Source organism: Shewanella sp. (assembly GCF_048265805.1).
In the GTDB taxonomy this organism is placed as follows: Bacteria; Pseudomonadota; Gammaproteobacteria; order Enterobacterales; family Shewanellaceae; genus Shewanella.
The window spans coordinates 1-87,532 of record NZ_JBLXAT010000021.1 but is presented as its reverse complement, the minus strand read 5'-3'; the positions used below and the strand labels follow the sequence as shown (position 1 = coordinate 87,532).

The 87,532-nt window shown below is 47.2% G+C and carries 66 protein-coding genes and 3 pseudogenes; 21 read left to right on the top strand and 48 right to left on the bottom strand.

The window, feature by feature from the left end; translation table 11 throughout:
- Positions 1 to 289 precede the first annotated feature (289 nt).
- Together ACN0TT_RS14710 and ACN0TT_RS14705 are read left to right on the top strand one after the other, a co-directional pair.
- Entirely contained in the window at positions 290 to 640 is a 351-nt protein-coding gene (locus ACN0TT_RS14710; RefSeq protein WP_417762902.1) for a hypothetical protein, read from the top strand.
- A gap of 28 nt (positions 641 to 668) precedes the next feature.
- A complete protein-coding gene (locus ACN0TT_RS14705; protein WP_417762901.1) occupies positions 669 to 1,571 on the top strand; it encodes a 1,4-dihydroxy-2-naphthoyl-CoA synthase in 903 nt (300 codons plus the stop codon).
- A gap of 91 nt (positions 1,572 to 1,662) precedes the next feature.
- On the opposite strand, the gene cyoE is transcribed toward ACN0TT_RS14705, so the two are convergent.
- Genes cyoE through cyoA form a run of 5 tightly spaced genes read right to left on the bottom strand, consistent with a single transcriptional unit; the run spans position 1,663 to position 6,469 of the window.
- Positions 1,663 to 2,547: a heme o synthase gene (gene cyoE / locus ACN0TT_RS14700; protein ID WP_417762900.1), complete on the bottom strand. Its 885-nt coding sequence runs from the start codon at positions 2,545 to 2,547 to the stop codon at positions 1,663 to 1,665.
- 10 nt (positions 2,548 to 2,557) lie between these two features.
- Positions 2,558 to 2,890 (bottom strand): cytochrome o ubiquinol oxidase subunit IV, encoded by a 333-nt coding sequence (gene cyoD, locus ACN0TT_RS14695; protein WP_238898047.1) that lies wholly within the window; start codon positions 2,888 to 2,890, stop codon positions 2,558 to 2,560.
- Positions 2,890 to 3,498, bottom strand: coding sequence for a cytochrome o ubiquinol oxidase subunit III (gene cyoC, locus ACN0TT_RS14690; protein WP_417762899.1), 609 nt, complete (start codon positions 3,496 to 3,498; stop codon positions 2,890 to 2,892). Before cyoC ends, cyoD begins: the two co-directional genes overlap by 1 nt.
- Positions 3,495 to 5,480, bottom strand: coding sequence for a cytochrome o ubiquinol oxidase subunit I (gene cyoB, locus ACN0TT_RS14685; protein ID WP_417762898.1), 1,986 nt, complete (start codon positions 5,478 to 5,480; stop codon positions 3,495 to 3,497). Before cyoB ends, cyoC begins: the two co-directional genes overlap by 4 nt.
- 8 nt (positions 5,481 to 5,488) lie before the next feature.
- Positions 5,489 to 6,469: a ubiquinol oxidase subunit II gene (gene cyoA, locus ACN0TT_RS14680; protein WP_417762903.1), complete on the bottom strand. Its 981-nt coding sequence runs from the start codon at positions 6,467 to 6,469 to the stop codon at positions 5,489 to 5,491.
- Between the two features lie 1,250 nt (positions 6,470 to 7,719).
- Here cyoA and ACN0TT_RS14675 point away from each other — a divergent pair.
- Genes ACN0TT_RS14675 through ACN0TT_RS14660 form a run of 4 tightly spaced genes read left to right on the top strand, consistent with a single transcriptional unit; the run spans position 7,720 to position 12,121 of the window.
- On the top strand, positions 7,720 to 9,453 hold the full coding sequence (locus ACN0TT_RS14675) for a hypothetical protein (protein WP_417762897.1): 1,734 nt from the start codon (positions 7,720 to 7,722) through the stop codon (positions 9,451 to 9,453).
- Between the two features lie 41 nt (positions 9,454 to 9,494).
- Entirely contained in the window at positions 9,495 to 10,304 is an 810-nt protein-coding gene (locus ACN0TT_RS14670) for a hypothetical protein (RefSeq protein WP_417762896.1), read from the top strand.
- Positions 10,305 to 10,317: 13 nt separating this feature from the next.
- Positions 10,318 to 11,238: a hypothetical protein gene (locus tag ACN0TT_RS14665; protein WP_417762895.1), complete on the top strand. Its 921-nt coding sequence runs from the start codon at positions 10,318 to 10,320 to the stop codon at positions 11,236 to 11,238.
- A 4-nt stretch (positions 11,239 to 11,242) separates the two neighbouring features.
- Positions 11,243 to 12,121: a hypothetical protein gene (locus ACN0TT_RS14660; protein ID WP_417762894.1), complete on the top strand. Its 879-nt coding sequence runs from the start codon at positions 11,243 to 11,245 to the stop codon at positions 12,119 to 12,121.
- A gap of 62 nt (positions 12,122 to 12,183) precedes the next feature.
- Here ACN0TT_RS14660 and ACN0TT_RS14655 read toward each other — a convergent pair whose 3' ends face one another.
- Positions 12,184 to 14,934: a hypothetical protein gene (locus ACN0TT_RS14655; RefSeq protein ID WP_417762893.1), complete on the bottom strand. Its 2,751-nt coding sequence runs from the start codon at positions 14,932 to 14,934 to the stop codon at positions 12,184 to 12,186.
- Positions 14,935 to 15,174: 240 nt separating this feature from the next.
- Between ACN0TT_RS14655 and ACN0TT_RS14650 the strand changes: the two genes are divergently transcribed.
- Both ACN0TT_RS14650 and ACN0TT_RS14645 read left to right on the top strand, forming a co-directional pair.
- A complete protein-coding gene (locus tag ACN0TT_RS14650) occupies positions 15,175 to 15,792 on the top strand; it encodes a hypothetical protein (protein ID WP_417762892.1) in 618 nt (205 codons plus the stop codon).
- Positions 15,793 to 15,926: 134 nt separating this feature from the next.
- A complete protein-coding gene (locus ACN0TT_RS14645; protein ID WP_417762891.1) occupies positions 15,927 to 16,289 on the top strand; it encodes a hypothetical protein in 363 nt (120 codons plus the stop codon).
- A 290-nt stretch (positions 16,290 to 16,579) separates the two neighbouring features.
- Here the strand turns inward: ACN0TT_RS14645 and glmS are convergent, their stop codons facing one another.
- From glmS to ACN0TT_RS14555, 18 genes are all read right to left on the bottom strand, one after another.
- Positions 16,580 to 18,409, bottom strand: a complete 1,830-nt coding sequence (gene glmS, locus ACN0TT_RS14640) for a glutamine--fructose-6-phosphate transaminase (isomerizing) (RefSeq protein ID WP_417762890.1) — start codon at positions 18,407 to 18,409, stop codon at positions 16,580 to 16,582.
- 19 nt (positions 18,410 to 18,428) lie between these two features.
- Positions 18,429 to 19,202, bottom strand: a complete 774-nt coding sequence (locus tag ACN0TT_RS14635) for a DeoR/GlpR family DNA-binding transcription regulator (RefSeq protein ID WP_417762889.1) — start codon at positions 19,200 to 19,202, stop codon at positions 18,429 to 18,431.
- Positions 19,203 to 19,360: 158 nt separating this feature from the next.
- A complete protein-coding gene (gene glmU, locus ACN0TT_RS14630; RefSeq protein WP_417762888.1) occupies positions 19,361 to 20,725 on the bottom strand; it encodes a bifunctional UDP-N-acetylglucosamine diphosphorylase/glucosamine-1-phosphate N-acetyltransferase GlmU in 1,365 nt (454 codons plus the stop codon).
- Positions 20,726 to 20,846: 121 nt separating this feature from the next.
- Positions 20,847 to 21,275 (bottom strand): F0F1 ATP synthase subunit epsilon, encoded by a 429-nt coding sequence (locus ACN0TT_RS14625; protein ID WP_417762887.1) that lies wholly within the window; start codon positions 21,273 to 21,275, stop codon positions 20,847 to 20,849.
- Between the two features lie 33 nt (positions 21,276 to 21,308).
- Positions 21,309 to 22,700 (bottom strand): F0F1 ATP synthase subunit beta, encoded by a 1,392-nt coding sequence (gene atpD, locus ACN0TT_RS14620; protein WP_417762886.1) that lies wholly within the window; start codon positions 22,698 to 22,700, stop codon positions 21,309 to 21,311.
- Positions 22,701 to 22,735: 35 nt separating this feature from the next.
- Positions 22,736 to 23,596: a F0F1 ATP synthase subunit gamma gene (gene atpG, locus ACN0TT_RS14615; protein WP_417762885.1), complete on the bottom strand. Its 861-nt coding sequence runs from the start codon at positions 23,594 to 23,596 to the stop codon at positions 22,736 to 22,738.
- Positions 23,597 to 23,645: 49 nt separating this feature from the next.
- On the bottom strand, positions 23,646 to 25,187 hold the full coding sequence (gene atpA / locus ACN0TT_RS14610) for a F0F1 ATP synthase subunit alpha (RefSeq protein ID WP_417762884.1): 1,542 nt from the start codon (positions 25,185 to 25,187) through the stop codon (positions 23,646 to 23,648).
- Between the two features lie 14 nt (positions 25,188 to 25,201).
- Positions 25,202 to 25,735 (bottom strand): F0F1 ATP synthase subunit delta, encoded by a 534-nt coding sequence (gene atpH, locus ACN0TT_RS14605; protein WP_417762883.1) that lies wholly within the window; start codon positions 25,733 to 25,735, stop codon positions 25,202 to 25,204.
- A 15-nt stretch (positions 25,736 to 25,750) separates the two neighbouring features.
- Entirely contained in the window at positions 25,751 to 26,221 is a 471-nt protein-coding gene (gene atpF, locus ACN0TT_RS14600; protein ID WP_238898024.1) for a F0F1 ATP synthase subunit B, read from the bottom strand.
- Between the two features lie 34 nt (positions 26,222 to 26,255).
- Positions 26,256 to 26,513 (bottom strand): F0F1 ATP synthase subunit C, encoded by a 258-nt coding sequence (atpE, locus tag ACN0TT_RS14595; RefSeq protein ID WP_238898023.1) that lies wholly within the window; start codon positions 26,511 to 26,513, stop codon positions 26,256 to 26,258.
- A gap of 64 nt (positions 26,514 to 26,577) precedes the next feature.
- Entirely contained in the window at positions 26,578 to 27,390 is an 813-nt protein-coding gene (gene atpB, locus ACN0TT_RS14590) for a F0F1 ATP synthase subunit A (RefSeq protein WP_417762882.1), read from the bottom strand.
- 19 nt (positions 27,391 to 27,409) lie between these two features.
- A complete protein-coding gene (locus tag ACN0TT_RS14585) occupies positions 27,410 to 27,787 on the bottom strand; it encodes an ATP synthase subunit I (protein WP_417762881.1) in 378 nt (125 codons plus the stop codon).
- Between the two features lie 248 nt (positions 27,788 to 28,035).
- The gene (locus tag ACN0TT_RS14580) at positions 28,036 to 28,920 is read right to left on the bottom strand and encodes a ParB/RepB/Spo0J family partition protein (RefSeq protein ID WP_417762880.1); all 885 of its coding nucleotides are present in this window, start codon (positions 28,918 to 28,920) and stop codon (positions 28,036 to 28,038) included.
- 24 nt (positions 28,921 to 28,944) lie between these two features.
- Positions 28,945 to 29,721 carry a ParA family protein gene (locus ACN0TT_RS14575; RefSeq protein WP_417762879.1) on the bottom strand — a complete coding sequence of 259 codons (777 nt, stop codon included), beginning with the start codon at positions 29,719 to 29,721 and terminating at the stop codon, positions 28,945 to 28,947.
- Between the two features lie 88 nt (positions 29,722 to 29,809).
- A complete protein-coding gene (rsmG, locus tag ACN0TT_RS14570; RefSeq protein ID WP_417762878.1) occupies positions 29,810 to 30,433 on the bottom strand; it encodes a 16S rRNA (guanine(527)-N(7))-methyltransferase RsmG in 624 nt (207 codons plus the stop codon).
- A gap of 96 nt (positions 30,434 to 30,529) precedes the next feature.
- Positions 30,530 to 32,419, bottom strand: a complete 1,890-nt coding sequence (gene mnmG / locus ACN0TT_RS14565) for a tRNA uridine-5-carboxymethylaminomethyl(34) synthesis enzyme MnmG (protein ID WP_417762877.1) — start codon at positions 32,417 to 32,419, stop codon at positions 30,530 to 30,532.
- A 436-nt stretch (positions 32,420 to 32,855) separates the two neighbouring features.
- Positions 32,856 to 33,305 (bottom strand): FMN-binding protein MioC, encoded by a 450-nt coding sequence (gene mioC / locus ACN0TT_RS14560; protein ID WP_417762876.1) that lies wholly within the window; start codon positions 33,303 to 33,305, stop codon positions 32,856 to 32,858.
- A gap of 125 nt (positions 33,306 to 33,430) precedes the next feature.
- A complete protein-coding gene (locus tag ACN0TT_RS14555) occupies positions 33,431 to 34,834 on the bottom strand; it encodes a sugar porter family MFS transporter (protein WP_417762875.1) in 1,404 nt (467 codons plus the stop codon).
- A gap of 688 nt (positions 34,835 to 35,522) precedes the next feature.
- On the opposite strand from ACN0TT_RS14555, the gene ACN0TT_RS14550 reads away from it, so the two are divergent.
- On the top strand, positions 35,523 to 36,437 hold the full coding sequence (locus tag ACN0TT_RS14550) for a hypothetical protein (RefSeq protein ID WP_417762874.1): 915 nt from the start codon (positions 35,523 to 35,525) through the stop codon (positions 36,435 to 36,437).
- A 39-nt stretch (positions 36,438 to 36,476) separates the two neighbouring features.
- The gene (locus tag ACN0TT_RS14545) at positions 36,477 to 36,968 is read left to right on the top strand and encodes an OmpA family protein (RefSeq protein WP_417762873.1); all 492 of its coding nucleotides are present in this window, start codon (positions 36,477 to 36,479) and stop codon (positions 36,966 to 36,968) included.
- A gap of 693 nt (positions 36,969 to 37,661) precedes the next feature.
- Here the strand turns inward: ACN0TT_RS14545 and ACN0TT_RS14540 are convergent.
- Positions 37,662 to 38,564 carry a LysR family transcriptional regulator gene (locus ACN0TT_RS14540; RefSeq protein ID WP_417762872.1) on the bottom strand — a complete coding sequence of 301 codons (903 nt, stop codon included), beginning with the start codon at positions 38,562 to 38,564 and terminating at the stop codon, positions 37,662 to 37,664.
- A 143-nt stretch (positions 38,565 to 38,707) separates the two neighbouring features.
- Between ACN0TT_RS14540 and ACN0TT_RS14535 the strand changes: the two genes are divergently transcribed.
- On the top strand, positions 38,708 to 39,454 hold the full coding sequence (locus ACN0TT_RS14535) for an SDR family oxidoreductase (protein ID WP_417762871.1): 747 nt from the start codon (positions 38,708 to 38,710) through the stop codon (positions 39,452 to 39,454).
- A 150-nt stretch (positions 39,455 to 39,604) separates the two neighbouring features.
- Complete coding sequence (locus tag ACN0TT_RS14530) at positions 39,605 to 40,285, top strand: glutathione S-transferase family protein (protein WP_417762870.1); 681 nt, start codon at positions 39,605 to 39,607, stop codon at positions 40,283 to 40,285.
- A 48-nt stretch (positions 40,286 to 40,333) separates the two neighbouring features.
- Here the strand turns inward: ACN0TT_RS14530 and ACN0TT_RS14525 are convergent, their stop codons facing one another.
- The 9 genes from ACN0TT_RS14525 to ACN0TT_RS14485 form a co-directional block, all read right to left on the bottom strand.
- Positions 40,334 to 41,257: an oxidoreductase gene (locus ACN0TT_RS14525; RefSeq protein WP_417762869.1), complete on the bottom strand. Its 924-nt coding sequence runs from the start codon at positions 41,255 to 41,257 to the stop codon at positions 40,334 to 40,336.
- A 51-nt stretch (positions 41,258 to 41,308) separates the two neighbouring features.
- A complete protein-coding gene (locus ACN0TT_RS14520) occupies positions 41,309 to 41,881 on the bottom strand; it encodes a TetR/AcrR family transcriptional regulator (protein ID WP_417762868.1) in 573 nt (190 codons plus the stop codon).
- Positions 41,882 to 42,400: 519 nt separating this feature from the next.
- Positions 42,401 to 43,285, bottom strand: coding sequence for an aspartyl protease family protein (locus ACN0TT_RS14515; RefSeq protein WP_417762867.1), 885 nt, complete (start codon positions 43,283 to 43,285; stop codon positions 42,401 to 42,403).
- 95 nt (positions 43,286 to 43,380) lie between these two features.
- Positions 43,381 to 49,455, bottom strand: coding sequence for a hypothetical protein (locus ACN0TT_RS14510; protein WP_417762866.1), 6,075 nt, complete (start codon positions 49,453 to 49,455; stop codon positions 43,381 to 43,383).
- 144 nt (positions 49,456 to 49,599) lie between these two features.
- Positions 49,600 to 52,068 carry a VWA domain-containing protein gene (locus tag ACN0TT_RS14505; protein ID WP_417762865.1) on the bottom strand — a complete coding sequence of 823 codons (2,469 nt, stop codon included), beginning with the start codon at positions 52,066 to 52,068 and terminating at the stop codon, positions 49,600 to 49,602.
- A 12-nt stretch (positions 52,069 to 52,080) separates the two neighbouring features.
- On the bottom strand, positions 52,081 to 53,745 hold the full coding sequence (locus ACN0TT_RS14500; protein ID WP_417762864.1) for a hypothetical protein: 1,665 nt from the start codon (positions 53,743 to 53,745) through the stop codon (positions 52,081 to 52,083).
- Positions 53,742 to 54,653: a DUF58 domain-containing protein gene (locus ACN0TT_RS14495; protein WP_417762863.1), complete on the bottom strand. Its 912-nt coding sequence runs from the start codon at positions 54,651 to 54,653 to the stop codon at positions 53,742 to 53,744. The genes ACN0TT_RS14500 and ACN0TT_RS14495 overlap by 4 nt, the downstream gene beginning before the upstream one ends.
- A complete protein-coding gene (locus ACN0TT_RS14490; RefSeq protein ID WP_417762862.1) occupies positions 54,653 to 55,645 on the bottom strand; it encodes an AAA family ATPase in 993 nt (330 codons plus the stop codon). Before ACN0TT_RS14490 ends, ACN0TT_RS14495 begins: the two co-directional genes overlap by 1 nt.
- A gap of 2 nt (positions 55,646 to 55,647) precedes the next feature.
- Entirely contained in the window at positions 55,648 to 57,180 is a 1,533-nt protein-coding gene (locus ACN0TT_RS14485) for a hypothetical protein (RefSeq protein ID WP_417762861.1), read from the bottom strand.
- Positions 57,181 to 57,360: 180 nt separating this feature from the next.
- On the opposite strand from ACN0TT_RS14485, the gene ACN0TT_RS14480 reads away from it, so the two are divergent.
- From ACN0TT_RS14480 to ACN0TT_RS14460, 5 genes are all read left to right on the top strand, one after another.
- Positions 57,361 to 60,108 (top strand): M16 family metallopeptidase, encoded by a 2,748-nt coding sequence (locus ACN0TT_RS14480; RefSeq protein WP_417762860.1) that lies wholly within the window; start codon positions 57,361 to 57,363, stop codon positions 60,106 to 60,108.
- Between the two features lie 267 nt (positions 60,109 to 60,375).
- Positions 60,376 to 63,393, top strand: a complete 3,018-nt coding sequence (locus tag ACN0TT_RS14475; protein WP_417762859.1) for a TonB-dependent receptor domain-containing protein — start codon at positions 60,376 to 60,378, stop codon at positions 63,391 to 63,393.
- A gap of 71 nt (positions 63,394 to 63,464) precedes the next feature.
- The gene (locus tag ACN0TT_RS14470; protein ID WP_417762858.1) at positions 63,465 to 64,136 is read left to right on the top strand and encodes a response regulator transcription factor; all 672 of its coding nucleotides are present in this window, start codon (positions 63,465 to 63,467) and stop codon (positions 64,134 to 64,136) included.
- A 91-nt stretch (positions 64,137 to 64,227) separates the two neighbouring features.
- On the top strand, positions 64,228 to 65,217 hold the full coding sequence (locus ACN0TT_RS14465; RefSeq protein WP_417762857.1) for an AAA family ATPase: 990 nt from the start codon (positions 64,228 to 64,230) through the stop codon (positions 65,215 to 65,217).
- 321 nt (positions 65,218 to 65,538) lie between these two features.
- Positions 65,539 to 66,951, top strand: a complete 1,413-nt coding sequence (locus ACN0TT_RS14460) for a HAMP domain-containing sensor histidine kinase (RefSeq protein WP_417762856.1) — start codon at positions 65,539 to 65,541, stop codon at positions 66,949 to 66,951.
- Between the two features lie 358 nt (positions 66,952 to 67,309).
- Here ACN0TT_RS14460 and ACN0TT_RS14455 read toward each other — a convergent pair whose 3' ends face one another.
- A complete protein-coding gene (locus ACN0TT_RS14455) occupies positions 67,310 to 67,684 on the bottom strand; it encodes a hypothetical protein (RefSeq protein ID WP_417762855.1) in 375 nt (124 codons plus the stop codon).
- A gap of 108 nt (positions 67,685 to 67,792) precedes the next feature.
- Positions 67,793 to 68,194 (bottom strand): winged helix-turn-helix transcriptional regulator, encoded by a 402-nt coding sequence (locus ACN0TT_RS14450; RefSeq protein ID WP_417762854.1) that lies wholly within the window; start codon positions 68,192 to 68,194, stop codon positions 67,793 to 67,795.
- Between the two features lie 153 nt (positions 68,195 to 68,347).
- Between ACN0TT_RS14450 and ACN0TT_RS14445 the strand changes: the two genes are divergently transcribed.
- Positions 68,348 to 68,968 carry a glutathione S-transferase family protein gene (locus ACN0TT_RS14445; protein WP_417762853.1) on the top strand — a complete coding sequence of 207 codons (621 nt, stop codon included), beginning with the start codon at positions 68,348 to 68,350 and terminating at the stop codon, positions 68,966 to 68,968.
- 226 nt (positions 68,969 to 69,194) lie between these two features.
- Here ACN0TT_RS14445 and fabF read toward each other — a convergent pair whose 3' ends face one another.
- From fabF to ACN0TT_RS14420, 5 genes and pseudogenes are all read right to left on the bottom strand, one after another.
- Positions 69,195 to 70,505, bottom strand: a complete 1,311-nt coding sequence (fabF, locus tag ACN0TT_RS14440; RefSeq protein ID WP_417762852.1) for a beta-ketoacyl-ACP synthase II — start codon at positions 70,503 to 70,505, stop codon at positions 69,195 to 69,197.
- Between the two features lie 191 nt (positions 70,506 to 70,696).
- Positions 70,697 to 71,312 (bottom strand): annotated as a pseudogene (locus ACN0TT_RS14435) (oxidoreductase); the annotation flags it as partial.
- A 41-nt stretch (positions 71,313 to 71,353) separates the two neighbouring features.
- Entirely contained in the window at positions 71,354 to 74,419 is a 3,066-nt protein-coding gene (locus ACN0TT_RS14430; RefSeq protein ID WP_417762851.1) for an efflux RND transporter permease subunit, read from the bottom strand.
- The gene (locus ACN0TT_RS14425; RefSeq protein WP_417762850.1) at positions 74,416 to 75,525 is read right to left on the bottom strand and encodes an efflux RND transporter periplasmic adaptor subunit; all 1,110 of its coding nucleotides are present in this window, start codon (positions 75,523 to 75,525) and stop codon (positions 74,416 to 74,418) included. The genes ACN0TT_RS14430 and ACN0TT_RS14425 overlap by 4 nt, the downstream gene beginning before the upstream one ends.
- 78 nt (positions 75,526 to 75,603) lie before the next feature.
- Positions 75,604 to 76,221 carry a TetR/AcrR family transcriptional regulator gene (locus ACN0TT_RS14420; RefSeq protein ID WP_417762849.1) on the bottom strand — a complete coding sequence of 206 codons (618 nt, stop codon included), beginning with the start codon at positions 76,219 to 76,221 and terminating at the stop codon, positions 75,604 to 75,606.
- 115 nt (positions 76,222 to 76,336) lie between these two features.
- Here ACN0TT_RS14420 and ACN0TT_RS14415 point away from each other — a divergent pair, with 115 nt between their 5' ends.
- Positions 76,337 to 77,773 carry an efflux transporter outer membrane subunit gene (locus ACN0TT_RS14415; protein ID WP_417762848.1) on the top strand — a complete coding sequence of 479 codons (1,437 nt, stop codon included), beginning with the start codon at positions 76,337 to 76,339 and terminating at the stop codon, positions 77,771 to 77,773.
- A gap of 106 nt (positions 77,774 to 77,879) precedes the next feature.
- On the opposite strand, the gene ACN0TT_RS14410 is transcribed toward ACN0TT_RS14415, so the two are convergent.
- The 5 genes from ACN0TT_RS14410 to ACN0TT_RS14390 all read right to left on the bottom strand — a co-directional run bounded on the left by ACN0TT_RS14410 (position 77,880) and on the right by ACN0TT_RS14390 (position 82,642).
- Entirely contained in the window at positions 77,880 to 78,083 is a 204-nt protein-coding gene (locus ACN0TT_RS14410) for a hypothetical protein (protein ID WP_417762847.1), read from the bottom strand.
- Between the two features lie 225 nt (positions 78,084 to 78,308).
- Positions 78,309 to 78,521: a cold-shock protein gene (locus ACN0TT_RS14405; protein ID WP_417762846.1), complete on the bottom strand. Its 213-nt coding sequence runs from the start codon at positions 78,519 to 78,521 to the stop codon at positions 78,309 to 78,311.
- A gap of 317 nt (positions 78,522 to 78,838) precedes the next feature.
- On the bottom strand, positions 78,839 to 80,188 hold the full coding sequence (gene nhaA, locus ACN0TT_RS14400; RefSeq protein ID WP_417762845.1) for a Na+/H+ antiporter NhaA: 1,350 nt from the start codon (positions 80,186 to 80,188) through the stop codon (positions 78,839 to 78,841).
- Between the two features lie 695 nt (positions 80,189 to 80,883).
- Positions 80,884 to 81,744: a transglutaminase family protein gene (locus ACN0TT_RS14395; protein ID WP_417762844.1), complete on the bottom strand. Its 861-nt coding sequence runs from the start codon at positions 81,742 to 81,744 to the stop codon at positions 80,884 to 80,886.
- A gap of 13 nt (positions 81,745 to 81,757) precedes the next feature.
- Entirely contained in the window at positions 81,758 to 82,642 is an 885-nt protein-coding gene (locus ACN0TT_RS14390) for a hypothetical protein (protein WP_417762843.1), read from the bottom strand.
- A 1,466-nt stretch (positions 82,643 to 84,108) separates the two neighbouring features.
- Between ACN0TT_RS14390 and ACN0TT_RS14385 the strand changes: the two genes are divergently transcribed.
- Positions 84,109 to 84,435, top strand: coding sequence for a DUF1840 domain-containing protein (locus ACN0TT_RS14385; RefSeq protein WP_417762842.1), 327 nt, complete (start codon positions 84,109 to 84,111; stop codon positions 84,433 to 84,435).
- 576 nt (positions 84,436 to 85,011) lie between these two features.
- On the opposite strand, the gene ACN0TT_RS14380 is transcribed toward ACN0TT_RS14385, so the two are convergent.
- A complete protein-coding gene (locus ACN0TT_RS14380) occupies positions 85,012 to 85,641 on the bottom strand; it encodes a hypothetical protein (protein ID WP_001145448.1) in 630 nt (209 codons plus the stop codon).
- 286 nt (positions 85,642 to 85,927) lie between these two features.
- Between ACN0TT_RS14380 and ACN0TT_RS14375 the strand changes: the two are divergent.
- Positions 85,928 to 87,421: pseudogene (locus ACN0TT_RS14375) on the top strand (transposase); the annotation flags it as partial.
- Here ACN0TT_RS14375 and ACN0TT_RS14370 read toward each other — a convergent pair.
- Positions 87,416 to 87,532, bottom strand: a pseudogene (locus tag ACN0TT_RS14370) (transcriptional regulator MerD); the annotation flags it as partial. The pseudogenes ACN0TT_RS14375 and ACN0TT_RS14370 overlap by 6 nt on opposite strands.

Below are 87,532 nucleotides of genomic sequence, written 5' to 3'. Positions count from 1 at the left end.
GACCTTTGCTTTCGCGCTTTGCCGTGTCAGTGGGTGCGCATTATAGGGACATCAAAAAACTGCGCAACCCCTTTTTTGCGATATTTTTTTAAGTGTTCAACTTTCCAGCCAATCGCCAGTTTTTACGGCATCTATCGCTTATAGAATGGCCTTTAAGTACAGAAATCCACCATAATCACTTGTTAGCCAAGTTAAACTGTTGGGCATTGTCGCCGACAGACATTGTCTACTACGGCGATATTGGTAATTTACACTATTAATTAATGCTGGTAATTGCAGGGCTTTAACTATGAAAGGGTGGATACTCATTGCCATTGCGGCGGCAGCGCTTTATTACTTCGCCACGAGGACAGATAAGCTGGATGAGCCGATTGCTCAAACAGAAGCTGTGTTAAAGAAGATAGAACGGAAACTGGATGCTATGACTGGCACCCAAATCATTCGTATAGATAAGAAGAAGAGTCAGCTACTGGCCAACATTGACGACCGCTTATCGGGTGTCGAGTTACACGAAACCGATAGCATCTTAAGTACGCCCGATGCCTTTAATGATTTTAAACAGCAGTACTGTCAGGGAAATGTGTTATCTCATCCCGTTTTTAGTCGAGATAATTTGCAGTTCATTTGCGATAATCTGTGATTCATATAGTTAGCCTCAGGAAGTTGTTATGTCTCGTTTTGTTTCCGATACATTTGACGCCGAGCTGTGGGATGAAGTCCCAGGGTTTGAGTTTGAAGATATTACCTATCACCGCGCTAAGGCTCACGGTACTGTGCGTATTGCCATTGACCGTCCCGATTGTTTAAACGCTTTTCGTCCTAAAACAGTTGATGAGTTGTATATCGCGCTCGACCATGCTCGCCAATGGTCAGATGTAGGCTGTGTGCTATTAACGGGTAACGGTCCATCGAAGAAAGGCCAATGGTCATTTTCTTCTGGTGGCGATCAGCGTATTCGCGGTAAAGACGGTTATAAATATGAAGGTGCTGAGACGGGCAAAGCCGACATCGCCAGAATGGGACGTCTGCATATTCTTGAAGTACAACGCTTGATCCGCTTTATGCCTAAGGTAGTCATTGCCGTTGTTCCAGGTTGGGCGGTAGGTGGAGGTCACAGCTTACATGTGGTGTGTGACTTAACCTTAGCCTCGAAAGAACATGCCGTGTTTAAGCAAACCGATCCCGATGTAGCCAGCTTTGACTCTGGTTATGGTAGTGCATATCTGGCCAAGATGATTGGACAAAAGCGTGCGCGTGAAATCTTCTTCTGCGGTTTTAACTACAATGCAGATGAAGCCTTTGACATGGGCATGGTGAACCGGTCGATTCCCCACGCGGAGTTAGAAGTAGAAGCGTTACGTTGGGCCAAAGAGATCAACTCTAAGAGTCCTACAGCAATGCGCATGCTGAAGTACGGCTTCAACTTACCCGACGATGGCTTAGTAGGTCAGCAACTGTTTGCTGGCGAAGCGACACGTTTGGCCTATGGCACAGCGGAAGCGGAAGAGGGGCGTGATGCCTTCTTAGAAAAACGCGATCAAGACTTTTCTAAGTTTCCTTGGCACTACTAACTACTAATTAATACGCCTCAGTTCGGTGGTGATAACAAAAAGCCCGACTTATATATAGCCGGGCTTTTTAATGCGTATCAATATGTCGAGCCTAGAGTTGTACAAACAACTGCGAGGTAACTTCTTTAAAGTCGAGAGCCATGGTCACACTCAATGCTGTGATAGTGATGATTGAGAAACCGAACACTTGGCGTGCCCAACCGGTAACATCAACATCTTTACGATAGCCACGTAAAGCCATCGCCAACCACCACAAGCTGGTAGAACATGCCACTGCCATAAAGGCAACACCGGTATAACCCGTTAATGGTAGTAACACAGATACCAATGCGAACACCGCTACATAAGCAACAATGTGCAACTTGGCTTTTTCAATACCGTGTACTACTGGTAACACTGGAATTTTAGCCGCTTTGTAATCTTCATAGCGGAAGATTGCAATCGCGTAAGAGTGGGGCATTTGCCACAGACAGAACATCAGCAACAGAATTGCTGCACCTGCATCAAACTTACCTGACACAGCGCAGTAGCCCACCACTGGAGGCACGGCGCCAGACAGACTTCCCACGATGGTGCCATACACCGACATGCGCTTCATATAGAGGCTATACACGCCAACATAAACCACAAAGCCAATGACGGCGAACAGCGTCGCCATCGCATTAGTGTAGACAGCCAAAATACCAAAACCGGCGAATCCCAACGCCACACCGAACCAAAATGCATGGCGAACTGACATTTCGCCAGTCACGGTCACACGCGTTTGCGTGCGACGCATTTTGGCATCGATATCGGTATCAATGCAGTTATTAATGGCGCAACCAGAGGCCACCACTAAAGATAACCCCAAGACGGCAGCAAACATCAGGCCCCAATCGATGTGGCCTTGAGAGGCCAGAAAAAAGCCCCCCGCGACCGAGATCAGGTTGCCCATAATAATGCCGGGCTTGGTGACGTTGAGATAAGGCTTCAACATATTAATCAGCTCACATGTACATCATCAGCGCGTTAGCACTGTACAGAATCCAAATGGACAGACCGACCACCAGACCAATAATCAGCGCGGAGAACAGGAACGCAATGGTGTTCTCTTTGCCTGTCGGTGTGAAATCTAAGTGCAGGAAGTATTTCAGGTGCACAATGATCTGTACTACCGCAAATACCACCACCAATACGATGGTTGCAGGCTTAGAAAACTGGCTGCTCATTACTGCCCAGAAAGGGATCACTGTAAGAATTACAGATAACACAAAGCCGATCAGGTAAGACTTAACGCTTCCATGACCGTCGTCATGGGTTGAATGAGATAAATCGCTCATTACACTACCCCCAACAAGTAAACAACGGTGAATACACAGATCCAGATAACGTCCAGGAAGTGCCAGAACATACTCAAGCAACCCAAGCGAGTGATTGTACGGTTGCCTAAGCCACGCTTAGCCACTTCAACCATCATCACTGCCATCCAAATCAGACCTGCAGTCACGTGCAGACCATGCATACCTACCAACGCGAAGAACGATGATAAGAAGGCGCTGCGTGATGGACCGTTACCATTAGCAATCAGGTGATGGAACTCGTTGACTTCCATCCCGATGAAGATTGCACCAAGCACAAAGGTGATCGCTAACCAGCCTAAAGTGGCTGAACGATTCTGTTTATGCGCAGCAATCATGGCAAAACCGTAAGTGATAGAACTGAGCAGCAGGGCAGCTGTTTCAACTGCCACATAATCCAACTCAAAAATATCATGTCCAGATACGCCACCTGCGGTGTTCATGTACAGTACGGCATAAGTTGCGAATACTGACGCGAACAACAGGCAGTCGGTCATCAGGTAAAGCCAGAAACCGAAAAGGGTATTTTTACCTGTATCGTGATGTTCATGATGCTCATGAGCATCAATTGCTTGACTCACGCTGCTCATGCCTTCACCTCCGAAGCACCTTTCACAAAGGCATCTTCAATTTTTTCAATTTCATCAGGTTGGACGTAATAGTCCACATCGTTGTCGTAAGCACGTACGATGAATGCCACGATAGATGCGACTAATGTCACCGCCGCCAACCACCAGATATGCCAGATCAAGGCGAAGCCCATGACGGCTAATGCGCCACCAATCACCACACCAGCTGCGGTATTTTTCGGCATATGGATAGGTTCATACTTATCCAGTTTCTGGTATGCAGTACCTTTTTCTTTGGCATCCATAAAGGCATCGATATCGTGCACTTCTGGCAATTTAGCAAAGTTGTAGAACTGCGGAGGCGATGAAGTTTGCCATTCCAGCGTACGCGCATTCCATGGGTCACCAGTGGTGTCCATGTTTTGCTTACGGTCACGGAAGGATACAAACAGCTGCAGCAGTTGCGACACGATACCCGCCAAGATAATGAAGGCACCCACACAAGCGATATACAACCAGATGTTCCATGCTGGGTTATCAGTATGGTTCAGACGACGAGTCATACCCATGAAGCCCAATACGTACAACGGCATAAAGGCGACATAGAAACCAACCAACCAGCACCAGAATGCACTCTTACCGAGTTTTTCATTCAGGTGGAAGCCCATTGCTTTAGGGAACCAGTAGGCGAAGCCTGCCAAGTAACCAAATACCGCACCGCCAATAATGGTGTTATGGAAGTGGGCAATCAGGAACAAGCTGTTATGCAGTACGAAGTCAGCACCTGGTACCGCCAACAGCACCCCTGTCATACCACCGATGGTAAAGGTGGTCATGAAGCCCAAGGTCCACATGATAGGTACAGTGATACGTACACGACCGCGGTACATGGTGAACAGCCAGTTAAACAGTTTCACCCCGGTAGGCACCGCAATAATCATGGTCATCACACCGAAGAACGCGTTAACGTTGGCGCCAGAACCCATGGTAAAGAAGTGGTGCAACCAAACGATGAAGCCCAGTACTGAGATAGCACCGTTAGCTACGATCATTGAGGTATAACCGAACAGACGTTTAGTACTGAAGGTTGCTACGATTTCAGAGAAGATACCGAACGCTGGCAGGATCAGGATGTACACCTCAGGGTGACCCCATGCCCAGAACAGGTTGATATACATCATGGCATTACCACCACCTTCGTTAGTGAAGAAGTGGAAATCCAAGTAACGGTCTAAAGTCAGCAAGCCCAGTGCAGCAGTCAAAATTGGGAATGAAGCTACAATCAGGATGTTGGCCCAAGTACATGCCCAAGTGAACACTGGCATCTGCATCAACTTCATGCTTGGTGTGCGGCACTTAAATACCGTTACCAAGAAGTTCACGCCGGTCAGCAAGGTACCAAGACCTGATAACTGTAATGCCCAAATATAGTAGTCGACCCCGACCCCCGGACTGAACGTGAGTTCCGACAGCGGTGGATAAGCAACCCAACCGGTCTTCGCAAACTCACCAACCCCTAAAGAGATGTTGATCAGAATCGCACCAGCGGTTGTTAACCAGAAGCTAAGGTTGTTCAGAAATGGGAATGCAACGTCACGAGCACCAATCTGCAATGGCACCACAATGTTCATCAGACCGACCATGAATGGCATCGCCATAAAGATGATCATGATAACGCCGTGAGCACTAAAGATTTGGTCATAGTGTTCAGGTGGAAGATATCCAGCATTGCCGTTAGTGGCGAGCGCCAGTTGGGTACGCATCATGATCGCATCAGCGAAACCACGGATCAGCATGACTAATGCCAATACGATGTACATGATACCTAGACGTTTATGGTCAACGGATGTAATCCAGTCACGCCACAAAGGTACCCAGAGTTTGAATTTGGTCAGCAACACCACCAGCAACAGGCCAACAATGCCTACGCCAGCAAGGGTGCCCATAACAATGGGTTCGTGATACGGAACAGCATCAATCGAAAGTTTACCTAATAAAGACATATTAACTCCTACGCCTCCCCATGAGCAGCGGCGTGATCAGCTGAATGTTGCATCTTAGGCATATCAGATGCTTCTGCATCGTGATGTTCGCCATGCTTCATTCCCTCACCATGTTCGTTACTGCCTTTGCCCCAATCGTTATAGTGCTGCATATACTTCATAACGATCTGATGGAACAGGCCATCCGTTACGTCGCTATAATACTGCACAGGATTGTTTTCACTTTCCTCTGCAAGCACTTCATAACTTTGAGGGTTCAATGGAGTTCCACTGGCTTTCACTTTGGCAACCCAACTATTGAAGTCAGCATCAGTAGCGGTCGCAATCGCTTTAAACTTCATACCGGTAAAGCCAGCGCCACTATAGTTGGCCGAGAAGCCATCGTAAGTGCCTTCATGGTTGGCGATCAGGTGAAGTTTGGTCTCCATCCCTGCCATTGAATAGATTTGGCTACCCAATTGCGGAATAAAGAATGAATTCATAGTGGAGTCAGAAGTGATCTTGAACTGCACAGGAACGTCTTTAGGGAAAACCAGCTCATTAACGGTTGCCACACCTTGTTCTGGATAGATAAACAACCATTTCCAGTTCAGTGATACAACTTCAACAACCATATGATCTAATTGTTTCCCATCAGCGTCTTCTAACGGCCGATATGGATCCAACTCGTGGGTTGTCTTCCAGGTAATAGTCCCCAGAATAATGATGATGATGATTGGGATAGTCCAAACCACAGACTCAATTTTCGTGGAGTGCGCCCATTTAGGCATATAGACTTCATCACGACCTTCACGGTACTTCCATGCGAAATACAGCGTCATGAAAATTACGGGAATAACCACTAACAACATCAGCACGGTGGCGATGATGATCAGTTCTTTTTCCTGTACACCTACATGACCTTTAGGGTCTAGCACACCACCATCACAGCCAGATAGCACAAGGGCCAAGGCTGCTAAAGCGAATTTACTTAGGCTACGAATAAACACGAAGAACCTTCCTCTAACGACAGAGGTTGATAACATCCACCAATAACCATCATTGGTGGCATTGACGACGCTTACTAACAAGGCTGACGGCAAGCCAGCTTTACAATAATAGACGCCGAAACCAATCTGCATACATCAAACCTTAGGATGGTTGCCAAATTAGTGTTTTTTTGATTGAGAAGTATGAAATATGACTATCATCATCAAAGTGAGCCACGCACCTCTGATTGTTCAGTGGCGGTTAATTAACAACACCTTAAATTAATAGTTCGCGACAGAATTCGATGAGTAATGGTTGATTATGCAGCTATCACATGAAGCAACACTACTCAAAAACGCCCCCGTAACACACAGCTCAATGCCAGCACTAAGAATTCGAAATGTAGGAAAAAGCCTAAAAATTAGACTCGCAGGACTATTATTTGCCCCTTACCAAAAGCCAACTTAGGCAGTTACTTTCAGCGCGAAACTTGAACCGTTTTTTCGATTTCTTTTATAAATGGAACCAACCTCGCGACACAAAAATGTGACTTTTGTATAGCTAGCTTGATAAACGTGAAGATTATCACAAAAATCTTTTGAGCATACAACGATTAAGTGGTTTTTTACTCAGATAAATCAGTGATCAACCGCCACATAGACGCTGCAGAGACACCGACAAAATTCATTTATCTAATGTTAAAACTTAATACGATAACGGCTAAAAAAAGTTCACTTAAGCGTCACCTTACATACAACTTTAGTAGTAAATCACTATAAATCATATGGTTATAGCGCTCGAACATTATTTACTCAGAGAAATAGTAAGTAAATGGGATGAAAAATAACTGAAGTTAGTGCGCAATGCGGTTGTTGTGGCATAAATATCGGCGTAATGGCTCCAATACGCACCAATGCTGGTAATTAGCAACCAAAAAGCGCCATCTAAAAATCCAAACGCACAAAACCCAACCAACATATAAAGCCATATAAAACATATGATTAACGACATGCATCACATAAAACACGTTAGGAAAACGTTCTCCCGACAATTATTGGTAAATTTTTACCAATTTTCTATTAATGAAATTAAGGTTATGCCAAAATTTGGCCGCTCTTCTGTCATAGCTATTCAATAGCCCAACTCAGGAAAGCAGCGACTATAAGGATATAACCGTTTGTATTATCGACAATCTCTGCATTATCACGTCAGCGCTAGCTCGACACTCATTGGTTTTATCACCCCAATCAAATCCAAGTTTTAGGTTTTTATGTTTGATCATTCTCAACGTCAACTTCGCGGCAGCAAACTGGCTTACGAAGACTTCCAGCAAGTCCAAGTTATTGACGTAAAGAACAATACGCTTATCCAGCAGGTTGAATTACCCGATACAGAACATGACCAACTCGTGCTACTCGATTGGCTGTCCGACTCCCAATGGCTGGCGGTGACCAATTTTGGCAAAATTTTTAGCGCCGAGATAACGCACTCCACGTGCCAACAATTACTGGAACTACCGAGTACCAGTGATGCGGGGGCTTGGTTGGATGTCGACTCACAGTCACTATGGTTTGCCAGCAGACGACGAGATAAACGCAAGACGATATTGCACCATATTCAACTGACAAATATGGACGTCAGCGAATGGGCATTCCCCGCCAACCATGGGGTAGATTGCGACAGTATCGCCCATACTCAGCAAATGCTGGCGTTTTATGGCCGTAACGACAAACCGGGTTATAACTTCCGTCAACACTGGCTACTGACATTTAATTGCCATACCCACGAGTGGCAACAGTTAGCGATTAACAGCAAACCTGCGCCCGAGAACGTCCCAGTAAGACCACAGCTGTTTGTTGATAAGCAACGTGGTATCTATGTCACGCCATTCACCGATCGACTCAACAGCCATGCCGATGGCCATTATGGTTATCCGCTACAACTGCTTGATAGCCAAGCAAACACCTGGTGGCAGGGCGATGTACGTGATTTTACGCTTGAACAGATCGCGCTTTTTGAGGAAGACGCTAACACGCTGGATAACATTGTCGCTGGCGACTTTAGCCACCAGCATAACCGCGTGCTTATGGGGCTATTGCAGTGTCTTACTGACGTCTACTTTTGTCCGAAACAGGCCGCGATCTGGCTCAGTTGGCAAGATGGCAAAATTCAGAAAATAGCACTCGATGGCAGCTACCTGTCGCCGCTTTATCAACTGTGTTCATCAGATCACCAAGATTTAACGGGCGAAACCACAACATGTTACCGCGTGATAGACGAACAAGCAGGACAGCTCACTATTGCCGTCGGCGACCAAGAGTGGGAAAGCCTCTGGCGGGCACAACTGCCGGAGCCATCGCATGCTTCAATGACTGACTTAGCGACTCAACCACTGTCTTGTAATAAATACCCTGCGCAAGCATTACAGGTCATGGCAGAGCAACAGCTAATATCCAAGCAGTCTGGCCGAGTTCAACTGCACACGAGCGATTTGTTCCACAGCGACGGTGAGCAACTCGCGTTAAGGCAACTGCTTGCGCTGATGCCCAACCTGCAACGTCAGCTATCTCAAGTGCAAGCTTCTCAGCCATTGTATTTTGCTTTTGGTGATAGCTTGGGCAAACAGCATAGTGAATCAGCGCTGTTTCATCGAACAGCACACCAAGATAGTGCGCTCATTGCGGCCATTGTGGCGGCCTTTATTCAATGGCCAAACGCCGCCAGTTTTGTCCGTCCTAACGGTGAGCCCGTATTAGCGGACGCGGTATTCAGCATCAGTCATTTCAGCGAGTACTTACCCTTATTGGCGCGCTACTTTGTGGCGATAGGCGGTGGAGAACAAGTTCATCCATTTCATATCAACCGCACACTACCGCATATACGAGCACAACATGCGCAAACACCTGAACTGGAGCAGTTTTTGGCTGAAATCCCTTGGCCATATAACGATGCCAGTTTTATCAAGATTGAGCATGATGAATACGACGACTGGGATGATGACTAAGTCATCTGCCCCCCGGCCAACGGATTATAAGGGAAGTATTGATGTTGTACCCCAAGTTAGCTAATGCGCTATACATGGTGATGTTATTGGTGGTTTCATTTGTCATCGCCTGTATTCCACAATCGCAACCGCTAGGGTTGGAGCGGAATTTCTACCTGTTCTTCGCTAGCGCGTTATTTATCGTGTCCAACACCGCACTGGTGGGGATTAGTGCAAAAGACACGCTGTTCTCTAGCAAGACGCTCAAACTGTTGGGTTATGCCAACTTCGGCTTTGCCGTGGTGGGCATGCTCTACTGCGCCAACCACCAAACCGGCGCTGCGATGATGGCGCTGCTATTCTATTTTTATCAGGCGGTGATGGCCTCTGTGCTAGATAACAATGGCAGAAGCTTAGAAGAGAGCCAATATTGCCAATATCAATCGATCGGCATTGCCAAGCTACAGCTTGGCGCCAACGTGTTTATTTCCGCAATTGTTATTTGTGATGTATTGGGGTTCCACCGCCAACTAGATTACCTGCTGACGCTGCTGGTGCTCCTATGTTGCTATGCGGCACTGTTTTTACTGTATAGCATCAAGTTCAAACTCTATCTCGTACACCGCAAACGCTTGCGCTTAGCGGCCGTAGGTATCCCGCTGTTCAGCGCGGCTTACGTGGTAAATACCGCGTTTAACCACCAACTCATAGACCCCTTGTTGGGTATTAATGGTGAACAACTGACCATAAACATCATCATCATGCTATTTGCCACCGCTACCGCTGCGCTTATTTGGCGCCACCAGCAAACAGCACCTAGCGGCGCCACGCTCTCATCCCAAGATGAGCCACCATCGACACCAGAGACATAAATAAAGGAGTGTCATGTTAAAGATTCTTCAAGACCTGTTTTGGCAGGAGCAGTTTGGCAGCAAACAACCGCTCGACCGCGACCGTTACTTTATCGGGCTGTCATTGTTATTTGCGGTGCAATTTGCCTTGCTGATTGCCCAACCGTTACCGTTTGGCGTGATAAGCGATGCCATTCACTTTGGTGTCAATGACAGTCAAGTGATTGTATGGGTATTCAACCATTGCTTGCTCAGCATTGGCCCGTTGCTGCTGATTGCCCACATATTGCTCGTGCAGCGGCTGCTACAAAAATGGTGGTTGTCAGGCCTGTTAGGGCTGGTTAATTTTGGGGTTGCCAGCTTATTTCCGCTGTTTCGCAATGCGCCATTTATGCAGCCTAGCGGCGGTTTCATACTGGTATTGCTGCTATTAGTACCGATATTTGCTTTGATGCAGTTGTACATTTTGATCTGTTACTGGCCGTTAAAAAAAGTCGTCGCCTCCCATCCATGGTTACGGATTAACAGCCAGTTTAAGCCGTACCAACAACTGACCGCAGTAGGCTATTTCTGGCGCATGGTTATTTGGAGCTGCATTGTGTCATTACTGGTGAGTCTCACCCTGTATATTGGCGGGCCAATCGATACCAGCAGTTCAGGTTGGACGGCACAAAAACTCTGGTTAGCGATACTACAAATCGGTTGGCTACTGATGGTGTTGCGGCTGATACAGCTGCGCCTGCGTAATATCGGGGCGAACGGTTGGAAATGGTTAGCTGCTGGTGTTGTCGTTATTGCCGTAGTGGCGGCTGCGATCTTCATCATTGCTAAAGCTTATTTCCACCAAACGTGGTTGACCATTAGCGTGCATTTACTGCTGCCGTTCTTGGGCATGTTGGTCGCCTACGGCTTGCTCAGAATCATCATTGAACCTGCAACTAAAGAGCCTAAGTAATCTTATGCTGTTGAAAATTATTAAAGATCTTCTTTGGAAAAATCAGTTCTCCGACACAGAAAATAAGCGTCTCGACCGTGATCGCTACTTTATCGCTCAGCTGCTATTACTGATGATAACGGTGCTCGCTGAAGCTGTAGTGGTAGCGATACCGCCGAACGGCTTTCCTATTTTTGACGTATCACGTCTGTTGGCACTGCTATGGCTAGCGGCTCAGCTACTCTTGGCTTACCGCGCCGTGGGTAAATGGCTGGCACTGCCGCTAGCCCTAGTCAACATAGGCACCGCGCACTTTATTATCAACTTGCTGCATATTGCCGCTAATACAAGGGGCACGCTAGATAGCAATATCCTACTAGGTGAGTTCGGTATCTGCTTACTCTGGCTACTCTTTCATATTTTTTGGTTTCGTAAGCTGCCAACACTCGCGCGGCAACAGCCTAAACACCCGCTGCTGCAATACAATCCCAACCATAAAAGTGATGGGCAACTGCACGCTGTTGGCTATTTTTGGCAGAATTTCCGCCTCCTGCTTTGGAATATTATTCCTATGGTTTTGTTGGTACTTGGCAGCGCACATGGCATTCACTGGTATGATCAAGGCATTACTTTTTGCCTAGCCACTTGGGGCATATTGCTGGGTTACTTTAGTGGCCGCATGCTGTATCGCCGTAGTCTCAATATTGGCTGGCACTTTGGTAAAACCTTAGCACTGCTGCTGTTACCATTGGTCGCCAGCCTTGTGCTCAAAAACTTCCTGCTGGAAATTATGCGACTTTCCCATCCGCTAGTGTTTTTCAGCGTTTGGCTGCAGATGTTTATCGGTTGGTTCAGTATCGCGGTCGTAGCACTACTGGTATTAAAAACACCGCCACAAAAATAGCATCGCTCACCAACAAGAAAGCGGCCAATTGGCCGCTTTCTTTGTATGCACCACCGTATTCATTAGTCTTTAGTAAATAACTTCTGTGCTAATGATTTAACGGCAATAGAGCTGTCATTAACAAAACGGCTAAAGACACTGCTTGGTAGGGCAGCAATCTCGCTGTTGTTTTCAGCTTGCTGCTGTGCGGTTGCCAACATCTGCAGTAGCTTAGCGCGATCTTTGCGCTTGAAGTGGCTATTCATGTTAGGCAGGCGTTGTTCACGCGCTAGTTTACTGACAAAAGCTTCACAATCACGCCCTTGTGTCACCGCGTAATACACCAATGAGGCGGTGTCGATACCGCGTTCATCCAACCAGTTAAGCGCCCAGTTATCTTTGGCGGCCAGCAGTGCCATGCCAACATCCGGATCGCTAATACTGTTATGACCAACCTCGGCATGCTGCCAACGCTCTGCCATGGTTAACTCACCGCTGCGAATTAAGTGATCAATAAAGGCATCTTCCGCAGGGGGGACGAGCAAAAAGCGCAAACCACGCTCGCCTTGTTGACAGAAAAACTGTACCAAACGCACTGCTTGCTCTTCTGGCAGAAGCCAAACAAAATCTGCCGGACCAATACGGTAGTCTTGCACATACGGTTTCCAGCCACATAGTTCCGGCAACTTGAGTGCTTTCGGCGTTAACTGTTCGAGCCCTTCGCCACTGTGTAGATAGGCAAGGAGCTTGTCATAAAGTTGCGGCGCTGTACTGTCAGCAAAACTGGCGTATAACGAGCGGCGTAGCGCTTGTTCAAACAGTGCTTGAATCGGCAACTCAGCAGCGGGATACGCTAATTGCGTGTCAGCATAAAACTGCAACATGGCCGTTTCAGTGCAGTAAGGTAACGCCTGTTCCAATGCTTGGCGCTGCAACCATTGCTGCCGTGCCAACATGCCGGTGGCATGCTCATCAGCAGTAGCAAAGTGCTCAATATTGGCAAGATAGCGCTGCCAAAAGCGTTGATGTGCCGGACGATAACCCGCAACACGTTGATCAACCAGCAGCTGGAATGCTTGTAGGTGGGCTTCGGGCACACCTAATTGCGCCAGTTGTTCATACACCTGATATTCAACCGCTTCATCATCAATGGCAGCGTAGTGCGCATAATTGCCGTAGTAATAACACACTTGGTTGATGACGCGTTGCGGCGCTAACGCAAGCAACAGTTGCCATTGACGTCTGGCGAGTACAGCCAAGTTTGACGCTGGGTGGATTTGTTCGCAGCCCAGCAGCCAAAAGAGGCTAAGTACACCACGTTGATAACGATGGCGCCAAAGCAGAGCATAAGCGGGTTGTTTGGCGCTGATGTAATCGCCTCGAGTGCCACCATCTTTGTAGAAAATCTCACGAGCAATGGAAACCATTTCGTCGAAGTTTTCTTCTATGTTAGCGAGCGCTAACCAAGCGAATAGTCGCTCACATTGCTCATGGTCGTCATCCACATAATCTTCTTTGATGTATTCCAGCGACTCGTCGATGAAATTTTCGTTCAGCCAATCCACCAGCTCTTCGGTGTCGTCCTCAGCCAGAGCGTGGTGTTTGAGGCGATAACTCACAAAGCTCGACAATGGATAATGCCAATCCTCATACAGCCAACGTGAGGCTGGAGAGGGTAAGTTGGCGGCAATCTCATCCAAGTTAGTTTTACGTGTAAGTCGGTCCCAATTTGGGCGAATAGCAGACCTTAAATCCTGCAGTGCTTGGCTTTCTGCTGCGGTAAAGTCAGTCTCGTCGTCAGCATCATCCTCCCAATCGTCCTCTGGGGATTCATCCCGCGGCCAAGCAGCATAACGGCTCTCAAGATGACGCCATGCTTGCGCCACCACTTCTACTGGTTCACCGGGTTGCAACTCAGTGATGCGGTCACGAATAGCTAAGGCTTCGGCTTCAACCGTTTGACCAAATATCAGTAACGATTGCACCGCATCTTGCCATTCATCTTCTTCCTTATAGTAAGCCAGTTCAGCATCTTCGACTGGCCACTCACCAAGGCTGTAGAAGAAGCCCAGCACCACTTGGGCTTTGGTTAGCGATTCCATCGGATACGCCAGCACAGGGCGCGCTAACAGACGCTCCAGCAATTGCGCTTTAAACCATTGATAATCTTCTTGATGTTGCTGTAAATGATCGAGCAAAGCTGGGGCGGTTTCATCCCCGTCACGGCCTTGATAGAAGAAGCGCCGCATATGGGCAGTATCGCAGTAGAGATAGGCTTTAATCAGCGGCCGTTGCCAGCCAAATTCATTCACCAAATGTGCTAGTGTTTCAGGCGCCCAACTGAAGCTTTCGGTGTTCCAATACGGCGTTAAAAAGCTGGCCAGATAATGGCTGTGATTCACATCAGTCAACGCCAGCATAAACAAGGCTTCAAGGCCAAAGTAGTTGTCGTCATCCAGCCGCAAGTCGCCATCATCATTACGCTGACGGGCAAAATTCACCATTGCTGCTGCCACTTGCAACAGCTCAGGCATTAACTCGGCAAAGTTAAGCGCGGCGGCAAATAAAATCGGCTCACTTTGATAAGCACCACGGGCATCAATGCGACAGGTATTAATCGCACGATCAACCAGTGCCTGATTAGCCCCCGCATCCGCCAACGTTAGCGGGCGGTCATCACTGTGCACAAATTCAATATTAAACAGTAAGCTGCCGATAAAACGGAAAGCACTGCCATCTTGTAGACGTTGGTGATATTCAACTAATGCCGCTTTTATGCTGGTGGCATCGGTGGGATTCAGCGCAATCGCTATGCGCTTTGCAAATTGAGACATCGTGTTCCTTACTGTCGTTAACCTTGCCGAGGTGATCTTATGGGTGACCCGTGCACCGAATAGAAACCAATAAAATGAAGTGGGGCAGTTTAACTAATCAGCCGTAATACACAACCCATCAAGGAGTATCTTTACTCAATAAAAATAATGAGTTAACTAATATTGTGAACACAGTTAAATTTGAACTAACGATGTGATTCAGCCACAATAGCGCCAACTTTATGGATAAAGAGTATGCACATGGTTGAAATTAAAAAGCTTATTACCACTCGCAAAGGTGCTGTTGAAGATTATCGCGCCTTAGGCCTGCACGTCGACGAGGTCCCCTCCTCACAACACCAAGTGCCCTTCGGTAATTCCTGTAATGTTGTCGCCGAGATGGCGTTAAATGTGGATGAAAACGTCCTTGTCGAAGACGAAGTGCTCTGTATTCCAGAAGGTGAAGTGTTTGATTTTGCCAAGATGAAAGACGACTTACTGCAACAGTGCAGCAAACGCGCTATCCAAGCCAAGTGGGAAGTTAATGTGGCGGTGCGCATCGGCGACACGGTGGAAAGTGCTAACTATATCGTTGCGGGTTCATTGAAAATAGCAGTAGACCCTAGCCGAATTACCCGCTTTGAACAGCTGTTTTTCCCAAAAGGCTACCAGCAATCGCTGGCCGAGCTGCAACTTACTGATGCTTATCACGAGATAAACCCTCGCGCTAACGTGTTGCAAGTATTACAAACTAAGCGCTACCAACAACCCGTTTCTTATTACCACATTGAACTTGCCGATCGCGTGCCAAAATCCAGCTGCGCCCCGCGTGGAGAAAATATCGGTATCGATGATAGTGGCCTGTTCCCTTATGACTAATAGCATTGCCATCTACTTGCCTTATCAACGATTCAGCTAGACGACAGCGGTTATCCCATAGTCTTACGCCACTTGAGAATAAGCAACTATGCTTAGCTGATAACCACGACAGCAATGCTGTCTAAGGAAGAGTTATGGGAAAGAGAGCAAGTAAGCTAACCGCGTTAGCAACAGCAGTAACTCTAGGTTTAGCAGGCGCCGCGCTATCGACAAGCGCGATAGCCAAGCAAGATGATCACCACGAACACAAGCAAGCCAAACATAAGCAAGAAAAACCACTGCCGCCAGGTTTGCAAAAAAAACTGGCCAATGGTGAGCCGTTACCACCGGGGTGGGCCAAAAACTACCGCCGCGGTGACATATTAGATCGCCGTATTTTTGATCGCGGCCGCATCACAGTGCCGATTGATCGTGACGGCATCATCACCGTCAACGTGGATAACCAATTGATCCGCTTGTTTAGAGATACTCGCGAGATTATCGATATTCTCAAGTAATCCCTTGATGCTGGACGTTAGCAAGCAGAAGACTAGTACATCGTATGATGAGGTTGGCTGTGCTCTGGTCTTTTAGCCACAATCGAATGCTCTAGTAACGTACTTCGCGCTTATAGATACAGCATAGAAAAGGCCAGCTACTGGAGCTGGCCTTACAACTATCAATCGAGCTTCGGGCGCGGCAATAGTGTCGGCCTACTGTTGGAGAGGAATAAAGTTTCTATCCTTGGGGTGATCCTAGTCACCCCTTTATTACTCTCACACACCTACTAATACCTACCTTGCTACCGTTACTCAACGGTAACTGACTTGGCTAAGTTACGTGGTTGGTCAACATCGGTGCCTTTGATTAAGGCCACGTGGTATGACAGCAACTGCAGCGGCAGGGTATAGATGATCGGGGCGATAAATTCGTCGCAATGTGGCACCGGAATCACTTTCATGGTGTCGTCAGAGCTAAATTTGGCATCCACATCAGCAAACACATACATCAAACCACCGCGGGCACGCACTTCTTCGACGTTAGATTTCAGTTTTTCCAGCAGTTCGTTGTTCGGTGCCACCACAATCACTGGCATATCCGCATCAATCAATGCCAATGGGCCATGTTTCAACTCGCCTGAAGCGTAGGCTTCAGCGTGGATATAAGAGATCTCTTTTAGCTTGAGCGCGCCTTCCATCGCAATCGGATATTGTTCACCACGACCAAGGAACAACGCGTGGCTCTTGTCGGCAAAGTCTTCTGCTAGGTCGGCAATCGCATCATCTAACGCTAAGGTTTGTTCTACTTTGGCAGGCAGTGATTGCAGGCTGTGCACCATGGCGGCTTCTACATCGCTACTCATGCCGTTATTACGGCCAATCACAGCGGTTAGCAGCAGTAAGCCGGCTAACTGCACGGTGAAAGCTTTAGTTGATGCCACACCGATTTCTGCACCGGCTTTCATCATGTAAGCCATGTCCGACTCGCGCACTAGCGATGAACCTGGCACGTTGCAGATGGTCAGCGATGCTTTGTAACCCATCTCTTTAGCCAGACGTAATGCCGCCAGCGTATCGGCAGTTTCGCCCGATTGGGAAATGGTCACCAATAGGCTGTTCGGGAAGGTAAATGACTTGCGATAACGGAACTCGGAAGCAATCTCCACGTTACACGACACACCAGCCCACTGCTCTAACCAATAACGGGAGGTCATCGCCGCATGATATGAGGTACCACAAGCGATGATCTGCACATGACGGATATCTTTCAGTAACGCCTCGGCATTATCGCCAAAGGCAGCGGCAAGCACCTTGCCACTGCTAATACGCTGCTCCAGAGTGCGCGCGAGTGCCAGTGGCTGCTCGTGGATCTCTTTCAGCATATAGTGACGGTATTCGCCTTTATCACCAGCGTCATGTGACACTTCGGTTTCTTTGGCTTCGCGGCTCACTTCATTACCAGCGGCATCATAGATGTTCACGCTGCGGCGGGTAATTTCCGCCACATCGCCTTCTTCTAGATAGGCAAACTTACGAGTAACAGGCAGCAGTGCCATAATGTCAGAGGCGACAAAGTTTTCGCCCAAGCCAAAACCCACCACTAGCGGACTACCGCTACGTGCCACCACCATGCGTTCGCTATCACGACGATCAATCACCACCGTACCGTAGGCGCCTTCCAACTGTTTAACGGTCGCTTGTACTGCCGCCAGCAGCGAGTTGTGTGATTTCAGCTCGTGATGCACCAGATGGGCAATCACTTCAGTATCGGTATCAGATTCAAATTGATAGCCGAGCGCTTGCAGCTGTGTGCGCAGCTCGGCGTGATTTTCGATAATACCGTTGTGCACCACAGCAATATCACCCGCCGATTGATGCGGGTGGGCGTTACGTTCATTTGGTTCACCATGAGTTGCCCAACGAGTATGGGCAATACCGGTACCGCCGGGTAGCGGCTGTTCTGCGAGGGCATTCGCCAGCTCTTGCACTTTGCCCACTCGGCGGGTGCGTTGCAGCGTACCTTCATTGATAACTGCCACACCGGCGGAGTCATAACCGCGGTACTCAAGACGTTTTAAGCCTTCAAGCAAGATTTCCATGACATCACGTTGTGCCACAGCACCGACGATTCCACACATAATATTTTCCCTGAATAAGTTAGTTGCCCACAGTGTCGACCACTAGCAGCTGAATACCGTGCGCAGTGATTGCGGCGGCAGCTGTCGCGGGTAAGCGACTATCTGTGACTAAGATGTCTATCGATTCCCATGGCAATTCGAGGTTGGGAATACGACGTTGAATTTTGTCAGCTTCGAGCATCACAATGACCTGCTGTGATACTTCAGCCATCACTTTGCTCAGACCAGTAAGCTCATTAAAGGTGGTGGTGCCGCGGTCGAGATCGATACCATCAGCGCCGATAAACAGTTGATCGAAGTTGTAGGAACGCAGCACTTGTTCTGCCATCTGTCCCTGAAACGATTCGGAGTGTGGGTCCCATGTGCCACCGGTCATCAAAAGTGTGGGCTCATGTTCCAGCTCGTGAATAGCGCTGGCCAACTGCAATGAGTTGGTCATCACCACTAAACCGCGTTTGTGATTGAGCTCAGGGATCAGCCCAAGCGTCGTCGAGCCACAATCGATAATGATGCGGTTATGGTCACGGATGAGCTCTGCGGCCTTTTGTGCGATCGCCAGTTGGTTGGCAGATGGATTGCTGGTGGGCGCTACGGCAATCTCTTGTGGCAGCGGAATAGCACCACCGTATCGACGTAGCAATAACCCGTCTTTCTCTAGTGCCGCCAGATCTTTGCGAATGGTCACTTCTGAGGTGCTGAATTCCGCAGCAAGCTGTTCCACACTGACTTCACCCGTATGATTAAGCCGTTCAACAATGGTACGGCGGCGTTGCTGTGTGTTACGTTTGGTCATCAATCCAGCCTAAATTTCGCTTCGAAACAAATTATATTCATTCGAAAGTTTTAGGCAAGGTTAAATTGCCAGCAATGACGAGGATTTTGGAAATTTGGCGATAAAAAGCGAAAGCACCCTGACAAGTGCTTTCGAAACGAAACTTATTGAGTGCGGAATTAAGACTTTTTCTTCACTGGTCGGTGCCAGCCTTCAATATGTTTTTGCTTAACGCGAGTGATCACTAACTCGTTTTCACCGACGTTGCGAGTGATAGTAGAGCCTGCGCCCAGCGTAGCGTTCTTACCAATGGTGACAGGCGCCACCAGCTGAGTATCACTACCAACGAACACATCGTCTTCAATCACCGTCAGGTGCTTGTTGGCGCCGTCATAGTTACAAGTGATGGTGCCGGCACCAATATTCACACCGCTGCCGATCTGCGCGTCACCCAAGTAGGTTAAGTGACCCGCTTTAGAACCATCACCCAACACGGCTTTTTTCATCTCAACAAAGTTACCAACGTGAGCATCGTTTTTCAGTTCCGCCCCAGGACGTAAGCGGGCAAATGGCCCTGCACTGGCGGCATTGCCCAGTTTGGCGCCTTCAATGATGCTGTAAGGTTTAATTTCGGCGTTATCGGCAATCTGACAATCTTTCAACATGGCGCCCGCACCAATGGTGACGTTGTTACCGAGTGCCACAGTGCCTTCAAAAATCACGTTCACATCGATCATCACATCCATACCGATAGTGACATCACCGCGAATATCGATACGTGCGGGATCACGCAAGTTAGCGCCATTCAGCATTAACTCTTCGGCGCGACGCGCTTGGTAAGCACGCTCGAGTGTCGCCAGTTGTACGCGGTTATTGGCGCCCTCGGTCTCAATGGCATTGGTTGGGTGGGCTGTGGCAATTTGTACGCCTTCAGCGTGCGCCATTGCCACGATGTCAGTGAGATAGAATTCGCCTTGGGCATTGTTATTATCCAGCTTAGCCAACCATGCTTTGAGCTGTTTGCCCGGTACCGCCATAATGCCGCTGTTTACTTCAGTGATCGCCAGTTGTTCAGCCGTGGCATCTTTCTGTTCAACAATACCAACCACTTGACCATTGTCACGCACGATGCGGCCATAGCCTGTAGGGTTATCCAGTTTAACGGTAAGCAACGCCATCCCATCCGCAGCGCGAGCATCCAATAGTGACTGCAAGGTCGTGGTCTGGATCAGCGGCACGTCACCATAGAGGATCAATACACTGTCATCATCCGCAATATGGGGCACGGCCTGCGCCACGGCGTGACCAGTGCCTAACTGTTCGGCTTGTTCAATCCATTGCAAGCTGCTGTCATTTACAGCCGCCTGTAGCTTGTCGCCACCATAACCGTAGATCAGATTAATGTTGTCGGCGTTAAGCGCCTTGGCAGTATCAATTACGTGTTGCACCATCGCTTTGTGGGCGACCTTATGCAGAACTTTGGGCAAGTCAGAACGCATGCGAGTACCTTTACCCGCAGCAAGAATGACAACATTGAGCGACATATCCATTCCCTGTTTACTGAAGACCGACACATTCTAACCAAATCGTTACAGCGGATCAGTGCTTCTATGAATTTAGATAATAAAAAAGGCGCCCTGAGGCGCCTTTTTAAGCAGAGTTACATTATCTGGCAATGTTCTTCTTGATGGTATCAACAACACGCAGTTGAGCGATAGCTTTGGCTAGCTCCATTGCGGCTGCCGCATAGTTAAAGTCAGCACCTGCATTAGCCATTTCGGCCTCTGCACGACGCTTAGCTTCAGCTGCGGCCTGTTCGTCAATCTCATCGGCACGCAATACAACATCAGCCAGAACAGACACTGAAGATGGTTGCACTTCCAGAATACCACCTGAAAGATAGAACACTTCTTCTTTGCCGTCCTGTTTGACGATGCGCGCCATGCCAGGTTTGATATTAGTCAGCAGTGGAGTGTGACCAGGCATAATGCCCAATTCACCCTCAGCACCTGTCACCTGCAAACTAGCCACTAGGCCAGAGTAGATGCGGCTTTCTGCACTGACGATATCAAGATGTACTGTCACGGCTGCCATGCTGTTCTCCTATGTTCACCGAGCTAGGCTCGATTACTTCTTCTTGTTGGCTTTCTCAACGGCTTCGTCGATTGAACCAACCATATAGAACACTTGCTCTGGCAGATCATCATATTCGCCGTTCAGGATGCCTTTGAAGCCACGGATAGTGTCTTTCAAAGAAACATACTTACCAGGAGAACCAGTAAATACTTCTGCTACGTGGAATGGCTGAGACAGGAAACGCTCAATTTTACGAGCACGTGAAACTGTCTGCTTGTCGTCATCTGACAGTTCGTCCATACCCAAAATCGCGATGATGTCTTTCAGCTCTTTGTAACGCTGCAGTACGTTCTGTACGCCTGTTGCTGTGTCATAGTGCTCTTGACCAACCACTTGAGGATCCAGCTGACGTGAAGTCGAATCCAGTGGGTCAACTGCTGGGTAGATACCCAGAGAAGCAATTTGACGAGACAGTACTACGGTCGCATCCAAGTGGGCGAAGGTAGTTGCAGGGCTAGGGTCAGTCAAGTCATCCGCAGGTACGTATACCGCTTGTACTGAAGTGATCGAACCCACTTTAGTAGAAGTAATACGTTCTTGCAGAACACCCATCTCTTCAGCCAGTGTTGGCTGATAACCCACAGCTGATGGCATACGACCCAGCAGTGCTGATACTTCTGTACCAGCCAAGGTGTAACGGTAGATGTTGTCAACGAACAACAGTACGTCACGACCTTCGTCACGGAATTTTTCCGCCATGGTCAGACCGGTCAACGCCACACGCAGACGGTTGCCTGGTGGTTCGTTCATCTGGCCGTAAACCATTGCTACTTTGTCCAGTACGCCTGAATCCTGCATTTCGTAGTAGAAGTCGTTACCTTCACGGGTACGTTCACCTACACCAGCAAATACAGACAAACCTGAGTGAGCTTTAGCGATGTTGTTAATCAGTTCCATCATGTTAACTGTTTTACCAACACCCGCACCACCGAACAGACCAACTTTACCACCCTTAGCGAATGGACATACCAAGTCGATTACCTTGATACCAGTTTCCAGCAGTTCAGTAGTATTTGATTGCTCTTCATATGAAGGGGCAGCACGGTGGATGACGTATTTTTCGTCTTCACCGATAGGACCCGCTTCATCCACGGGTTGACCCAAAACGTTCATGATACGACCCAAAGTGGCAGTACCAACAGGAACAGAAATAGGAGAACCTGTGTTTTCAACCTCAATACCACGACGCAAACCGTCAGAAGTACCCATAGCGATGGTACGAACTACACCACCACCGAGCTGCTGCTGTACTTCCAGCACCAGGCCATTACAGGCACCTTCACCTACGATTTTCAGAGCGTCATATACCTGAGGTACAGCATCTTGTGGAAACTCTACGTCCACAACCGCGCCAATTACTTGGACAACAGTACCTGTGCTCATGATTAATCCTCTAAAACTTGTCTTCGTTACCCAGCCTAAACCGCAGCTGCACCTGATACAATTTCCGACAGTTCTTGCGTAATCGCAGTCTGACGGGCCTTGTTATACACCAGTTGCAGATCATCGATCAGGGAGCCTGCGTTATCTGTTGCGGCTTTCATCGCTACCATACGAGCAGCTTGTTCAGACGCTAGATTTTCAACAACACCCTGATACACCTGAGATTCCACATAACGCACCAGTAATTTATCCAACAATGCTTTTGGATCTGGCTCGTAGATATAATCCCAGTGATGCTTAGCATCATCTTTTTCGGATTTAGGCAAAGGCAGCAGCTGTTCGATCACAGGAGCCTGCGTCATAGTGTTCACAAATTTGTTGAACACGACATACAGACGATCCAGTTTGCCTTCGTTGTAAGCTTGCAGCATAACGCGCACAGTACCGATCAAATCTTGCAATTTAGGTGCATCACCTAAACCAGAAGCATGAGCCTGTACCTTGCCACCAAAGCTTTTGAAAAACTGAACACTGCGAGCGCCGATTGGACAAAATTCCACTTCAACACCTTTTTCTTTCCAGCTTTTCACGTCTGCAACAACCTTTTTAAACAGGTTGACGTTCAGACCACCACAAAGGCCACGGTCGGTTGCCACAACAATGTAACCAACCCGCTTGGCTTCTCTCACCTCTAAATAGGGGTGTTTGTATTCCAGAGAGCCTTGCGCAACGTGACCGATCACCTTACGCATACTTTCCGCATATGGGCGACTAGAAGCCATGCGATCCTGCGCTTTACGCATTTTACTCGCGGCTACCATCTCCATCGCGGAAGTGATCTTCTGTGTGTTTTTCACACTGGAGATCTTTGACTTAATCTCTTTTGCGCCGGCCATCTTTACTCTCCAATCTGGACCAGAGGTGTACTAGACACCTCGCGTGTCATTACCAGGTTTGGGTTGCCACGAACTTGTCGAGACCAGCCTTCAGTTCACCTTCGATATCGGCGTTATAGTCGCCAGTCACGTTGATGTTCTTCATCAGCTCAGCGTGCTCGCTGTTCATGTAGGAGAGCAGGGCAGCTTCAAAATCACCGACTTTTTTCAGTTCAACTGATTTCAAGTAGCCTTTCTCAGCTGCGAAAATAGACACAGCTTGGTCAGCTACACTCATCGGTGCATATTGCTTCTGCTTCATCAGTTCTGTTACGCGTTCACCGTGTTCCAATTGAGCACGAGTCGCGTCATCTAAGTCAGATGCGAACTGAGAGAAGGCAGCCAACTCTCGATACTGAGCCAGAGCGGTACGGATACCACCGGACAGTTTCTTGATGATCTTAGTCTGAGCAGCACCACCCACACGAGATACCGAAATACCAGGGTTAACCGCTGGACGTAAGCCAGAGTTAAACAGGTCAGTTTCCAAGAAGATCTGACCATCGGTAATCGAAATTACGTTGGTTGGTACGAACGCAGATACGTCACCCGCCTGGGTTTCAATAATAGGCAGCGCGGTTAAAGAACCGGTTTGACCTTTTACTGCACCGTTAGTGAACTTTTCTACATACTCTTCGTTGACGCGAGAAGCACGTTCCAGCAAACGAGAGTGCAAATAGAATACGTCACCAGGATATGCTTCACGGCCTGGTGGACGACGGAGCAACAGTGAAATCTGACGATATGCAACGGCCTGTTTTGACAGGTCATCGTAAATGATCAGCGCGTCTTCACCGCGGTCACGGAAGTATTCACCCATGGTACAACCAGAATATGGTGCTAGGTATTGCAGCGCAGCGGCTTCAGAAGCTGAAGCAACAACCACGATGGTGTTAGCCAACGCGCCGTGCTCTTCCAGCTTACGTACCACGTTAGCGATGGTAGAAGCTTTCTGACCAATAGCGACGTAGATACATTTAATACCTGAATCTTTCTGGTTGATGATGGCGTCGATAGCCATCGCAGTTTTACCAGTTTGACGGTCACCGATGATCAGCTCACGTTGACCACGACCGATTGGGATCATGGCATCAACAGCTTTATAACCGGTTTGTACTGGTTGAGAAACTGACTTACGGTCAATAACGCCTGGTGCGATCATTTCTACAGGACCGAAACCATCGTTATCTACTGGGCCTTTACCATCGATAGGTGCACCCAGAGTGTTTACAACACGACCTAACAAACCACGGCCAACTGGAACTTCCAGAATACGACCAGTAGTTTTTACTTTATCGCCTTCCGCCAAATCGGCGTAAGGACCCATTACTACGGCACCGACAGAATCACGTTCTAAGTTCAACGCGATTGCATAACGGTTGCCTGGCAGCTCGATCATCTCACCTTGCATTACATCGGCTAGGCCGTGAATGCGGATGATGCCGTCGCTTACCGAAACGATAGTACCTTCGTTACGGGCTTCACTGACGACTTCGAACTGCTCGATCCGCTGCTTAATCAGATCGCTGATTTCAGTGGAATTCAGTTGCATGCTCAAACTCCCAATTACGATTGCAGCTTATCAGTCAGGCGGGTCAGTTTCCCACGGACAGAGCCATCAATGACTAAGTCGCCTGCTTTGATAATTACACCAGCAATAAGGCTGGTATCTACGCTGCAATTCAGCTTAACTTTGCGTGCAAGACGTTTCTCAAGAGAAACACTTATCTGCTGTACTTGTTCGGTGGTCAATTCGGTTGCTGACGTTACCGCCGCTTCAACTTCTTTAGCCCATTCGAGACGGTACTCAACAAATAGTTGAGCCACAGCAGGCAGCACACCCAAGCGATCATTTTCCGCCATCACTTTGATCAGGTTCTGACCATTCACATCAACTTGCTCGCCGCAGACGTTAATAAACAGGTCTGCCAGCTTGTCACTTGATAGTGAGCCATTCAGCAATGGCTTCATGGATTCATTTTCACTGACCAAGGCAGCGAAACTTAGCATTTCTTCCCAAGCTTCGACTGCTTGATGTTCAACCGCGAAGTCAAAAGCTGCCTTAGCATAAGGACGAGCAATGGTGGTTAACTCAGCCATAACTCCACTCCCTTATTAAATTTCAGCAACGAGTTTCGCGATAATGTCGCTTTGAGCGGCTTCATCAATCGAACGTTCGAGGATTTTCTCAGCACCAGCCAGTGCTAGAGCAGAAACTTGCTGACGCAGTTCCTCTTTCACACGATTACGTTCAGCTTCAATTTCTGCTTTCCCCTGAGCGATGATTTTCGCACGCTCAGCGTCTGCTTCAGCTTTGGCTTCATCAATAATCTGAGCCTTGCGTTTATTCGCAGACTCGATGATTTCGTTGGCTGTAGCCTTAGCATCTTTCAGTTGGTCCGAGACTTTTTCTCGAGCCAACTCTAGGTCTTTGGCTGCACGGTCAGCGTTTGCAAGACCATCAGCAATCCTTTTTTGGCGCTCTTCGATGGCATTCATCAAAGGCGGCCAAACATACTTCATGCAAAAAACCACGAAGAGGAAAAAGGCGAGCGTCTGACCGATGAGGGTAGCGTTGATATTCACAACAGCCTCCTACTTTTGATTTAAGACAGAAGCATTAACCAGCCAGCATTGCACCCAGTGGGTTGGTGAACAGCATGTAAAGTGCGATACCTACACCAATCATGGTTACAGCGTCGAGCAGACCTGCAACGATAAACATTTTAACCTGCAGCATTGGTGCCATTTCAGGTTGACGAGCAGCGCCTTCCAGGAACTTGCCACCCAGCAGACCAAAGCCAATAGCGGTACCCAGTGCACCTAGACCAATGAGCAGAGCAACAGCAATTGCAGTAAAGCCCAGAATCGTTTCCATCTGTATCTCCAAATTCTAAATCTATGTTAGTTAATGATTTAGTTAAAAATATTTTTAGCAATCCTTAATGATCTTCATGCGCCATGCTTAAATAAACAATGGTCAACATCATGAAGATGAACGCCTGTAGAGTGATAACCAAAATATGGAAAATCAGCCATCCGAGTTGTAAACCAATACCCAGAGTACCAATCGCCAAGTTAGCACCGTACATCAACGCAATAAGGATGAAGATCAACTCACCTGCATAGAGGTTACCGAAGAGACGCAGCGCCAGAGAAATAGGCTTAGCAATCAAGGTAACAAACTCAAGCACGAAGTTGACAGGTATCATTGCCTTTACATTAAAGGGTTGAAGTGTCAGTTCTTTCACAAAACCAGACACACCTTTTACCTTAATGCTGTAGTAAATAATTAATACAAACACCCCAAGCGCTAAACTAAAGGTGACATTAAGGTCAGCCGTTGGAACCACCCTGAAGTGCTGGTTATGATCACCGGCAACTAGCTGTGCCAATGACGGCAGCCAGTCAACAGGGACCATATCCATGAAGTTCATCATGAATACCCAGACAAAGATGGTTAAGGCTAGTGGTGCAATCACTTTATTGCGACCATGGAAAGTTTCTTTCACGCTAGAATCAACAAACTCCACCAGCATTTCGACAAAACATTGCAGTTTGCCAGGAACGCCCGTGGTAGCCTTTTTACCAACGCTACGGAACAGCCATAGAAACAACACCCCAAGACCTACCGAAAAGAGCAACGAATCAATATGCCATGTCCAGAAACCACTTGGTTCAGAGCCAGAAGCCCAAAACGTCAAGTGATGCTGGATATATTCCTGCGGCGTTAAAGCTTCACCAGTTGCAGACATGATTCATCCCACTTTAACTTTACTTGAAGTATAAAGGTGCTGCCCAATGCACGATTAACCCCAACAAATAACAACAAAAGAGCGGCACAATGGCGACGTCCATGTTGATAAATACCAGTGAAAAAAGCACGATTGTCGACAACATCTTCATCGCTTCCCCCCAGTAAAAGCCCTTAAGAACTTTCGCTGATACCGTTGCCCCCACATGGGCAAAAGCTAGGGTTGCGAATACAAAATTAGGCAGCACAGCAATAGCCGCTCCCGCAAGCGCGGACAGACCATATTGCACTCCCCACATTGCGAAAAAAACTACTGAAGCCCCCCCAGCTACCACCGCTTGTAAGCCAACCAGTTTATACGCTGATTTTCTTGAACGATGGGCTAAAATCTTACTCAATCAGTCTTCTCCGCATTAACTACTTTTTGTACAACGGCCAGAATTTGTTCAATAACTGAGTTACTCCGCACAAAAAGCTTGCGAAAGTATACCGTTAAAAGACTTCAATGCAACGTGATGCAAAATGGAAATTGGCGATGTAAATGTGACGTATCGCCAATTTATCAGCTTTAGAAAATCTGTATATGTAGAAAAATTACTACATTTTTTACTTAAAGGCGGGCAAAATTAGTTCAACATAGACTAATTTAGTGAATTTTTGAAAGAATACCGTCCAACTCCGACAAATTCTGGTAATTAATTACAATTTTTCCAGTACCTTTGTTGCTGTGCGATATGGTTACTTTTGCACCTAAAGTCTCAACTAATTTGCTTTCAAGGCGTGAAATATCGGCATCTTTGGCTGGTTTTTCTGCGGGTTCGACCGGATTTAGCAACCTATTGACCAGCCGTTCGGTTTCACGAACTGTTAATCCTTTCGAAGCAACAAGTTTGGCGGTCATGGTTTGCTTGTCGCCTTCAAGGGCTAACAAGGCGCGCGCATGTCCCATATCGAGGTCACCACGTTCCAACATCACTTTAACGGGCTCATTGAGCGTGTTAAGACGTAACAGGTTAGATACTGCTGCGCGAGACTTACCCACCGCATCAGCCACTTGCTGATGGGTCAGCTCAAACTCTTCCAACAGCCGATTTAACGCGATAGCTTCTTCCATGGCGTTAAGGTCTTCACGCTGAATGTTCTCAATCAGCGCCATGGCAACAGCGCTTTCATCAGGCACTTGTTTGACGATACAAGGGATCTTATCAAGCTGGGCAAGTTGGGCTGCTCGCCAACGACGTTCACCGGCGATAATCTCATAGTGGTCATTGTCAATTCTGCGCACCACAATGGGCTGAATGATACCTTGGCTACGAATCGAGTTCGCCAGTTCTTCCAGTGCTTCAGGCGACATATCTTTACGCGGCTGGTATTTGCCTGGGTTAAGTAGGTCGATGTCCAGATTCAGCAACTGCTCAGTAGCCTGTGCAGCATCTTGCATCGGCTCACCCGCCGCTTTGCTGTTGGCGGCATGGCTAGTACTCAACAGCGCATCAAGCCCTTTACCCAAACCCCGTTTTTTTAACGACATGCTATTTCCTTTAACCCAGTATTATTACTTCTTATGCTGTTCACTACGGCGGATCATTTCCCCCGCTAATGCCAAGTAAGCCTTTGCACCGGCACTGCCTTTGTCGTAATACATGGCTGGCGCACCAAAACTTGGTGCTTCCGCTAGACGAACATTACGCGGGATCACCGTGCGGTAAACCTTTTCGCCAAAATGCTGTTTAAGCTGATCGGACACATCATTGGCTAGGCGGTTACGCGGGTCGTACATCGTACGCAAAATTCCCTCAATGGTTAACCCAGGATTTACCATTGCGGCCAGTTTGGTAATGGTATCCACCAACGCAGTAATACCTTCCAAGGCGTAATATTCACATTGCATTGGCACTAACACTGAGTCAGCGGCCGACATGGCGTTGACCGTCAACATGTTGAGCGAAGGGGGGCAATCGATAAAGATATAATCGTATTGATCGCGGATGGCGCTTAGCGCATTGCGCAAACGGATCTCACGGGCAAAGAACTCCATCAGTTTGATCTCAGCGGCGGTAACATCACCATTTCCCGCGATCAGATCATATTTACCTATGGTATTTCGTACCACCACGTCATCGAATGGCTTCTCTTCGACTAATAGCTCATAAGCAGTATTCTCAGCTTCGTACTTGTCAACGCCGCTGCCCATGGTGGCATTACCTTGCGGATCTAAGTCGACTAACAGCACTTTGCGTTTGGTGGCCGCCAGAGATGCCGCTAGATTGACACTTGTTGTTGTTTTTCCTACGCCACCTTTCTGGTTAGCTACGGCTATAATTCTCGCCACAATGTCACCTTGTCCATTACTGTCAGTGATTGAGTTCCGTTTTCTATCAGCAACAAGTTGCTTGATACGCCAGCGAATTGCAACACGCTCAGTCGCTGGAAGTGATGAGCAGCAGATGACGCTGCTCATCTAAATGGGGTACGTGCAGAGTAATCTGCTGCTCAACTGCATAATGCTGCGGCATATTAGCCAACTCGGCACTATCCAGTTGACCTTTGAGCGCATAAAACTTACCCGATGCCGCCGGCAGATGGTGACACCATTGCAGCATATCAGCAATTGAAGCAAAGGCACGGCTAAGCACACCATCAAACCCTTGTTCGGGCTGATACGCTTCTACTCGGCTTTCGACGGGAGTGATGTTGGCCAGTTTCAACTCAATCTGCACTTGTTTTTGAAAGCGAATACGCTTACCGAGACTATCAAGTAACACGAAATGCTTATCGGGATTCAAAATTGCCAACGGAATACCGGGCAGGCCAGGACCGGTACCCACATCAATAAAGCGATCGCCAACAAGATAAGGTGAGACGACAAGGCTGTCCATGATATGGCGGATCAACATCTGCTCTGGCTCACGCACAGAGGTGAGGTTGTAGGCTTTATTCCACTTCTGCAGTAGTCCGACAAACGCAATAAGTTGCTGTTGCTGTTCAACAGTTGCGGTGATATTTGCTTCGGCTAAATAAGATTGTAACTGTGCAGCTAGCACTCTTAACGCTCTCCATATTGATTAGGCCCAATATTATGCGGCCCAGAAATGACGAAGGGAAGCCTGAAGCTTCCCTTTGCCAGCGAAGATTCAATGTTATGCGCTCTTACGCAGCAATCCCATTTTCTTCAAATGTACCAGCAAAATAGAAATTGCCGCAGGAGTCACCCCTGAAATGCGCGATGCTTGGCCAATGGTCTCAGGCTTATGCGTATTCAACTTAGCAGTGACCTCGTTAGATAATCCAGGTACTTTGGCGTAATCCAGCTCTAACGGTAGGCGAGTATTTTCATTGCGAGTCGCTTTGTTGATCTCATCTTGCTGACGTTGAATGTATCCAGCGTATTTTACTTGGATCTGGATCTGTTCAGCCACATGTGGATCTTCGACACCAGGACCAAAACCTTCTAGCGACATCAGTTTGTCGTAATCCAGTTCTGGACGACGCAATAGCTCTTCAAAAGACGCTTCGCGGGTAATCGGCGTGTTCAAATGTGGATTTAACGTTGGCACCAGTGGTGAGTTGACGTGGATCCAACTGCTGCGCAAACGTTGAGATTCGGTATCGATCGCTTCAACTTTAGCAGAAAATTTTGCCCAACGTTCGTCATCCACTAAGCCAAGTTCACGGCCTTTTTCAGTCAAACGGAGATCAGCGTTGTCTTCACGCAGCAACAAGCGGTATTCCGCCCGGCTGGTGAACATGCGGTAGGGTTCTTTGGTACCCAATGTTGACAGATCGTCCACCAATACGCCCAGATAAGCTTGATCGCGACGTGGACACCAAGATTCCTTGTCTTGTACTTGCAGTGCGGCGTTAGCACCTGCCAACAGTCCTTGAGCCCCCGCTTCTTCATAACCGGTAGTGCCGTTGATTTGGCCAGCGAAGAACAAACCATCAATGGTTTTGGTTTCCAGTGAACTCTTCAGATCACGCGGATCGAAGTAATCGTACTCAATGGCATAACCAGGGCGCAGGATCTCCGCATTCTCCATACCTTGAATAGAACGCACTAAATTCAGCTGTACATCAAACGGTAAGCTAGTAGAAATACCGTTTGGATAGATTTCGTGAGTGGTTAACCCTTCTGGTTCAATAAAGATCTGATGCGAGTTTTTATCGGCAAAACGATGGATCTTATCTTCAATCGATGGGCAATAACGTGGACCAATACCTTCAATCACGCCGGAGTACATTGGGCTGCGATCTAAGCCACCGCGAATAATATCGTGGGTACGTTCGTTAGTATGAGTGATATAACAAGAGATCTGCTGTGGATGATGACTCACGTCGCCGATGAATGACATCACTGGCAGCGGAGTATCACCTTTTTGCTCGGTCATACGGCTAAAATCGATAGTCCGGGCATCAATACGCGGTGGAGTGCCAGTTTTTAAGCGGCCAACTCGTAATGGTAATTCGCGTAAACGGTTTGCTAATGTAATGGCTGGAGGATCGCCTGCACGACCGCCGCTGTAGTTCTCTAAACCAATATGAATTTTTCCCGCGAGGAAAGTCCCTGTGGTTAAAACAACCGCTGGTGCTTCAAACGCTAACCCCATCTGGGTGATCACACCAACCACTTTGTTGTTTTCTACCACTAAGTCTTCAACAGCTTGCTGGAACAAACGTAAGTTAGGTTGATTCTGTAAAATGCGTTGGATCGCTTGACGGTATAAAGCGCGATCGGCCTGGGCACGAGTGGCACGCACTGCTGGGCCTTTGCTGCTGTTGAGTACGCGAAACTGAATACCTGCGTAGTCAGTTGCTGTTGCCATTGCGCCGCCTAGAGCATCGATCTCTTTCACTAAGTGACCTTTACCGATACCACCGATCGCTGGGTTACAGGACATCTGTCCCAACGTATCAAGATTGTGTGTCAGTAACAGCGTTTTACTGCCCATTCTAGCAGCGGCTAAAGCAGCTTCTGTACCTGCATGTCCGCCGCCCACAACAATCACATCAAACCGCTCGTGAAAACGCATTACTCAACCTTTATGAAGCTCAAAAGAAAAACCACGTAGCAGATCATTTTAGCACCTCCGCAGAGTGAGGTGAACGATCTCTTTTGAGAAAAGATCGCCGAGGTAAAAGCTTTATAGATCTTAAGATCTTTATATAGATCTTCTTATTATGTTTACTATTAGGGAGCACTTTTTCGGTGGGTAACTCTTTTAGCTGTTTTAGATCATAAAGTTAGGTGAGATCTAACCTGTGATCTATAAATGATCTTATTGCCTAATTGCTGTGTATAGATCGGCGTTTTATCCACAATGGCGATCAACTGCGGATCGGGTAGTGTTTTATACAGCGATTGATCAGATCAAAATGACAATTTATCCACATATTTATATCTTAAAAACATAAAATGTGGATAAATTAGATCTAATCTGTGTATTACAGGGTACAAACACTCAGAATTTATGCCTGAGCTGGTTGGATCCAGCTTTCAAGCCATTGAATTGCAGGATCTTCTGGTACGGGATCATATTGCACATCGATTTGGATCTTTGCGGTGAGTTGTTTAGCGCCACGCTGTTCCAGCATCTCAGTCAGTTTGGCCGGACCTTGGCAAAAAGTGTCATAGCTAGAGTCTCCAATGGCACAAACTGCGAATGAAACTGTGCTCAGCTCTTTGTCTGTGGCTTGTAGATTTTGGTAAAAAGGTTGCAAGTTATCAGGCAGATCGCCAGCGCCATGCGTTGAAGAAACCACTAGCCATAAGGCACTGTTATCTAATTCATCTAACTCCGGGTCGAGATGGGAAGTCACATGATAACCTTGTTGTTCGAATATCATTGTTAGCTCATCGGCGACATATTCCGCCCCACCAAGTGTGGTACCAACAATGATCTCTACCTTATTCGTCATATCCATTTACCTAAGTGTTAAGCGACACAGCGCATGTTAAAACAATCATTCGCTGGCGAACATGGTTAATCGGCAATAAAAAAGCCACAGACAATGCTGTGGCTTTTATGGTGTAACGCTAACGCTTAGGCGCCAATATCGCGCAGTTTGTTACCTGCCATCAAGTTAGACTCGATTTTTTCCAGTGTCACCCCTTTGGTTTCTGGAACAAACAGAATAGTGATCACGATGAACAGGAAGTTAAAGGCGGCATACATCCAAAACGTTTGTGCAGTACCAATACCATGCAGCAAGCTCAGGAACGTCGCACCCAACACCATGTTGGAAGCCCAGTTAGTGGTAGTAGAGCAGGCAATACCAAAATCACGGCCTTTCAGCGGTTGAATTTCAGAACACAGTACCCACACCATAGGCGCAGCACTCATGGCATAACCTACGATACACACCATAGATACCAATACTGCTAGGTAAGAGAAGTAGGCTGGCGCATCGCCTTCTAGTACATATTTAAGCAGTAGCCCTAAACCAAACATGCCTATGCCCATCACGGTAAAGCCGATCTTCAGGGCTGGTTTACGGCCCCAACTATCCGCCATGGCGATAGCAATAAAGGTGGCCAATACAAAGGCTAAGCCGACAAATGCGGTACTGAACATCTGTTCGGTTGGCGTGCTGAAACCTGCAATTTCAAAGATTTTTGGTGCGTAGTACATCAAAATGTTCATGCCGGTAAATTGCTGCATGAATTGCAGCACCATACCTAAGAACACACTACGGCGGAAATTAGGATTTGCCTTAAACAGCCCAAAACCAGATTGTTTTACTGACAGACTGCGCATGATGTCATCATATTCTTCATCCGCTTCACGTTCGCCTTTACGAATATCGCGCAGTACTTTACGAGCTTCAACTAAGCGACCTTTCGAGGCTAACCAGCGTGGTGACTTAGGCATAGACATCACAGTGCCGATCAGCAGGAATGATGGGATCAGCAGAACAGCAAACATCAAACGCCAGTTGCTGACATCTAAACCGAGCATGCTATAGGTTTCTTTTACGCTGAAGGCGGTATCAGACAAGAATGCTGCGAGAATACCGATAGTGACCATCAACTGATAAGTAGCAATACGGCGACCGCGCACTGATTTTTCTGACATTTCTGACAGATAAAGCGGCGCAGCAAATGATGCAATACCAATTGAGAACCCTTGCACCACCCTAAATACATACATCACAGTAAGATCTGGTGCGAAGGCACAGCCTAGGGTGCCGATACCAAATAAAATCCCGCCCACCAGCAGGCTGTTTTTTCTGCCTAGCGCGGCTGATAACCAACCGTTAGAAATTGCACCGATAGTGGCGCCAAGCATCATGGTACTGACGACCCATTCTTGCTCATGAGTGGTAATGTTCCAGTCATTAACAATAAATGGCAGAGCGCCAGATATAATGCCGATGTCTAACCCAAACAGCAGTCCTGCAATTGACGCTGCGAAGGTGACCAACTTGCTACTTTTACTGTTTGCCATAATGGTCTCATCTCATATTGTATTATAATACTAAAAATAAAACTGGCTCCGAATGTATCAAAAATTAGTCGCAAGTAATGAGACATATTTGACAAATAAGGAAGAAAATTTCACTTTTTAGCGCGTTTCCCCAACTGGAGCGGCATCAAAGATAGTGGCTAATGTCTATGCGTTATCAGCCCTGACAGACTACCTGCAATGACCATAGGTGGGTAGGGCATGTCGAGGTACTTTTGTGGGAATTTTGAGAGAACATCGGCAAAAATGGCGCTAGCGTTGCTCGATGTTTAATCTTTTGTTGTGTTTTCATACAGCTAGCGAGCTATGTGGGATGGATTGTGCTCATGCACTCGTGGAGATCGGCTGCTGCATAATGTGAAATAAACTTTCAGTTTGATGAAGTAATCTTAGATATTGAGCCATGTGGCCTACAAAGTTCAGCGAATGCTGTTCGTCCGTGTTTGATAATGCTTTGCGTAAACACCGTTCATTCGTAAGGTAGAGTTGTTTTAACTCAGGTAAAAAGTCAGACCCCTTTCCTTCTAGGTGTAAATTGGATCCATATCGTTCTTGGGGAATACTCGGTTGAAACAAATACAGAGGCTGACATTTCTTTTGTTGTGCCGTATCATCATCAACTGTTTAATTAATGAGCTAAATTAAAATTCTCCCACTGAAAAGGATTTTTATGGGACAACATACTTTATTGAGTGCAGTCTTTTGGGCTGTTACTGCCTTCAGTGCCTCTGCAAGTACGCTTTTCAGCACCTTCCCGGATGCCAAATATCCCGAAGATAAAATCGTTCATTTCACGCCTTTCAATATCATTACCGCTGTTGATGGAAACAAGCCTTCCGTTATGTCAGTGTCAGGCAAACTTACCAAACACAGTTTCTCGCTTCCTGAAAGCTATACATTGGAGCTGGTTATCAATAACTACTTGGCGCAACTTAAGAAACTGAATGCTGAGATAGTGTTTCAATGCCAGCAGGAGGCTTGTGGTGATCCATATGTTTTAAGAGATCAATTGGCCCCGAGGATAAGCGTAGAGAGCAGTTATCCCAGCGCATACTTGGTGGCTAAGCTCACAGGAACCAGCGGCGATGTGTACAGCGTCATCTATGCTTTTCATCGCGAGGACCGTTACACTAAGGTACAGCTTGTCACCCTTGAAAGTATTCCCGAGCCGCTGGGGCTGATTGAGGCAAACCCTGCGTTTTTACAGCAGGCACCGAAAGAAGTGGAGATAAAAGACAGGCACAGTGAAGATGTTCAGGGTTCAGCAGATCATCCGCTGCTTGGCCGCATGCCCGGCAGTTTCATCAGTCGCTACAAGCAAACCAGTTTCACTCAAGTTCCTGTGATTACGGGTATATCTGCTGCGGGTTATCAGACCCTGACTCTCGATGCCAAAGTCACTCTGATACGTTATCGAATGCCCACACAATACTCGATGTATGAAATCAGCAGTAATTACACCGCCGCAGCCAATAAGCTAGCAGCTGAGTCGGTATTCCATTGTCAGGGAAACGCCTGTGGTGACGATGCCAAACTGATCAAGGCGATGAAGTTACATCAGGATACTAGCAAAGATGAGTGGTAAGACTATTAGCTATTTAAACTCAGCCGTCCTAGTGGTGACGTGTATGTTGATATCTACGCCCAGGGCCACTTCGACGGTACGCCGGGTTATACAACGGTGCGAGTGATGGAGCTGACGGCGCTGAAAGATGACCGAGTCGTCATTAACCTCGACGCGCTCACTGATGCCATTAGTCAATCCGGCAAGGCTACGCTGGCAGGCTTGCTGTTTGATTACGATAGTGACCAGATGCTGCCAGAGTCCAAACCAGTGTTGCAAGTGCTGGCAAGTTACCTTAAGCAGCACCCAAAGTTAGATTTTTACGTGGTTGGGCATACCGATGATAAAGGTGACAGAAACTATAACCAGAGCTTGTCGCAGCGTCGTGCAGCGGCAGTGATAAAGCAACTTACTGAGCAGTATCAGATCCCCGCTAGCCAATTAACTGCCCATGGCAATGGCGAATACAGCCCCGTTGCCAGTAATGCCAACGAAGCGGGCCAACGGCTGAATCGCCGGGTGGAGTTGGTGCTGCGTTCTGACAACAAGTAGCTTAGTTGAGCCGTCGTCGATAAGGGGCATTGGGTGGATGTTTTTAGGTTGGCCGTGAAGGTAATTAGTCGCTGCGTTTACGTTTATTTATGCGTCCACCTTGTGTCGGTGTCAGCCAAACGCAGTGAGTGTGGCGCTGATCTGTAATCGTTTGACTCCACTTGGCCCCAAATCAATGCGAGTAGCATGTTTGGGGCCTGTTGGGAGGATTAACGGCAACGGATGGAAATCAACGGCAAATGACGATCTAATAAAATCAGTGTGTTATCTACCGTTGTTTGTTGTTGCCGTTACTCAACTATTTTACTTCCCGATACAGAAACTAAAAATGTAAAACCACGCAAAGTGTTAGAAAGCTATTGGCGCACATATGGAATGCAACCTTTTGTTAGGTTTTGCCATGGAAGAACCGATTCTAGGCGATTTGCAGTATTTTTAAAGTGGATATCTGGGAAAGTGGAACAAAATTATTATCTTTATTGTTACTCATTTTGAAATTTGTCATAACAGTACAACCTATTGATTTTAAATGGTAAATCAGTAAGGTTTCTTGCATTTTCTGCCACCATGTGAATCTTTATAAAGCAAGAGGTAATCATGAAAAAATACCCATCTTTATTATTAATCGCTTTATGTGTGTCCTTGTCAGGTTGTGCAGCGGGACTTCTCAGCAGTAAAGATTAGTGCCCGTAGTTAGACTATATCTCCTTGTGGAGTGAATACCTCTGTGTTGGCAAATATTTCGGCGACGAAATCCATGAAAACAATGGCTCGTTTGGGAAGAAGGCGGTTAGCCATATAAATCGTCTGAATAGGCGCAGGTGGAGCGGTGTAATCTCTTAATAGCAGCTGCAGATTACCATTTTTCAGCCCTTCCTCGTATAGCCATTCTGGACCTTGAGCTATTCCTAATCCAGCATTGACACATTCGCGTATGGCTTCAGGAGAGCTGACTCGCAACCTGCCAGAAACAGGGACATCGGCTCCCCTAAAACGCCATGTGGTTCCCGTCGACAGCAGCGTATAAATCAAGCAGTCGTGTTCTCTCAGATCATCAGGTGTATTAGGAATGCCACGTTTGGCTAGATAACCTTTACTCGCAACACACACACGTTCGAAGATAGCCAAGCGACGGACACGCATTGCACTGTCTTCCAGATGCCCTATTCGAATGGCGAGTTCCACCCCTTCATCGACCAAATTGACGTAGCGATCATTGATCTGAAGATCGAGTGTTACTGCCGGATAACGTTCCAGAAAAGTGGCTAGATGCGGAACCAAGAAGGTATGAGCCAGAGCGGTTGGACAGGCAACCCGTAATAGTCCTGACGGAGCAATATTTTCCCGCAATGAGGATTCGGACTCATCCACCGCTTCAAGAATACGCCTCGCCTCTGTATAGTAGCGCTCCCCCTCTGGGGTCAGGGCAAGCTTGCGGGTTGAACGACTAAGTAATCTGGTTTGTAAGTGGTTTTCAAGCGCTGCAACATAACGGCTGACGTTGGGTTGTCCTAGTCCTAGATCTCGCCCGGCGGCCGAAAAACTACCAGTTTCAACCGTGCGAACAAAACACGTCATTAGTAATAATCGGTCCATTCAAAAATCCTCTTATTCATACATAATTGGTATGAATCATATTCAAAAACACAATCTTATCAGGTTACAAGTATGAATCTATAGTAATGCTCATGCTGATCAGTGCATTGACTGATCCTGATAACCTTTTTAGGAGACTTTATATGTCCAGATTACAAGACAAACGCGCACTGATTACCGGTGGAACAAGTGGTATCGGTCTTGAGACGGCCAAGCTTTTTCTCGCGGAAGGCGCTCGTGTGATTGTTACTGGTGTCAACCCTGATTCTATCGCAAAAGCGAGAGCAGAACTGGGAAGTGATGTTTTAGTGCTGAGTGCTGATTCTGCTAACGTAGACGCACAGAAAGAATTAGCTCAGGCGGTTCAGGCGTACTTTGGTGAATTGGATATCGCCTTCCTAAATGCGGGAATATCGGTTTATATGCCAATCGAAGCGTGGACAGAAGATAATTTCGACCGCATTTTTAACATCAATGTTAAAGGTCCTTACTTCCTCATGCAGGCACTGCTGCCCGTGTTCGCAAGCTCGGCATCCGTGATCTTTAATACCTCTATCAATGCTCACACAGGACCAGTGAACTCTTCAGTTTATGGTTCAACCAAAGCGGCATTACTCAATATGTCGAAAACACTTTCTAACGAGTTACTTTCTCGTGGGATCCGTATCAATGCGGTTAGCCCTGGTCCTGTTGATACACCACTTTACGACAAAGCGGGTATCCCAGTGGAATACCATGACCAAGTCATGGAAGATATCGTTGCAACCATCCCTGCAGGCCGCTTTGGTAAGCCAGAGGAGGTTGCAAAAGCCGTGCTTTACTTCGCTTCAGACGATTCTGCCTGGGCCGTGGGATCGGAAATTATCCTTGATGGCGGCAGCTCACTTTAACTGACCATGATGTTTAACGGTGCGTCTTTCGCTTTGACGGCAAGCTAAAAGTCTTGTTGTGACTTAAATCGTCTAGATGTTACCCATCATTCTTTAGAAAGCCCGCTAACAGCCTTGGTCGTGGGCTTTCTTTTTATGAGGTAGTTTTCAATGTCCCAATCTCAATTGACCCTGATTAGTCATCATTTATGCCCCTTTGTACAACGTGTAGCCATCGTGTTACTTGAAAAAGACATTCCCTTCCAACGGATCAATATTGACCTCCATGATAAACCTGACTGGTTTCTTGCGATATCCCCAACCGGAAAGGTGCCATTACTCAAGGTTCTCGACCATGATGGTGAAGAATATGTGCTGTTCGAAAGTATTGCCATCTGTGAATACCTCGAAGAAACGTTCCCCCAACCAGCCCTATATCCGACGACAGCTCTGTCTCGAGCACAACATCGAGCATGGATAGAATTTGCATCGGCCGCTATGTTTGACGCATGGGGATTTCTGAACGCTTCGGATCAAGACACCGCCCAATCCAAATCAATGGCTCTAAGAGAAAAAATGAAACGATTCGAGGCCGAAATATCTACCGGGCCTTATTTCGCAGGAGAGCAGCTAGGCATAGTGGATATCGTCATGGCTCCGATTTTTCGCTACTTCGATATACTAAAGTCCGAGTCTAGTAATCAAGTATTTGAGGGGTTAAATAGAGTGGCTGATTGGCGCCTTGCATTGGCTAACCGCCCCAGTGTGCAGGCGGCTGTCACCGCAGACTATGCTACCCGGTTTCGTAAGCACTTGCAGGATGCAAATGCACTCCTAGCAACTGCGTTATAGCGAGTCTTATCTGTGTCATCTCTGTTCAGATCTGTGAAAAGGATATGTTTATATTGAGCACGGCGATAAGCCGGGATCTATTCCCGTCATAGTAACAGAGACATCCCATAACCGGCGTGCGAGTTCAGGGTCTAGCGCCCGCTCTGTGCGAGTGGATTCTCCTGAAACGCCACGTATGCCGCCGAAGCCTATTGGCCCATAATATCCGCCAGGTGTTACTGGTGCAGTTGCGGCTTGTAAGGTGGGCCAAGCTCCCTTGGCTGCGTTGTTGAGGAGTATTCCGGTTAACGGTAGCAAAATTTGAAGCGCCCCCAAGTGACGACCCAGATCGGTTGCGGCAAATCCTGGATGACAGCCGACAGCTACTATGGATGAACCCGAAGCGCGCAGGCGTCGATCCAGTTCAAAGAAAAATAGTGCATTAGCCAACTTGCTGGCGGCATAGCGTTTTGTTTTGTCGTAGCTCTTCTCGGCATTGAGATCATCCCAATCTATATTTGCACTGCGATGGGCAAAGCTAGAGGTCACCACTACTCTGCTTCCTGCTGTTTCGGCGAGTTTGGGCAGCATCAGAGCGGTGAACGCAAAGCAGCCGAGGTGGTTGACGCCAAACTGTAATTCAAATCCTTGCTTGGTGCGTGTCAAAGGCGGAGTCATCACTCCAGCATTGTTGATGATAGCATCAAGACGTGACTCTTTAGTTAGTTGATTGGCTGCCTCGCAGATGCTGTCGATGTCACCCTGATCATAAGGGAGGAAGCTGAGTTCGGCAGTGGGGCTTAACTGTTTAATTCGTGCGATGGCTTGTGTCGCCTTATCCTCAGATCTGCAAGCCATGATGACCCGAGCTCCACGGGCGGCCAAAACACGGGTGACTTCAAAGCCAATACCTGTGTTAGCCCCGGTAACAATGAAACATTTTCCCGATTGTTCAGGAACATCAACTTCAGTAAATCCGCTTAATTTTTTCATGTGCTACGTTTCCTTTTTTGAGTGAGTACACACTCATTTTTAGGTGAAAATTTATCTCGCAGTTCCGTTCCAATACAGATCAAAGCCTGACTGTATAAAGTGTTCATGCTGCGGCTTTGGACTGGCGGCAATCGCATCAATAGTCATGTCGGCCAAACCAATCAGAACTGTGTCGATGTAAAAAGACAATCTTTCAGGGGCAACATGTTCTGTCATGGCTTGTTCGACCAGAGCGCGAGATTCTCGAAATAAATTATGGCTGAGCTGCCAGCTCTCGTCTGTGATACGATCTGAAACCTTTAGTTGGCGTAAAACTTTGCGCCATGTTGGATTCGTTACGCCCCAATCGATCAGTTGGTTCCATATATGGTAGATACGTTCGCGCGAGCCTGCCGTCACCGGATAATTGACCATAACCGTCTGAGCAAGATCTGTCTCTATCTCCAGAAATAGTTGATTGAGAAGATCATCTTTGGTGGTGAAGTAGGTAAAAAGCGTCCCTTCGGCGACACCAGCCGCTTTGGCAATGTTCGCAGTAGATGCACCGGTTCCCGAGGTTGCTATTAACTCAGCGGCTGCAGTGAGAATAGCTTCGCGTTTTTTTTCGCTTAATGGACGAGCCATTATTAAACTCTAATAAATGAGTGATTACTCAATTATTAGAGTTAAGTTTAGGCGAAGTCAAGTGTTAAAAAATTCAACATTCCATATACTTGTTTTAAAGCAAAATAATTTTTAATGTCATCTTTATAAAGTAACTAAGGTGCGAACAAGTCTTCGCTACACTCTGGATTGGTAAGCCATAGCAGTTCAAGGCAGCTAACTGAGGGTTGGTGTATGGCAAAGTTGGCTAACGAAGCAATGTGTTAGCTTACCCCCGTCCTGCTGGGCGTGGCGTACAGCGTTATCTGCCACGTTGCAGTTTTTGCAAAGGACTCACCATTCGCGGCAAACTGCGCCTTGCATCTGAAAGCTGTATCCCCATCCCCACGCAGAGCACGCATGGGAATCATTCGCATCTAAATGTGATTTATCTTCTGGCAAGTGTTTATCCCCAAGTGGAGCACAATTAGACGCCGCTACTTAATTTAAAGCAGAATCAATTTGTTACGCTCATGTTCGATTGGTGTCCATATTCGAGGATTATTTTTCTTCATCTTTCATGGGGAACATCACCCTAAACTCTTGCCGAGGAAAATCTAAGGTAAACCCAATAAGACTATTTAAGATATCGCTGCCTAAAATAAGATTGGCAGGGACTTCATCAGGTGTTTCAATAAAGCGTATTGGAATATTACGCATGGTCATACCGCCAATTTTTACGGTATCAATGCTAGCCTTTTTGATTGCGCTGGTATCTGTAGTTGCACCACGGATGTCGCCGTCATCGACCAGATGCGGATCATCAGCTTGCCAGCCTAACGCCTTTAATACCGCCGAATTTGCTATCGTTGCGGCAGCTCCTGTATCAATCAGTGCAGGAATTTCAACTCCATTCAGAGTGATCATTACACGAATCAATAGACGATTATCCTTGATTGCAGGAATAACCATCTCATTGGTCTTTGCTTCGCCCGAAGGTTCGACAGTCATCCTACGTTCATTAAAATTGAACACCAGTGCACTGTCGGCAAACAGATCCATCCCGATAATCCCAGCAGCTGGGGTGGAACTTGGATTAGGAAGTTCTAAAAGACCCACTTGCGAGACGTTAAACAATGGACTGGAGAAGTGATCTATCGGATACATATTGGCCTTAACTTTGCCAGTCGCTCCGTTAATAGTTAAGCCACTATCAACGCTGTCGACTTTCAGTATTTTGGCTAAGGCAGGCACTATTAAACTGGTTTCGGCTGCAGTATCAACCACCATGTAGTAAGGCCCTTGCTCATTCACTTGCGTGGCGATTACGGGACGACCACGGTTGTCGTAACGGATTTCTGCACCGGTATTGGACGCGGTATTATTGCTGCTCATAGTGGCAGCACTCGCCATCAGTGCCAAGGATGTCAGAAAGGAAGTAAGCATATTCTATTCAACAACATTAGGTAGATGCTGAATCATAATGCAGCTTACTTACCCCAATCTGACATCTAAACGTTCACAAACAGAAAACGGGTTAGCTACTTAAGCCACTGTGCTTGTGCTTGAGATAGCGCCTGTTGCGCGTCAGTCGCCGCGGGTAATGCTGCAGCAACCTGCGTCAGCAATTGCCGTGCTATAGCGACATCGTTGTGCGCTATCAGTTGCTTTGCCAGCACTAAAGTTAACCCAGTTAAGTGGTCACTCGAAAGTGCATTAATCTGCGTTGGCGTCATGCTTAACAAGTGCGTTGCTACCTCCTGCAGCGATGCCACATCTAGTGTTTGCACAAAGTCGATCATACTCGGTACTAATTGCTGCTCGGTAGTGGCGGACACGCCGAAGCCAAATAGCCGTGTCGATAAAAGCTCTAGCTCACGGTTATAGGGAATCCACTCCCCAGCTTTGGGCTCGGCTTTTTGTTTGAGTGCAGCCCACAAATAAGTCTGCCAATCACCATCGCGTTGCTGCTGATAAAAATATTGGGCTGCCGCAAGGTTCAAATAATTACTGCTATCATGATCCACAATCTTAAGCGCATTCGTCAGTTCTGTGCTGTCAGCCTTAGCGAGCTGCACCTGCGCTGCAGCCATCAGTACAAAACTATGCCATAAGCTTTCACTGTCCTTATTTAGCGTAATTGTCTGTAACGATAGCTGTAATACCTGCTGTAGCAGTTGCCCTGCTGCCGCCTTATCAGACCAATGTGACAGTTCGAGCACAATATCTTGCAGTTTCGGTGCGTTAGGACGGCTCGACTCAATACGATTTTCTATCGTAGGCGCTGGATAATTCAGTTGCCAAGTAGCAGCTCGCACCAATCCAGATGCATCGTCGTAGCGCGCAGCACTAGCAAATACATGCGCCATTTGTAGGCGAGTATGCACACTGAGCAGTGGCAACCGCTTTGCTAATGCCGTTAATTTGTCCAACTGGGCTGTGGTAAGTGTGGCATGACTGGCATCCAAGCTGGTTAACAGTAGTTGCAGCTGGGTCAAGGTCATCTCACCCGCTTCCAGCTGTGACAGTAATTTAAGTTGTTGCGCGTTAAGCTGCTGTTGTTGCTGCCAACCGCTGACAATTAATTGATACAACCGTTGCTGATTCGGACGCTCAGCATCTGACAGCGCTAGCAACCATTTTTCGAACATCGCGCTCCCCGCCGGATTAGCAGCAATCTCGGCTAACAGATCTTCGCCATTATCAAGCAACGGCTGATAGACGGGTTGTGTACGAGTATCAACTACGTTGCCGTCACTATCATAACGGGTATACAGCAACTGTTCGCGGGATAGATTGTGTCCATCAAACTGCTGAGAACCAGGCAGCGCGTTGCGCCAGATGGTGCCTAATAAGGCGATTCCTTGTGCACGATCTTGTTTATACAGTTGAGCCAGTTTGGTCAAGCCCAACGGAGTTTCTGAATGCGGCGATACCATCTGCTGACTGGCGCGCCGTTGCTTAAACTGCTGAATAACGTCGAGCTGACTGTTTTTTTCGGCATATTTATCAAAAACTTCTGGATATAGAGACATTAAACTAGCACGGCTAGTGGTGGGGCTCATCGCTTTGTTCAGCCAAGACACTAAGGTGTCGATATCGTTGATCTCACCTTGGTTATTTGTGCTGAATGGATCGCTAAGGCGACGGACGAAATAAAGCAGGTGCAGGTTATCTTTATCTGGGAACTGCGAATTCCATTGACTTAACGAACGCACAAACTCTGCATAGTCTTGCTTACGCCATTGCAATCTGAGCCATGCGGCTAAAAACAGCGGGTCATCAGGTCGCAATTTCCGCAGCTGTTGCAGCTGTTGAGCTAGTGAGCTGTTATCGTCTTCGCTGCTAGTAATTTCCTCGTAAAACAATTTGATCTCGCCATCAGTTGCCTGATTCTTACTCAGAAAATCGCGGATGTACGCTTGGCGCTCCGCGGCAAAAACTTGCGGAGGAATGTAGCGCAAGAAATTATAGTCATTTCTGCCACTTGCTTGCTGATGTAGTTGTAGCAGCGAGATAAAAGCTGCGGCTTTATCGCCAGCATAGTATTGCGTTAAAAAGTGCTCCAGCCCAGCGACATCAGGACGTTGCAACACCAGTTTTTCTGCTGTATCGATAAGCAACTGTTGATTGGTCGGTGCAACATTTAACAACAACATTTGTTCAATGATTGATGCCGGCGTAGCCTTGCCATTCGGCGAGAACGTCACATTAGCCAAGAACAACGTTTGTAATCGCTGTTGTTGTGCCATAGACAAGTGTTGTTGCAACAAACCACGCAGTAGCTGTCTAGTCAGATCGGAGTAACGATTATTGCGTTGGAAATCCTGAACTAAGTTGTCGTACAACTGCAGTTGTTCATCAATGGAAAGTTGCTGCATCAGCAGTGTTCGATAAGCCTCGTCATTCGAGAAATGCTGCATTCCCGATGGTGCAAAATCATTGCTGTGTTGCAACGCCAAGGCGACAAATTGCTGCGGCGTCAACAGCGGTGATGGTATTTTGGCACTGATTGTTGCAAACAACGTCGGTTGGAAGCGTTGTAGCTGGAAGCAGACTAATTCTGGGTCGGCGACATTCATCAGAATCGGCCAAATTTTTTCGCTAAAGACATTGGTTGGTACTTCCTGTGCCGCCATTTCAATCAGTGGGTAATACTGATTTTTCAACATCATACTGTTTTCAGAAGGCTGCGGATCTTTAAGCGCTGCCACCACTTTAGTGGCTAATTGCGCTACCTGTTCCCAGTTACCTTGCTGTAGTGCCAAGCGTAACTGCAACGGGAAGTTGTCATCACTTGCAGCTTGTGCTGCGAGTGCATGCATTGGCCAATGCTGATCGTCGCCCACCACCGGGGCGGCGGCCCCCGTTTGCAGTTGCCAGTAGCGCGCAGTTTGTGCGACATACTGTTGATCATGCATAAACCGAGGTGATAACTGCGCATCAACCCAATGGGCGAGTTGCAGATTATTGGTCGCAGCAGCTAGTTGGCGCAACAGAGATTGTATGAGTTGCAAGCGCGGGTAATTATTCAGGCTTGCCGGTTGGCCTTCAGCCAGCGTTTTACCACTGAGTTTCAGCGTCTGATTGAACAACTGTTGCAGATTTTTTGTCGCTTGCTCGGCGTGTTTAGGGGCCGTTTGTGCGGTTATCAGCAAACCTTCCGACAATGATGGAAAGTACTTGTTCAAATCAGAAATTCTGGCGTTTTGCGGCGCTTTGTCAAACAATGGCTGCTGCTCAATCAAGCGATTAACCCCGAGCCAGTACCAATGAAATGCGATATCCGCTTTCTGCATCTGCTCTTCTAACACTGAGGTTTTAAGCAGCAGTTCATAGTTGCTTTGGTCAGTGACCAATGCTTGACGATAATAGGTCAGCGCCCGATTATCGTAGCCCGCCCGAGCAAATGCGTTGCCTTTCTGCTGTTTGACATTCACGATTCCGGGAATATCGGTCATCATCGAGAACGCACGTTCAGCACCAAGAATATCCTTATCAGCGAGCAATGCCTCGGCTAAATCGTTGTACAGTGATGGCGGAAACTCCTGCTGTAACGCTAGCAAGCGACGGCCATAAATTAGTTTCTTCTGCAGATCACCAATTGCAGGACCTGACGAGGTGCCATCCCCGCTGGCACCGTTGTATTGACTGACTAACGAACGAAGAATGGCCGGACGTTGAATCTCATTCACGGCCAGCAAAATGCGATTGGCCTGCTCGACGCTATCAAACTCACTTAAGGTTTGCGTGACATCGCTAAGTGTCAGCAAGGTGCGAGTCGGGTCTTGGTCAAACACCAAACGTTCGATGACTCGTTGTTTCAACCAGCGCAACACCTGCTTACCTTGGACGCGCTCGTTGCCAGACATGCCTTGTTCACCGCTAGAAAACAAGTTCAATAAACCGTCAACAGCCGTGAAGAAAGCGTTGGAGGTTGAGGCAAACTCCAACTGATACTGCAACATGCTAGTTGCCTGCGAAGTCTGTTGCTGTTGTTTAAGTATTTGAACTAACTGTAATAAGCTGTCACCATTTTGCGGATTGTTGGCGTAAGCTGATTGATACTCTTGCGCCGCCTGCTTAGGCAAACCCGCCATCGCATATAATTCAGCGGCAAATTCGTGATCGATGCTTTCGCCGTTTTCTTGCAGGTTGTGCAGTAAACGTTGCACTTGCTCTAACCGCAACTCTTCTGCCGATTGTCCTTTACGTGGTTTTTCTGCATCAAAAATGTTGTTGCGTAAACTATTAAGGGTAATCTGTTGCCAATATTGCTTGGCGTTATTCGGTTCGAGTGTCGCCAATTGTCGCCAAACGTCATTGAGTTTATCGTAAGCCTCAAGGCGACCATAAATGCTGGCAAGCTGTTTCAACCGCTCAACATCTGTCATCCCTGCCAGCTGCGCATATTGTTGCACAGCGTTGACCGCCTGCTGCGGCTGATTATTGGCAATAGACAGCGCAACCAACAGATTTACATCATTTTGATTAGCCGCGTTTTGTTGTAGTTTTTGCTGCAGTTGTTCAATCAATTGCGCGAAAGTATTGAGCTTGCGCGCCCCATTAACAATAAGGTTTTCAAGGAAATTTTTGCGCGCTGGCAGTGTGGTTTCAGTCCACAGCCTATACCACAGATCTAACGCCTGTTGATGCTGACCAATGCTATCGGCTAACGAGGCGACATGTAACTGCTGGTCATAACCAAGGCGTCCACCATTGGCCATAAATTGGCGCAAAATGGTGAGGGCGCGTTCTGGATTGCGCAAACGCTCGTAACTTTCGGCGAGCGTTAAACGCACATTACTATTCGCAGCAATGTGTTGTTCAAGCTCCGCCAACACTTTGGCTGCCGCAGTTTCATTACCGGAGTTTAAATAAGTATCAAATAGAAATAGCTGAACTTGCGTATTAGCTTTATCCGCCGAAGTGGCGTTGCGCATCATTGCTAGCGCATCATCACTCAAGCCCATGGCAATCATCTGCTGCGCAGCTTGTAGCAACACCTTTAAGTTGCCACGGTTGCTACGGGCAAAGTCGCTATAAACCGCACGAGCTTGTTGCAGCTGACCTTGGTTAATCAACTCAGATGCAAGACCGTTATAGGCCGCCACGTCGTTCGGCTGCAATTTAATCTGCCGCCGATAAAAATCGCGTAATTGCTCGGGACGGTTGGCTAACTCAATCAAGGCTGCTTCACGGGCTTTTAGTTCAGGCAATGAACTACTTTCTACAAAGTTTAATGCCGCGTCGTACTGTCCGAGTTCCAGCAATAAGTTAACGTACAACACTTGAGTGATAGCGTCGTTGGCATGCGGTTGTAAAAAGTCAGCCGCTTTGGCTAGTTTGCCGTCTAAGCGCCAAGCTTCCACATATAACGCCATGGCGTAACGTTTATCACTGTCTTGTTTTGCCGCTTGATAAGCTTGCCACGCATAATTGGCTGCTTGGGGGTATTGTTTAGCCGTCAACGCCCAATCAGCCATTAGCGTTAAATCCACTGCTTGGGTCCGCTTGGTGTGAGCGGTTAGTGTCAGTGCTGACGCAGGCTCGCCGAGTAACGCCAACACTTCGGCTATCTGCCGTTGATATTGCGGGAACTGTTTGGCAAATGCCTGCAGTTGCTGGCGATTGTCGCTCAGCAACGCAAGGCGCAATAAAATACGCTGTTTTTCCTGCGGATCTTGGATCAACGCTAACTGCTGCTGATAATGGTGAGTGGCAGCTTTGACATCGCCAGACGCTTCTTCAATGCGAGCTAACCACGCATAGTGCTGCGCATCATTTGCGGTTGTGGCGGCTTGAGTTAATGATGTCAACGCTGCTTGCGTTTGTCCTTGTTTCCACGCTAACGCCCCTGCGAGCAACTGGCTATTAGCACGACGGCTGGCATCAGTGCTGGCACTGGCAATCTGCTGCAACTGGCGTTGCACTTGCTCAACACCCGTCGCTGAGTTAACCGCTTGCAGATATAGTTGGTCAATGCTGGCCACATCGACATGATGACCATTCACTAATTGTTGCACATCTAATTGTGCAATTGCCGCGTTTACTGACGACACCTTGAGGCCAGCAAATGTCAGTGCAATCAATAGCGGTTTAATGGGAAAATTCATGCTTTTCTTTCCTTCGGGCAGCGACAGCGCGTGATTTATTCAGCGTTAGGCGCTGTTGGTGGAGAATAACTACACGGCACATCACCTGCCTTGCCTAAATCACGCGCTGTCTGCTGAAAAATAACCATCAAAGATAAACAGCCGCTAATACAACAATTTTTTCTTCGGCAATCGACGCACTACGATCTCGGCAAAATACAGCAGCAATGCACATAGTAATAACCAAGGATACAAGGTGAACGCTGTTAATCTGGCCGATGCGGCTTGAGCTGATGGTCGCGGCATCGGCGCGCTATTGACCAACGTACTGACGCCACCGACTGCCGCGACTACCTGCTCAAGTAGCTTAGTTTGGCTCTCTGGCACTTTTGACTCGGCATAAATATCGCTAGACGCTTGGTTTACTGCGCGCTGAGTGACCTGCCCGACACGACTTCGCAATAATACGGGCACATTATTCGCTACTGACAAACTTGCCAGATAGACGCCGGGTGCTGCCGCCTGCAGCGGCTGTGATTGCCACTCCGCAGCTGCATCAGTCTTCCATTCCAAGTTAGGAATCGCTTGATAATCAGCTACATCTACCCGCACATTCAGTTGACCAAAAACGCGTTGGCTGCTGAGTTGCAGTTGTTGTTGGGTATTGACGGTATCCGCCAGTTGCTGTGCCAACCACTGACCGTATCCCGACCAATTTGCCCAAGAGGCTGTGCCCGCACCCAATGGCTCTGTCATCAACGCGGCAACTTTACCAGCACCATAACGCCAGCTACTGAGCAACGGATCTGAAGATTCTGCCATGCGCCAGCGACTTTGTGAGCTAGATTTGGCTTGCACTCTTGCGTAACCAGATAACGAAGGAGCCGCTAACAGCGTATGCGTCTGAGCATCTTCAATTTGGAATTGCCCTTGATGATAATTGGATTGCGGCTCAGTCGATGGGCGATGAAAATTGAGTTCCACCATGTTGAATTCATTCTGAATGGAATAAAAACGCCCTTGGCCCCAGTTAGCCAAATCGGCCATGCGCTGTTCTCCGTCATGGCCATCGCCCACTAACACTGTGGATACGTTGATCTGATCTTGAGCAATAAAGCGCAATAAACGCTGGTAGTTATTTTCTTCAACCGCCGCATCAGTGATCAATAGAATGTGACGATAACGGTTGTGGTTGTTTTTTAATCCAAAATAAGCTTCTTGGATCGCAGGGAACAACTCACTACCACCTTGGGCTTGCATACGGCCAATCGCGCGCTCAACTTCATCAGGATGTTCAGCTGATTGCATCGGTACCGCCCATTGACGCGTACCATAGAACTCTACAATACCAACCTGATCTTGCGGTCGCAGTTTGCGAACCGCTAATCGCGCCACTTGCTTAGCTAACTCCAATGGGCGTCCTTGCATAGAACCAGAACTGTCGATAACGATCGCTAGCGACACGCCCGGTTCGCGCTGCTTTTGCTGTTGAGTTAATTCGACGGGCAGCAACTCCGCTAGTGGCTGACCTGCAAATCCACCTTTGCCAAACGCGGTTTCGCCCCCGGAGTAAAACATCCCACCGCCATTATCTACCGCATTTAACAACTGCTGCTGAGCGCGCGTGGGAAATTCTTCTGCGCGTACATCATCTAACATCACGGTTTGGTATTGGCTAAAGTCGGTAGCTTCAGCTACTGGTAGCGGCGCTTGCGTCACCTTAAAACTTGGGCCAACTAATTGCTGTAAGCGTGCACCTGCGGCCGCATCGGCCGAGGCAAATAACACGGCGTAAGGTTGCTGTGCCGTTAAGATGAATTGCTGTTGCTGTAGCGGTACTCGCGTATCAGCTTGCAGCAGCTGCAGTTCAATCGGCTCAAACTCAGCGGCAGCTTGTCCAAGTGACAAGATGACGGTTTGCGTTTTTTGCTGGCGCAACATTACAGTATCTAGGGCCTTTTCAGCCACAACACTACCGTCACGCATCACTTTCAGCTGCAAGTTGGCATGCGTGCTAGCAACACCATTTACTTCAACAGCTATTGATACCTCTTGTCCCATACGTACGTTTTGACTGGTCACTTTAGCAATGAACGGCGTTTGCACCGCACTGGCAAGTTGCCACCAATCCATGACAATGTGGCGCAGTTGTAGTTGTGAAATTACCGATTGCCAATGACTGTCACTGCTTAACCCATCACTAATGAGTGTGATATGGCCGGCACTTTCGTGCGGAATAAATGACAACGCCCGCAGCACTAATTGCGACAGTGATGCTTGTGTGTCGTTAGCCATCACGACATTAACATCAGCGAGTTGCAGCGGTTCCCCCCCCAGTTGCAATACGGTAATTTGTTCATCACTTGCTGCTCTCGCAAGCTGCTGTTGCAACACTTTTACCGCCGAATTACGCGCACTGGCATCGACACTGGCAGATTGATCAACAATAAAAACTTGATGCAGTTGATCAGTGTGATGCACTAACACCGGTTGTATTAACGCTAGCGTCAGCAGCCCAATAAGGCTGCAACGTAGTACGCGCTGAGTAACACTGGCACGTCGTCCTAAAAACCAGAACACGGGCACTAACAATAGCAGCACAGCGCTCCATGGCTGCAATAAGGTAAAGCTCATGCAATCAACTCCTTAAGGCAAACGTCCACGTTGCAACAAGATCCATTCAAGCAGCAGCAACAACAGCGCTAACACAATGCAACACCACAGTGGTGACGGTGACAGCGGGGCACTGGCGTCGAGTTCTGGTTCGGTGGCCGCCACTTCATTGCTAACGCTGCTAGATATGGCTATAGATAGCAACGAAACACTCGACTGTTCACCATTGCGTCCAGCGATAGTGCCTGCCAGCAATGGCATTGGCGTAATAACACTGGCACCCGTGGTCAGCGATGAACGCCGTTGTGGCCATGGCTGATCAACCGCGAGATAAGGCGTAAGGTCATCGCTATTTGCTAGCCACCGCAAACTCTGTAACCAGAAACGTGGCAACTGCGCACTTTCGCTGTTAACCAATTGATTCATCGCCACCAGATTCAGATGCAACTGACGTTCAGCACTGCTTGCTAACTGTAGTGTGGGGAACTGCTGCGCTGCCGACAAAGTTCCCCAGCCGTTTTGCTGCCACTGCTGTCTAAGTCCGCTAAACCATTTATCGCCGGGGGCACTGAACTGCGCGACATTGTTGGTCGCGTCAAGATAGAGCACACTAATCGCCGCTGGACAACCTGTAGCGGTCAAGCACACCGCCACATCCGCATTAGTGTCAACCACCGTTGCGCCATCACTCAAGCTAATCAATGGTGCAATCCACGGTGGAACGCCAGCTTGCAGTGCCACTCGAATAACGGGCAAGCGGGCAAGCGTCAGTGTTGCCTGATCATCTGCGCTAAACAGATCACCCTGTTGTAACGACAACTTTAGTTGCTGTGCTGCAGCGCTAGTGTTGATACCTTTGAGAACAAAGGTGCTATCTCCCAGAGCTTCAATAGTTTGAGGCTGAAATGCTTGACCATTGAGGGAAAATTGCACCATGTCGGCCCGTAGTGGCCGATGGTCACTGGCAAATAGAGAGAACAGCACATCAACTTTGCCCCATTCACCTGATGCAGCGGGCATCTGCCCCAAGGCGACAATGCCGACGTTGTCAGCGAGTGCCGGCGCAATATAGCGGTAATGCAGCTTGATCCGCGCGGCTAACGCCTGCGTAACCTTGGTAGCTAACGGCGCACCGTAATAATAGATGTCGATATCCTGCGTCGGAAAATCATGTTCCACCACATTGGCTAACCAATGCGAAAATTGATTGCTATGGGCGGTGGCGTTAATGCCTGCTAGCCGCGGCGCTAACAACGCATAACTTTCATCGGCTTGTAGTAACAGACTGGCGCTGACATCGCCGCTCCAAACTTGGCGCTGTGCGGCACTCGTGGCAGAGATATCATGCAGCAGCTGAGTTTTAGCATCGGCAAGACGGTGCTGCGGCTGCATCACCACCGAGCTATCAATAAAGTACAGGGAGATCTGTGACTTGTGAGTATTCGCTAACTGCACACCACTGAGCGCAGTCCACAGCAATATCGCGATGACAATGGACAGCAATAATGCCAACCAATAACGAAATCGTTGCCACCAAACACGTGCAGGTGCCTGCTGTGCGGCTTGAATCCAAAACTGGATGGTCGCAATGGGCACCACGGATGAGCGAGAACGTAACCATTGCATCGCCACCAAGGCAGCAATTAATAGCAATGCACCGCCGATGTAAGCAACAACCGGCAAGTTAGCAAAACTCATAGCTGCGAACCTCCGTCAGCAAAAAACTGAGTTAATTGCGGCAAAACAGCGTCGCTAGCATTGAGCGTAAATAACCCAGCACCGCGGCTTTTGGCCAACTGCACGATCTTAGAATTAAATTGCTGATATGCCATTTGATATTGTTTTACCAGCGAGCCCGTTATCTGCACATCAATATGGGTTGCTAGTTCACTGTCTTGCAGTCGCACATCACCCGTCAGCAACGGATGCAATTGTGGCTCTGCGTCCCACGGCTGAGTCACTTGCAATAAAAGCAATCGATGCCTAATACTCTGCAAGGCGGTTACTACAGGCTCGATGCCATCGTTATCAAAAAAGTCAGACACCACCACTACGAGTCCCTGACGCAACGGGTAGTTGGCAAACTCGCTCAACACCTTTGCCAACGAGCTTTTTTGCTGTTCGCTGCTTGCGGTCAATATCTCTGCCATGCGCATCATCTGGTGGCGACCAGACATAGGCTTATGTGCCAATGTGAGTTGCTCTGAAAATGGGATCAGAGTGACCGACGCATGTTGGTTGAGGGCTATCGCACTGAGTGCAAAAGCCGCTTTCTTGGCCGCTGCTATGCGCGATGGATTTTCGACAAACATGCTTGAGGACAAGTCGAGCAACAAATAAACTGGAAGGTTCTGCTGCTCTTCAAACACCCGCACAAACACGCGGCCAAGGCGACGGTAGATATTCCAGTCGATAGCGCGTAGATCGTCACCAGCGACGTAAGGCTTAAAGTCCGCAAATTCAAGCCCTTGACCTCTTGCTGAGGTTTTTTGTTCGGCGAGTCTTCCGCCTTTGCCAGCATGGACAACATTCAGGCTAAACTGGTGTACCTGCTCAATGAAATCCGCATCCAAAAGCGTGGTGTCGGTCGCTGAATGTGACGACATTATGCAAGCCCTTCTAGCACACTGCTAATGATACTATCGCTGCTAATCCCTGCCGCTTGTGCGCTAAAATTGAGTACCAAACGGTGACGCAATACTGGATGAGCAACCGCAATAATATCGTCTGGCCGCACAGATAAGCGTTTGTTGAGCAATGCTTTTACTTTACCCGCCAACATCAAACTTTGAATACCACGTGGCGATGCCCCCAGCGCTACATAGCTGTTCACTTTGGTGGAAGCATATTGACTCTGTGGTTGTGTGCCCATCACCAGACGAATGGCAAATGTCTTTGCCTCTTCAGTCACAGGTACACTGCGGACGATACGACGCATCTCATTTAAAACATCGCCGTTTGCCACCGCGTTGAGATGGATCTGCTCACCGCTCGTAGTGCGATCGATGATGGTGTGATAATCCTGCTCCGTCGGATAGCCCACTTCAAGCTTGAACAAAAAGCGGTCTAATTGCGCCTCTGGCAGTGGATAGGTACCTTCTTGATCGACCGGATTTTGTGTGGCCATTACACAAAATGGTTCGTCTAACTTGATGGTTCTGCGCCCCACGGTAACCTGTTTCTCTTGCATCACTTCAAGCAACGCTGACTGGGTTTTCGGGGTCGCACGGTTGATCTCGTCGGCGAGAACTAAGTTAGACACAATCGGTCCCGGCTGGAACGTCAACTCGTGGCCTCCGCTTTCGGTTTCCATCAATACTGACGTACCTTGAATATCGGCTGGCATCATATCGGGGGTGAACTGAATACGAGAAAATGGCAAGCTGACCGCTTTACTGATAGAACTCACCAGCATGGTTTTGCCGAGACCGGGAACGCCTTCAAGCAGCACATGACCCCCAGCACACAACGCCGTTAGCACGCCTTCAACAACGGCTTGCTGACCAACAATCATCGTACTCACTTCTTCTGCAATGGCGAAAAAGTTATCGGTAAAATACTGGCGTTGTTTTGCGAGATCAGTTAATGAATTCACCATTATTATTCTTCCTTAATGCTGTTATCTTTATTGTCTTTTTCGGCATGTACGTTGTGATAAAACTTGCTGAGTAACTTGATTTCCCATGGTTCAGCCATATGGTCATCTTTGACTGACAAGCTGTCTTCATTCTCACCTCGCCCTTGACTTGGCAGGCGCACGTTTGGTTGTTCACTCGGTTGCACATTACGCATCTGTTGCTGCTCAGGGCCGGGGCCAGGCGTGCCAATAAACTGATCTGGCATTGGTACGGATAGCATCAACTGGTTGATACCATGAGATTTTTTCTGAGCATCATCGCCCTGGTTTTGGCTGTTATTACTGTTGTTGTTTTGCTGAGAGCCACCAGACTGCTGTTGATTGTTCTTTTTCTTGGCACCACTATCCTGTTTCTTCTGTGCTGGCTTGCCTTGCTGTGCAGCGCTGCGACTGGCTCCCATCGCGCCTTTTTGATTGGTTTCGTCTTGGCGGTTATTTTCATCTTGAGCAGTTGCCATTGACGATACGCTATTTTCTTGCTGTGCATCGGCTTGCTGCTCTGCACCGCTATCTTGAGTTTTTGAATTGGCCTGGGCATCACTTTGGCTCTGAGAGCTCGCTGTTGACGCCGATGGCGTCATACTCGACAGCAATGGACGTTGCTCTGCGAGTTGTTGCCGTGGCGTAAGCTGGGGAGAGGAAGCCTTTGCGGCAGTCACTGTTTGCACTCTTGCCGCAGCACTCATTTGCGCTGAGGCAATACCGTTATCCGCGGCAGCGGCTCCACGACCATTGTTGCTGTCATTTTTGGATGATGAAGTATTCTTGGCCGCATCGGCTATTTTGCTTGACTGAGCTGTCGTCGCGCTGTCAACCGCGGCCGATTGCGTTTCGGTGAGGGATGTTGTCACCGCGGTAAGAGCTTGCTTACTGCTGCTGTTAACCACCAAAGAGGTGTCATCAGTGTTGGCGAACGCGGCACCAGATCCCAAGCCGTCGCTCAGTATCGGGCCGGTAATGTTGAACAGCGCAAGCAACAACAGCAACGCTACACTGATGATTACCGCAAATTTGCTGCCCCGTGTCAGTGTAATTTTGATGCTCGCTAACTTAGGTATTGGTGTCGTCAACGCTTGCGCAATTGCGCGTTGGCTATCTTCAATGGCGGCCAATTGAAAACCGCTTGGGGTTTTCAATGCTAAAAATTCATCGGCAATCTGCAAACGATCAGCTAAATGCAGATGATCATCGTAAAGGGCGAGTGCTTGTTTGCGACTGATGTGGTGACCAATGAGTTGATAAGTAAATGCACTGGCATATCCCAATAGTGGCACCAGTATCCACACCAACCAAAACCATACGAGTTCGGCCAAGCGAATGTTAATAAAAAATTGCGCTACCAGACCGCAAAATGATACCGGCAATAATAAATAGCCTGCAATAGGCAACGCGTGTTGATGCGCAAAGACTTTGGTGCGATGCAACAAGTTTTTTCTTCCTAAAACAACCAGTTGATCTAACTGTTGTTGTATTAGTTCCATACTTTTAACTGTCATCTCACACCGTTTTTTCTTCGGTCAGGCTTATCGATACTGCTATTTGACCTCAATAGGCTTGCACCAACCTTGCAACAACTCTCGTTGGTTAATTTTTTTCATATCACAGGTCAGGCTGGTGCAAGGTATCAATGCCTTAATGGCACCAAAGAAGGAATATTCACTCTTGGAGAAAACGCCTTGAAGAAGATCAATAAAACGCTTATTTCTGCCTTGATAACGGGATTACTGTTATCGCCACAATTTACCGCAGTTGCCACCGAGCAGCATCAAGCGGCATTTTCTAAAATCAATGTAGACTATCAAACATTTACGCTCGCTAATGGCCTAACAGTCATTGTGCATACAGATCATAGTGTGCCCAATATTTATCTCGGAGTTTGGTACAAAGTGGGCTCCAAAAATGAACCGGAAGGTAAGTCTGGTTTTGCGCACTTATTTGAACACTTAATGTTCCAAGATACTATTCATCGCAAAGGAGAATTTTTCGTTCCTTTCGATAAAGTCGGTGCTGTCGGCATGAATGGCACCACCAATTTGGACCGTACCAATTTCTATGAAACGGTGCCAAGTAATGCGTTAGATTTGGCGTTGTGGATGGAATCAGATCGCATGGGATATCTTGGTGACAGTATTACTCAAGCATTGCTGGATGAACAGCGGGCAGTCGTCAAAAACGAAAAACGTCAGGGTCAACTGCGTCCGGGATCTAAAATTTATGATCGTTTTTTAAAAAATTTTTATCCTAAAGGCCACCCTTACGATCATACCACTATCGGCTCGATGGAAGACTTAGATAGAGCATCACTTGATGATGTAAAGCAATGGTTTAAAGATTCTTACGGCGCATCAAATGCGGTCGTGGTCTTATCTGGTGATATTGATCTGAAAACCGCTAAAGAGAAAGTTTCTCATTATTTTGGCGACGTGCCAGCGGGTAAACCAATGGATCGTATCGACCAATGGATCCCGCAACTAGACCATATCAAACGCGATGTAATTTACGACCGCGTACCTAATGTTAACCTCAGCCGTGTGTGGGCGTTGCCGAACAGCAGTGCCAAAGACACTACCTTGATGGAACTGGTCGGTCGTACCTTAGCTGGTAGCAAAAATACGCCGCTTTACAAACTACTGGTTGACGACAAACAGTTGGCATTAGGCGTTAACGCCTCAGTTGATCCTAATGACGTCAACAGTACCTTTTCTCTCAGTGTGACGCTAAAGCCTAACGTCGACATCAACAAAGTGAACCAACTGATTGATGTTGCCATGCAGCAATATTTCAAAACAGGGCCTGAGGAAGAACAGCTAAAGGCGATTAACTTATCCAGTGAAATATCGCTGCTGCGTTCAATGGAAGACAACGCGCAACTTGGATCGCAACTGATTGATGGCTTAGTGCATCATGATGACCCGCTGTTTATTAACAAACAACGCGCATGGATCAGTAACGCCGATACCCAAGACGTGCGTGAAGTCGCGCAGAAATGGCTCGATAAGCCTTACTTTGAATTGCGCATTCTGCCAGAACCGAACACTCAGGCGATGAATGTTAAAGTTGACCGCAGCGAATTGCCTAAAGCGGGCAAGTTTGAAGGCAAAATTACCATGCCGCCAATTCACCAAGCGCAGCTAGATAACGGCATGAAAATCGTGGTGGCAGAGCGCCATAATCTACCGCTGGTTGAGGTTTCGATGCAGTTTGCCACCGGCGCAAGGGCTGATGCGCACTACACACCGGGTGCCGCCGAGCAGGCCTTCGGCATGTTGATGATGGGCAGTAACAAATATGATATGAGCGAGTTATCTAAACAGATGGATAACATCGGGGTCAATATCAACAGTGGTGCCGGTCAACAGAGCAGCAGTGTTAACTGGAGCGGTCTTGCCGATAATATGGATGAGGCATTTAGTCTCGCCAGTGAAGTGATACGTCACCCAACCTACCCTCAGTCTGAATTGAAGAAAGTCATTGAAGGTATTGATTCCAGTTACAATGGCTATGAGATGGACCCTATGCGTTCCGCCAGTCAAGTGTATGACAAAGCCATTTGGGGCGCGGATCATCCATTCGGAAAAATCACCACCCGAGACCAAGCGAAAGCGATTTCACGAGATGACATCCTGCGCTTCCACGCTCATGAGGTAGGCCCAAATAATGCCACGCTATACCTTGTTGGTGATATTACCCTCGACAAAGCCAAAGCATTAGCCAAGGAGTATTTTGGCGACTGGAAGCTAGTCACACCATCATCACTGGCGCCAATTACGCCAGCGCAAGGTACTGCTAAAATTATCTTGGTTGATGCCCCTGGAGCCGTTCAAAGTAGCATTAGTGTCGGCCATACTGTTGCACCATTCAACAAAGATACTGCGGCAACACAATCGTTGATGGACGCAGCATTAGGCCGTGGTTTTAATAGTCGTTTAAATATGAACCTGCGTGAAGATAAGGGCTGGGCCTATGGCTTTAGCGGTGGCATTCACAATTCACCAGAAGGCGAACGCGTCTTTACTGCCAGCGGTACCGTGCAAACCGATAAAACTGCAGCGTCTATGTTGGAAATTAAACGCGAAATATCTGATTACGTAGGCCAACGCCCAATTACTGCGGCTGAGCTACAACGCGATCAAGAGTCGGCGGTTCATTCAGTGCCACAAGGATTTACCAATAACTCGGCATTTATGGGCTCGATGATCAATTCAGATCTGTACCACTTGCCATACAACCGAGTGGAATCATCCGCACAACGTTTAGAACAAGTAACGCTGCCTGAAGTGCAAGCACTAGCTAAAAGCACCTACAAACCCAATCAGTTAACTTGGGTGATTGTCGGTGATCTTTCAAAAATTGAACAGGATATCCGAGGTCTAAACTTGGCGCCTGTCGAAGTATGGGATGTTTACGGCAACAAAGTTCGCTAGGCCACAACTCATTCGTTGCCATAGCAATGAGTGTGCTATTGCTTAGCATTAGATATTCCTTGACCTTTGCCTGATATTTCAATGTCAGGCTTTTTTTTAACTATTCAACTTAACAATTTTTCGTCATTGAATAAGCTCTGTAAGGTTGGTGCAAGGTTTATTCGCTATAAGTCTATTGCTCAATATTGAAACAAATTTGAAACAGATGATTAAAAAATAACAATTCGAGTCAACAACAGACTGATAGATGAATGAAGGAAGGTACCCGTGCGCACTAATAAATTTCCGCTATCCATAATAGCGCTAACCATAATGGGAATTACATCCCCAAGTTTGTATGCAGCTGGTGAAGATGACATTGAAGTTCAGTCATCTCAGAATCCATCTGTTGCAGCCACTAATGATAAAACTGCTAAACAATCAGTTTCGCAACCTAAGCTTAAAGCAGATGAGCGTATTCTGGTCACAGGTTCACGCTTGCAGAATGGTAACATAGTCAACAAGACGACAATTATCACCGAACAAGACATCAAAGAGCGTGGTGTGACTAGCGTAGAGGAGCTGATCCGTACCTTACCTCAAAACCTCGCCACGATTGGTGGGATGGCTAACACTCGCTTGAGGGGGCCTTTAGGGGTGGCCGATGGTTCGGCTCGAAATATGTCCTCCATTGGTGCTTTAGGCGTATCGGCGGCCAACTTGGGTGGTATGGGGGCTGGCCGCACATTGATTTTGGTCAATGGTCGGCGCATGGCGGGTGCCGCAGGGATTCAGGATGGTTTTGTTAACCTTAACGGTATTCCTCTTAGCGCTGTTGAACGAGTTGAAATCACTACCGACGGTGCGTCAGCCGTTTATGGTGCTGATGCCATGGGCGGAGTAATCAACTTCATTCTGAAGAGTGGTTACTCTGGTACGACTGTGACCGTTCAACACGAAGACTCAAATAACGGCGCGGATAACTCTCGATTTAGTTTATACAGCGGTAAAAGTTGGACCTCTGGTAATGTCTCTATTACGTTAGACTACTCAAAACGTAAGCCAATTATTAATGCTAAGACAGGCTACGTAACTAATAACTATGCCCCCTATTTTAACGATGACCCATATTATGATCGTCGTTCTTTCGGTGATGGTAATCAACCAGCGTTTATTGACAACTCAATTTCCAATTACAATCCAACAACTGGTACCTATGACACATTAACCCAAGCCTACACCGTGCCTGCTGGGTTCACTGGCCAGCCGACAATGGATGATATGATGCTTGTTGGGGGCGATGCTCGACGTGATTTTGTGCCACGTATAGCTGGACCCGATACCGAATCCAAGAGTGTAACTCTGAGTTTTGAGCAGCGTTTAACGGAGCATCTGACCATTAATGGTAACGGACTTTTTACGCGTCTGGAATCATCACAGAATCAGATTGATGCGACGGCTTTGAGCGTTAATATGGCTCCAGGACAAGCGTACAATCCTTTCCCAGCATACGCACTTTCCTCTTTTACCCCTGGTGTAACAGCCGCTTATTACCCAGCAGATGAACTCGCTTCAGGTGAATTACCATACGGTTATAGCGATAGTACCAATGATAGTTGGAGTGCTAACCTTGGGCTGACTTATGAGATTAGTGATGACACCAAACTAGACTTTATTTACACAACGTCTAGGTCAACAACTTCAGGCAGTCGTTATGGTTACGATTCTATCGTTAACATTAACGAAGATTCAACCTCGCCAAATGGTTGGAGCTGTTACAACTTTGACCTATCGCGCGGCATCTATACTGGCGATGAACTTGCGTTCTATCAAGATCTCTTCAATCGTCAATGTACGGCGCTGACCAGTGCTGATCCGAATATTGCATTTAACCCGTGGAAGTCGTCAGCAGATGGGTCTGGCGGTTCTATCAATGATTTCTATTATAGGCACTCACAAGAGCAGCGCGGCTCTCGTCTGGAAAACTATGAGCTCCGTTTAACTGGCGCATTGTTTGAGTTACCAGCGGGTAAAATCAGCTACGCTATCGGTGGTGAGTACAATGATGACGGTGTAAACAGTAGAGAAATTAGCGCTATTACAGGGCCGATTCCACATCGTACTCGTAAAGGTTATTTTGCCGAAACTAGCATTCCTGTTTTTGGGAGTAAATTTAACTTCCCTATGATGAAGTCACTTACCTTCAGCTTAGCCTTACGCCGTGATGAGTACAGCACCGAAGGTGTAGTGGGTACAGTAGATGGTGTTAACCCTGACTTAGGTGGCGAATTTATCTATGGTAAAAACACTTTTGGGCGTAATACGCCATCATACGGCTTTAACTGGCAGCCAACTGATGAGTTAACGCTACGCGCGAAATGGACGGAGGGCTTTAGAGCGCCGCCAAACACCGAGCTCTTTAGTGTAACAGGAACAATGGCTTACTCGACAACGATTTCTGGAGATCCGTTATATGATTGCCGAGAGCATGATGATTGTGACGTAGACTATGGAGGTTCTTACTACGGTTACGACGTACTGCGAACTACGGCACCTAACCCTGATTTACAGCCAGAGACATCAAAACAGCGTGCATATACTCTATCTTGGTACCCCAAAGGGTTCTTATCTGGTTTAACGTTGGATGTTACATACAATAACACCAAAATTAAGAACGAATATGAGAACACGGGAGAGCTAATTCGTTTACTGCCTCAGGATGAAGTTTATTTATTGGAGCAATATTATCCGCGCGATGAAAACGGTAAAATTACCGAAATGCGTAACATGACTTTCAATTTATCAGGCTCTGAATATTCTTCTGTTATTTATGACTTAGGTTATTTTATTAATACGTCTTTTGGTACATTTGAGCCGAAGATTACGTACCTCAATAATCTTAAGGCTGATCGACAATCGATCGCAGGCAATGAACCAGTATCAAACCTTGGTACATTACAGGGCGTAGATGATTACAAGTTAACAGGCTCGCTTCGCTACAGCTATGGAGATTTGGTCGCTACCGCATGGGCTTATTACACCCCAAGCTATCTGAATGACTATGAGACGATTATGTCTGCTGGAACAATCACTAACCCAACTTACATTAAAGAAGTGGGGTCAATGACAACCTACGACCTAACCTTGTCATATCAGTTAACACCAGACTTACACTTAAATTTTGCAGGTCGAAACATTTTCGATACCAAGCCACCATTTGTAGTAGTAGGTCAATTGCCATATGACTCAGCGCGCTATAACGTAGCCGGTCGCACGTTATCACTTGAATTGCAATACGAGTTTTAAGTAGTAAAAAGTGCCCCATCATATTGGGGCGCTTTTAAAAACTGACAATGTCTAGTTGAGAGATATAGAAGATGCGGTTATTACTCATCGAAGATGATGTGAATGTCGCTGAAACATTGGTGGCATATCTGGAGAAGCATGGCTTTGTAGTAGACATCGCCGCAACGCTGTCAATAGCAAAGACTGCGGTTTTAGAGAATCAATTTGATTTAGTGCTACTTGATCGCCTCCTGCCTGATGGTGAAGGCATGTCACTGTTGAGCTTTTTTGCTGAAGAGCATCGTCCACAGCGGGTGATTCTGCTAACTGCTTTGGGGGATGTTGATGACCGTATCCGTGGGCTCGAATCCGGTGCCCACGACTATATTGCTAAGCCTTTTGAACCGAGAGAGTTGCTTGCCCGTATTAGTAACGCGTTAAGGCAACCCATCAAAGCTGTTCGTGAGTTCAAAACATTTGGCCCACTTAAATATGATGTTGAAAGCCGTACATTTTCGATAAATGACGTCGCGCTGACTTTGAGACGAACAGAGGCGTTAGTGCTTGAAGCCTTAATGATGCGACCAGGAAATCTAGTAACCCGAGAAACTCTGGAATCTAAGGTATATGGATACGACAAGTTTGTTACATCCAACTCATTGGAGTCACAGCTCAGTAGATTGCGTAAGCATCTTTCATTAAAAACAAAGGCGGTTAGGATTATCACCATCCGAGGCGTTGGATATAGCCTTGCTGAGACCTAATTTTTAACAGGTCAGGTTGTTGTAAGACTCGAAACTCAATATTAGATAAAATTTCTGAATAATTATTAACATTATGCAATCTGACTCATTGATGCAGGCAAAGAAACAAGCTGCAGAATTTAAGTATGTATTTGAACAAGTTTTCACTGAAGTTAGCAAAGCTGTTGTAGGACAGAAACAGGTTGTCCATGGTGTTCTGACAGCAATTATGGCTGGTGGACACATTCTGTTGGAGGGGGTACCGGGACTTGGTAAAACCTTGCTGGTCAATACATTAAGCCAAGCGATCAATGCTGATTTTAGTCGTATTCAGTTTACGCCCGACATGATGCCCGCTGATATCGTCGGCACATCTGTGCTTATTGAAAATGCCGATGGCAAACATGAATTAGCGTTTCAGCAAGGTCCAATTGTTGCCAACCTAGTCCTTGCTGACGAAATCAATAGAGCGACGCCTAAAACACAATCTGCCTTGCTGGAAGTGATGCAAGAGAAGCAATTGACGGTTGGCCGCTCCACCATTGTAATGCCGGAACCATTTTGCGTAATGGCTACCCAAAACCCATTTGAGCAAGAAGGTACTTATCCGTTACCGGAAGCCCAACTAGATCGTTTTCTATTTAAACTTGTTGTTGGCTACCCAACAGAGCAAGATTATCGCGAAATTATTGAACGTACGACTGGGGAGCAAACGATTCAAGTTAATGCAGTAACTAACGGTGAAACCATTAATCGTTTAAGACGTGTTGTTCAGCGGGTACCTGTATCTCAAGTAGCTAAAAAATACGCTGTTCGCATAGTTATGGCTACGCAACCTAACAGCGAGTATGCTTCAAAATTAGTCAACTCTTATGTTAGGTTGGGAGCATCGCCTAGAGGCATACAAGGCCTTATGCTAGCGGCGAAGGTAAGAGCACTGTTAAATGAACGTTTTGCTGTAAGTTGTGATGATATACGAGCTGTGGCTATTGATGTTCTGCGCCATCGGATTGTATGTAGTTTTCAGGCTCAGGCGGAAAATATAACGGCGGATGATGTGGTTAGAGATGCCGTTGAAAATGTAAGAACGCCTTGCTTTTAAAATGTCCGGAGAGTAGCACTTCATGTTCTAAGGAAGGTGCGAACAAGTCTTCGCGACACTCTGGATTGGTAAGCAATGGCAGTTCAAGGCCGCTAACTGCGGGCATGCTGGAGCATAAAAGAAATGCGTGAGCTTACAAATTCCAGTAGGGCTTGGCATACAGCGTCATCTGCGACGTTGCAATTTTTGAAAAGGGTTCACCATTCTCGGCAAACTGCGCCCTGCATCTGAAAGCAGTATGGCAACGCAGCGCACGCACGGGACTTATTCGCCCCGTCCCTAACATCATCGGTCTTCAAACAAAATTAAAGTTGGTTAGATATGACGTTGAAGCTATTTTCTCAAATCCATCGTTCAATGATTGGCCAGATGTTGATCTTATCCTTGCTCTTTATTACAGCAACTATTTACTTCATTGCAATACAGCCGCTAGGTGATGTTGAGATTAAAGCTCCAGACCCTATGTACTTTACGGTTGAAAAAATACGACGTGAATTGAGAGATTTCATCGACACCAAATTTGAGGGAAAATCCAACTCTGAAAATTTTAAGTTTTCTGATGAACTCAAAGGCTTTTTAACACTCAATCCTGATTTTCGCTATTACATGACCATCGGTGATAAGGTCTATAGCAGTGGCCAACCTCCAAAGTTTTATCATCAAATGCAACTAGATGAGTTGGACGGAATCAACAATAAATTCGATAACGCACCTCTGTGTTCCTATTTTTATAAAGACATAACTAATGGTGATGATCATGGATATGTCCAGTATAACTATTGTAATAACCAGCATTTTTATCTTGAGTTTTATGGAGTCGTAAATCCTGAGGTTCCAGTATCAGATACTGTCTTTGGATATTATAAAAGGATGGTGGTTGGTGCCAGTGGAAATCTGATTATTGCAGCTGCTGGCGTATTTTCTATAACTGCTTTAATATTACTTTTTAATTGGCGACTAATGAATAAATTGGCTCGGGTTGCTTATTCTTTTGATCCAAAGAATCTTAATCAAAAGCTGCCTGAGAAAGGGCTGCCAAATGAAGTGTTGCCACTTATTCAAGCTGTCAATGAGATGCTTTCCAGAATTGATATAACTCAAAAACAACATAATTTTTTCCTATCAACAGCTGCTCATGAAATGCGAACTCCATTAACAGTATTGCGTACACGAATAGAAATGTTGGATGATTCACCGTTGAAGGATAAACTGATTGTTGACACTCGCCGACTGGTGAGTTTGGTTAATCAGTTGTTGCGATTAATGCGTGTTGGTGGGCCTAAGTCATTTGATGGCGAAATCGATATAGTGCAATGCTGCCAACGCGTGATACGAGAACGTGCCATATTGGCTAAAAATTCAGATGTAGAACTGAGTTTTGAAACTGAGGTTATGTCTTATGTTGTGCCAGGCGATGCAGGACTAATGGAAATAGCTATTGCTAATTTGATTGATAATGCTGTGTCGTTCTCAATACAAGATAGTACAGTTTTGGTTTCATTAGATGCGTCTGGTATATTGTCTGTGCGAGATTATGGTATAGGCATTCCACCGGATAAATTGCAGTCTTTGTTTGTACCATTTGCTAAATTCCCCCCAAATCGTAATGGTCATGGTTTAGGACTTGCAATTGTCAAGGCGATTGTACAGCTGCACTCTGCCACTGTAGATGCTGAGAATATTATAGATGGGGGTGCACAGTTCAATATTCGTTTTTCTCCAAGGTTAGATTAATACAAGATAAGCCCTGAGAGAGCATCTCATAAATCTCCTAGTGCATAGCTACCTTTTAAAAGCTGACTAGCTAGTTCAATCACTGCTGCGAAAAGATCTTGAACGGTCATCTTGTAGTCTGGCCGCCTGAGGACTTCCAAGCCTAATCGAACGGTAGACAAGATATGTCGATTTCTCACTAGGGGCTTATTCGCCCCTTCCTTAGGCCAATTCCAGGGCGGGAGCATGAGTGCTCACTATTTCATCAGGCTGATGATTAACTGGTCTTCGTATCATTTTGAACAGCACAAACCGTATAATTTCAAAACGAAAATTGTTTACATTCCGATCGGTCTTTGTTTAATAAACGTTCGCGATCTCACCCTGAGGTCAGTTCAAGGACAGCCATTACGATCAGTGCTGCTGAAAATATATTTAACACCCACATAATCATATACGATATTTGGTTAAGGCAAACAGTAGATGTTTTGAGTAAATGAGTTATCTTGTGATATCCATAACCACTTAATCCACCGACCCCCAATACAATCGACCAATAATTACCAAAATCTGTTTTTAGGTAGACAGGGACTATACCAGCCAAAGCAATTATTGTTAACACTACCCCCTGTATTAGCCATGCAATATAGTTATTCCTATATAAAGGCTCCGTCCACTCATTTTCCTTGGCACTGTCGTATAGGTGTAATATTACAGCTACGGCAGTTAAATTATATAAAATAAAATTTAGCATTATTTAATTTTCTTCGTCTGTGTTACTAAAAACGCATCATAAGTTAAGTGAAAACTTAATTATCCACCGTGTTACTAGTATTTTCAACGGTCATTTTTTAGAGTGGAATTAACTTGTATTTTGTTTAATGTTTGTAAAGGTACTGACAATCGCCGTTCTGTCCATTTTTAGAAGTTGAATAACATCATCTGGTATTTCTTTAGCAAAATACTCACTGCTAAAAACAACTAGTTCTATTAGGGTGGGGACTAATTTGACAGCCAATTCTGTTGGTGTGTAAATAAACTGCTTGGCATTAGATGGGTCTTTTTCTTTTTTTAAAAAACCGTTTTCCTCCAAGCATTTCAAACGGTCAGCAAGAATGTTGGTAGAGATATTCTCTTTAGCTGCTTTGAAATCCTTAAAATACCGAGCGCCACAGAAAACCGCATCTCTAATGAGCAAGAGTGACCACTTATCCCCTATGAGATCAAGTGCCAAGCTAATAGGGCATAGAGAACGATGTTTCAAAGCTGCATCCTCACAGTGATTAACAATGTCGGAAATGCTACCCAGATCACTTGTACGATACAAGTGATCTGGGTAGCATTTATAAAAATCACTTGCATTATGCAACTAAATTAAACCGCATATTCATAATATAAGCAGTAATGAGGAATTTTTATGATAACTATTCATCACTTATGCGTTTCCCAATCAGACCGAATTGTATGGTTAATGGAAGAACTGGACCTGCCTTATGACATAAAGTTTTATCAGCGCAAAGCGGAAGACAATACCGCACCAGATGAATATCTCGCCCTTCATCCAGCGGCTACATCACCTATCATCACAGACGGCGAACTGACCCTGTGTGAGTCGAATGCGATTGTCGAATACATAAGCCAAAAATATGGTAATGGTCGCTTTGTTATCCCACCAACTGATGAAAACTATGCTGATTATCTGTATTGGATGCAATTTAACAGTAATACTATGTCGGTCTTTATGTCGGAATTGGCACTTAAGGAGTCGGCAACGGCCAATAGTTCGGCGAAAAAAGTAGTGTTGCGGCGGCGCGAAGGCTACTATCAATACATCAATAGTCATTTGGGTACACATCAATATCTTGCGGGAAACAACTTTAGTTGCGCTGATATTATGTCGGTATTTACGCTGACAACACTACCTCTATTCGGTGGTAGAACAGTTGATGATCTACCAAATGTGCAACGTTATTTAGCCGATATTCGTGCCAGACCTGCTTATATCAAGGCGATGAAAATTGCTTGGCCCAATACTTAGTGAACTTTGCCTACTATAAATTTGCAGTTTAACGGGAATGGCATGATGTCTGCGGTAGAGTTTACGCTGCGCATATAACACTATTGCGGTAATCAAAGTGAACGTTCCCCCTCTACACGGTATATGGGCTGTTTAAAAGCACTACAGATGAACGAATTGGCGGGCTAACGTCGATGCTAATCCCGCCATTGCCGCTTTATCTTTGATAAAGCGGTTTTTGATACAATTAAGGCCTCTGCTTAACGTTTTTTTCTATCTCGTCCCAGCGGCGCAGCAACAAACTGGCGTTAACACCACCAAATCCAAATCCGTTTGATAGTGCGTATTCAATATCCATACTTCTTTTCATTAATGCTACAAGATTCAATCCCAGCGCCGCATCATCTGGATTGTTGAGGTTTAATGTAGGAGGGACCACTTGGTCTCGTAACGCGAGTAAGGTGAAGATAGCTTCTACCCCTCCGGCAGCCCCTAACAAATGGCCGGTACTGGATTTAGTCGATGTAATAGCTACTGCAGAAGCTTCGCCAAAGACAGCTTTAATTGCAGCAAGTTCGCCCTTATCACCCACTTGAGTAGACGTCGCATGAGCGTTGATGTGTGCTACTGCTTGTGATGAGATCCCAGCCTGTTTTAATGCTTGTCGCATGGCTCGCTGGGCACCATTACCATCCTCTGGGGCAGCGGTTAGGTGGTAGGCATCTGCGCTAGTTCCATACCCAACAATTTCAGCTATAGGCTGAGCGCCTCTCGCCTTCGCATGCTCCAATGATTCAATCACCAGTAACCCCGCACCTTCGGCCATCACAAATCCATCTCGGTCTCGGTCAAAGGGACGAGAAGCCTCTTGAGGACTATCGTTAAACCCAGTCGATAAAGCGCGAGCAGCAGCAAAACATCCAAGTGTAACTCGATCGATAGCGGCCTCTGTTCCCCCGCATATCGCAATATCCGCCTCACCGCTCCGAATAAGCCTAGCTGCATCACCGATAGCCTGAACGCCCGCCGCACACGCTGTTACCGGTGCGCCCAGAGGCCCTTTGAATCCATGCCTGATGGATACCTGACCTGCCGCCATATTGGCAAGAAAGGAAGGTGCTGTAAACGGCGATAGGCGACGAGGACCACGGGAATCTGTGGTACGAATCGCCTCAGCAATCGCGCCGAATCCACCAACTCCCGACGCAATAATCGTGGCAGTTCGTTCTTGCTCCTTTACCGCTACTGGATGCCAGTTTGCTTGTGTTAGCGCTTCATCTGCTGCAACAAGCGCAAACTCAATGAAACGATCCATCTTTTTACGTTCTTTAACCGGAATAACACGATCGGGGGCATAACCTGCTAGCGGGTCTTCTTCCAATGTAGGGACTAAGCCACCCACGGTCGTTCCTGTTCCATCAGCGACACCTTTCGGTAGATGTCGAATTCCTGATTGCCCATCTAGCAATCGTTGCCAGACCCTATCGGCACCAACACCTAAGGGGCTTACAACCCCGACACCGGTAACAACAATTCGCACTTCGTTGGTTCTGTTCATTATTTCATCCCAAATGTTTTTCTGATCCCTTTCTCTACCGGAGCCGCTGGCATGAAACGGCGCAACTTCCTCAGTAATGAAGCTTCACCTTTTGGTGTATGGCGCATTTTCCACGCACCGAGCGCAGCATTAACGACTGTTGCGGCAACATCATCCGGGCGTGGTGCTTTATGCACGTTCTGTTGTATCGCCTGAGAGACAGTGTCACGGGTTGAGTTGTATGCCGAGATAGGGGATGCAACAACTGGAGCATTAATATCAAGGTTGGTTTTGGTAAACGAAGGCTCGACAAGTGTTACACGAATACCAAATTCTCGAACTTCATGATCTAGCGTTTCAGACATGCCTTCAACAGCATGCTTAGACGCTGAATATAGCCCCATGTAAGGCGCAGGAAGGAATCCCAGTAGAGCTTATATTCACTATGCGCCCCGAATGCTGTAGCCGCATATGAGGTAGCACCGCTTGTATCGTGCGGAGCATACCCCAGACGTTGGTATCAAACAGTGTCTGACCTTCTGCAATGGAAGATTCCTCCATTGCACCTAGTAGCGTGACACCCGCGCTGTTAACAAGCACATCAATGTGTTTAGCTTCGGCAATGATGGACGCAATCCCACGTTGAATAGAACCTTCGTCCCGAATATCCATTTCGAGCAATTCTACGCCTTGAATCGGCTCAGCTTTTTCGAGATTTCGAACGGTGCCAAATACTTTACACCCTCTTTTAAAGAACGTTTCTGCCGTTACGCGTCCTATTCCCGACGAAACGCCCGTCACTACGACAACTTTAGCGTTACTTGACATAATAATTTCCTCTCAAAATGCATACGTTAATCACGTAAACCTCAGCTACTTTGGCTAGGTCTAATCTTGAACCAGATGGAATACATAGCTGGCAGGAACACCAACGTCAGGATTGTCCCGGCCAACGTGCCGCCAATCAGCGTGTAAGCCAGTGTCCCCCAGAACACCGAATGAGTGAGGGGAATGAAAGCAAGAATTGCAGCCAGCGCCGTCAGTATCACTGGGCGAGCACGTTGCACTGTAGCTTCAACGACCGCATGGAATGGATCTAAACCGGATGCTTCGTTGTGGTGGATCTGTCCTAGCAAGATCAGAGTGTTACGCATCAAAATACCGGACAATGCAATCAAACCGACCAGAGCATTGATACCAAACGGTTGCTGGAACAAAAGTAGTGTTGGCACCACGCCAATAAGCCCCAAAGGACTGGTTAAAAATACCATCACCATGCCAGCAAATGAGCGTACCTGTATGATCAGGATCAGCAGAGTCAACGCGATCATAATTGGAAATATCGGCAACATAGCGACGCTGGCTTTGCCGGACTCCTCAATAGAACCCGCTTCCACAATGTGATAGCCGCTAGGCAATTTTTGTATAATAGGTTGTAATTGCTGAGTAATGACATGCGATACATCCGGCGGCTGTAAACCTTCGGCAATATCACCGCGTACCGTCATCGTTGGTACCCGATCTCGGCGGCGCATGATCGGCTCTTCCTGTCTAATCTCAACGTTACCCACTTGAGATAGCGGAATACGTTCACCATGAGCTCCTGCCAGAGTGAAGTTTTCTATTTGAGACGGATCAAGCCGAGTTTCACCCGATGAGCGAGCGACGACCTGAACAGTACGAATATCTTCCCGTACACTGGTTACTGGTACACCGTTTAACAAGAACTGTAACTGTTGGGCGACGCTACTGGAGTTCAAACCTAAAGCCTGAAGCCGATCCTGCTGCAATGAAAAATGTACGGTAGGCACACGAGTTCCCCAATCGGTGTTCACAGTGCGCATCATGGGGCTTGCTTTCATCACCTGTTGTACTTCATTCGCAATGTCGCGCAATGTATCTGGATTAGGACCCGTCACTCGATACGCTACTGGAAATGGTGAATAGGGGCCGAATACCAGTTGAGTCACACGCACTCTCGCTTCCGGCGCTATACCATCAGCGATAGCTCGACGTAGACGATGTTTCAACACTTCGCGCTCTTCTTGGTTGTCAGTACGAATGACAATTTTGGCAAAAGAGGGATCAGGGAGCTCTGGCCCTACGGAAAAGAAGAACCTTGGAGCCCCTTGACCGATATAAGCGGTCACAATCTTGGCTTCTTCTTGTTGCGCCAACCACTGTTCAACTTTGGCGGTGGCAGCACTTGTCTGAGTGATAGATGTGCCATAAGGCATCTGCACTTCAACCAACACTTCTGGTCGGTCAGAAATAGGGAAAAACTGTTTCTTAACTACCGACATACCAAGTACAGCGATAACAAACAGGCTGACAACCGTCATCGCCACCCACCATTTTCTAGCGATAACACGCGCCAGTAAGTGGCGGAAACGGTTATAACGGGGTGTATCATAGATGGCGGCATGACCACCTGCGACTTTCTTCACCTCAGGTAGCAACTTGACGCCCAGGTAAGGAGTAAAGACCACCGCAACAACCCAAGATGCGATAAGTGCTATACCGACAATCCAGAACATATTGCTGGTATATTCACCGGCGGTGGAACGCGCAAAACCGTTGGGCATAAATCCAACCGCGGTAACCAATGTTCCCGATAGCATAGGGGCCGCGGTGAGACTCCAGGCATAGGATGACGCGGCGATACGGCTATAACCTTCCTCCATTTTCACCACCATCATTTCGATAGCGATAATGGCGTCATCCACCAATAACCCCAACGCCAGAATCAAAGAGCCGAGCGTGATACGGTCAAAGTTCTTCCCTGTCGCCAACATGACAACAAAAACAATAGCAAGCGTTAAAGGCACGGCCGCAGCAACAATAACACCAGGGCGCCACCCCATACTGACAAAACTTACCAGCATCACAACAGCCAATGCCGCGAAGAATTTGATCATAAACTCATCGACTGCCGCGTGGATATTAACTGCTTGGTCTGTCACCTTGGATAAGGCCATCCCCAGAGGCATTTCGGCATTAATTGCCCCCACTTCCTGATCAAGGGACTTACCTAAATCAAGCCCATTCCAGCCATCACGCATAACAATGCCCAGTAACAGCGCAGGCTCTCCGCCATTACGGACTATAAATGTAGCCGGATCTTCATAACCGCGCTTTACCGTGGCAATATCTGACAGCTTTAACGTCTGTCCTTTCACTACAATAGGGGTATCGCGTATTTTTTTTAAGTTGTCGAAAGCCCCGTCTAAACGAATAAAAACTTCTGGTCCCTTGGTTTCAACCGACCCCGCGGGCGTCAGCACGTTTTGATTATTGAGCGCTGCAAACACCTCCTGTGGACTTACCCCTAAGGTTGCCAAGCGTTCATGAGAAAACTCCACATAAATACGCTCTGGCTGTTCACCGATAATATTGACCTTTTTAACCCCAGAGACATGAAGCAGACGTTGGCGCAGTGATTCCGCATCACGAACAAGTAACCGTTGCGACTCGCCTTTGGCTTTGAGTGCATACAGCGCAAAGGTCACATCGGAATATTCGTCATTAATGAATGGTCCCATGACACCAGCAGGAAGATTACGAATTTCGTCGCCGATTTTTTTGCGGGCCTGATAAAACTGCTGCTGCACTTCCGATGGCGGCGTTTTGTCCAATAAAGTTAACGTGGTAAAAGCGAGCCCAGGACGAGTGAAAGTCTCAGTGCGGTCATACCATCGTAGCTCCTGCATCCGTTTTTCGAGCTTCTCGGCAACCTGCTCCTGCATTTCCTGAGCAGTAGCACCGGGCCAGGCGGTGACAATTGTCATCACCTTGATGGTAAAAGAAGGATCCTCAGCACGTCCTAGCTTGAAGAATGAGATAACGCCAGCAACAGAGATCAACAGTATGAGAAATAAAGTGATGGCGCGTTCACGTACTGCGAGCGCGGAAAGGTTGAAACGACTTTCGCTCATGGACGCGCTCCCTCTGCAACAGACCCAGAAGAAGAACCTGCAACACGCACCTGTTCACCATCACGTAATAGATGAGCACCAAGAGCAACAACTTGATCCCCCTGTTTGATTGGACCACTCACAAGCGCTGAATCATCGTCAAGATCTAAAACCGTAACGGGATGCCAAGAGACTTTGGCAGGCTCGCCATCGACACTCCAAACGCCTGTTCCTTTACCCGCATCAAACAAAGCACCAATCGGTACTTGCAACCCTGTTTTTAAAACGGAACGTTCTTTGGTTACGTTGATGGTTACGGTGGAGCCCAAAGGAGCGTCTTTCAGTTGTCCGGTAAGTACATATCTTGCTTCAAAAGTGCGAGTGGCTGGGTCTGCAGCATCGGAAAGCTGTCTGAGCGTGGCAACCGACGTCATATCAGGCCGACCAAAAAGCTGTGCCAGCCCAGGTGAACCCAATGCAGGACGCAGCGTTTCAGGTAACTGGATCACCGCTTCCCGAGCTCCTGCATGCGCAACTCGGACCACTATCTGACCGGCACTTACCACTTGCCCTGGCTCAGCAAGCGTTGCAACTACGGTTCCATCAGCATCGGCGACAAGATCCGTATAACGAGTAGCATTGATTGCCACTTCAGCTTGTGCGGCACGAAGTTGAGCCTGTGCTGTATCCGCAGCCGCTTTGACTTGATCGTAAGCTGAGGCAGATATAGCGCCAGTGCCGCGCAAATCTCGGTATCGAGCCTCATCTTCCGCTGCCTGTTTCGCCCTAGCCTCAGCCGCCACAACCGACTCTTGTTGGGCATGCGCAGCAAGCTTCAGGTCTACCGGGTCAAGTCGCATCAGTACTTGCCCCTTCTTCACCACTTGTCCGGTATCCACTAGGCGTTTTAGCACCTTACCTGATACACGAAAACCAAGGTCGCTTTCTATTCGAGCCGCTATGACACCAGTGAAAGAGCGGGATTCGGCACTAGATGCACTAATCGTAACCGTCCGCACTAGAGGCGCTTCAGTACGGGGATCGGCTTGCTTTTCTTCACCGCAAGCCGTTAAGACCAGCGGTAAAGCAGTGATAACTGCCATTGTAAGTATGTTGTGACGAGACATGCATAAGCCTCCATGAAGAACTGTTCAGGAGTGCAATTATCATTCTAGTGACCAAATTAGTCAATAGTCACAAATGTTCTAAGGTGCGAGGCTACGAAGAACCAAGTTGGAGAGCTGAATTGGAGCGTCCTCAATGAAGTCAAAGTTGTGTTGCAACATAAGGGGGTTCATATAAGGTCTCATGACTAGATAGATAGCTGTCGTCATTTCATCTAATGGTGTTTTGCGCTCAAAATCTCCCGCTTGACGCCCTTGTTGAAGGATATCTTGAAGCAGATCCTTGATGTTTTGCTCATAAGAAATAGTTGCCTGCCAACGTTCAGCGGCGGCTGAAGCAGCAATTTCATAAAGCTTTTGGTCTTGGGAAAATAACCGAAAGCTTGCCTGAACGATTTCTTTAAACATTCGACGCAGCTTCTCTGGCGGCTGGTCAACGTCTTCTATCGCTTTTCGAACGTCGGCCTCAATTTCACTTAAACAGTTTGTGCAGATACTTTCGCCAATGGCCTGTTTTGAAGAAAAGAATTTGTATATGTATGCTTTTGAAAAACCTATTGATTTCGCCAAATCTGAGACGGTTGTTTTACCGTAGCCGTAGCGGCTGAAATGTTCTGTTGCTGCAATAACAATCTGATCCCGCACATCATGATCAACAGGGCCTCGATTCAATGCAGGGCTGTTGTGCTCTTCACTCATAACCTTCTCTCTGACTTTCATACTATCGTGTCCGAATTCTAACGCGTCATGGTTAAATTGACAACGAGTGACCAAATGGTAATATAGTCACTCGTTGTCAATCTTCGGTAATAATATGCGTCTAAAACACTCATTCATCATGCTTACGGTAAGCAGTATGTTAGCTGGCTGTGCTGTCGGGCCTGACTACACTCCGCCGAAACTGTCTACCCCCAATCACTTTTATGGGCAGAACTCTATTGGCAAACAAGCAACGACGGCCGATGCTCAGCTACAAGGGTGGTGGAAAAAATTTGGTGACAAGCAACTGACTCGTTACATCGCCATTGCCCTAGACCAAAACCTTGATTTGGCTCAAGCAACGGCACGACTGGCTCAAGCCAGAGCAGGATTGGGGGCAGCAAATGCAGCTCTACTCCCATCCGGCAGTCTCTCTGGGCAGGCAGCTCGCGCCTATCAATCAGTAGAAACCCCTTTGGGACAAGTATTGAACTCATCCCCAAGTTTTGATCGTTATGGCAGCAGTTACGAAACCAACCTGAATGCCAGTTGGGAGCTAGATGTGTTTGGCGGTCTCCGCCGAGACAGAGAGGCGGCTCAAGCCGAGTACCAAGCAACTTCAGCAGGAATTGCGGCAACACAATTGGCCGTAGCCGCACAAACCGCCAGCATCTACGTCAACATTCGCGCCATACAAGCTCGACTCGACATCGCTCGAAAACAAGTAGAAACGCATCAGCAGATGCTCGATTTGACTAATCTCCTTTACAGCAAGGGATTAGTACCAGAGCGCCAAGTTCATCAAACACAAGCGATGCTCGCTCAATATCAGACGTCTGTTCCTCTGATGGAAGCAAGCCTTGAAACAACATTGAACGCACTAGACGTGATACTGGGGACACCTCCCGGATCACATCGCGCAGAATTTGCTGCAAGCGTTCCGCTTCCCTCAATCCCAAAGACTATCAACATGGGAACGCCAGGTGAATTGCTCACACGTCGCCCTGACCTCATTATTGCAGAGCGACATCTGGCAGCGTCAAATGCAAAAATTGGTGCCGCGATGGCCGAATATTATCCAAAATTTTCACTGAGTGGACTGCTGGGCAGTGCGACTTCAATATCCGAAGGAAATTTATTTGGCAACGGCGCTAATCAAGCTGCTGGCATCTTGGGTTTACGTTGGCGCTTGTTTGATTTTGGTCGAATTAATGCTCAGATTGCGCAGGCCAAAGGCCGTGAAGCAGAAATGCTTGCTGCTTATAGACTGGCGGTTCTGAAAGCCACTGAAGATGTCGAAAACGCGTTCTCAACACTGGCAAAACGGAAACAACAAACTGAGATGGTATCGCAGGGGGTTGACGCTCTTCAGCATGCACGTAACGCCGCATTTTCCGCATATCAGAAGGGAGTCGCCAGCAAGTTGGAGGTACTACAGGCTGATGAAAGTTTACTGCGAGCATCGGATGAAGAAACGCTGGCAAGAGCCGAGACCATAACGTCAGCAATAGCTGCCTATAAAGCACTAGGTGGAGGCTGGCAAATCGACTAAAATCCAAGGTGTCAGATTGAAAATAAGAAAGGAATTAAACCGCACAAAAAAAGCGAAGCTCTCTAAACTTTTTAAAGAGCGGTAAGCAAACTACCGAAAAGGATATCTAGTTGTGTTGCTTAAAGAATTTTTCGGCATTTGCAAAAAGCGTGTCACAGTACTTTTGCTGCTTTATGTGCTCAACTGAACCTTCATCCATAGATTCTAAAATGGCCTTAGCATCGTTGTATTCGCTTACCATTTGCTCAAATTTTGCATCATGGTAGTTTTTACGAGTTTTGCTTTGGGAACTATCTCGTTTTTTTCTCATTAAAACCTCTAAACATAAAGCGCCAACATGCCAACATGCCAACATAATATATTCTAGAAAATAAGGTGAATTAGCAAATAGAATGTATCGACTAATAATAAATGAATAGCCAATAGCTAGTTAAAAATTAAATCATCAATAAATCTAATTTAATCATAGCATTAGAGGCTATAAATTCTCACGTCATCGCCAAGAGTGATGTAAGAATGTATTTAAAATGGTCTTTTATAATGCAGTAACATTTGTAGCCTGGGGACCTTTTGCTCCAGATTCAACATTAAATGATACTTTTTGACCTTCAGCTAAGGTTTTAAAACCTTCTGAAATTATTGATTTAAAGTGTACAAATAAATCAGCATTACCACTATCTGGCGAGATGAAACCAAAACCTTTTGATTCATTAAACCATTTTACAGAACCTGTCATGTTAATAGACATATATACCTCGTTAATTATTAAAAAGTCGAAAACCGAGGCTATCCAATGGAATATAAAGAAAAAGTAGCTGCTGGAGTTGTATAACGAAATACTTCGAAAGAAAACTATAAGAAGACTTGGACTAAATTTCATCAATAGCTCATGTTTTAGAGCTGGGTGCACTATACACCTTTTAATAAAAATAGATAGTAATATTTATTTTTAAAAAATGACCACCATAGCCACTCTTTGTTAAGAGCGGTGGATTAGTCCCATTTCAGTGAGCGGGATGCGCTAAAGTGTCGGGTCAGCCCGTATTGTTCTGAACGAAGTCATCATCAACTTTTGTTGAGCAGAATGCGACGTTTTGAAAAGAAGGTTAAGAATATTAACCCTAGTATTCCAGAAAATAGTGAGGCAGATAATATTCCCAGTTTTGCAGCATTAACTTGCTCAGGATTATAGGCGAGATTGGAAATAAACATCGCCATAGTGAAACCAATACCAGCAAGTATTCCTCCACCTAGAATCATGGGCCACGGTAAGTCTTTGGGTAACGTTGCAAGACCCAGTTTTACCGCAATCCAACTGAATAATAGAACACCAATAGGTTTACCCAAAACAAGTCCAAGAAAAACTGCGATGGTTAGCGAGGTTGTAAAATCTGTGGCGGTAATTGGAATACCTGCGTTGGCGAAAGCAAATACCGGCATAACGACAAAGCCGACCCAAGGGTGAAGTAGCATCTCCAGTCGTTCCAACGGTGAAAGTGTTTCGCGTGCCGCCGCTTCGGCAGTTCTAAGTGCTTTACGATCAAGCGTATTACCGCTCCAGTGATCCCCTCGGGGGTATGCCACGACGCAATCCATTATCGTATGCAAACGCGCATCACTGACCCATTTAGTCGTTGGGGTCATTAACCCCAGTATGACGCCGGTGACCGTGGGGTGAATACCCGATGCGTCGACAGCCCACCAAATCCCACTGCCCATTATAAAAAAGAGGGTAATACTGCGAACCCCGAGCAATGCCATCACTTTAATGGCTAACAACCCCACGGCAACGAACGCAATAGCAAACCAATCAATTTGATGGCCGTAACCCAAGGTCACGACAATAATTGCACCCAGATCATCCACGATAGCCAGTGATAACATAAAGACCCGCAAACTTTTGGGGATGCGCGTTCCCAGCAAGGCCATACAGCCAATCACAAACGCTGTATCTGTGGCCATAACCGTGCCCCAACCATGTTGTTCTGGTTGGCCAGACAGGAAAAATAGAAAAACCAGCGCCGGAACTAACATACCGCCTATAGCGCCAGAGATCGATAACATCGCCACTCTTGAATCGTGCAACTCTCCTAGTACTAACTCGCGTTTGAGTTCAAGTGCTATCAGAAAGAAAAACAAGGTCATCAGGGCATCGTTAATCCAGTCATGTAAGGTGCGTTCAAGAACCAATGAGCCAATATTAATGCCCACAGGCGTATCCCATAAGTGACTGAACGATTGGCTTAACGATGAATTGGCCAGATATAGCGCGAGCAATGTAAAGCACAACAGGACAACACCTGCTGCGGCTTCAATTTCAAAAAATCGAGATAGCGGCTGAACTAATCTATCAATATATTCTTTGGGTAATTGCGTAGGATGCCCGCGTTTAAGAGCTGTCGACTTGCGATTCATTGTCACTATACTCCGATTTTTACGTGTTATTTTTGCTTCTGAAGCTAGGAAAGGTGCGAATAAGTCCTGGGCGTGCTCTGCGTGCGGATACAGCTTTCAGATGTAAAGCGCAGTTTGTCGCGAATGGTGAACCCTTAAAAACCGCAACGTGACAGATACCGTTGTATGCCACGCCCTAAGGGGATTTGTAAGCTCACGCATTTCTTCTGGTTCACCTCAATCGCCGATTGAAGGTGAGACGCGGCAGACAGGTAGATAGCCATTGTGGTGTGGAGCCGACGTTCAATCTCGGCGACTTAATCATAACCGAGTTCGCGATAAACCGTGATTTCAGACGTCTATCGCCGAAATGGTCATATTCACAATCGCGGCTGGGTAGCAAATATTTCAGTACGTTGTCTGGTTGGTTTTGACTCTTAATAAATGGCTACCCTTGCTTGGTGCTATATCATCAGCGCTCGTCATTCGGCAATGAACTCATCCAGCGGTGCAATTTGGCGCTGGCACTGATTGCCATAGTCATCCGTGAATTCAAACGCTGTAACATTTGGATAAAGAAGGTACTCCTCGCTCGCAACTCACCGTTGTGCGCCGCGTCTAGGCCGAAGCATTAAAATAATGGGCGTGTGAGCATCAATGACAAATTTTAATTCACCAGCGGTTTGTAGCCACATACCAGAATTATCCTTACGTGTTTAGTTCAATTCTGTAACCCAAACATTCACCATCATGTTGGCACCAAGGACTCCATGAAATGCACCAGAGATTGGTGGTACAGATTCTGGTAATCTCGCCACTGCGACAGGGATATGCTCAGGCCCGACAATATTACCTGTGCTTGGGTCAAAGCCTTTCCATCCCGCACCAGGAATAAACACCTCTGCCCACGCATGAGTCGTGCCTGATTGTCCCTGTGGGTTGCTGGTTGAATAGGAATACATGTAGCCACTGACGAACCTTGCCGCAAAGCCTAATTGTCTTGCGGCTGTTATAAAAAGCGCTGCTGAATCTCGACAAGAAGCTGAACAGCAAGATAGGGTTTGCTCAGCACTCTGCACGCCTTCTTCTTCTCTGCTTTGGTAGGATAAGGTGTGATAGATACGCTGGTTAAGCCTAATCAATAAAGCAATGGTTTGAATGGCCTCGCCAGATGGCCAAATATCGTTAATCCAGTTGGTTAGTATGCTACTTTCATTATCGTTAACCCACATATAAGGCGACAACAGCACACTATCGTTATTGTTGTAATGGAACGGATAGTCAACCGCATAATCGGCAACCAAAAAGTCAAAAGGGGACTGGTTGTATTGTTGAATAGTGATCTCGCTTTGCACCGTCAAAATTGATGTATTTTCAACGAATGTCGCAGTGGCAACTGAGTTGCCTTCCACATCCTGATGCCAGCGTAATACTGCGGACGGGGAAATGACTAACTTTGAACTTTCTATGCGCAGTTCATGTCCCTCTTTTGGTCTTAGCCGCAAGGTGTGTGGTTGTAGCCGAACCTGACCGTTAAAGCAGTATTGAGTATTGTGGACGATCTTATAACGTCTCATCTAGCTTCTCCAATTAATCGGCGGAGGCGATACACGAGCCAATATTTGTACTATAGGGCTCATTACATATCCATCCATCTCCCGCAGAATTAAGATGAGCATTATCAGGAATGATGATCAGAGAACAAAATTCGCCTTTTTTGCTATAACCTCTGTCGCATTGCCAATCATTGCCTTCATCGTTCACGTAAGCGTTTACTGGAAGAGCGATTTTGCTACATGAATCATCTCTTTTTTGATATCCACGCTCACATTGCCAAGCTTCACCTCGCCGATCTAAGAAAGCATGCTTAGGGATCCTTAATGCAACACAACTACCATTATTTTCCTTATATCCGCGCCTACACTCCCAGCCATTACCGTAGGTAGAATCTGTCGCATAGGCGTTGACGGGAATGACTATAGCCTTACAGCTATTGCCGATGGTTTTATAACCTTGCTCGCAATCCCAACCAGGGCCATAGGTTGATTCGTTCAATACGGCATATTCTGGTACCGCAATTTTAAGGCACAGTGCTGACTGTCTTTGCATACTGTTTTGGTTAGGCCTATATCCCCTATCACACTCCCAGCCCTTGCCATATAGGTTATCAACCATATGTGCATTCGCGGGAACCTTTAAGGCTTCACAGGAATCGCCGTTTTTTAAGAAGCCTCGATTGCATTTCCAGTCTGAACCATCTGAGGTCAGATACGCATTCGTAGGCAACTGTATTGCAACACAAGTATTATTATTTTTTTTAAATCCCCAACTGCAATCCCAACCCGGCCCATAGAGATTCTGGAAGGCATTTTTGGGTATTTGAGAAACATCCGTTTGTGCCCAAGGACTGCTGATAGACGCTGTCAGCAATGGCACAATGGTTACAAGATTTAGTAGATATGATCTAAATTTCATGTTTGTAATCCGTTCTAGTCAAAAGACGAAGCTGGTGGGCTTCTTGGCCGAGATGTATAACTTTTTGATACAAATGGTGAAGTTATGTTAAGAACTGACGTGCCGTAGTTGTGTTGGAAGCAGAGCGCTTCGCCAACACTGTTTATTTTTAAGAGACTCAATATCAAGTGAACGCTGCTGATTTCCAGAAGGTCGATGCGCGACTAATAGTTTGCACTCAGTTAGAGGCGATATTCTGTACTCTAATGCCCCTGAGACTCTATCAGCAACCGGCTAGGTGTTTGTATGCTACATATCAGTCGGTTGAGATGGTTTAACTTTTAATTCGATCACTTCTGCTGCAAGTTGTGTGGCTTTGGTAAACAAGCTTGATATTGCAGAGTTTCTCGGCCAAGTAAATTAGCTTCTCCGTGACGTAGGTAGTTAATGCGCTGCGGCTATGAGCGCTCATTGGTTATCACAATGGCCGAGATAACCAAGCGTTTAGCAATAAATGAAGTGTTTGTTGATACGGACATAGTTAGTTCCTTGAGTATAGACTCAGAGGAGGCAACAAGATCGTGCCGACCAGAAATTAGTCGAATGTCAACAAGAAGTCCCGCTAAGTGAAGTGCCGTAGGAAAGATATCCGTCGGCTGAATATGACGTTACACGTTAACACAATACTCAGTGAACTGATACAGGGGACGTCTGGCGAGGTAAACCATTTGGCTGAACCGCTAATATGGCCACTGTGTAGCGTTAGTAAAATAGGGGCAACAAGACTGCTCTGCACAGCACGAATAACTAATTGAATACGAAAATGTGGTCATTTTGTTTAATAAAATTATTTGCTTATCGTCGATATTGAGAGTCTGTTTTTGATGTGGGGGCTAAAGATTTAGTACTCTAGGAGGTCTTCATATTTCTGCATCAGTCAACGTAGCCATGTTCCTGCGTGCTTGCTGTTAACGGCATACTGCTATGGCTGAAAATCCCTATTTATTACAAAGGCTTGTTCGAAGCTTCACTAACACCGCAATTAACTGTAATCCTGATACAACGGTGTTCGCAAGGTGTTAAATATCACACTTAGGCAAACTCGATAAGCTATGCCTGAACTTGGTGTGAGCTTCACTATAAGATTTGGGGTTAGTGTCAGAAAACACGGCCATTGGTAACTTCACCACCACCTTAGTGATGCCCTTTGTGGTAGGTGCTGTTCTTTATTGTTGCAAAAGTGCCAGGAGAAGCGGATAACAGTAACACTGCCTTTCCTCCTTAACCAAGAGCTCTCTGATGCTCATCATTAAAAAGCAAAAACCGATAATCGGCAGCAATAAACCGGCTTTTATTTGAGGTTTATTTTCTATCCAACTGTTTAATTCTGGTCGGTGGATCGTGTAAGTCCAAGAACCTCGATTGCCGTCTATTTAGCCAAAACATCATGCATTTTCAAATGAATCAAGCGAAAGCAGGAGCTGCACGTGCTTATTACATTCCGCTGCAAAAGTTATGCTAATGTCACTATGTTCGGTGACATTGGACTGCAAATGATAAAAATGATGGGGCATAGTGGCACTGTACCCGGTGCTATTCTTGCACCAGATCTCTCTGATGCACTGTCTAAATTAACCTTGTCACTCGCGGCAGAAAGTACACTGGCTCAAGAAGGTGTATCTGACATTAGTGATGATGAAGAGGAATCTTTATCTGAACCCGCAGTCGGTACGAATCTCCGCGCTTTTCCATTAATAGAACTATTGAAGTCTGCGATAGATGCTCAATGCGATATCATGTGGGATGAGCAGTAACATCTTCCTCAGCCCCATCTGAGGTGTCTCATTTACATCTAAAGTTATAACTTGGCTTTGTTGCTCTTTAACGCATATTCCTTTGGTTGCGCCAGGGGACTGCATCTGCCTGTTTATCATAGATATCCGGAAAGTAAGCACAAATTTCGTTTGGTGGGTGAGAATATCTGCGTAGATTTCTGCCGTTCTGAGTTCGTTGTGATCAAGCAATCTGGAATGAGTAAACAAGCCTGATAGCGCGCAGGCCATTTTTATCTGGATCTCGTTTATGTATGCTGATTTTCATAGGTTTTTCTCATCTTGTGCGCCATATGTGCGCCAGAATTTATCTGTGGCGCACACGTGGCGCAAGAATCGACAAAACCCTTCAAATTACTTCCCACCCAATAAAACAAAATTATTTTAAAATCATAATGTTGTTTTGATTTGGTTTGATGCGTTTTACTATTTTACTTGCCGATACAGAATGTATAAATTGTATGTAAATCAATATTTTGTTTGTGTTTTGGAGTAAATACGGATCAATAATAACTAACCCCAATACACGTAAAATACTGATTATAAGATGGTATTACTCTACTCGATCTCGCCAGGATCTTCATCCGGAACGATGTTTAGATCCAAATGGAGTTGATTAGCGCTGTTCAACCCGGCAATTTGCTTCAACTTGTCAGGAGTCTCTTCACTGAAGGTTGCGAGGTAGTAGTAGGGGTGACCATCGTCACTACTTACCAGGTCATAATCAACGAAGTACTGCTCTACCTCTTCAAGCGTCCAGTGAACCTCTCCGGCGATAGCTATTAGGAGATCGGTGTTGTCGTCAGGGTGGTTGATACCTTGGGGTAGAACTGACAGCTCTGCTGAGACGATCCCTTTATCCTTCCAGTTCCTCAGAATTCCTGACCACAAGTTAGCTCGCAGATTTGAGCTGGGCTGAAACCTAGAAGCATTCCAGTGGATCACGTCTCGATCCCCATTTTTCAGATGAAGTACGACCTGTGCTTTTTTACGCGCTATCAACTCATTTTTGAAAGCTGGCTCATCAGGAACGAAAGTGAGAGCAGGTTTGTTTCCAGTGGATTTCGACCCGCTATCCTCAACGGAGTCGAGTAAGCGCTCGATCACTCTCTCTGGCGTGTCGAATCCAACAGCCAACGCTTCCAATCTTCCGTACACATCATCTGAAATGCTAATAGTGACTGGCATCTTAATATCTCCATAGATTAAATCATATATAGAACTATAGATGATTTAATCTATAGATCAAGTTTTCTTCATGGAGTGAGACGATCCTTCATTTGTGTTCAACAAACCACCGTTTTATGAACATGAACTCAAGGTGGTGTTTTTGTCATTTTCAGAAGACGACTGCACCAATTGACGGGGCGTAACGCCAGATGTGCAGGCGACTCCTGACAACGCAATATCAGAAATCATCTGCACCAATCTCGACTATGCTCAATACTCGTGTGCACCAAAGCGAGGTGTGAGCATGGCGTCAGACACATCATTGATTGCCGAGCAAGGCGTGGCCACCCTGCCCGATGCGGCTTGGGCGCAGGCCCGGCAACGGGCGGAAATCATCGGGCCGCTGGCAGCGCTTGATGTGGTCGGGCATGAAGCCGCCGATGCCGCTGCTCACGCGCTTGGCCTGTCCAGGCGGCAGGTGTATGTCCTAATCCGCCGTGCCCGGCAAGGTGCTGGGCTTGTGACGGACCTGGCTCGCAGCCGATCCGGCGGCGGAAAAGGCAAGGGACGCTTGCCGGAATCAGTTGAGCGCATCATCCGCGAGTTGCTGCAAAAGCGCTTCCTGACCAAGCAGAAGCGTAGCCTGGCAGCGTTCCACCGCGAGGTCGCGCAGGCTTGCAAAGCGCAAAAGCTGCGGGCGCCGGCGCGCAACACCGTGGCTCTGCGGATCGCCGGCCTCGATCCGCTCAAGGCCACTCGCCGCCGGGAAGGTCAGGATGCGTCCCGCAGCCTGCAAGGTGTCGGTGGTGAGCCTCCCGCCGTGACCGCGCCACTGGAACAAGTGCAGATTGATCACACGGTCATCGACCTGATCGTGGTGGACGAGCGCGACCGGCAACCGATTGGCCGTCCGTATCTGACCATCGCCATCGACGTGTTTACCCGCTGCGTGCTCGGCATGGTCGTCACGCTGGAAGCGCCGTCATCTGTTTCGGTCGGCCTGTGCCTTGTGCATGTCGCCTGCGACAAGCGTCCCTGGCTGGAGGGTCTGAACATAGAAATGGAGTGGCCGATGAGCGGCAAGCCCAGGCTGCTCTACCTGGACAACGCGGCCGAGTTCAAGAGCGAAGCGCTACGCCGAGGCTGCGAGCAGCATGGCATCCGGCTTGACTATCGCCCGCTCGGGCAGCCGCACTACGGCGGCATCGTGGAACGGATCATCGGCACGGCGATGCAGATGATCCACGACGAATTGCCAGGGACGACCTTCTCCAACCCTGACCAGCGCGGCGACTACGATTCCGAAAACAAGGCCGCCCTGACGCTGCGTGAGCTGGAGCGCTGGCTCACATTGGCGGTCGGCACCTACCACGGCTCCGTGCACAACGGCCTGCTCCAGCCGCCGGCAGCGCGCTGGGCCGAAGCTATCGCGCGGACCGGCGTGCCAACCGTCATCACTCGCACCACGGCTTTTCTGGTCGATTTTCTGCCCATCATCCGCCGCACGCTGACCCGCACCGGCTTCGTCATCGACCACATCCATTACTACGCCGATGCGCTCAAGCCGTGGATAGCTCGGCGCGACCGCTTGCCTGCGTTCCTGATCCGGCGCGACCCGCGCGACATCAGCCGCATTTGGGTGCTGGAGCCGGAGGGGCAGCACTATCTGGAAATTCCATACCGCACCTTGTCGCACCCGGCTGTCACCCTCTGGGAACAACGACAGGCGCTGGCGAAATTGCGGCAGCAAGGGCGCGAACAGGTGGATGAGTCGGCGCTGTTTCGCATGATCGGCCAACGCTTCGCGCCGACGCTCGACGAACTGGCGCAGAACGGCAAGCTGCGCGGCCGCTTCATCGCCGTCCGCAGCATCCAGCGCCCGGCACAGCCGCGCCAGCGCGTCCAGGCC

Excerpts from the sequence above, each read along its gene's own strand:
- ACN0TT_RS14710 (WP_417762902.1), top strand. The coding sequence starts at position 290 with ATGAAAGGGTGGATACTCATTGCCATTGCGGCGGCAGCGCTTTATTAC.
- ACN0TT_RS14485 (WP_417762861.1), bottom strand. The coding sequence starts at position 57,180 with ATGACAGTTAAAAGTATGGAACTAATACAACAACAGTTAGATCAACTG.
- ACN0TT_RS14495 (WP_417762863.1), bottom strand. The coding sequence starts at position 54,653 with ATGTCGTCACATTCAGCGACCGACACCACGCTTTTGGATGCGGATTTC.
- ACN0TT_RS14430 (WP_417762851.1), bottom strand. The coding sequence starts at position 74,419 with ATGAGCGAAAGTCGTTTCAACCTTTCCGCGCTCGCAGTACGTGAACGC.
- ACN0TT_RS14520 (WP_417762868.1), bottom strand. The coding sequence starts at position 41,881 with ATGGCTCGTCCATTAAGCGAAAAAAAACGCGAAGCTATTCTCACTGCA.
- ACN0TT_RS14555 (WP_417762875.1), bottom strand. The coding sequence starts at position 34,834 with ATGGCAAACAGTAAAAGTAGCAAGTTGGTCACCTTCGCAGCGTCAATT.
- ACN0TT_RS14635 (WP_417762889.1), bottom strand. The coding sequence starts at position 19,202 with ATGACCAAACGTAACACACAGCAACGCCGCCGTACCATTGTTGAACGG.
- ACN0TT_RS14580 (WP_417762880.1), bottom strand. The coding sequence starts at position 28,920 with ATGTCGTTAAAAAAACGGGGTTTGGGTAAAGGGCTTGATGCGCTGTTG.
- ACN0TT_RS14505 (WP_417762865.1), bottom strand. The coding sequence starts at position 52,068 with ATGAGCTTTACCTTATTGCAGCCATGGAGCGCTGTGCTGCTATTGTTA.
- ACN0TT_RS14425 (WP_417762850.1), bottom strand. The coding sequence starts at position 75,525 with ATGTCTCGTCACAACATACTTACAATGGCAGTTATCACTGCTTTACCG.
- nhaA (WP_417762845.1), bottom strand. The coding sequence starts at position 80,188 with ATGAATCGCAAGTCGACAGCTCTTAAACGCGGGCATCCTACGCAATTA.
- ACN0TT_RS14515 (WP_417762867.1), bottom strand. The coding sequence starts at position 43,285 with ATGCTTACTTCCTTTCTGACATCCTTGGCACTGATGGCGAGTGCTGCC.
- ACN0TT_RS14460 (WP_417762856.1), top strand. The coding sequence starts at position 65,539 with ATGACGTTGAAGCTATTTTCTCAAATCCATCGTTCAATGATTGGCCAG.
- ACN0TT_RS14490 (WP_417762862.1), bottom strand. The coding sequence starts at position 55,645 with ATGGTGAATTCATTAACTGATCTCGCAAAACAACGCCAGTATTTTACC.
- atpD (WP_417762886.1), bottom strand. The coding sequence starts at position 22,700 with ATGAGCACAGGTACTGTTGTCCAAGTAATTGGCGCGGTTGTGGACGTA.
- atpH (WP_417762883.1), bottom strand. The coding sequence starts at position 25,735 with ATGGCTGAGTTAACCACCATTGCTCGTCCTTATGCTAAGGCAGCTTTT.
- ACN0TT_RS14420 (WP_417762849.1), bottom strand. The coding sequence starts at position 76,221 with ATGAGTGAAGAGCACAACAGCCCTGCATTGAATCGAGGCCCTGTTGAT.
- atpE (WP_238898023.1), bottom strand. The coding sequence starts at position 26,513 with ATGGAAACGATTCTGGGCTTTACTGCAATTGCTGTTGCTCTGCTCATT.
- ACN0TT_RS14665 (WP_417762895.1), top strand. The coding sequence starts at position 10,318 with ATGTTAAAGATTCTTCAAGACCTGTTTTGGCAGGAGCAGTTTGGCAGC.
- glmU (WP_417762888.1), bottom strand. The coding sequence starts at position 20,725 with ATGTCGCTCAATGTTGTCATTCTTGCTGCGGGTAAAGGTACTCGCATG.
- cyoD (WP_238898047.1), bottom strand. The coding sequence starts at position 2,890 with ATGAGCGATTTATCTCATTCAACCCATGACGACGGTCATGGAAGCGTT.
- ACN0TT_RS14535 (WP_417762871.1), top strand. The coding sequence starts at position 38,708 with ATGTCCAGATTACAAGACAAACGCGCACTGATTACCGGTGGAACAAGT.
- ACN0TT_RS14645 (WP_417762891.1), top strand. The coding sequence starts at position 15,927 with ATGGGAAAGAGAGCAAGTAAGCTAACCGCGTTAGCAACAGCAGTAACT.
- ACN0TT_RS14500 (WP_417762864.1), bottom strand. The coding sequence starts at position 53,745 with ATGAGTTTTGCTAACTTGCCGGTTGTTGCTTACATCGGCGGTGCATTG.
- ACN0TT_RS14445 (WP_417762853.1), top strand. The coding sequence starts at position 68,348 with ATGATAACTATTCATCACTTATGCGTTTCCCAATCAGACCGAATTGTA.
- ACN0TT_RS14415 (WP_417762848.1), top strand. The coding sequence starts at position 76,337 with ATGCGTCTAAAACACTCATTCATCATGCTTACGGTAAGCAGTATGTTA.
- ACN0TT_RS14550 (WP_417762874.1), top strand. The coding sequence starts at position 35,523 with ATGGGACAACATACTTTATTGAGTGCAGTCTTTTGGGCTGTTACTGCC.
- atpG (WP_417762885.1), bottom strand. The coding sequence starts at position 23,596 with ATGGCCGGCGCAAAAGAGATTAAGTCAAAGATCTCCAGTGTGAAAAAC.
- ACN0TT_RS14395 (WP_417762844.1), bottom strand. The coding sequence starts at position 81,744 with ATGAGACGTTATAAGATCGTCCACAATACTCAATACTGCTTTAACGGT.
- ACN0TT_RS14660 (WP_417762894.1), top strand. The coding sequence starts at position 11,243 with ATGCTGTTGAAAATTATTAAAGATCTTCTTTGGAAAAATCAGTTCTCC.
- fabF (WP_417762852.1), bottom strand. The coding sequence starts at position 70,505 with ATGAACAGAACCAACGAAGTGCGAATTGTTGTTACCGGTGTCGGGGTT.
- ACN0TT_RS14455 (WP_417762855.1), bottom strand. The coding sequence starts at position 67,684 with ATGCTAAATTTTATTTTATATAATTTAACTGCCGTAGCTGTAATATTA.
- ACN0TT_RS14405 (WP_417762846.1), bottom strand. The coding sequence starts at position 78,521 with ATGTCTATTAACATGACAGGTTCTGTAAAATGGTTTAATGAATCAAAA.
- cyoB (WP_417762898.1), bottom strand. The coding sequence starts at position 5,480 with ATGTCTTTATTAGGTAAACTTTCGATTGATGCTGTTCCGTATCACGAA.
- ACN0TT_RS14530 (WP_417762870.1), top strand. The coding sequence starts at position 39,605 with ATGTCCCAATCTCAATTGACCCTGATTAGTCATCATTTATGCCCCTTT.
- ACN0TT_RS14510 (WP_417762866.1), bottom strand. The coding sequence starts at position 49,455 with ATGAATTTTCCCATTAAACCGCTATTGATTGCACTGACATTTGCTGGC.
- ACN0TT_RS14525 (WP_417762869.1), bottom strand. The coding sequence starts at position 41,257 with ATGAAAAAATTAAGCGGATTTACTGAAGTTGATGTTCCTGAACAATCG.
- ACN0TT_RS14465 (WP_417762857.1), top strand. The coding sequence starts at position 64,228 with ATGCAGGCAAAGAAACAAGCTGCAGAATTTAAGTATGTATTTGAACAA.
- ACN0TT_RS14705 (WP_417762901.1), top strand. The coding sequence starts at position 669 with ATGTCTCGTTTTGTTTCCGATACATTTGACGCCGAGCTGTGGGATGAA.
- ACN0TT_RS14670 (WP_417762896.1), top strand. The coding sequence starts at position 9,495 with ATGTTGTACCCCAAGTTAGCTAATGCGCTATACATGGTGATGTTATTG.
- ACN0TT_RS14470 (WP_417762858.1), top strand. The coding sequence starts at position 63,465 with ATGCGGTTATTACTCATCGAAGATGATGTGAATGTCGCTGAAACATTG.
- ACN0TT_RS14625 (WP_417762887.1), bottom strand. The coding sequence starts at position 21,275 with ATGGCAGCCGTGACAGTACATCTTGATATCGTCAGTGCAGAAAGCCGC.
- mnmG (WP_417762877.1), bottom strand. The coding sequence starts at position 32,419 with ATGCGTTTTCACGAGCGGTTTGATGTGATTGTTGTGGGCGGCGGACAT.
- ACN0TT_RS14390 (WP_417762843.1), bottom strand. The coding sequence starts at position 82,642 with ATGAAATTTAGATCATATCTACTAAATCTTGTAACCATTGTGCCATTG.
- glmS (WP_417762890.1), bottom strand. The coding sequence starts at position 18,409 with ATGTGTGGAATCGTCGGTGCTGTGGCACAACGTGATGTCATGGAAATC.
- ACN0TT_RS14540 (WP_417762872.1), bottom strand. The coding sequence starts at position 38,564 with ATGGACCGATTATTACTAATGACGTGTTTTGTTCGCACGGTTGAAACT.
- ACN0TT_RS14650 (WP_417762892.1), top strand. The coding sequence starts at position 15,175 with ATGGTTGAAATTAAAAAGCTTATTACCACTCGCAAAGGTGCTGTTGAA.
- ACN0TT_RS14380 (WP_001145448.1), bottom strand. The coding sequence starts at position 85,641 with ATGCCAGTCACTATTAGCATTTCAGATGATGTGTACGGAAGATTGGAA.
- ACN0TT_RS14410 (WP_417762847.1), bottom strand. The coding sequence starts at position 78,083 with ATGAGAAAAAAACGAGATAGTTCCCAAAGCAAAACTCGTAAAAACTAC.
- atpA (WP_417762884.1), bottom strand. The coding sequence starts at position 25,187 with ATGCAACTGAATTCCACTGAAATCAGCGATCTGATTAAGCAGCGGATC.
- cyoC (WP_417762899.1), bottom strand. The coding sequence starts at position 3,498 with ATGAGCAGCGTGAGTCAAGCAATTGATGCTCATGAGCATCATGAACAT.
- ACN0TT_RS14655 (WP_417762893.1), bottom strand. The coding sequence starts at position 14,934 with ATGTCTCAATTTGCAAAGCGCATAGCGATTGCGCTGAATCCCACCGAT.
- mioC (WP_417762876.1), bottom strand. The coding sequence starts at position 33,305 with ATGACGAATAAGGTAGAGATCATTGTTGGTACCACACTTGGTGGGGCG.
- ACN0TT_RS14675 (WP_417762897.1), top strand. The coding sequence starts at position 7,720 with ATGTTTGATCATTCTCAACGTCAACTTCGCGGCAGCAAACTGGCTTAC.
- atpB (WP_417762882.1), bottom strand. The coding sequence starts at position 27,390 with ATGTCTGCAACTGGTGAAGCTTTAACGCCGCAGGAATATATCCAGCAT.
- cyoE (WP_417762900.1), bottom strand. The coding sequence starts at position 2,547 with ATGTTGAAGCCTTATCTCAACGTCACCAAGCCCGGCATTATTATGGGC.